This window comes from Micrococcus sp. 2A (assembly GCF_039519235.1).
GTDB lineage: Bacteria > Actinomycetota > Actinomycetes > Actinomycetales > Micrococcaceae > Micrococcus.
This window is the reverse complement of the sequence record NZ_CP154351.1, coordinates 507,065-620,704: the sequence shown is the minus strand read 5'-3', so window position 1 is coordinate 620,704 and position 113,640 is coordinate 507,065. Positions and strand designations below refer to the sequence as shown.

Genomic DNA, 113,640 nt, shown 5'->3' with positions numbered 1-113,640 from the left:
GCCCATCATTGACGGCCCGCCAGCATTCACGGCGGGCCCGGTGGGAATTGTCGAAGCGGGCCCGGCGTGTCGGCATGCCGGTCTCAGAGGTGCGGAGTGAACTGTGGTCATCCGCACGTGGAGCGCGAACCCCTGCGCACGCTATGGCGCATCTCGTCATCAACGAGGCTCGCGGTCTTCTCGGTCGGCATTGAGACTGCCAGCAGCGCCCAGTCCGCTTACTGGGGGTCAGTCATCGGCGGGGTCGAACTCGTCGTCCGGGATCGCCCGCCACTGAGGCAGCAGCAGGGGCGATTCACCGCGGGCGTAGAGTCGGGTGAAGTGCAGCGGAGCCTGGACCGACCGGGCGCGCACCTGCGGCGGCAGCGCGCTCGAGATGTAGCCGCCCCAGTAGGAGAACGTGGAGTTCGCCAGGATCAGGTGACGACCCCCGGCGATCTGCGCCAGGTCGTCGAACATGTCGTGCGCCCCGGGGATGGTGTGCACGGAGGCGTGGTCGGCCAGGAAGCCGAGGTTCCGGCGACACCATTCGACGTCGTCCGAGACCAGGACGATCCGCTCGAGGTCTGCCTCGGGAACGCGGGAGACGGCGGCGCGGACGTAGCCGGGGATGTCGAACCCGTAGTTGGCCCGGTGCACCGGATCGGAGTAGTAGTCACCCCGGCGCACGTTCACGACGACGGCCTCGCGGTCCATCCGGTCCAGGCGGCGCCGGAAGCGCTTCGAGCTCAGCAGATGGCCGGCGGCGAACTCCACGAGGTCCCGGTAGAACCAGTCCAGGTAGGCCTGCTGGCCCCATTCGACGGTCCGGGGCTGCCAGAAGCTGACGTCGGCCTCGTCCACGGTGAGGGTCTGGAGCGCGGGGAACTCCTCCAGCCACGGCGCCATCTTCGGCTTACGACGCACCAGCCAGGGACTGCCGGTCGCCCGGTGACGGGCCCAGGCGGTGGCCCAGAGGAACAGGAAGTTGCCGCCGTTCATCGGCTCGTTCCCCCAGATGACTGCGGGCTCTCGACGCCGGACTCCGTCGAGCATCCTCGCGACCGCCGCGCGGCCCCACACTCTGGGCTCCCTGACGCTCCTGCTCATCCGATCTCCTTCACTCGTCGGGCGGGAACACCCGCATAGAGCCCGTTGGGTTCGCAGTGGCGGACGACAACGGCACCGGCCGCCACGACGCATCCGGGCCCGATCGTCACTCCGGGCAGCACGACGGCGCCGGCGCCGATCCAGGTCCCCATACCGATGCGGACGTCCCGATGCACGGGCTGTCCCGCCCGGCGGTCGGGGCTGGCGACCTCGTGGGTGGCGGTCAGGATCATCGCCCGATGGCCGATGTAAACGCCCGGACCGAGTTCGATCGAGCCGTCGTCGAGGAGGACCTCGCGGTTGACGAAGCAGCCGTGGCCCACGGTGAGACGCTCCGGGGCGAGCACCCGGCCGCCCGCGCACCACCACGAGTCCCGGGCCCCCCTCAGCCCAAGGCGTTCCAGGGCCTTCCCTCGCAGTCGGTTGGGGAGAAGCTCCGTGCGGGCAGCGGCCCGGGTGAGCCTGCGTGCGGTAGCACCGCCGGGAATCCACATGCGTCCGTCCTCTTCCTCTGTCGGTGTCCGATCGGCTCTGAGAAGACTACGGCTCCACGGTGCCGGTCGCGCCGGCCGGCACGTGTCGGAGGCTCATGCAGAGCGGTGTGGCCGGCTTCGGTGCGCCAGGCGCAGAGCCGGGCGCTCGACGAGCAGCCAGGACAGCCACGCCGCCGCGGCGGTGAGGCCGAGGGCGGCCAGGGCGTGCAGCCACACGGGCCACCCGGTCCCCGCCACGACCACGAGCAGCTGTTGGACGGGGAAGGCGTAGATGTAGACGCCGTAGCTGATGTCGTTCACGGCGCCCACCCGGGTGGGCAGCAGCGCCCCGAGGCTGAGCAGTGCCACTGCGAGCGGCAGGGCGGCCAGGAGTCCGAGGCCCGGGAGGGCGGCGAGCCACACGGTGATCACCAGGGAGGCCAGGGCGAGCGGCCAGGCGGCCGGCAGTCGGAAGCGCACACTGTAGACGAACATGCCCGCCACGAAGCACCCGCCCAGTCGGATCCCCTGGTTGAGGAGGTCCATCGGCAACTGGATCCCGGAGCCCAGCCCGGTGAGGCCCGCCGCGGTGATCAGCACGAGGAGGACGGCCAGCGTGGCGGTCAGGTGCCAGCGGACGAGCGCCGCCCCGAGGAGCACCATGGCGGCGAGGTAGGCGCCGAACTCGAACATGAGGGTCCACAGAGACCCGTTCCACAGGCCCTGCTCCGGCACATCCACCAGGGTGTGGCCCACACCGTACCGCCGGAGCCAGAGGGTGGAGTTCTGCACCAGGTAGTCCAGCCCGGCCGCGACCGACGTGCTCCCTCTCCCGAGCAGGGCGGCGAGCGGGGCGAAGACCAGGCCCGTGACCGCCAGCACCACCCAGTACGCGGGATAGATGCGCAGCACCCGCCGCCAGAGGAACGGGCGTCACCTCAAGCGCAGCCGGGACCCGCAGATCAAGTACCCGGAAACCGCGAAGAACCCGTTGACCGCCCATGTGGCACCCATCGAGGCCAGCGCCCCGTCGGCGTCCCGGCCGAGGACGACGAACGAGTGCCACACCAGCACGACGACGGCGAGCAGCAGGCGGAGGGCGTTCAGGGCGTTGTCACGCCCGGAGAGCGCATCCCCAGGGAGCCGGGAGGGCCGCTCTCGGGCAGCGCAGACGGGGCGGAGGCAGTCATGCGACGATCCTAGAGATCTGCCTCGACCACTGCCGCGCACATGACCCGGAACCGCCGCCCCGCAGTCCCACATCCGTGGGCGCCGCCACAGCCGATACCATCGGACCCATGAAGGGCATCATCCTCGCCGGGGGAACCGGCTCCCGCCTGCACCCGATCACCCACGGCATCTCCAAGCAGCTCGTGCCCGTCTATGACAAGCCGATGATCTACTACCCGCTGTCCACGCTCATCTTGGCAGGCATCAGCGACATCCTGATCATCACCACCCCGCACGACGCCGCACAGTTCCAGCGCCTGCTTGGGGACGGCTCGCAGTTCGGGGTCTCGCTCAGCTACGTGCAGCAGCCCTCCCCCGACGGCCTGGCCCAAGCGTTCATCCTCGGCGAGGAGCACATCGGCGACGACCACGTGGCCCTCGTGCTCGGGGACAACATCTTCTATGGCCCGGGCATGGGCCAGCAGCTGCGTCGCCACAGCGCAGTGGACGGTGCCACGGTGTTCGGCTATTGGGTGGCGGACCCCACGGCCTACGGCGTGGTGGAGTTCGACGGCGAGGGCAAGGCCGTCTCCCTTGAGGAGAAGCCCGCGCAGCCGAAGTCGAACTACGCCGTGCCAGGCCTGTACTTCTACGACAACGATGTTGTGGAGATCGCCCGGGGTCTGAAGCCCTCGGCCCGCGGTGAGCTGGAGATCACGGACGTGAACCGCACCTACCTGGAGCGAGGGCGGCTCAACGTGGAGGTCCTGCCCCGCGGCACCGCCTGGCTGGACACCGGCACGTTCAAGGACCTGAACGACGCCTCGAACTTCATCCGCACCGTCGAGTCCCGCCAGGGGCTGAAGGTCGGTGCGCCGGAGGAGGTCGCCTGGCGGATGGGCCTGCTCTCGGACGATGAGCTGCGCGGACGCGCCGAGCCGCTCGTGAAGTCGGGGTACGGGGCGTACCTGTTGGACCTGTTGGAGACTGGTCGATGACCTCGACGACCGCCGGGCGCCGATACCCGGGAGTCGACGTCGCGATCGTCGGCGCCCTCGTGCTCGTCCTGCTCGTGGGCCCGTCTCTGCTGGCCGCCCGCGCCGGCGCACTGTGGATCCCCCACAACGACTCATGGGCACATTCCCGCATCGCTGCGGACCTCGCTGAGACCGGCGCACTCCATCTGATCGGATTCAACCGAGCCTCCATGGTCGGCATGATGGCTGTCCTGGGCCCCCTCGGCTCGAGCATCGTCGCGCAACACGTCTTCGTGATGGCTTGCGGGACTGCCGTGCTGGCTTTCTCATACGCGACAGCCCGACGAGTCCTGCCACGACCGTCGGCCACACTCGCGACAGCACTGGTCGGCCTTGCCCCGGGGTTCATCCTTCTCTCCACGTCCTACATGACCGACGTGCCGATGATGGCGGGCATTGTGGCAGCCCTGTACTTCGGCATCCGTTTCGTCGAATCCGGCCGGGCCTGGCACTGGCTGGCCGCGTTGTTTTTGGGCGCGTGGAGCGTCACGGTGCGGGAGCAGGGACTCGCAGCCCTCGCCGCCGTCTCCCTGGTGGCATGGCTGATGCGCCGCGATCGTCGACTCATTGTGGTGATCGGCAGCGCGGTCGCTTTGACTTCCCTGGTCATATTCGAACTGTGGCGCCGTTCCCTTACGGGGGACGATCCACCCCATGTGGGACTGAACGTCACCTACGCCGTTCGCTCCACTGTGATGGCCGTGATGTCCTTGCTATTCGTGTGCGCCCCCGCCCTGGCGCTGGCGGCGAGGCGTCCGCACGGACCCCTGGGATGGGCCTCATCCGGGGCCGCTGCCGCGGTCGGCCTGGGACTACTGGCCGTTCTCGGGCCCGGAATGCTGCTTGGCAACTACCTAGCACCCGAGGGCGCCTATATTGGCATGCTGCATGGGACCAGGTCGACGGTCCCGTCCCCCCTGGTGTGGGCTGCCGCCCTCGTGTCCATTGTCGGACTCGTGTGCCTGGCCACGCGTTTGTCCTGGACCCCCGGCGCGCGCCTACCCAGGCCCTCCCGTTGGACGGTCGTCCCCGCCGTGCTCACAGCGTTCCTAGGGCTGTACGGGGCAGGCACCTTTCTGCAGACCCTCTCCGGGCAGGCCATGTTCGAGCGGTACTTCTTCCCGCTCATCGCCCCCGTCGCCATCCTCGCGCTCATGGGGATCCGGTTGAACGCCACCAGGTCGTTCCTCGCGGCCGCTGCTGGTGCGATCCTGTTGCTGGTGACCTCCCTGATCACCGCACACACCTGGGCCAGCACGGGCGCAGTCTGGCGCACAGCTGAGGAACTGGTGTCCCGCGGAGTGGACGCACAGGATGTAGACGCCGGCTTCGCGTGGGTCGGCTACCACTCGGACAGCTCCGTGGGGGAGAGCGAGGCACGCCCGGAAGTCGTCGGGTCCTGGGCCGGCCAGTTCGCCGACTCGCGTCAGTGTGTCATCGTCTCCCAAGGCACCCCCGCCGTCGAGAACGGTCATGTGGAGGTACTTGAATACCCGAAGTACATCATCGGCGGCACAGACCAGGTCGTCATTCAGGCGCTTCCCGAGTGTCGGTGACAGCCCTCCAGAGCCGTTCCGCGACCCTGAGGCCGACGGCCTCCCATGTGAGGCCTTCCGCGTGTCGGCGGGCTCTCGCGCCGGCCTCCTGCGCCATGGCATGGTCGGCCAGACGGACCATGGCCTGCGTCAGCGCGTCGAGGTCGGTCGGGTCCACCACGAGTCCGCCGTCGCCGATCATGTCGGCCGCCCCGCCGACAGTCGTCCCGATCGAGGGGATCCCCATGCTCCCGGCCTCTGCGTAGACAATGCCGGCCGGTTCCAGACGGCTGGGCACCACCAGGCAGGTCGCCTGCGCGAAGAGCCCGGCCAGACGACGCTGTGCCTGCGGATCGCCCATGGGAAGAGCACCGTGGTGAACCACACCGGGGAGGTCGTGCACAGTGGACGGGACACCACCACCGACCAGATCCAGGCGCGCATCGGGCCGTTGCTCGTGCAGTTCCCCGAAGGACTGCAGCACGGCGTCGCCGTTCTTGCGATGCCAGTCATTGCCGACGAAAAGGAAGCGGGGGTGGGTCCAGTCCTTGTCGCACGCGGGTTCACCCCGTCGATTCACTCCCAGACCGGTGAGGCCGATCTTCTCTGGGGGGACGGTGTAGTCCTCGACCACCGAGGACGCGGCCCAAGAGGTGGCCAGGAAGCACACGTCTGCCGCTCGATAGACCGATGCTTGAAGTCGCCTCCGCCCGTCCGCAACAGACGGGGGCAGTTCTGCCAGTTCACCCCAGGCGTGGCGGAGTGCCTGGGCCACCGTCATGTCCTCGAAGGTCGCGGTCACCCGGCCCGGCACTCGGTATCCCGTGCCGATCTGCAAGACGGCATCGACGTCACGAGGGACGCGCCGCGCAGCGGTTGCACTGATGAGAGCGGCGTAGGACGCGCTTCGACGGGTGACCGTGAGGAGGTGGTGTGCGGAGGGACGGACTCGCCCGGACACGACACGGGTCCAGACCGACGCGAGGTGCTGAGGAGGCGTCACATCGACCGGGATGACGTCGACTCCCGCCGTCCTCAGGCCCCGTATGAGCCCTGCCGGCGTGCCTGACCAGACCCGGGGATCAGTGGGGTCCCCGGGATATGTCACCGCGATGCGCAAGTCCCTCTCCTGTTCCTCATCGACTGGTCCCTCCCACCTCATTTGGCGGCCGGGTCCACCGGCAATTCCGTCACCAGGGCGCGGATCTGCCGGGCGAACTCGTCCTCCGAGAACCGCACGGCATGCGCCTGCATCGCTGCCCGATCCCAGACCCTTGCCAGGGCCCGCCGGACGCCGTCCGTCACGTCCGCCACGGTGGGCGCGTCCACGAACACCCCGTTGACGCCGTCCACGATGGTGTCCAGGTAGCCGCCGGCGCGCAGCGCCACGGTGGGCACGCCCCACGCGCTCGCCTCGAGCGGCGTGATGCCGAAGTCCTCGTGGCTCGCAGCGATCAGTGCTGTCGCGTGTGCGTACGCCCAGCGCAGCTGCGCGTCGGTGAGGTCCTGGCCGAACACCACGTCCTCCCCCGCCATCGCCCGCAACCGGGCCTCCTCTGGGCCCTTGCCGATCACCACGAGCGGCCGCCCCGCGCGGGCCGCGGCCTCGATCGCCACGTCCACGTGCTTGTACGGCATGAGCCGCGCGACCGAGAGCAGGAAACCGTCCTCCGCCAGCCGCTCGGCTCCGGGGATCGGCTCCTGCGGGCCCTCCGTGCTCACGGAGTGCGGCGGGAACACCAGGTCCACGCCGTCGAGCCCGTAGACGTCTTCGATCCGCTCCTTCACCACCGTGGAGTTGGCCACATAGCGCGATCGGCGCCGGACGGCCGCGCGGTCCCACCTGCGCAGACCCGGGCGCAGCACGCGGGCGATCCGGCCCTTGATGCTGTTCCGACCTCCCTCGCCCAGGTAGTCGTCCATTAGATACACCCAGCGTGCTGGCGTGTGGCAGTAGACGAGCGTGGCGCCGTCGTAACGGAATCCATGCGCCCAGCCGGAGGTCGAGACGACGGCGATCGGCTCCTTCACGTGCATCAGTGAGGAGGCCAGGGGCAGCAGCGGCAGTGCCCGCCGCGGGTCCTTTCGCAGCAGCCCCACCCGGTTGAGGGGTGAGGTGATGATGTGCGCGTCCTTGAATTCGGGGAACGTGCCTTCGGCGTCGTAGAACGTCGTGTAGATGGGCGCGTCCGGCCACAGCCGATGCAGGGCGAGCACCACCCGTTCCGCCCCGCCCTTCTGGGTGAGGTAGTCGTGGGCGATGGCGATCCGGCCGCGTGTCATGTCGATCATGGTGCTCCCCTCAGAACTGTCGGCGGGCACGTCCCGGCCGGGTGCGTCCGGTCTCCGCGGCGGCTTCGACCTGCAAGGCGATCAGTTTTCGTGCGACCGGGGCTGGCAACACGACAGCGGCACGCTCGACGACGGCGGAGCCGTACTGGATCGTGCGCTCCGTGCTCAGAGCAGCCACCGCCCGCACGGCGGCGCCCCACGGCCCGCCCGGGGCGCGGTCCCCGCCGAGTGCGTCCGCCCCGTGCTTGGCGATGAAGATCTGCCGGGCGGACCCGGAATGCAGAGCCCGGCGCGCCTTGGTGTAGGTGGTGACCGCTGCCGCGTGGTGACGGGTCTCCAACTCCGGCCGGATCTCCACCGGATACCCGGCGACGTGGAGGCGGTAGCCGAAGTCCACGTCCTCCCAGCCATAGCGGCGGTAGTCCGGGTCGTAGCCGCCGAGCTCCTCGTGGAGGGCGCGGGGGACGGACACGTTGCCGGCCCAGTGCCGCCACTGCTGCTCTGCCGGAAGGGCGTAGGCGTGACGACGGTGCGCTTCGTCCTGGGCATCTCCGTAGACGCGCTGATAGGCCGAGTCCGGGAGGACATTGGCCGTCAATCCGATCACGCCGCGCCGCACGTCGTCGTGCGCGGCCACGTGATCCCGGATGTAATGGGGCCCGGGCTCGAGATCGTCGTCGGCGCGGATGAGGATGCGGCCGGACGTCGCGTCGGCACCTGCGTTGAGCGCGGCGACCCGTCCGCGGTTCTCCCGGAAGACGGTCCAGCTCAGGTCCAGCTCCGGATGCTCTGCGGCCAACTGCGCGAGCACCCCTTCCGACCCGTCCACATCCCCGTCCACGACCACGTGGACCTCGAACGGCGGGGCGTCCTCCTGCGCGGCGAGGGCGCCGATCAGGCGCGGCAGCCGCTGGGCGCCGCCCCGGCTGGGGACGATCACGCTGGCCTCGGGGGTCAGGGGCGTCTCGGTCATGAGTCCTCCGCGGGGATCATAGGGACAGGTCATCCAGGAGCTCGGCGACGGCGGCACGGCCGGCCTCGGGAGAGAACAGCGACTCCCAGCGGTTCCGCTGGGAGTGGGCCACCGCGCCCAGATCGACCGCTCGTACCGCCCGCAGGCAGTCCGCGAGCGCGGCAGCGTCCCGCTGCGGAACAACGAAGGGGTGATCGCTGCCGACCACCTCGGGAACGGCCCCCGCATCGGAGGCCACCACCGGAACGCCCGCGGCCATCGCCTCGGCCGCCACGAGGCCGAAGGACTCCGCCGCATGTGATGGCACGGCCAGCACGCCCACGGTGGTCAGGAACTCGCCCGTGTCCTGCCAGCCGAGCACCTGGACGTCCTCACCGGCTGCCGTCAGGGCGGTGGTGAGTCGCTCGGCCTCGTCCTCCGCCACGAACCGGCTCTCCCCCGCGATGCGGAACACGAAAGCACCCGGGTCGGTCCTCCGCAGCAGCGCGGCGGCCTCCAGCAGGGTGAGGATGCCCTTGTCCTCGGACAGGCGGCCAAGGAAGCCCACGGTCGCCGGCTCATCGGCACCGCGGGCCCGCCGTGTCTGCGGCGTCGTCGGGGCCGGAACCCAGTTGTGGAGCACGCGGGCCCCGCGGATGCGGTCCGCCGCGAATCGGGAGGGCACGAGGACCGCGAGCGCACCGGGACGCGCCAGGGCGGAGAACACGCGCAGAAGCGGCTTCTCGGGCACCTGGTGCAGGTGCACGATCCGGCGCGGCCGACCGGCCAGCGCCGTCGCCGGCAGCAGCCCGTTGCACCACGCGACGTCGTCCCCGCCTCGGCCACGGTCCCAGGCGCGGAGAGCGCGCAGATACCCCAGGCGTCCGGGCCCACCCAGTCGGACCACGTCGAAGCCGTCCGCGGCCAGGCGATCGGCGGTCTCGGCCGGGTGCGCCGGGGCCACGACGCCCACGTCCCGCCCGATCTCGCGCAGGGCCGTGGCGAGGTGGTGCAGCATCACCTCGCCGCCGCCCACCTCACCCTGGTTCGCCAGGATCCAGATGCGTCCGTTCATCGGGCCGGCTCCCGGGATCGGGGATGTCCGGTCCGCGCGTCCATGATGGAGCGGACGCGGGTCAGCCCCCGCTTGGCCGCGCGGCCGAGGTGCTCCTCGCCGTACCTCTGCAGGGCCCAGGCGAGTACGGAGACCACGGCCAAGGCCACGAGCATGGCCATGTTCCGGCCTACGTATGGCCATAGAGCATGGATGACCAGATAACCGGGAATGACGTGGATGATGTACAGGGAGTAGCTGATCCGGCCGTAGAACTGGAAGGGCGGCGTTGTGAGGAGCCACGTCCTTCGTCGGAGGGCCACAGCAGTGAACAGGGTCGCCGCTGCCAGCACCCAGAGACCAAGGGTCATGTCGCGCAAGACGAAGGGGCTCACGACAGCCGATGCATAGGCTGCGGCCACCGCTCGTCGGTGGCGACCCGTCTCCCGTGCCAGGAACACCACCATGCCCAGGACGAACATGGGCGCATACTCGGCAACAGTGATGTTGTTGACGAGTTTGACCCACGTGGGGTCCCCCGCTGGGCGTGGCGCCGCGGCCTGTGAAGTCACAGCCACCACCGTCCAGGACAACACAGACCAACCCAGGCATGCCCACAGGACCAGACGGTCCGACAGGCGACACCGGCTGAGGATGAGGAGGGTCAAGACAAGTGCGTAGAACTGCATCTCGACCGCCAGGGTCCAGTAGACGTCGACCACATCGTCGACCAGCAACCATCGTTGGACCATCGTGAGATTGACGAAGATCTGCCCCGGACTCAGCGAGTACCCCGGCACCTGAACGAGGGCGAGGATCACGACGGCGAATGCAAGCGAGAGCCAGTACGGCGGGTACAGCCGCGCCACTCGGGAGATGACGAAATCGCTGGGACGCGAGGCACGGCGCGCGGTCATGAGGATCACGAAACCGCTGATAAAAAAAAACAGCTGGACCCCCGTGCCACCCCAGACGAAGTCATGAAAAGCCGGGGGATCGTCGCGGTAGTGGAAATTGTGCGTCCCGCCGAAGTGCGAGAACACGACCGCGAGCGCCGCGATCCCCCGGAGACCGTCCAGCTCGCGGAACCGGGGTCCTGGGACGCGCTTCTCGGCCGGGGCCACCGACGCCGATCCCGGCTCGTTCGGGCTTGCCGCGGTCATCGGTGCCCGCCCTTCCCCGCCCGGCGCCCGAGCACCTCGAGGGTCGCCTCGGCGGTGGCCCGAGCCATGGTCTCCACGTCGCCCACGCGCACCTCGCCCGGGCCGTCGGCCGCGGCACGCATGACGGCGTCGGCGATGGCCGCCGGAGTGGTCTCGTGGACCAGCCGCTCGGGGGGCAGGATCTCTCCGTTGCCGCCCACGTCCGTGGCGACGGCGGGCAGGCCGGCGGCCGCGGCGTCGAGCAGGGTGTAGCTGAGGTTCTCCCACGCGGAGAGCTGCACCAGCACGTCGTGCTCGGCCATGGTGCCCCACGGCTCCACGAAGCCGGGAAGGTCGACCGCATCCGCGACACCGAGCGCCTCGGCCTGGGCGCGCAGCTGCCCCTCCAGGGGACCCGAGCCGGCCAGCGTCAACCGCGTCCCGGGGTCCCGGTCAAGCAAGGCGGGCAGTGCCGCGATCAGCCGGTCCAGGTTCTTCTCGGGCGCCAGCCGGGACAGGGAGAGGATCCGCAGCCCCTCCCCCGGTGCGCGCCGCTGCCCCGCGGCCGCGGCCCGCACCGCGGACACATCCACCCCGTTGCGCACCACGGTGAGGGGCGCCCCCGCACCCCACTTGCGCCGGAGCACGTCCGCGGTGGACTGCGCCACCGCGATCACGAGGTCCGTGCCGCGCAGCCGGGCGCGGTGCGCGGCGTTCTTCACCCGGGCCGCCGCGGCGCGGTTGTACAGCCCATCGTCCGGGGCGATCCCATGCTCGGTGCTGAGCAGCGCCGGCGCACCGGCCCGCCGCCGGGCCCGCCCCGGGCCGAGCGCGGTGAATGCCGCGAGGTCGGCGTAGGCCAGGTGCGTGTGGACCGCGGCCGGGCGCAGGGTGCGCACCGCCGTCCGGAGCGTCCGCACCGAGGCGGCCAGGCCGGCGTCGGGACCGACGTCCCCGGTGAACACCGCCGCACCCTGCTCGCGCAGCCGCTCGGCGAGCGGACCCTCGGGGCACAGCACCGCCAGACGCAGGCCGGGCAGGCCCACGCGCGCGACGTCGAGGACGTGCCGGGCCACGCCGCCGAGGTCGGCGACGGGCACCACCCAGAGCGTCAGCGGGGCCGGAGTGGTCGTCGCGGCCTCGCGGATCACAGCCACTGCTCCAGGCGATCCAGGGCCGTCCAGAAGCCCTCGCCGTTGTTGATGTGGCCCTGCCAGATCTCCGGGATGAAGCTCACCCCGGGGGCCAGGCGGTCCAGCTGCTCGCACAGCACGGGCCAGTCGACGTCGCCCTCGCCGATCTGCGGCCCCTCCCCGTCCACACCGGTGGCGTCCACCAGGTGCAGGTGGATGGTGTGCGGGGCCAGCTTCTCCACCATCTCCGAGAAGGGGATCCCCAGGAACGTGGCCGAGAGCTTGGAGTGGGAGATGTCCAGGCACAGCGGCACCCCCGTGGCCTCCACGAACGCCACGGTGTCGTCCGGGTCCATGAAGAGGTTGTGGTACTGCTGACCGCCCATCAGCCACGGGAACGGCGGCAGCGTCTGCGCGGCGATCCGGATGCCGGAGGTGTCCAGGCGCTGCACGGCCTCGGCGATGCGCTCGTACTTCGGCAGCCGCTCCTCCGGGCGGATGTGCCGGTCCAGGGTGAACCCGCCCATGGTGATGACCATGATGGGCTCCTCCTCGTTCGGGAACCAGCGCTTCAGGTCCCGGGTGATGTCGATCGTGCGCTGCACCTCGGCGATCGAGCGCTCCCACACGGCGTCGTCGTCGCTGGCCAGGTCCACGAGGAAGTCACCGGAGAAGATGTCCGGCAGGTGGGTGGTGAAGCCCATCGGCATGGGCTCGCGGAACACCGAGTCGATGTCGATCTCGAGGTCCTTGTAGGAGAAGTGGAACTCCAGGAAGTCCGGGGTGCAGTCCTTCGTCAGCGCCTCGACGTCGTGGTAGCGCACCGGCAGGCCCCAGGGGCGCCGGAACTGGAACTGGCGTCCGGTGGGCACCGTGTCCGTGAGGTCGCCGGCGAAGAAGAAGTCGCCCTCGGCCATGTCGCGGTGCAGCGTGCGGCCGACCAGGCGCGGCAGCTCGTTGGGCTGCAGGCCGCGGCCCGGGGACTTCACGGTCACGTCGTCGGTGGTGATCGTGGCGCCGGCGCGCAGCGGACGGGCCGCCACCAGGGACTTGGCCAGGTTGATGCGGTTCATCGCCTCGCCCGTGGAGACCACGCGCTCGGTCCCGACGCCGATCGACTCCTCGATGTCCCGGGTCTGCCGGACCATCTGGGCGAACTCCTCCGGCAAGAGGGAGACCTTGTGGTCGTTGCCCTCGAGCGAACGGTCCACGGTGAAGTGCTTCTCGATGATCGCGGCGCCCCGGGCCACCGCGGCCAGCGCCACGTGGAAGCCGCGCTCGTGCCCCGAGTAGCCCACCGGCGTCTGGGCGATCTCCGCGAGCCGGTCCAGGTAGGCCAGGTTCACGTCCTTGTAGGGGGCGGGGTACGTGGACTGGGCGTGCAGCATCGCGAAGGGGACGCCGAAGGAGCGCACGAGGGCCACCGACTCGCGGATCTCCTCCTCCCGGGACATGCCGGTGGAGAGCACCATCGGCAGGCCGGAGGCGGCCGCGTCCCGCAGCAGCCCGTGGTTCGTCAGGTCCGCCGAGGCGATCTTCACGCCGTCCACCGGGTACTCGCGCAGCACCCGCATGGACGGGGCGTCCCACGGGGTGCACATCAGGGCGACGCCGGCGTCCCGGACGTGGTCGAACACCCGCACCATGTCCTCGGCGGAGAGCGAGAACTTGGCCAGCTCGTCCAGGGTGCGCTGCGCGCCCAGGTCCTCACCGGCGGTGGCCGCACCGGACTGCCGGTACAGGGCGTCCATGTCCCGCAGCTGGAACTTCACGGCGTCCGCACCCGCCTCGACGGCCAGGTCCACGAGACGGCGGGCCAGGTCCACATCGCCCTGGTGGTTGTTGCCGATCTCGGCGATCAGGAACGCCGGGTGGCCCTCCCCGATCCGGTGCCCGCCGATCCGCAGCTCCGCCTCCCGGTTGATCGCCAGGGCCGTCAGGCGGCCGCGCTCGTCCAGCAGCGGCAGGTGCAGCGCCCCGGCGGGCAGGGCCTCGCGCATCTCAGCCGGGGAGGCGCCCAGGGGCGCCGTCGCCGGGTCGCGATGGGCGACGTCGGCCGCGGCCACGTCCAGCGACGCCTCCGGATGCGCCACGAGCCAGCGGCGCATGTCCCCGTCCGCCAGGGAGCCGACGAGGAAGCCGTGGGAGTCCACCACGAACACGGTGCGCTCGCGGTTGTCGGTCATCTTCTGCAGGGCGACCAGGAGCGAGTCCTCGGGGAAGACGAGGTAGGGGGTGAGCCTGCGTTCGATGATCACTGCGCGCCTCCGGGGGTGCGGTTCGGGCCGGTGGTGGGGGTCTCGGCGGTGCGCGCGGCACCGAGGTCGGGGCGGTGCTGGAGCACCTTCTGGACCGCCAGGTACTGGTCCATCTGCTGCTCGGCCAGGGCGAAGTCCAACTCGGTGTCGATGTCCACGCCCTCGAGGTCGTCGAGCTCCAGCATGCCGAGCCGGCCGCCGAGCCGGTTGTGCAGCCGGTCATAGACCCAGGGGCGCGTCACGTAGAGGGACCCGTTCTCGCGGAACCGCAGGTCGGTACGCGTCATGTCCTGCCGGCGCTTGCGCGCCGTGACGTCGAAGTCCGGGATCGGGTCCCCGTCGGGGTCCTCGGGATGGCGCCACACGAACGGGGAGACCGGCACGACGCCGACGAGGGAGTCCACGCCGGTGGCGCGGAACTGCGCGACGGCGCGGTCCAGCGTGCCGGGCAGGCGCAGCGGGCTGGTGGCCTGCAGCAGCATCACGGCCTCGGGCTCGACGCCGGCGGTGCGCTCCATGGCCAGGTGGTGCTCGATCACGGGTTCGGTGGGCGTCTCATCCTGCGCGAGCTCCGCAGGGCGCAGGCCGGGCACGTCCGCGCCGTAGCGCGTGGCCACCTCGGCGATCTCCTCGGAGTCCGTGGAGACCACCACATGCAGGTCCGCCTCCGCCTCGAGCGCGGACTGAATGGTCCACGCCACGAGCGGGTGGCCGCCGAGCAGGCGGACGTTCTTGCCCGGCAGGCCGCGGGAGCCGCCGCGCACGGGGATGACGCACAGGATGCTCATGAGGCGCTCCTCCAGAGGTCGGCCGCGATGGCAGCGGCGGGATCGGGCGTGGGCGAAGCCAGCGGCGGCGTGGGATCGGGCCGGTGGCCCGGTCTCCAGCGGCGCATGCCGTAGCGCTCCCAGAACCCCTCGAGCCACGCCGGCGGGTCGGGGTGCGTGACCCACGCGGGCCGGCCCGACTGCGCCGCCTCGAGCACGCCCGTGGAGAAGACCGAGACCACGGGGCCCATGGTCTGCGTGAGCGGGACGTCGGAGCGGTCCACGGTGATGCCCTGCGCCTCCCAGCGGGCGTGCTGCGCACGGGAGAGCCGGTCCCTCTCGGCCGGGTGCGGGCGGTACACGGCACCGGTGACGCGGATGTAGTCCTCCGCCGCCCAGGCGAAGTCAGCACGGGGCAGCTCGGCGCCGTGCAGCTGGCCGAGGAAGACGCCGGGGCCCGCGGCGTCGGGGCCGGCGGGCCGGTGCGCCGCGGTCCGCCGGGCGTCCTCCAGGAGGGCGGACCCGACCGCGCGGACGCGCACGTCGGCGCGGCCCTGGGTCCACCACGCGGCGTCCTCGGAGGTGAAGGCGTAGAGCGTGCTCTCGCGAGGCACCGGCGGGGTGGAGACGGCGAGCAGTCCGTGCTGCACCACCGCCACCTCGGCGCCGCGCTCGCGGGCCCAGCGCACGGCCGCGCGGCCGGAGGGCAGGTACTCCCCCGCCACCAGCACGCGGCGCAGCCCTGCGAGGCGGGGCAGCAGCAACGGCCCAGCGGCCGCAGGGATCGGCGTCAGGCGCACGCCCGGGGTCCGTGCCCCCGGCAACGCCGCGATCTGCTCCGCGGTGGCCTCCCCGGGGAGGACCCATCCGACGCCGGCGGCAGCCTCCGGCGGCAGGGCCGCGACGGGCGCGGCCAGCGCGGCGAGCTGCGTGGGGCCGAAGGACTCCAGCGCCACGAGCGAGTGGACCTCCCCCTCGGGGAGCATCAGCATCGGGCTCTCGGCGCCGGCCGCGGCGCCCCGGGCGGCACGGATGGCAGAGCGCGCGGCGTCCGCAGCGCGCCGCGAGGCCGACCACTGGGCCCGTTGCCACCGCTGCCACCGGGGCAGGTCCTCGGGCCTCCAGAACAGGGGGGCGTCAGCGCCGCCGGCCATCAGGTCCACCAGTCCTGCGCGGCGGCGGCGCGGTGCGCGAAGGTGTGCTCCGCGTGGGAGCGGCGGCGGCCGGCGGCGCGGATGCGCTCGCCCCACGCGGGCTCGCGCACCGCGCGGGAGCCCAGCTCCACGAGGTGCTCGGGGCTCTCGAACACGAGGACCTCCGCGCCGGGCTCGTAGAACTCCGCCACGTCCGCCCGGTCCACCAGTTGGAGCCCACCCATGCCGGGCACCTCGAAGGTGCGCATCGCATGGCCGGCCTGCAGGCCGTGGACGTTGATGGCGCCGGCGGCGGCGGCCTGCACCGCGTAGGCCTCGTTGAGGGGGATGTCCCGCTCGGCGGGCAGGGCCGGGCGGCGCAGCTCCCACGTCCGCAGGCGGTCCACGGGGTGGTGGCTCCACTGCCGGCCGTAGGCGCGCACGGGGATGCCCGCGGCGGCGAGGCGTTCGAGCAGCTCCACACGGTTGGGATAGCGCGAGCCCACGAACACGAGCTCGTCCCTCCGTTCGAGGGGGGGCACGTCCAGGTCCGGGTCGAAGCCGTTGGGCAGATAGTGGGCGTCCACGCCGTCGGCCGTGAGCTCGTCCGCCTCGGAGCGGGCATAGCTCAGCACGGGACCCACGGTGCGCAGGAAGTCCAGGGAGTAGTCGTGACGGTGGAGGTCGTCGTAGAGCCACAGCATGCGGGGCACGCCGAGCGCTCGGACCTCGTCCCAGAACTGCTCGCCGAGGGAGTCGCCCTTGATGACGAGCACGCGGTCGGGCCTGGCCTCGCGCAGGGCGGCGACCGCCCGCTGGGTGTCCCACGCGACGCGGGCGGCCGTGCGGTCCATGCCGACCCTCTGCGGCAGCTCCAGGAGGGCCTTGTTGCGCAGCTTCATGGCGGGGGTGGCATACGCGTCGTAGCAGTGCACCGTGACGTCGAAGCCCTGCTGCGCCCACGCGCGGGCGATGGAGCGGTGATAGCCGTGGAAGGCGGGCGAGACGAGGAGCAGGCGCTCGGTGCGGCGCCCGGCGGGCACGCCGACGCGGGCGGGAGTGGAGCCCAGGGGCGCGGGGACGGTGTAGGTGCGGGCGGTCATCGGCGGGTCCCCCGCCAGATCAGGCGCAGCTCGTCCTTCGCCACACGGCGCGCGTCCACGTCCGTGCCCCGGGCCTGCCGAAGGGCGTTGACGGCGAGGTTGGCACCCGTGGCCGCGGTGAGCGCGGCCCTGAGCGCGCGCGGCCGGCCGAACTTGCGGGCATAGCGGAACCGCGAGTCCACGAGCCACGCGCGACGCCGCAGCGGATCCGAGGAGCCGTGCAGGCCATGCGTGACGTGGATGGCGGGAATCACGATCGAGGGGATCCCCCGCCGGCGGAGCCGCTGCTGGAGGTCCACCTCCTCGGAGTTCATGAAGTAGGCCTCGTCGAAGCCCCCCACCGCGCGGACCTCGGCCATCGGCAGCAGCATCACGGCGCCCATCACCCAGTCCACGGGCACGGGCTCGGTGGCCTCAGCCGCGTGCACGTCATGGCCCACGGCCTCGTGCAGCAGGGGCAGGTGGCGGAAGCGGGCCAGCGGAGTGAGCCACTCCACGGTCTGGTGCAGCACGGAGGGGAAGTGACGCCCGGACCACTGAGGCGTCCCGTCCTCATTCACCACCTGCGGACTCACCACGGCCGGCTGGAACGGTGCCGCAGCGGCCACGAGCGCGTCGATCTGCTCGCCCGTGATGAGCGCGTCCGAGTTGAGCACGAGGGCGTACTCCGTGCGGACCTCGGCCAGACCGGTGTTCACGTTCGCGCCGAAGCCCCCGTTGGCGGGACGACGCACCACGGTGAGGCGGGCGTCGTCGCTGCCCAGGTAGGGGACGGGCGAGGCGTCATCGGCGACGACGACGCCGGCCAGGCAGGTGGACCGGGCCTCCAGGAGGGAGGCAGCCAGTGCCGCCGTGGGAGCCGGGTCCCCGTAGTGCGGGATCACCACCGTGACGGACGGTTCGGGGACGATCTCAGGCATGGGGTCCTCCGGCAGGCAGACTCAGCGGCGCGAAGGGTGCACGCTGCGGCTCCATTATAGGCGGCGGGGCGTCGGCGGGCGCCGGCCCCGGTCCCCACAGGCACTCCGTAGACTGGACTCGCCTCTCGGGCCCGTGCCGGAGGGAGGCGGTCGCTCGCCGTGACCTTCGCCCCGCTGCCGAATGGGAGACCTCGATGCCCACCTCTGATGCCGGGACGTCCCGCTCCCTGCGCCTGACGGCAGGCCTGGACACCCTGACGGTGAGCGGCCTCGACGAGACCGCCAGCGAGACGCTGTGCCGTGACTGGTCCCGGTGCAGCCCCACCCCGATCCCCACCCCGGCCGCCGCCGACCTCGAACGGGCCGAGGGTCAGGACTGGGACGTCTTCCACGAGTCGATCGTGTACGCGGCCACGTCCGCGGCGATCGGCTCCTGCCGCGGCACCCACCTGATGTTCCACGGCGCCTGCCTCGCCGTCCCGGAGACGGGCGCCGCCGTCGTGCTGGCCGCCGCCTCCGGCACGGGGAAGACCACCGCGACACGACGCCTCGGCCCCCACTTCGCCTACCTCACCGACGAGACGGCCATCGTGGATCCCGCAGACCTGGGGGTGACCCCGTACGCCAAGCCGCTCTCCCTGCTGGGGGACGCCGGCGTGCGTCCGAAGCACCAAGTGGGACCGGACGGACTCGGTCTGGGGCCGACCGTGCCGGGCACGGTGCGGTGTGTGGCCGTGCTGGACCGCGTGCGCGATGCGACGGAGGACGTGCCCGCCCGGGCGGAGCCCCTTCCCCTGCTGGAGGCGCTGCAGCTGCTGGTGCCGCAGACGTCCTCCCTCTCGCAGCTGCCCCGCGGCCTCGTGACGCTGTGCGGCGTCCTGGACCGCGTGGGCGGCGCCCACCGCCTGGTCTACACCGAGGCGGAGGGACTCCGCCCGGTGCTGGACCGGCTCCTCGCCGCACCGGCGGAGCCGGTCAATCCGACGTGGGAGCCGCTCGAGGAAACCGAGCTTGCGGCCAGCTCTGGCACGGCGAACGATGCGACGGGCGCCACGGACGGCCTGTTGTGGCGTCGTGCTGTGGACGACGGGATCATCACCGACGACGGCGTGCTGGTGCTCTTGGCCGGCGACCGGTTGATCGTACTCAAGGGGTTGGGACCCGCGCTTTGGTTCCTGCTGGACGAGCCCTGCACCCCCGACCAGCTCCTGGCGGCCCTGGACAAGCAAGGACCGGTGCCGGCGGACGCCGAGCGACACATCCGCGCCGCGCTGACCACCCTGGCCGAGCACTCCCTGGTGGACGGCGCCGTCTGAGCACCTGGTTCGCCGGGATGTGGTTCGAAATGAAAGGCTCGCGCCCGCGTCGCGGTGATGTTCCGAGTATCAGTCGGGTGACGATTTACTTCCGATGCCGCAGTCGCCACTCCACGTCGAATTTAGTGGACTTGATCTGCATCTTGAATCGGCGGGCCCCTTCTTTGGCAAGTAGGGGCCACCGGGCCTGCCCCTTCGGTCCCACGTGCTCTCCAAGTCTCCACGCGTCGTGCGACTCGTCCTGAATAGAGGAATCCCCCTCCCAATCTGCAAGATTGGGACGAACCACCAGGACATCGATCCCTATGTGATCTCGATAGACCCCGTGGTAATCCGCCATCCACCACGGCAGACCGTCGCATTGATCCGCGACGAACCTTGTAATTCTTTGCGCGGCGCATCGTGTGGCAAGGTAGGCCCCCGTGCCCGTTAATCCGGCACTCCACCGACCTATTTGCAAACCCTTGATTCCTGCGCTCTGACCCAGCCTCGTTGCAAGAAGCGACAACTGGACGAAATACTCTGAACGGCTCTCCAACGAGCGGTCTCGAACACCCCCGGGGCCATAGGGGTCGGCCAACACCACGAGCGCAGATTCCGGAACGTGGGGCTCGATAGCGGACAGCGCTTGTTCGAAACTGTGGACAAACCGAGCGTCGTCCTCGGCTACCAGAACAAGGTCGCCCGCGCATCCGGGCGCCTCACCGAATTGGCGAAGAACGTCGAGGTGGCTCAACGTGCACCCGATCTCAGCAGGAAGCGGAGCCCTTGAGAAATGCTCCATGAACGCCACGGCGTCAAATCGACGTGACTCCCGCCCCTGCCGGTTATCGGTTGCCTCATGGATGACGAACCGCTCCGCCGCTGCCTGGCTCAGGAATCCGGCGAGACGCTCGCTGTCCGGCAGGGCGATGACGCGTCTCTCTTTGATCCGCGACGCACCCCTCGTCAATCTCTCCACGGAGCTTTTTCCCATCTGTTCCGGCTTATGCACGCTCGAGGGTGACGGCCCGCCGTCGTGTCCACGGATGGCTCAGTGCCCGCCCCAGTTCGAGGGCGGCCACACCGTGGTGAACACCTTCCCCACGATGTCGTCACGCCGCACGAAGCGGGCGCAGCCGTCGGTCTGCTCCCCCACGGTGCCCCGGCAGGCGATCACGGAGTCGGCGGAGTTCGAGCGGTGGTCGCCCATCACGAGCATGGAGTCCGCGGGGACGGTCACGGGGCCGAAGCACCGCGACGAGACCACGTCGGACTCGCAGTCGAGCCGGCCGGGCACGAACGGCAGGTCCTCGAACACGTACGGCTCGTCCTGGGGCGCGCCGTCCACCACCACCTGGCCGGCCGAGGTGCAGCAGGAGACCGTCTGCCCGGCCTCACCGATGACGCGCTTCACGAGCGCCTGCTCGTGGGAGCGGCCGATGCCCGTGAGATCGCCGAATCCACGCACCACGGCCTCGAGCGGGCCGTCCTCGGGCATCGGCTGGGCCCAGTCCTCGTTGGCGTTGAACACCACCACGTCCTGCTGCTCCGCCATGCCGTCCGGGTAGGCGGTCCGGTTCACCAGCATGCGGTCCCCGATCTCCAGGGTGTTCTCCATCGAGCCCGACGGCACGGAGTAGACCTTCACCCAGAACGCCTGGACCAGCGCCACCACGATGATCGCGACGGCCACGTTCAGCAGCACCGCCAGCCATCCGGGCAGGCGGGAGTGCTTCGGCTCAGCGGCGGCCGTGGTACCCGTCATGCTCAGGCGTCGCCGTCGAACAGGCTGGTCACGGAGCCGTCCTCGAACACCTCGCGGATGGCGCGGGCGATCAGCGGGGCGATCGAGAGCACGGTGAGCTTCTCGAAGCGCTTCTCCGGCGGGATCGGCAGGGTGTTGGTCACCACGATCTCACGGGCCCCGGAGTCGCCGAGGCGCTGCGCGGCCGGGTCCGAGAACACGGCGTGCGTGGCGGCGATGATGACGTCCTTCGCGCCGGCGTCCTTGAGGATGCGCACAGCGCCGGCGATCGTGCCGCCCGTGTCGATCATGTCGTCGATCAGCACGCACACGCGTCCCTCGACGTCGCCCACCACGGTCTTGGACTCGGCCTTGTTCGGCGTGGTGAGGTCGCGGCTCTTGTGCACGAACGCGAGCGGCACGCCACCCAGGCGGTCCGCCCACTGCTCGGCCACGCGCACGCGGCCGGTGTCAGGGGAGACCACGGTGACCTTCTCCCCCTCCACCTGGCCGCGGATGTAGTCCGCGAGCAGCGGGATGGCGAAGAGATGGTCCACCGGGCCGTCGAAGAAGCCCTGGATCTGCGCGGTGTGCAGGTCCACGCTCATGATGCGCGAGGCACCGGCGGTCTTGTAGAGGTCCGCCACCAGGCGGGCCGAGATGGGCTCGCGCCCGCGGCCCTTCTTGTCCTGGCGGGCGTAGGGGTAGAACGGGGAGACCACGTTGATGCGGCGGGCCGAGGCGCGCTTCATGGAGTCCAGCATGATGAGCTGCTCCATGAGGTGGTTGTTCAGCGGCGCCGGGTGGGACTGGATGACGAAGACGTCCTTGCCGCGCACCGACTCGCCCGAGCGGACGTAGATCTCCCCGTTGGCGAAGTCGTACGCGCTCATGGGCAGCAGCTCGGTGCCCAGGGCATCGGCGATCTCCTGCGCGAGCTCGGGGTGTGCCCGCCCCGTGGCCAGCACCAGCCGCTTGTCCTCGCTCCGGCTCAGTTCACTCATGACGTCCCTGCTCTCCGTGGCCGCGGATCCGCGGCCACTGCTCGCTGCTTGTGCCTGCCAGGCGCCCCCCGCGCTGATCCTGCCTCCCATCCTAGGCGTGTGCGCCCAGGCCGAGCGCCCGCTCAGGCGCCCGCGCCGCCGCGCTGATCCGCGTCGGTCCCCGTTCCGGCGGCCTCGGCGGCCTGCGCCGAGGAGGTACCGGGCCGGCGGGAGGTGACCCAGCCCTCGATGGTCCGCTGGCTCACCGCGTTCAGGGCCAGCGCTCCGGCGGGCACGTCCTCGCGCACCACGGCGCCGGCGCCGGTGTAGGCGCCGTCGCCCATGGTCACCGGTGCGGTGAACACGGTGTTGGAGCCGGTGCGCACGTGGGCGCCGATCACGGTGCGGTGCTTGTTCACGCCGTCGTAGTTGGCGGTGATGTTGCCGCAGCCGATGTTGGTGTACTCGCCGATCTCCGCGTCCCCCGCGTAGCCGAGGTGGGAGAGCTTGGCGCCGCGGCCCACGGTGACCTTCTTGGTCTCGTAGAACGCGCCGATCTTGCCGTCCTCCCCCAGCACCGTGCCCGGGCGCAGGTAGGTGAACGGGCCGACGGAGGCGTCGTCACCGATCAGGGCTTCGGTGGCGTCGGTGCGCTTGACGGTGGCGCGCTCCCCCACGCGGGTGTCGGTGAGCGTGGAGTCCGGTCCGACGACCGCTCCGGTGGCCACCGTGGTGGTGCCGTGGAGCTGCGTGCCGGGCTTGAGGGTGACGTCCGAGGCGAGCGTGACGGTGACGTCGACCCAGGTGGAGGACGGGTCCACGACGGTGACGCCCTCCTTCATCCAGCGGCGCAGCACGCGGTCGTTGAGCTGGCGGCCGAGGTCGGAGAGCTGGCGGCGGTCGTTGGCCCCCTCCACCTCCCACACGTCCTCCGTGCCCACGGAGGCCACGCGGCCGCCCTCGGCGCGAGCCATGCCCAGCACGTCGGTGAGGTACTTCTCGCCCTGCACGTTCTCCGTGGAGAGCAGCGGGAGGGTGCGCCGCAGCAGGGCGGCGTCGAAGGCGTAGATGCCGGAGTTGACCTCGGCGATCTCCACGAAGGAGGAGTCGCCGGTGGACGCGGCGTGGGCCAGGGCGTCCTTGTGCTCCATGATGCGCTCCACGAGGCCCTCCGCGTCGCGGACGATGCGCCCGTAGCCGGTGGCGTCCTCGAGGGTGGCGGTGAGCACGGTGACGGCGTTGCCGTCCGCCTCGTGGGTGGCCACGAGGTCCGCGAGGGTCTCCGGGGTGAGCAGCGGGACGTCGCCGTACGTGACCACCACGGTGCCCGCGAGGTCCCCCGGCAGGGCGGCGAGGCCGAGCTCGACGGCACGGCCGGTGCCCGGCACCTCGTCCTGGTCCGCGATCGCGAGGCCGGTGATGCCCAGGTCCTGCGCAACGCCCTCGATGTGCTCGGCCACGCGGTCCCGCTCGTGGCGCACGACGGCCACGAGGTGCTCCGGCTGCAGCGACTGCGCGGCGGCGAGCGCGTGGCCCACGAGCGAGCGGCCGCCGATGGCGTGCATGATCTTCGGCGTGGCCGACTTCATGCGGGTGCCCTGGCCGGCGGCCAGCACGATCACGGCGGAGGGACGGACGGCAGGCTGCGTCATGCGCGGGGCTCCTGATGCTCGGGGAAGCGGGGCGTGCCGCGCTCCCGGTCAGGGTGCGGGCGTTCCGCCCCTAGGATTCGAACCTAGACTGCACGGCTCCAAAGGCCGGCGTGCTGCCATTACACCAGGGCGGAGCGTCACGGCCCACGCCGGGCGCGACGACGGCTCATTCTTCCACAGGCTCAGTAGGCGCCCTCGGCGGCCACCACCGCACGGGCGGTGCGGGCGAGGATCACCATGTCCCCCAGGATGGACCAGTTCTCCACGTAGTACAGGTCCAGGCGCACGGCGTCCTCCCACGAGAGGTCCGAGCGCCCGGAGACCTGCCACAGGCCCGTGATGCCGGGCTGCACCAGGAAGCGGCGGTGCACGTGCTCCTCGTACTGCTCCACCTCGTGCGCCAGGTGCGGCCGGGGACCCACGAGGGACATGTCCCCCTTCACCACGTTCACCAGCTGGGGCAGCTCGTCGATGCTCGTGCGCCGGATGACCTTGCCCACCTTCGTGATGCGCGGATCGTCCTTCATCTTGAACAGCACGTTGCCCTCGCCGGAGTCGGACTCCAGCTGCGCCTTGACCTCCTCCGCGTCCGCCACCATGGAACGGAACTTGAGCATGGTGAACGGGACGCCCCCCAGGCCGATGCGCTCCTGACGGAAGAGGACGGGGCCGCCGTCGGTCGCCTTCACGGCGATGGCGACGGCCAGCAGCAGCGGGGAGATGACGACGAGGCCCAGGCACGCGGCGACCAGGTCGAAGGCCCGCTTGGTGAATGCCTTGCCCGGCGCCAGGCGAGGGGTGGAGAGGTGGATCAGCGGCAGGCCGGCCAGCGGCTGCGTGTGCAGCCGGGGCCCGGCCACGTCCAGCAGGGCGGGGGCCATGATGAGGGAGACCCCGCGCTCCTGCAGCTCCCAGCCCAGCTGCCGGACGTCGCTCGGCACGAAGGGGTGGCCCGAGGTGATCACCACCGCGTCGATCTCCAGGGCCTCCACCTGGGCGACCACCTCGGCCACGCCCTCCACGTCCGTGCGGACGGGAATGGGCAGCCATCCCGCCGCGCGCGGCTTGTAGCCGGGCAGCAGCGCGGCCACGGGCGCGTAGCCGGCACCGGCCTCCGAGTCGAGCGCGTCGAACACGTGCTGGACGGCCCGCGGGCCGCCCACCAGCAGCAGGCGACGGCGGAACGCGCCCGCCTGGCGCCGGCGGGCCACCCAGCCGCGCACCACGAACCTGCCGATCAGCAGGAGCAGGACGCCCAGGGGAAGGGCGAGGGCGATGTAGCCGCGGGCCACCTCGAGGCCCGCGGCGAAGGCCACGATGGCCACCACGCCGAAGAGGTGGAGCGTGGCGCGCAGGACCCGTTTGTACTCCTCCGCGCCGACGCTGAGGATGCGGATGTCCCGGGCGCCCTCCACCCCCAGCGTGAGCACCCACAGGACGCTCAGGACCACGCTGATGATCCCGTAGTTCACGGCGTCCAGGCCGGGGATCGGCTCGAGACCGGCGGTACCGAAGCGCAGTTCGGCGGAGAGGAACGTGGCCAGCACCACGGCCAGCACGTCCACGAGGAGCACGAGTCGCGGCAGCCCCTGCTCCCAGGGGGCACCGAGGACGCGGCGTCGGACCGTGGCGCCGGCCGACAGCCCCGAGGGGGCAGGCGGCGCTGCGTTGGTATCAGGCACCTGTCTCGACTCCTCACTCCGTGTTTCGCCGTATGACGCAGGTTCCTGAAGAATCATAGACGGAGCGTTCCCCTCCGCACAGCGGATCCTGTGCTGCAGTGGTGCAGCACCCGCCCGGATCAGCCCTCGAGTTCTGCGGCGGCCAGCCACTCCTCCTCGAGGACCTCGAGCTGAGCGTCCACGTCGCGCACCTCGGCGGAGACGGCCGACAGCCCGTCGAACTCCTGGGCCTGGCCGAGTTCGGCCATGCGGGCGTCCAGCCGGGCGCGCTTCTCGCGCAGCCGGTCCATCTGCCGCTCGATCCTGGCCATGTCCTTGCGCGCCTGGCGGCGCTCCGCCTCGGAGCCGCCGGAGGCGGCAGCCGACCTCGGGTTTCCCATCCCTGCGCACGTGCCGACGGCGTTGTTCCGCCCCCGCGACGGCGCACCGGAGCCCGCCGGGGCCGCGGCGCCGTCCTCCATGGCGGCGCGCAGCTCGAGGTACTGCTCCACGCCGCCGGGCAGGCCGCGCACCTTCCCGTCCCCCAGCAGGGCGATCTGGTGGTCGGTGACGCGCTCGAGGAGGTAGCGGTCGTGCGAGACGACGACGAGCGTGCCCGGCCAGCCGTCCAGGACGTCCTCCACGGCGGCCAGGGTGTCCGTGTCCAGGTCGTTGGTGGGCTCGTCCAGCATGAGGACGTTGGGCTCCCCCACGAGCAGGCGCAGCAGCTGCAGACGGCGCCGCTCGCCGCCGGAGAGCTCGTCCACGCGGGTCCACTGACGGGTGGGACCGAACCCGAGCTGCTCCAGCAGCTGCCCCGCGGAGACGTCCTTGCCGCCCACCTGGAATGTGGTTCCCTCGCGTGCCATCACCTCGGCCACGCGCAGGTGGGAGACCTCGTCCAGCTCCTTCACGTCCTGCGTGAGAGTGGCGGTGACCACGGTCTTGCCGCGCTTGATCTTCCCGGAGTCCGGGGCCAGCCTGCCGTCGAGGAGGCGCAGGAGCGTGGACTTGCCCGCGCCGTTGACGCCCACGATCCCGAGGCGCTCGCCGGGGGCGAGGCGCAGGGTGACGTCCGCGAGGATCCGCTTGTCCCCCAGGGTCAGGCTCACGTCCTCGAGGTCCAGCACGTCCTTGCCCAGGCGTGCCGTGGCGGTCTTGGCGAGGGAGACGGAGTCCCGCGGCTCCGGCACGTCCGCGATGATCGCGTTGGCGGCCTCGATGCGGAACTTGGGCTTGGCGGTGCGGGCCGGGGCACCACGGCGCAGCCAGGCCAGCTCCTTCTTCATGAGCTGCTGGCGCTTCTGCTCCACCACGGCGCTCTGGCGGGCGCGCTCCGCGCGCGCGAGCACCCAGGCCGCGTAGCCGCCGTCGAAGGGGTCCACGGTGGCGTCGTGGACCTCCCACGTGCGCGTGCACACGGCGTCGAGGAACCAGCGGTCGTGGGTCACGATCACGAGGCCGCCGTCGGTGGGCCGCCAGCGGGAGTTCAGGTGCTGGGCAAGCCAGGCCACGCCCTCCACGTCGAGGTGGTTGGTGGGCTCGTCGAGGAAGACCACGTCGTCGTCGCCCGCGAGGAGCCGGGCGAGCGCGACGCGGCGGCGCTGCCCGCCGGAGAGGCCCTCGACCCTCTGCTCGAGGTCCAGGCCCGTGAGGAGGCCGCCGAGGACGTCCCGGATCGTGGGGTCCGAGGCCCACACGTGGTCGTCCACGTCCCCGACGACGGCGTGGCGCACCGTGTCCTCCGGGTCCAGGCGGTCCTGCTGGTCCAGCACGCCCACGCGCACCCCTCCACGCCGGGTGACGCGCCCGGAGTCCGGCGTCTGCAGGCCGGCGAGGATGCGCAGGAGGGTGGACTTGCCGTCGCCGTTGCGGCCCACCAGGCCGATGCGGTCGCCCTCGTCCACCCCCAGGGAGAGCCCCTCGAGGATGGTGCGGGTGCCGAAGGCGATGCCGATGTTCTCGGCGCCGAGCAGGTGGGCCATGGGGTGGAGGTCCTTCCGGAAGGAGGCGGGGAGAGGCGGGTGCGGGGGGGGCGAGAGCAGAGGCGCGCGGAGCGTCAGAGCACGTGGGACCCGGGGACGGGGCCGCGCACGGGCAGGGCGTCCACGCCGGTGCGCTCCTGGATGGCCGTGGCCAGGCGCAGGGCGTCCTGCTCCGTGTGCGTCACGAAGAGCAGGGTGGGCCCGGAGCCGGAGACCATGCCGCCCAGGGCCCCCTCGTCCAGGCCCAGGTCGAGCATGTCCGAGAGGTCCGGGAACAGGGCGACCGCCGGGGTCTGGAGGTCGTTGTCCATCGCGGTGGCGAGGGCGAGCGGGTCCGCGGCGGTGAGCGCGCGCAGCACGTCCTGGTTGACCTCCGGTGCCCCGGCGGCATCCGTCAGGACGCCGTCTCGGCGCAGCTCGTCCAGGGTGCGGAACACCACGGGAGTGGAGAGTCCGGCGTCGGCCGGCACGAGCACGAGGTGCACGGGGCGGCGCGCTGCCACGGGGGTGAGGTCCGCTCCGGTGCCCAGCCCGACGGCGGCGCCGCCCATGACGGCGAACGGCACGTCCGCGCCGAGGGGGGCCGCGATCTCGGCGAGCTGGCTGCGGGTCAGACCCGTCTCCCACAGGGCGGCGCACGCGAGGAGTGCGGCGGCCGCGTCCGCGGAGCCGCCGCCCATGCCTCCGGCCACGGGCACCTGCTTGGCGACCTCGAGGTCCACGCCGTGGGTGTCCGGCTCCAGGCCGAGGGTCTCCCGGAGGTGGACGGCCGCCCGATGGGCGAGGTTGCGCTCGTCCCACGGCACGTCCGCGGTGTCCACGAGGCTCACCTGGCGCTGCGACGGGGCGACCGTGATCCGGGCGTCCGGGCGGACGATGGCTGTGACGGTCTCCCGCAGGCTGACGGCGAGGTACACGGTGGCCACCGGGTGGTAGCCGTCCAGGCCGGGCGGGCCGACCCGCAGGGACAGGTTGACCTTGCCGGGGGCGGTGGCCGTGACGTGGCGGGCGGTGGGGTCCTGGCTCACGGGCGGGCCTCCCCTGCCGCAGGGCGGTGCCGCGCGATGCGCGCGAAGGCGGCGATGTCCAGCTGCTCGCCCCGCGCGCGGGGGTCCACGCCGGCGGCGCGGAGCGCCTCCTCCGCGAGCGCCGGCGTGCCGGCCCAGCTCGCGAGGGCGGCCCGCAGGGTCTTGCGGCGCTGGGAGAACGCGGCGTCCACCGCGGCGAACACGTCCTGGCGGTCGACGTCCGAGACCGGGGGCTCGCGGCGTGTGAAGGCGACGAGGCCGGAGTGGATGCGCGGGGCGGGCCAGAACACCTGCGTGCCGATCACGCCGGCCTTGCGGACGTCCGCGTACCAGGCGGCCTTGGCGGAGGGGACGCCGTAGACCCGGGAGCCGGGCGGGGCGGCGAGGCGGTCCGCGACCTCGTCCTGCACCATCACGAGTCCGTGACGCAGCCCTGGCAGGACCGCGAGCGCGTGCAGCAGCACGGGCACGGCGACGTTGTACGGGAGGTTGGCCACGAGGGCCGTGGGGCCCGTGCCGGCGGCCGCGGGCCGGACCGCGTCCAGCTCGTGCGGGGAGAGGGTCATGGCGTCCGCGTGCAGCACCGCGAGGGCGTCCGCCGCCTCCGGCCGGTAGTCGGCCACCGTGCGGGGCAGCCGCGCGGCGGTCACCGGGTCGATCTCCACCGCGGTGACCGCGGACGCGGCGTCCAGCAGGCCCAGCGTGAGGGAGCCGAGACCGGGCCCGATCTCCAGCACGTGCTCCTCCGGGCCGACTCCGGCCGCCTGCACGATGCGCCGGATGGTGTTGGGATCGATCACGAAGTTCTGGCCCCACTGCTTGGTGGGGCGCAGGTCCAGCTCCGCGGCGATGCGCCGCACGTCCGCTGCGCTGAGGAGCGGGGCCGGCGCGGGCGCCTCGGGGTGCTGGGTCATGCGTGGGAGTCTATCGGCGGAGCGGGACGCGAGAGGGGCGGGCGCCTCCGGCTCACGTGGACAGGTCGCCGAGCTCGACGAGCTCGCGGAACTCCGGGCTGGTCTCCTGGAGTCCCTGGAAGGTCCCCTGGCCGGCGATGCGGCCCTGGTCCATGAGGACGATCTGATCGCAGTGCTTCACGGTGGAGAGCCGGTGGGCCACCACCAGCACGGTGATCCTCCCGCTGAGAGCCTGGATCACGTCCGTCACGCGGCGCTCCGTGAGGTTGTCGAGCGCCGACGTCGCCTCGTCCAGCACGAGGAGCCGCGGGCGCCGGTACAGCGCGCGGGCGATGCCGAGGCGCTGGCGCTGGCCGCCGGAGACGCCGACGGCGCCCTCGCCGATGACGGTGTCCAGGCCGTCGGGCAAGGCGTCCAGCCACTCGCCGAGCTGGGCGTCGCGGAGGACGCGCTCCACCTCGGAGCGGTCCACGGTCTCGGCGGCCTCGGTGTCCAGCAGGACGTTGTGCAGCACGGTGCCGTTGACCACGGTGACGGACTGCGGGACGAACCCCACGTTGTCCCACCAGCCGCGCGGGTTCGCATCGAGCTTCTGCCCGTCCACGTACACGCCGCCGGCCTGCGCGTGGTGGAAGCCGATCAGCAGGTCGATGAGAGTGGTCTTGCCGGCGCCGCTACCGCCCACGAAGGCGTAGGAGGAGCCGAACGGGATGGTGAGGTCGATGTCCTTCAGGACCGGCTCGTCCTTGCCGGGGTAGGTGAAACTCGCGTCCCGTACCTCCAAGGAGCGCCTGAAGTCGAGACGGTCATACGGTCGGCGCGCCGCGTCCAGCACCGGCTGTGCGTCCTTGAGCTCGGCGACCGTGCGCTCGAAGGCAGGCCAGGACGTCCTGATCTCATTGCTCGTGGCCATGATGGAGGCCATGGAGGGGAGAACCCGGAAGCCGGCCATCGCCAGCAGGGCCAGGGATCCGAAGGCCTGGTCACCGCGGCCACTGGCGAAGGAGATCGCCACCAGGGCCGCGATGGCCGCGACGAAGGCCACCTCGAGGACGTAGCGCGGCATCATCGTGAGGATCATCTTGAGGCGGATGGCTGCGGCGTTCTCCGTCCGCGCGTCGCGGTACGCGTTGAGGAACGCCGAGTCGTTGCCCCGGATCTTCACGTCCTTGTAGTTCTCGAGGCCCTGGAGCGCCGCCGTGTTCGAGGCCTCCCCCGTCACCACCAGAGTCCAGCCGAGCCGCGAGGCAGGGCGTCGGATGAAGTACTTCAAGACGAGGGCCACCACCATGAAGTAGACGGCCATGCCGAGTGCGGTCATGGGCATGGCGACGCCCACCACGATCGCCACCGCGACCAGTGTCACCACGTCCGTGAGGAGTGTGACCCCACCGTTGATGACCCCGGTGTAGGCCATGCCCGATGTGGAGGTCACGTTGCTGACCAGGGTGCCGACCGTGCGGGTGAGGTGGAGCCCGTAGTCCGCCCGCAGGTAGTAGGCGAGGAGCTTCGACGACGTCTCGATCAGGTTCCGGTTGGTGAATCCCATGGTCCACCAGCGGAAGGCGAGGACGAGCACGGCCTTGGTGAAGAAGGCCGCGACGATGATCCCCGAGAGAGCCAGCGCCTGCTCCCCGACCGTGTCCACGCCCCACGCGGTGAACACGTCGACGAGGACGGGGGTGGAGAGCCGACCGGCCGTCAGGAGGTCGACGAGCGGGAGGACCGACGCGAGAGCCGCCATCTCCAGGAGCGCGACGACGATGGAGCCCAGGACGACGAACACCAGGCGGATGCGCATGCCCCGGTCCACCAGGTATTGCGTCCCGTCCGGGAGTCGCCTCTTCAGGAATCGGGTCAGCACGCGATCCATCGTAGGCGGAGTATCTGGATCAGCACTCGCCGTAGACCCGAGTGGTGTTGGCCATCACGGCCCGCCCCAGGTCAGCCACGTCCTCGCCCCGCGTTTCCGCCATGCCCCGCAGGGTCAGTGGGATCAGGTAGGGCGCGTTGGGTCGACCGCGGTGCGGGTGCGGGGTGAGGAAGGGGGCGTCGGTCTCCACCAGGACCAGCTCTGCAGGGGCGAGGCGCAGGGCGTCGCGCAGCGCGTCGTTGGCTTTGAACGTGACGGGCCCGGCGAAGCTCATGTGCCACCCGTGCTCGATGCACGTCCGCGCCAGTTCGGGTCCCCCGGAGAAGCAGTGGAACACGACGTGGGGCGGCAGGCCGCCGTCGGCCTCCTCCTCGAGCAGGATCCGGACGACGTCGTCGTGCGCGTCCCGGTCGTGGATCTGCAGCGCCTTGCCGAGGGCGCGGGCCAGGCGGATGTGCCAGCGGAAGGCCTCGTGCTGAGCTGCCTGGCCCGCTTCGTCCTGCGTGCGGAAGTAGTCGAGTCCCGTCTCCCCCACCGCGCGCACCCGGGGGTGCCGTGCGAGCTCTTCGATCACCGCGAGCGCCGCGTCCAGGTCGCCGCGCTCGGCGTGCCGGGCGGCGTCGTTCGGGTGGATGGCCACGGCACCCAGCAGCCGCGGCTCGGCCTCGATCGCCTCCACCGTGAAGCGGGCCGACTCGACGTCGCACCCCACCTGCACAGCACCGACCACACCGACAGCCTCCGCGGCGTCCATGGCCTGATGCACGTCCACGCGGACCAGGCCGTCCCGGAAGTCCAGATGCGTGTGGTTGTCCACCACGGCCACCGGCAACGGCTCCGGGGCGGGCGGGTACTCGAGACGGCGCCGGCGTCCCGACTTCTCCTCCCGCGCGTCGCGGCGGGGTCCGGTCCCTGCGTCGTCCGCTGCCACGGAGTCCGAGATCGAGGGCGGCCGATAGGCCACCGGAACGCCGGCCTCGTGATCCGCGTTGTCGGAGTGCGGGGCAGTCGATCGGGGGGCATGCGGGTCGGTCATGCCCACCACTGTAGGTTCACGGCCGTGACGGCACGGCTCAGAGGTCGGACGTCAACGAGCCGACCGGCGCCGGCCGCGGACGCACCGGGGCCCCCGCCGCGGCGCGTTCGCTCCACTTGCGGCGCAGCAGTGAGAAGTCTCCCTCGACGTCGTTCCGATGCTCCGTGAAGAAGCGGTTCCACGGGGTACGGGAGTGGTACGCGGGGAACGGCGCCGTGACGAACACGAGCGTGCCGCTGGCCCGAAAGAAGAAGTCCCGGTGGTCGACCATGCGGAGGTCCTCGTCCCACCCCACCTTCCGGAGGGACGCCGTGCGCGCCAGGTACACCTGCGGGGCCTTGGCCACCACGGGCAGCCCGCCGATCAGCGTTCCCGGGGCGATCGTGGCGGGCGCCGCACCGTGGAAGAGGGGTGAGTCCCCCATGCCCACCTGGTACCAGCGGGGCAGCTCCACGAGGCTCGCCGCGACGGCGTCCACCTCCGGGTGCTCCTGCAGGTACTGCAGGGCCTGATCCCACCCCGTGGCCCGGGTGAAGACGATGTCGTCGTCCGTCACGAGCGTGAACTCCGTGTCCACCGCGGCCAGGGCGGCGTTGCGCCCCACGGCGACTCCCGAGTTGAACGGCAGCCCGATCACCGTCACACCCGGGTCCTCGGTGGCGAACGGACGGCGGGAGTCGTCGGCCACCACGATCCGCCCGGAGAAGATCCGCCGGGTGCTGCGCACGAAGCGGGCCATGACGGCCGGCCGCTCGAACGTCTTGACGCAGACGGTGACGTCGGAGGCGAGGTCGGCGGTGTCCCGGCCCCGGCAGCGCCAGGCGTCGAGGGCGGTCACGGCCGGCACCGCCGCGGCGAGCGCGGCACGGCGGGCGAGGTTCCTCACGGCTTCCACCCTCGGAGGATAGCCCGGCGGCCGTGAACGGCACGGCGGCCCGCCGCCCCGTGCATTCCGGGGGCGGCGGGCCGCGTCATGCGCTCGGCGAGAGGTCAGTCGGCGTTGACCGCGCCGTCCTGCGGGGCGGCCGGGGCCGGCGCGTCCGCGTAGGGGTCGGCGATGCCGATGTACTGCACCGTGGTGTACTCCTCGATGCCCTCGGCGCCGCCCTCGCGGCCGAGGCCGGACTGCTTCATGCCGCCGAACGGGGCCGCCGGGTTGGAGATGACGCCCACGTTGTAGCCCATGAGGCCGAACTCGATCTGTTCGGCCACGCGGTACATGCGGGTGTAGTCGCGGGTGAACAGGTAGGAGGCCAGGCCGTACTCGGTGTCGTTGGCCATCTCGATGGCCTCCTGCTCCGTGGAGAAGGTGACGATCGGGGCCACGGGGCCGAAGATCTCCTGCTTCAGGATCGGGTTGCCCTTCTGGACCTTCAGCGCGGTGGGCGCGTAGAAGTAGCCGTCCCCCTCGATCTTCTGCCCGCCGGTGAGCACCTCTGCACCGGCCTCGACGGCCTCGCTGACGAGCGCGTGGATGTCCTCGCGGGCGTCCTCGGAGATGATCGGGCCGAGCGTGGACTCCGGATCGGTGCCGCGCAGGGGCTTGAGGGCTTCCAGCTTGGCGACGAAGCGCTTCGAGAACTCCTCGGCCACGGACTCGTGCACGAGGAAGCGGTTGGCGGCGGTGCAGGCCTCGCCCATGTTGCGCATCTTGGCGGCGAAGGCGCCCTCGACGGCGGCGTCGACGTCCGCGTCCTCGAAGACGATGAGCGGGGCGTTGCCGCCGAGCTCCATGGAGGTGCGCAGCACGTTGTCCGCGGCGTCCTTCATGAGGCGCACGCCCACCGGGGTGGAGCCGGTGAAGGACACCTTGCGCAGGCGCGGGTCCTGCATGATCGGGCCGGAGATGGCCGAAGCGGAGGAGCCGGAGACCACGTTGAGGACGCCCTTGGGCAGGCCGGCCTCCATCATCACCTGGGCGAAGAGCTGGGTGGTGAGCGGGGTCAGCTTGGCGGCCTTGAGCACCATGGTGCAGCCGGCGGCGACGGCGGGGCCGACCTTGCGCGTCGCCATGGCCAGCGGGAAGTTCCAGGGGGTGATGAGCAGGCACGGGCCGACCGGCTTGTGGTGCACCTGCATCTTCAGGGTGCCCTCCGGCATGGTGAGGGTGCGCCCGTAGTGGCGGACGGCCTCCTCGGAGAACCAGCGGAGGAACCCGTTGCCGTAGACGACCTCACCGCGGGCCTCGGCCAGCGGCTTGCCCATCTCGAGGGTCATGAGCAGCGCGAAGTCCTCGGCGCGCTCGTTGATCATGTCGTAGGCGCGGCGGAGGATGTCCGCGCGCTCGCGGGCCGGGGTGCGGGCCCAGTCGGCCTGCGCGGCGCACGCGGCGTCGAAGGCGGCCATGGCGTCGTCCGAGTTGGCATCCTGCAGCTCGGCGATCACCTTGCCGGTGGCGGGGTCCTTCACCTCGAAGGTCTTGCCGGAGGAGGCGTCACGCCACTCGCCGTCGATCAGCAGGCCGGTGGGGACGGACTCCAGCAGCGCCTTCTCGCGCTCAGCGGTAACGGTCATGATGCACCTCTTTCGGGGTCGGTGGTCGGAGGCGGCACGCCCCGCGTCCTCGAGGGGAACTGGCGGGCGGCCACGGGTATTCCGACGCCGTCCGGCGGCGGTCGGCAGCGGCTCCACGGCTGATCCTAGCCAGGCCCCGGGGCCGTGCCTCCGCGCGTGAGCGTCTGTGTAGCCGGGACGTGTCAGCCCCGGGCCGCGAGCACCGCCTGGTAGAGCTCCCGGCTCCGCATCCCGTGGGCCCCGGCCACCGCGGCCACCGCCTCCTTGAGCCGGGTGCCGGACTCCACCAGCACCGCCACCTCGGCGTTGGCGTGAACACGCTCAGGATCTGGTGCAACCAGTACGGGCCACCAGGGCGCTCCGCGATCCCCATCGAGGTCGCGATCCTGGACTGGGTCACCGTGTGGAACACCCGACGACTCCATCGAGCCCTCGGCTCGTGGCGGCTCCAGCAGGTGGGAGCAACGCCCATGAATGCAGCGAGGGGTGGCTGCAGAAGGCTGCAGCCACCCCTCGCTGACACATGGGTTGAGAGAGACTCGAGTCAGTTCGTCGTCGTGGGGCCGATAATCTCGAGGCGATCGGCAGACCAGGTGACGTTCGACGCGGCCCCCGTGTCGAACGCGACACGCTGCGTGCCGATATACGCAGTGAGGTGGACCTGGTTGACCATGGACGCCACGTCCTTGGCCCAGAAGTAGGGATTGAATGACGGCTGTGCGAAGTAATAGCAGCCGGTAATAGGTGCTGAATACGTCAGGGTGATGGAGGACCCGTCCGAGGCCAGCTTGGTGACTTCCCAGTATGCGGGGTTAGTGCCGGTCGTGAAGCGGTCTCCGACCTTCAACGTGTAGAAGGTCTTGCTGTCGCCCACGCTGCCGTTCGTGTAGGTGTTGTAGACGGTGCCGGCCTGCTGAGCGTTCAGGACCTTGCGGAAGTCGACGATGCCCGCAGGAGCCGTGTAGACGATCGAGATCGTCTTGTTCTGGACGGATTGGCAGGCCGTGGCATCGGGGATACCCACACCCGGTGTGGCATTCAGATAGAGCGCAGTCGTACCGTTTTGTTCCTGGACGTACTTCGTCATGAGCGGGTTCGCGTACAGAGTTGCGCCGGCAACCACGCCATCGTTCGATACAGCAAAGGCCGGGGCTGCGGCGGTGGCAGCGATCGCAGGGACAGACCAGGTGACACCCTTGGTTACTTGCCGACGTGATATCACTCGAGTTTCGTTGACCATGCCAATGCCTTTCGTGGCGCTTCTGAGGACCTGGGGCACCTCCACAGGCATGAGGCACTTTGACATAGTAGCGGTCCTGCCGCAACCGACGAGTCGTGGAAGCTGTGATCATTCACGCTTGAGAGGCCCATTGTGAATCGACTGTTCACGCGGTAAGCGCTGCTGGCTGTGCAGCCGGGGACGTGTCAGCCCCGGGCCGCGAGCACCGCCTGATAGAGCTCCCGGCTCCGCATCCCGTGGGCTCCGGCCACCGCGGCCACGGCCTCCTTGAGGCGTGTGCCGGACTCCACCAGCACCGCCACCTCGGCGACGGCGTCCGCCTCGGACGACTCCCCCTCGGCGCCGGGCGCGGGCGGCCCGACCACCAGCACGATCTCCCCGCGGATCCCCTCCCCTGCGTGCCGCTCCGCAGCCCAGGCATGGACCTCGGCCGCGGTGCCGCGCACCACCTCCTCGTGCAGCTTGGTGAGCTCGCGGGCCACGCACACCGGCCGCTCCGCACCGAGGACCTCCACGACGACGGCCAGCGCGTCCGCCAGACGCTGCGGTGACTCGAAGGCGACCACGGTGCGCGCCTCGGTGAGCAGGGAGGTGAGCCATCGCCGTCGTTCCCCGTCCTTGCGGGGGACGAAGCCGTCGAAGGCGAAGCGGTCCGTGGGCATGCCGGACAGGGCAAGCGCCGTGGTGACCGCACTCGGCCCGGGCGCGCACGTCACGGGGATCCCCTCGGCGACCGCGGCGGCGACCAGCCGGTAGCCCGGGTCGGACACCGTGGGCATGCCGGCATCGGACACCATGACCACGGTCGCGCCGGCACGCACCTGCTCCAGCAGCCCCCGCGCGGAGGCCTCCTCGTTGTGCTCGTGGTGCGCCATGAGGCGGCCGACGGGGGTCACGCCGAGTCCCTGGCACAGCCGCCGGGCCGTGCGCGTGTCCTCGGCGGCGATGACGTCGGCCTCGGCGAGCAGGTCCCGCAGGCGCTGGGAGGCGTCGCCGAGGTTGCCGATGGGGGTGGCGGCGAGGACGAGGCGGCCGGCGGAGGAGCCCGCCGCGGAGCCAGGGGGAAGGGGTGCCATGTGTCAAGATCGTAGGGGCATCTCCCCGCCCCATTCAGCCGCCGGAAGGCCCCGGACCATGAATGACCTCCCGCGCATCTGCCTGACCTCCGGCGGCGATGAGATCCGCCTGCGCTCCTACGTCAACCACGCGATCTACGCCCGCGAACACGGCATGGACTTCCGACTGGAGACGGGCATCGACCCGGAGATCCGCTCGAAGTTCGACTACAAGGTCTCCATCCTGCGCCGCCTGCTGCCGATGTACGACTGGCTCGTCTGGCTTGACGACGACGCCTTCGTCACGGACTTCGCGGCCACAAACATCCAGGACCTCATCGCAGACGCGGAGCGGGACGGGATCAGCCTGGTGATCGCCGAGGGCCCTCTCGAGCCCAATGGGTTCTGGTCCCGCATCAACACGGGCGTCATGCTCATCCGCAACGACGAGGTCGGGCGGGCGATCGTGGAGGAGACGGCCACGGCGGACCTCACCGAGGTGCGGGCCTGGTGGGATGACAACCGCGACGGGCTCTTCACGAACGGAGACCAGGACCAGATGTGGTGGGTCATCTGCACCCGCGGTCACGAGCACTCCGTCCGCATCGTCGGGCACCGGGAGCTCAACTCGCGAGGCCATTACTACGAGACGTCCCTGGCCGATTCGTTCGTCATGCACTTCACGGGATACCCGGACAAGGAGCTGGGCATCGCCCGGTTCGCCGAGCGCTGGGGCGTGGGTCAGGAACTGGTGCCGGAGGCGTTGCTGGACAAGTACCACGTGAGGGTCCGCAGCCCGTTCGGCGGCTGGCAGCGGACGTGGCGGGAGAGGAAGGGCGACGCCGTCGGCGCGGTGAAGTACCGCCTTCGTCCGCACAAGGAGCAGATCCCGCGGGCGGCGTCCCATCTGCCAGCCCCGGTGCGCAAGCCCCTCCCCATCGTCTTGACCTGAGTCGAGGCGTCAGCCTCGGCCCCCGCCCCGCCGCACCGCCCCCGTAGCATGGGCGCGTGCCCGCCTCCGCCCTCGCCTCGCGCCCGTCGTCCGGCCCTGCCGTCCCTCGGGGGGCGCATGCCGCCCGTCGCGCGCCGTTCTCCGCGCCCGCCCTCCGCGAGCGCCTGGGCGTCCCCGACGCGGCGCTGACCCGCTGGCACTGGATCGTGCCGCTGCTGGTCACGGCGCTGGCCGCCGTCGTCCGCTTCACCAACCTGGGCTTCCCGGACCAGCTGATCTTCGACGAGACCTACTACCCCAAGGACGCCTACTCCCTCCTGGAGTCCGGCTACGAGCGCCGCTGGGAGGAGGACGTGAACGACGCCTTCGCCCGCGGCGAGGCCGAGCCGCTCCCCGACCCCGCCTACGTGGTCCACCCGCCGCTGGGCAAGTGGCTGATCGGCCTGGGCATGCTGGCCTTCGGCGCGGACAACGGCGTGGGATGGCGGTTCAGCGCGGCGGTGGCGGGCACGCTCTCCGTGCTGATCACCACGCTGATCGCCCAGCACCTGTTCCGCTCCGTCTCCCTCGGCGCGGTGGCCGGCCTGCTGCTGGCTACGGAGGGCCACCACATCGTGATGTCCCGCATCGGCCTGCTGGACATGTTCCTCTCCTTCTTCGTGATCGCCGCCTTCGCGGCACTCCTGGCGGACCGCGTGCACGGGCGGCGGCAGCTGGCCGCGCGCATCGCCCGCGACGTCGAGCGCGGCCACCCCGACCCCCTCGCCACCGGCCCGTGGCTGGGCTGGCGGCCCTGGCGCCTGCTGGCAGGGCTGCTGCTGGGCGCGGGCTGCGCCGTGAAGCTCTCCGGGCTGGCCTTCATGGCCGTGTTCGGCCTGCTCACGGTGCTGTGGGACATGGAGGCCCGCCGGACCGCAGGCATCCGCCAGTGGATCAGCGCGGCCGTGCGCCGGGACGGATTCCTGGCGTTCGCGGCCGTCGTGGGCGGCGGCGCGCTGACGTACCTGGCCTCGTGGACCGGCTGGTTCGTGACCGACGGCGGCTACCACCGGCACTGGGCGGAGGAGAACCCGGCGCAGGGGCCGGCGGCGCTGGTGCCCGGACCGCTGCGCTCGCTGGTGCACTACCACCTCGAGTCCACGGCGTTCCACGAGAGCCTGACGAGCCCCCACGACTACGGCGCCAGCCCGTACACATGGCCCTTCATGGGGCGCCCCGTCAGCTACTACTACGAGGGCGGCAAGCCCGGGGAGGGCGGCTGTCCCGCGAGCGCCGCCGCGGACTGCGCGGCGGCCATCACGGACATCGCCAACCCGTTCGTGTGGTGGACCGGCCTGGCGGCCGTGTTCGTCTGCCTGGCCGTGCTCGTCCGGTACCGCGACTGGCGTGCCGGCGCCCTCCTGGGCGCCTACGTGGCCGGGCAGATCGTGTGGTTCCTGTGGCCCGAGCGCACCATGTTCTTCTTCTACTCGATCGCCTACGAGCCCTTCCTCATCCTGATGATCGTGCTCGTCCTCTCCCTGCTGCTGCGCCCCGGCCATCGGCCCGGCCCGCGCTGGGGCGGGGCGATCGTCGCCGCGTACGTGGCGCTCGCCGTCGCCGTGTCCCTGTTCTTCCTGCCCGTGTGGATCGGCGAGACCATCCCCTACCCGCAGTGGCGCTGGCGCATGTGGATGAGCAGCTGGATCTGAGCGACCCCGGCCTGGCATAGCCTGCCCTGCCGTGGGTACATGGAACTGACGGCGACCACCGGTATGGCTACCCTCGGGGGGTGACCACTTCCAGCCCGCTCACCGAGTCCGCCACCGACCTCGTGGCGATGCCTCCCGCGGACAGCAACCTCACCGACCTCATCCTCGCCTCGTGCTCCGAGGACCCGACGGCGCCCGTCTACGCCCTGCGCAACGGCGCCGGCGGCTGGACGGACGTCCGCTTCGGCGCCTTTCTGGACCGCGTCCGGGCCGTCGCGCGGGGACTGATCGCCCGCGGCGTGGCCCCCGGCGACCGGGTCGCGATCTTCGCCCCCACGAGCTACGAGTGGGCTGTCCTCGACCAGGCGGTGTGGTTCGCCGGCGCGGTCTCCGTGCCGATCTACGAGACCTCCTCCGAGAGCCAGGTCCGCCACATCCTCGCCGACTCCGGGACCCGCGTCCTGGCCCACGCCGATGACACGCTCGGCGACCTCGCCCGCGCCGCGGCGACGTCGGCCGACGTCGAGCTGGACCTGTTCCCCCTGTCCGAGGCGGGCCTGGCCGCCCTCGAGGAGGACGGCGCCGCCGTCGCCCCCGAGGACCTCGAGGCCGCCCGCGCGCGCCCGTCCCTCGCCGACCCCGCCTCGATCGTCTACACCTCCGGCACCACGGGCTCGCCCAAGGGCGCGATCATCACCCATGGGAACTTCGCGGCGGCCGCGATCAACGTGCTGCACTTCGCGCGCGACGTCGTCCAGTGGGGGCCGGGCCTCCACTCCCGAACCCTGATGTTCCTGCCGCTCGCCCACGTGCTGGCCCACGCCGTGCAGGTCATCTGCCTCTACGCGCGGATCCAGGTGGCGCACGCCCCCTCCCCCGCCACGCTCATGCAGGACCTGCCCTCCTACCGCCCGACCTGGCTGCTCGCCGTGCCGCGCGTGTTCGAGAAGCTCGAGGCCGGCGTCGCGGCCAATGCCGAGCGCGCCGGGACCGGACGGATCTACGCCGCCGCGAAGAAGACGGCCATCGCGTTCTCCGAGGCCGAGGAGGCCCGCGCGTACGACGGCGGCCCCGGCCCCTCCCGCGCGCTGCGCGCCCGCCACGCCCTCTTCGACCGCCTGGTCTACCGCAAGATCCGTCAGGCGCTGGGCGGCGAGGTCGTCTCCTGCGTCTCCGGCGCCTCCGCGCTCTCCTCCGAGCTGGTGCACTTCTTCCGTGGCGTCGGCGTGCCGATCGTGGAGGGCTACGGCCTCACCGAGACGACGGCGCCCGTCACCGTGAACATCCCCGCCGCCATGCGCGTGGGCACCGTGGGCCTCCCCGTGCCCGGCGTGACCGTGCGCATCGCCGAGGACGGGGAGATCCTGCTCTCCGGCCCGGTGGTGTTCGGCGGCTACCACGAGCAGCCCGAGGCCAGCGCCGCGGTCATGGAGGACGGCTTCTTCCGCACCGGCGACCTCGGCTCCCTCGACGAGCACGGCTTCCTGCGGATCACCGGCCGCAAGAAGGACATCATCGTCACCGCGGGCGGCAAGAACGTCTACCCGGCGCCCATGGAGGAGAAGCTGCGCGAGCACCGGCTCGTGGGGCACGTCGTGGTGGTCGGCGACGACCGCCCCTTCGTCGGCGCCCTCCTGACGCTGGACCCGGACGAGCTCAAGCGCTGGAGCATGGACCGCGAGCTCGACCTCACCCTGGAGGAGGCCGCGACGCACCCCGCCGTCCTGGCGGCGATCCAGGAGCAGGTGGACGCCGTCAACGCGGGCGTCTCCCGCGCCGAGTCCATCCGCCGCTTCCTCATCCTGGACCACGAGCTGACCGAGGCCTCCGGCCACATGACGCAGTCCCAGAAGCTCAAGCGCTCCCAGGTGCTCGCCGACTACGCCGCGGACATCGAGGCGCTCTACCGCCGATGAGACGCGGCGCGGCCGTGCCTCCGGAATAACCTCCGGCGGCGGCCGGTTGGCGCGGAGGACCATCTCCCCGAGCGATCGGAACCACCGTGCCCTCCCTGTTCGACCCCCTGGACGTCGGCGCCCTGCGCCTGGACAACCGCATCGTCATGGCCCCCCTGACCCGCCAGAGGGCGGGCGAGGACGGCGTCCCCACCGAGCTGCACGCCGAGCACTACGCCCAGCGCGCCACTGCCGGACTGCTCGTCACCGAGGGCGCCTTCCCCTCCTTCCGCAGCCGGGCGTTCCCCGGCCAGACCGGCCTCGCCGACGACGCCCAGACCGAGGGGTGGCGTGCCGTGGCGCAGGCCGTCCATGAGGCCGGCGGACACGTGTTCGTCCAGGTCATGCACGGCGGGCGCATGTGCCATCCGGACCTGCTGCGCGGCGCGGAGCCGGAGGCCCCCAGCGCCATCGCCCCCGGGGTGCCGGTGCGCGGGTTCAGCGGCAAGACGGAGGGGCCGGTGCCCCGCGCCCTGGACACGGACGAGCTGCCCCGCGTGGTGGCCGAGTTCGTCGACGCCGCCCGCCGGGCCGTCGAGGCCGGGCTGGACGGCGTGGAGGTGCACGGCGCCAACGGGTACCTGCTCCACGAGTTCCTGGCACCCTCCAGCAACACCCGCGAGGACGCCTACGGCGGCTCCCCGGAGAACCGGGCGCGCCTCACCGTGGAGGTGGTGCGCGCCGTCGCCCAGGCCATCGGCGCCGAGCGCACCGCCCTGCGCATCTCCCCCGAGCACAACGTGCAGGGCACCATCGAGGAGGACCGCGCGGACGTCCTGGCCACCTACGACGCTCTCCTGGCCGGCCTCGCCGACCTGGACCTGGCCTACCTCTCCGTCCTCCACCAGGACGTGGCCGGTGACCTCGCGGCGCACCTGCGCGAGTCCTTCTCCGGACCCCTGGTGCTCAACAGCGGCTTCGGCGCGGTCACGGGCCTGGAGGAGGCCCGCCGGATCGGGGAGGACGGCATGGCCGACGCGGTGGCCGTGGGCCGCGAGCTGATCGCCAACCCGGACCTGGCGCGCCGCTGGCGCGAGGGGCTGCCCCTCAACGAGCCGGACCCGACGACGTTCTACACGGGCGGGGCGCACGGCTACACGGACTACCCGTTCGTGGACGGGTCCCCGTCCTCCTGAGACCCGCACACCCGCCGGACGCACCGCGCCCCGCCTCCCATCACAGGGGGGCGGGGCGCGTTCGTGCGGGGGCCTCAGCGGCCCGTCACCGCAGCTGCGCGTCCTCCTCGCGGGCCCAGCGCAGGCGCGTGGACTCGAAGGCACTGCGCTGGTCCGCGGTGCGCTCGCGACGGCGGCGCGTCGGCCAGGTGAAGACGAGCGTGAGCAGGGCGGTCAGCAGGCTGATGAGGCCCACCGCGACGGCGGCGTCGATCCAGAACTGGCTCGGGTACAGGCGGATCAGCGCGTCCTGCACGGAGAACGTCCAGGTGCCGTCCGCGAAGAACAGCGAGTGGAAGCCCGCGAAGAACGAGGACCAGCCGATGACGGCCAGGACGGCCAGCACGATGAGGGCCACGAGGAACCAGGCGGCCGCCGCGAAGAGGGCGCGGCGCACCCCGCCCGGGTTGTTCCGCAGCAGGTGCACGATCAGCAGGATGCACAGCACGGTCAGGACCACGAGGGCCACAGTGGCCCACAGCATCACGGTCTTCACGTCCGCCATGTGGGCGATCTCCGGCTCCGTGAACAGCCGCGCCCCCTCGTGCGTCAGGCTCGAGAGGTAGCGCGTGCCCGCCAGGTTGCCCAGGTAGTCCAGGCCCGCGGATCCGTAGTGCATGCGGTCGTCCATGGTGAAGCCGAAGCGGTCCGCCGGGAAGCCGGGCCGGTGGTACTCGAGCCACAGGAACGCCGGGCTCGCCACAAGCTTCACGGCGGTCAGCAGCAGCCAGAGCGGCGCCAGGATGGCCAGCAGCGTCTGCGCGACGCGCGGGCCGCCCTTGGGCAGCCGCGCCCGCTCCTCGGGGCTCGGCCCCTCGGCCACGGCGCCCGCCGGGCGGCCGCCCGCCGCCGGCGCGCCCGCAGCGCCCGGCCACGCCTGGGCGGCCGCGGCGGGGGCCACGGCCTCCATGGGCGCGGTGCGGCGCGCCGGCTCCTCGACGTGCAGGGGCGTGGTGCTGGCCACCGGCCGCGAGGCCACGATGTCCTCGGCCGGGGCCGCCGCCGAGGACCCCGCTGCCCCGGACGGGGCGTCGGCGCCGCGCAGGCGGGCCAGCTCGTCCGGGTCCAGGGCGGTGGTGTGCTGGTCGCCTCCGTCCGCGCCCGTGCGCGGCAGCGCCTGGGTGCGGTCGGTCTGCGGCTCATCCTCCGCGAAGGCGCCGTAGTCCAGGCCGGACTCGAACTCTCCGGAGTCGGCACTGCCGGACCCGGAGCGCTCCTCGCGCCCGCGGCCCGCCGGGAATGAACTCATGGGTGTCTCCTTGATCGGTCCTGCGGTGGGCACCCCGGAGGCTCCGCGGCGCGAGGGGGTCAGTAGCGGTAGTGGTCGGACTTGTACGGGCCGGCCACGTCCACGCCGAGGTACTCGGCCTGGGACTTGGTCAGCTCCGAGAGCCCGACGCCAAGGGCGTCCAGGTGCAGGCGCGCCACCTTCTCGTCGAGGATCTTCGGCAGGGTGTAGACCTGCTTCTCGTAGTGCTGACCGGTGAGGGCGCCGGTGCCGGTGGAGCCGCCGAACAGCTCGATCTGCGCCATCACCTGGTTGGTGAAGGACGCGGACATCACGAAGGACGGGTGGCCGGTGGCGTTGCCGAGGTTCAGCAGGCGGCCCTCGGAGAGGACGATGATCGAGCGCTCGGCGTCCGTGCCGGCCTCGAACGTCCACTCGTGGACCTGCGGCTTGATCTCGGTCTTCACCACGCCCGGCACGCGGCCCAGGCCGGCCATGTCGATCTCATTGTCGAAGTGGCCGACGTTGCCCACGATGGCCTTGTCCTTCATGCGCAGCATGTCCTCGGCCATGATGATGTCCTTGCCGCCCGTGGTGGTGACGAAGATGTCGCCGAGGCCCACGACGTCGTCGAGGGTGGCCACCTGGTAGCCGTCCATCGCGGCCTGGAGCGCGCAGATCGGGTCGATCTCCGTGACGATCACGCGGGCCCCCTGGCCGCGCAGCGCCTCCGCGGCGCCCTTGCCGACGTCGCCGTAGCCGCACACCACGGCCACCTTGCCGCCGATCAGCACGTCCGTGGCGCGCATGATGCCGTCCGGCAGCGAGTGGCGGATGCCGTACTTGTTGTCGAACTTGGACTTCGTGACCGAGTCGTTCACGTTGATGGCCGGGAAGAGGAGCGTGCCCTCCTGCGCCAGCTGGTAGAGGCGCAGCACGCCCGTGGTGGTCTCCTCGGAGACGCCGCGCAGGGTCTCCGCGGTGCGGGTCCACTGCTGGGGGTCCTCCTCGAGGGAGCGGCGCAGGGTCTCGAGGACGATGCGGTACTCCTCCGGGTCGTCCTCGGTGGCGGACGGCACGGCGCCGGCGGCCTCGAACTCCACGCCCTTGTGCACGAGCAGGGTGGCATCGCCGCCGTCGTCCAGGATCATGTTGGGGCCCTTCTCCGGGTCCTCGGCGGCGCCGGGCCACGTGAGGATCTGGGAGGCGGTCCACCAGTAGTCCGTCAGGGACTCGTTCTTCCACGCGAACACGGGCACGCCCGCGGGCTCCTCGGGGGTGCCGGAGCCCACCACGACGGCGGCCGCGGCCTCGTCCTGCGTGGAGAAGATGTTGCAGGAGGCCCAGCGGACCTCGGCGCCGAGCGCGGTGAGGGTCTCGATCAGCACGGCGGTCTGCACGGTCATGTGCAGCGAGCCGGCGATGCGCGCGCCGGCGAGCGGCTGGGACTCGGCATACTCCTCGCGCAGGGACATCAGGCCCGGCATCTCGTGCTCGGCGAGGCGGATCTGGTGGCGGCCGGCCTCGGCCAGGCCCAGGTCGCGGACCGTGAAGTCGAACGTGGCGCCGGGGACGGTGGCGCGGTTGGCGTAGGCCGGGTCGACGTCGGGGGTGCGGGGCACGGCGGGGCTGGCGGGGGTCTCAGTCATGCGGTCAGCCTACCGACGTGGGCGCCCCCGCGGGCCGGGTGCCCACAGAATCGTCGGCGGCTCCGTCACCGGTCAGCTCCCCCGGGGGCGGCCAGAAGGTGTCAGGGGTGCACCGGATTCTCGGGCCCCTCGTCGCGGACGAGGCGCAGGCCCGGGCGCGCGGCGGGCGCGGGCGGAGCGGCGCAGGCGGACGGCGCGGGCGGCGCCTCGGCCGGGGGCACGGCGCCGGCGGCGCCCTGCGGCGGGACCGGCTCGTAGCGCTCGGGCAGCGCGAGGCGCAGCACCTCCCACCCGCGGGGGGCGGTGGTGCGGCGGGCGTGCTCGCCGCAGAGGTCGTAGGTGTGGGGCTCGGCGCGGCGCGAGAGCGGGCCGATCACCACCGTGGAGTCCGCGTAGTTGTACGTCAGCGTGGCCAGGGCGTCCCCCTGGCATCCGGTCTTGCTGCAGCGTCGCATGGCTCCCACGGCGACCCAGCCTACTCGGCCCCGGGCGCCGGGCCCGCCCCGGGCCTCGTGTCCTACAGTGTCCGCATGACCGCGCCGGACCCCCTCGACCCCCTCGCGCCCGTGCCGGGCGGCGGAACGGGTGACGCGCCGCGCGACGGGACGGGCGCGGGCAGCGGAGCGGACGACGGCTCCCCGGGGGCCGGCAGGCGACGACGGCGCCGTCGCTCCGGCCTGCGCGACCGCCACGCCCGCGGGCTCCGACACCCGCGCCCCTTCGGGGCCCGCTCGGAGCGCGGCCGCAGCGAGGCGCTGCTGACGGCCGTCGAGAAGGCGGTGGAGCGCCTGGGCGACCTCGAGGCGCCGGGCCTGGCCCGCGTGACCGTGCGCGTCGAGCGCATCCCGGACCGCCTGGAGGAACGGCTGCGGCTGCTCCACGCGGGCGCGGAGCAGGACGAGGAGTCGCTGTTCGCGCGGGCGGAGCGCGAGGGCCCCGACGGCGTGCTGCTCACCCTGTTCGAGCGTCCCCTCATGGAGTCGGCGGACCCGGGGGACCTGGACGGCGCGGTCTACGGCGTGGCGCTGAGCCGGTGTGCGCAGGCCCTCGGCGTGGACCCTCAGGTGCTGGACCCGAGCTGGGGCCGGGCCTAGCCCGCAGTGCGGGCCGGACGGCCCTGGGACTCAGCCGCGCTCACGGCGCAGGCGGCGGCGCTCCCGCTCGGAGAGCCCACCCCAGATCCCGAAGCGCTCGTCGTTCGCCATGGCGTAGTCCAGGCACTGGCGGCGCACGTCGCACGCGGCGCACACCTTCTTGGCCTCGCGCGTGGAGCCGCCCTTCTCCGGGAAGAACGCCTCGGGGTCCGTCTGCGCGCACAGCGCGTCCACCTGCCACGCGAGGTCGCCCTCCACGGGCTCCGTCACGACGCCGGGCAGCGCCTCCCACGGGGATCCGACGGCCGGGGCCACAGCGGGCGCGGGCTGCTGCGGCACCTGCTGCGGGAAGAGGGCGGTGACGGTGGCACGCGGGGCGTCGTCGACGTCGTGGGCGGCGAGGAAGGCCGAGGCCTGCGCCTCCAGGCCCTCCTCCTGCGCCCAGCCGGCGGCCGGATCCGCGGGGTCCAGGAACCAGTCGCTCGGCACGGCGCGGGCGCGAGCGGCGGCCTGACGCGACTCCCCCGCGAATGCGTCCTCGGCGCGCTGCATGCTCTCCATGATGACGGCCTCCCGGGGCGTTGCGTGCATGGTTCAGAGCACACCCTACACGGGGAGTTACACGGGTGTGATTCGCAGCCGCCGAGGCCGATCCGCCCCGCGGGAAGGGTGCCACACTGGCCCCATGGTCTCCCTCTCCACGCCCCGTTCCGGCGGCCCGCTCGTGGCCCGCCTCGCCTCCTCCCCGCGCCCCGCGATCGTGCAGGAGCCCTCCCCGGCCGGCGCCCCCGCGGCGGACGAGCATGGCGCCGTGGACCAGCGCATCGAGCTCTCCGGCGCGGTCACCGTGAACTGGGCGGCGAAGGCGGCCGGCCTGCTGGCGGACGAGGGCATCGCCCCCGGTGACGCCGTGCACGTGGACCTGCCCGAGCACTGGCTCTCCCACGCCCTCGCGCTCGGCGCGCTGTGTGCGGGCGCCGAGCTCTCGGCGGGGGCTCCCGACGACGGCGGCGCCGGCCCGGGTCCCTCCCCCGCGCCCGCCGCGGTGCTCACCGACCGGCCGCAGGACTGGACGGACCCGGCGACGGCGGTGCTCGCCGTCGCGCTGCCGCGCGGGCTCGAGCCCGAGTTCGGCGGGGACGCGGACCTGGAGCCCGGCGTCGTGGACGTGGCGGCGGAGATCCGCGCGCAGCCGGACGCGCTCCCCGGCCCCGTGGACCACGTGACGCCGGGGATGCTGCCGGCGGGGGCCGACGGCGTCGGGGAGGAGGTCGGGGAGAAGGGGGATGCCACGACGGGGTCGGGGCGGGCGCGCCTCAGCCTCGCCTCCGTGCGTCACGCGCTGGAGGCGTGGGACGCGGGTCGGGCGGTCAGCGTTCGGGGGTGACGGCGTCGTCCTGGGACATGGGCTCGCCCGGGTGCCGGTCGTGGTGGTGGAACACCGGCAGCTGGCCCGTGAGGAGGGCGATGTCCCCCTCGTAGCCCGGCTCGGCGTCCAGCTCGTCCTTGAACACCCAGAAGCGGTAGGCGAAGTACCGGAACGTCGTGCCGAAGAAGAGGCCGATCACGTTGCCGGCGATGAACAGGCCCGTGGGGTCGGTGACGCCCATGAGGTACTGCGCGATGAACACGCAGCCGGCCTGGATGCCCAGGCCGATCGCGTTCATCACGAGGAACATGACGAGCTCGCGGACCACGTTGGCCTGGCGCTTGTGGCGGAAGGTCCAGTAGCGGTTGGCCACCCAGCTGAAGAGGGTGGCCACCACGCCGGCCCAGATCTTCGCCTTGACGTTGGAGCCCTCCATGGGGCCGGTCATGAGCCACCAGAACACGGCGGAGTCGATCACGAAGGCCAGCGCGCCCACGGTGCCGAACTTGGCGACTTCGCGCCAGAGCATCGAGACGAGCCCCGTGAAGCGCTGCCAGAGATCGTTCATGGGCGGGGGCACCTCGTTCGGATGGGGGAGGGGAAGAGAGGGGGGAGCGCAGAGCGGACCCCCCCCGGACGGCTGGGAACACTGTAGCCCCGGGTGTGGGCGACGACGCGCGGCGGGCGGGGCGCGTGGGCGGGTTCACAGAGATCAGTGACGGACTTCCCAGACCGCCGGACTACCCTGGCGAGGTGACTTTTCCTCGACTCGGAGTGATCGGCGGCGGCCAGTTGGCGCGCATGATGGCGGCCCCGGCCGCGGAGCTGGGCGTGCCCTTCCGCGTCCTCGCGGAGGCGGAGGACTCCTCTGCGGCCCAGGTGGCCCCGCATGAGGTGGGCGACCACACGGACCTGGCCACGCTGCGCGCGTTCGCCTCCACCGTGGACGTCCTCACCTTCGACCACGAGCACGTGCCCACCGAGCACCTGCGCGCGCTGGAGTCCCTCGACGTCGCCGTGCACCCCGGCCCGGACGCGCTCCAGTACGCGCAGGACAAGCTGCTGATGCGCGAGGCGGTCGAGCGGCTGGGCCTGCCCAACCCCGCGTGGGCCGCGGTGGACACGCTCGAGGACGTGGTGGCGTTCGGCGACGAGCACGGCTGGCCCATGATCCTGAAGACCCCCCGCGGCGGCTACGACGGCAAGGGCGTCCTCACGCTGGACGACGCCGACGACGCCCGCGCGTCCGCGGCGGACGGCACGCTGGGCACGTGGCTCGCGGCCGACATCACGCCCCTGCTGGCCGAGGCCCTCGTGCCCTTCGCCCGCGAGCTCTCCGTCCAGGTGGCGCGCACGCCCTCCGGCGAGGCCGCCGCCTACCCCGTGGTGGAGTCCGTGCAGACCGCCGGCGTGTGCGACCTGGTGATCGCCCCCGCGCCGGACCTCGACCCCGCCGTGGCCGCGGCCGCGAGCGCCGCCGCCGCGCGGATCGCCGAGGAGCTCGGCGTGACCGGCATGCTGGCCGTCGAGCTGTTCGAGACCCCCGGCGTGGGCCCGGGCTTCCAGGTGAACGAGCTCGCGATGCGCCCCCACAACTCGGGGCACTGGTCCATGGACGGCGCCGTCACCGGGCAGTTCGAGCAGCACGTGCGCGCCGTGCTCGGCCTGCCGCTGGGCGAGACCGCCCCGCGCGGCACCGTGGTGATGAAGAACATCCTGGGCGGCGCGCGCGAGGACCTCTACGCCGGCTTCGCCGAGGCCATGGCGGCCCACCCCGCGGCCAAGGTCCACACCTACGGCAAGGACGTCTCGCCGGGCCGCAAGGTGGGCCACGTGAACGTGGTCGCCGCGCCCGGTGAGGCCCTCGCCGACGTCGTCGCCGAGGCTGAGTCCGCCGCGGCGATCCTGCGCGACGGCGCGGAGGCGGCGCCGTCGTCGTCCGCCCGCCCGACCACCCCCGACGCCACCGCGTCCGACACCCCGGAGGCCCGCCCGTGAGCGCACCCGAGACCCAGGCCGACGCGCCCCTGACCCAGCCGCTGCAGGACGAGGCGCCCGTCGTCGCCGTCGTGATGGGCTCGGACTCCGACTGGCCCGTGATGAGCGCGGCCGCCGAGGCCCTGCGCGAGCTGGGCGTGCCCGTCGAGGTGGGCGTGGTCTCCGCGCACCGCATGCCCCACGAGATGGTCGAGTTCGGGGCGCGCGCCCACGAGCGCGGCATCCGCGTGATCGTGGCCGGCGCCGGCGGCGCCGCGCACCTGCCCGGCATGCTGGCCGCCGTCACCCCGCTGCCCGTGATCGGCGTGCCCGTGAAGCTCAAGAGCCTGGACGGGATGGACTCGCTGCTCTCGATCGTGCAGATGCCCTCCGGCGTGCCCGTGGCCACCGTCTCCGTGGACGGCGCCGCGAACGCCGGCCTGCTGGCCGCCCGCATCCTCGCCGCGGGCGAGGGCGCGGAGGCCGCCCGCCTGCGGGACGCCCTGGTGGCGCACGCCGCCGGCCTCAACGCCCAGGCCCAGGCCAAGGGCTCCCGCCTGCGAGACCGGATGGCCGCCGAGCGCTGATGGGCAGCATCGCCGCCGCCGACCACCTGGATCCCCTGCGGGACCCCGTCCGCGACCCCCGCGCCGCCACGCCCACCGAGCGCACCCGCCGCGGGGCCATCCTGCTGGCGCTCACCGCCCTCGTGCCCGGCGGCGCGCAGGTGGTGGCGGGCAGCCGCCGGCTCGGCCGCCTCGCGCTGCGCGTGACCATGGCCGTGTGGGCGGTGCTGATCGTGGGGCTCGTGCTGTGGCTGACGGCCCGCGGCGTCCTGCTGAACCTCCTGGCTCAGGACACCGTGCTGCTGGCGCTCTCCGCACTGCTGGTCGCGCTGGCCGTGGGCTGGGGCGCGCTGTGGGTGGACACCTTCCGCCTGATCCGCGTGAACCTCCTCGCCCCCGGGGCGCGCAACCTCACCGCCGCGTCCACGATCCTCGCCCTGCTCCTCACCACCGGCGGGCTGCTCTACGGCGGCTGGGCCATGAACGCGGGCCGGAGCACGCTCGGCCAGGTGTTCGGGGACGGGCCGGCGGTGGCCCAGGCCGACGGCCGCTACAACATCCTCGTGATGGGCGGCGACGCCGGCGAGGGACGCACCGGGCTGCGGCCCGACTCCATGCACGTGGCCTCCGTGGACGCGCGCACCGGCCGGATGGTGATGCTCTCCCTGCCCCGGAACCTGCAGAACGCGCCCTTCACGCAGGACTCGCCGCTGTGGCAGGCGTACCCGGACGGCTTCTCCTGCGGCGACGACTGCATCCTCAACGCCCTCTACATGGACGTCACCAAGAAGCACGCCGACCTCTACCCGGGGGCCGCCGACCCCGGAGCGGAGGCCATGATGGACGCCGCCGGCGGCATCCTCGGGCTGGAGATCACCGGGTACGCACTCATGGACATGGGCGGCTTCGCCCAGCTGATCGACGCCATGGGCGGCGTGGACGTGGTCTCAGGCGGGTACGTCACCCACCGCGGACAGCGCCCGGACGGCGAGTGGGGCAACGTGTGGTGGGCCCCGGGCGAGCACCACTTCAACGGCGAAGACGCCCTCGCCTTCGCACGCTCGCGGCACTGGTCCTCGGACTACGCGCGCATCCGCCGCCAGCAGTGCATGCAGGCCGCCATGCTGCAGCAGTTCACCCCGGCCACCGTGCTCACCCGCTTCGAGGAGATCCTGAAGGCGGGCCAGCAGGTGGTCACCACCAACCTGCCGCAGAGCCAGCTCGGCACGTTCGTGGACCTGGCCGAGCGCTCCCGCGGCCAGGAGATGGAGCGCCTGACCATCGGCCCCCCGGACTTCGGCACCGCCGAGGACCACTTCACCACCTACCCCGACTACGACGAGGTCCACCGCCGCGTGGACGAGGCGCTCGCCGGGACGGGCTCCTCCTCAGACACGTCGTCGGAGAACGCGCCGTCGTCGGGCAGGACGGGCGAGGCGGGCAGGACGGGCGAGGCGGGCGTGAGCCCGCTGCCGCTGCTCGCCGTGCTGTCCCAGGCCGCCGCGGAGGAGGACGGCGTGGACAAGGACGACCCGAGCACCTGGCCCGCGGCCCCCACCCGGCCCGACGGCCAGCCCTACACCGCCGAGGACCTCATGCGGGCCGAGGACGCCGGGCAGGAGGACGTGCTCAACCTGGTGTCCTCGACCAACGGACTGTGCGCGCCGGCCTGAGCCGCCTGCCCCGATGCCCCTCGCCTAAGCTGGAGGGCATGCATGTCCTCGAGCCGATCATCCGTGACTACGCGTGGGGCTCCACCACCCTGCTGGCCGGTCTGCAGGGCCGCGAGCCCACCGGTGAGCCGGAGGCGGAGCTGTGGCTCGGCGCCCACCCCGGCGCCCCGTGCGGCGTTCCGATGGGAGACGGGCGGCGCGTGGGCCTCGACGAGCTCGTGGCCGCGGACCCCGAGGCCATGCTGGGAGCCGCGGCCCCCGGCGGGCGGCTGCCGTACCTCGTGAAGCTGCTCGCGGCGGGGCAGCCGCTCTCCATCCAGGCCCACCCCACGCTCGAGCAGGCCCGCGCCGGGTTCGCCGCCGAGGAGGCCGCGGACGTGCCGCGCGACGCGCCGCACCGCAACTACAAGGACGACAACCACAAGCCCGAGATGCTCGTGGCCCTCACGGAGTTCTCCGCCCTGTGCGGCTTCCGCCCCACCGAGGAGTCCTCCCTGAGCTTCGAGCGGCTCGCCCAGACCCTCACCGAGTACGCGGACGGGCAGACGTCCGTGGCCGCCGTCGCCGCCGCCCGCATGAGCCAGGCGCTCGCCACGGGCGATCTGGAGGGGACGTTCTGCGCGCTGCTCGACGGCGAGTCCGCGTGGTCCGCCCCCGGCGCCGTGGCCCAGGCCGTGGAGGCGCTGCAGGGCGCGGAGCACCTGATCCTGCAGGACCCGGCGCTGGCCACGGCCGTCGAGCTGGCCCGGCACCACCCCGACGACCCGGGCGTGCTCGTGGCCGTGCTGCTCAACCGCGTGGACCTGGCCCCCGGCCAGGCGGTGCACCTGCCGGCGGGCAACGTGCACGCCTACCTGCACGGGCTGGGCGTGGAGGTCATGGCGGCGTCAGACAACGTGCTGCGCGGGGGGCTGACCGTCAAGCACGTGGACATCCCGGAGCTGCGGCGCGTGGTGGCGTTCGAGGCGCTGCCCGTGCCCTACACCGAGCCCGAGCGCGTGGCGGACTCCGTGGTGGCGTACCGGCCGCCGTTCGAGGAGTTCGAGCTGCTGCAGGCCACCCTCGACGACGACGGCGACCGCGCGCTGACGCTCTCCGGCCCCGGGCTCGCGGTGGTCACCCGGGGGCGGGCCCGGCTCGCCCTCGCCGGGCAGGAGGTCGTGCTCGGTCCGGGCGAGGCCGTGTTCCTGCCGGCCGCGGAGACGGCGGGCGGCCCGCTCGTCGTCGCGAGCGCGGACGGCGCCCCGGCGACCGTCCACGCGGCGGGCCTGCCCCGCCACTGAGCACTTTCGCCAGCGAAAAGGCAGGGGGTGGGGGTCAGCGGCTCAGCGCTCCTCGAGCCACTTGGCCCACTTCTTGACGTCGTGCTCGGCGTCCACGGTGCGGACGGTGCCGGACTTCGAGCGCATCACGATCGACTGGGTCTGCACGCGGCCGTTCACGAAGCGCACGCCGCGCAGCAGGTCGCCGTCGGTGATGCCGGTGGCGGCGAAGTAGCAGTGGTCCGAGGTGACGAGCTCGTCCGTGGTGAGCACGGCGTCCAGGTCCAGGCCGGCGTCGAGGGCCTTCTGGCGCTCGGCCTCGTCCACGGGGGCCAGGCGGCCCTGGATCACGCCGCCGGTGGCCTTGATGGCGCACGCGGTGACGATGCCCTCCGGGGTGCCGCCGATGCCCATCATCATGTCCACGCCGGTGTCCGGGCGGGCCGCGGCGATCGCGCCGGCCACGTCGCCGTCGAGGATGAACTTCACGCGGGCGCCGGCCGCGCGGATCTCCTTCACGAGGCCCTCGTGGCGCGGGCGGTCCAGCACGCACACGGTCACCTGGGAGACGGGCTTGCCGAGGGCCTTGGCCACGAGGTTCACGTTCTGCTTCACGGGCAGGCGCATGTCCACGAAGTCGGCGGCCTCGGGGCCCACCACGAGCTTGTCCATGTAGAACACGGCGGAGGGGTCGAACATGGTGCCGCGCTCGGCCACGGCGAACACGGAGAGGGCGTTGTTGTAGCCCATCGCGGTGAGGCGGGTGCCGTCGATCGGGTCCACGGCCACGTCCACGGGGGCGCCGGCGCCGTCGCCGACCCTCTCCCCGTTGAACAGCATCGGGGCCTCGTCCTTCTCGCCCTCGCCGATCACCACGGTGCCGTCCATCGCCACGGTGTCCATGAAGGAGCGCATGGCGTCGACGGCGGCACCGTCGGCCTTGTTCTTGTCGCCGTAGCCCACCCACGGGCTCGCGGCGATGGCGGCCGCCTCCGTCACGCGCACCAGCTCCATCGCCAGGTTGCGGTCCGGGACATGGTTCTCGTAGCCGGTCTTCTCCGAGGACGCGTTCGTCATCGTGTCTCCGATCCTTCTCGCGGTGCGCCGTCGCTGCGGACTGGCGTGTGGGCGGCTCTGCCCTCCCCGTCATCCTACGGCGGGAGTGGCAGAATGCCTCGGGTGAGCTCCCCCGCACCCGAGACCGCACCGGCCGCGCCGGCGCCCCGCCCCGTCCTGACCGCCAAGCAGGCGCAGCGGGCCAACCAGCCGTGGATCGGCATGCTGCTCTCGGTGCTCGCCACCCTCGCCCTCGTGCTCGTGGTGGTCGCGCTCAACCCGAACCCCGCGCCGCGCGCTCCCGGGGACCGGGTGGACGTGGCGGAGGCCGCCGCCACGGTCCCTCACGACGACGGCGCCCTCCCGGCCCTGGCCCCCGAGGTCCCGGAGCCCTGGTACGCCAACTACGCCCGACTGCAGCCGATGGACGGGCTGCAGACGTGGGACGTCGGCTGGGTGGTGACGGACACCGTGTTCGCCGGGCTGCGGCAGACCGCGGACGCCGACCCCACCTGGCTCGCGCTCCGCGTGGGCACCGCCCCGGCCGAGGAGTCCGTGGACGTGGACGGGATCACGTGGCAGCACATGGAGCCCAAGGAGTCCGCCGAGCAGCACTTCGTGGCCGAGGTGGACGGCAGCATCGTGGTGCTGACCACCACCGGCGGACGCGAGGTCCTGGAAGACCTGGCCCGCGCCGTCGCAAAGGAGATCCGATGACCACCCCCCACACCCGACCCGAGACGACGCCGGCCCCCGACGTCGTCGTCCCCACCTCCGACCTCACCCCCGCCGAGGCGTGGGAGGTCCTCGCCGAGGGCAACCGCCGGTTCGTGGCGGGCGAGCCGAGCCACCCGAACCAGAACGCGGAGCGCCGCAGCGGCCTGACGGCCGGTCAGGCCCCCGTCGCGGTGATCTTCGGCTGCTCCGACTCGCGCCTGGCGGCCGAGATCATCTTCGACCTGGGCCTCGGCGACGTGTTCGTGGTGCGCACGGCCGGCCACGTGATCGACGACGCCGTGCTGGGCTCCATCGAGTACGGCGTGGACGTGCTGGAGATCCCGCTCGTCATCGTCCTGGGCCACAACTCGTGCGGCGCCGTCACCGCGACGGTCGAGTCCTACATCTCCGGCACGATGCCGCGCGGCTTCGTGCGCCCCCTCGTGGAGCGCATCATCCCGTCCGTGCTGGCCGGGCGTCGCCGCGGACTGGAGGAGGTCGACGAGTTCGTGGTCGAGCACGTGGACCAGACCTGCGACCACCTCATGGAGACCTCACAGTCCGTCCGCGCGGCCGTCGAGTCCGGGCGCACCGCCGTCGTCGGGCTCACCTACTCGCTGTCCGAGGGCACCGCGCGACCGGGCCGCGTGCACGGCGACCTGACGGTGTGACGACGTCGGGCGTCCGCGCCGTCCTAGGATGTGCCGCAGCCCGCACAAAGCACAGGGTGTTCCAAGGACACCTCGGGCTCCAACAGCTCAGCTGAGGCACGCGTTGCGGTGGCCCCGAAAACACTGCAGAGAGCCACCGACTCTTCTGCTGTTAGCAGGACATGAAACCAACCGGCGGCACTCCGACCCAAACATAGGGATACACATTCGATGAGACGGAAACTGGGCCACAGCCCGTTGTCATGGCGAGGTCCTACCATGGAAAGCTTCCTGCCCGATGCGCGTAGGGCCCGAATGGCACTCCTTGTCTTGGCTGCAGTCGGGTTCGCATGGCTACTCACCCCGCGGATTTATGGCCCCTTTACAGACCATCTCCATAAAGAGGACGGCCTCATTTTCCTCAGCGGCGAACAGGCGGGCGAGTCGCTCCTCACGACCTACACCGGTTATCTCCATGTGGGCCCCCGACTGGTCACCCAGACGTGTGCAGCGGCCCCGCCGGAGGCCTTCGCCGCGTGCGTCGCTGGAGGGAGCGCAGGTCTCCGCGTGGCGCTAATGGTCCTCGTCTTCGCCGTCCTGTCCCCCTACGTCCGTCGATGGGGGTGGGCGCTAGGCGCCGCCGGTCTTGTCATTTTCGGCGGTATTGGCCAGCAGGAAGTCCTGGGAAACGTCACCAATCTCCGCTGGTTCCTTGACACCGCGGCAACCATGGCCCTGCTGGGTTCGTTCAAGCGTCTGGGGCTCATCATCCTGGCCAGCGTGCTCCTCATCCTGGGAGTGCTGAGCGACCCCCTGGCCTTGTTGCTCGCGCCCGTCGCGCTGTGGCGGCTCTTCGCCTTGGAAGGCCGCGCGAAAATCGTCCCGGCACTGTACTTCCCTGCCGCCGCTCTACACATCGCACTCCTCAATCCAGAGGCGAGGGGGTCGTTTCTCCCCGAGTTCTTCGTGGATCCACTGATCAACACACAGAACATGGTCGTGCGCTCTTTGACTGAGGCGGTCCTCGGTGAGACGGGGACGACGGCCGCCCTGGCGATTGCAGGGCCACTTGCGGTGACAGTCCTCACGATCGTCACATTCGCTCTGCTCTACCTCATTGGATTCCGCCGGCTACACACGCAGCAGAAGTGGATGGCCGCCCTGCTCGCGGCGGCTGGCTTCCTCTTCCTTGTCGCGACCGTGAACTTCATGGACCCGCACGAGATCGATGTTGCCCACGGCGTCGCACGCGCATCGCGGTACGCCCTGATCCCCTCGCTCATGGTCGGTGCTAGCCTCGCTGTGCTCCTCAGTGAGTACCCTCGAACGGCCTGGGGACGAAGCGTGAGGGCTGCAACCGTCGGCTTGATACTCGTGGGCTCCGTAGCTGACTCCCGTGGTGATGAATGGGCGACCCGGGGGCCCTCCTGGTCCGCAACGGTGGAGGAAACACGTAAAGCCTGTGAGGGCGGTGCGGAAATGCTCACAGTCGACGTCACCCCACAGGGTGTGCCAAAGGAGTGGACTGCCGACCTCAACTGTTCGTGGGTTACGCCGGAGGCGGCCTGAACCGCGCGCGTGCACGGCGACATGACGGTGTGACGACGTCGGGCGTCCGGTACGGCACCGGGCGCCCGCGCCGTCCTAGGATGTGGCCATGACCGCAGAGAACACTGATCAGCAGTTCCGCATCGAGCACGACACCATGGGCGAGGTGAAGGTCCCGGTCGACGCGCTCTACAGCGCCCAGACGCAGCGCGCCGTGGAGAACTTCCCGATCTCCGGCAAGACCCTCGAGCCCGCCCACATCCACGCGCTGGCCCAGATCAAGAAGGCCGCCGCGAAGGCGAACGCCGAGCTCGGGATCATTTCCCAGGAGCGCGCGGACGCGATCGTGGCCGCCGCGGACGAGGTGATCGCCGGCGAGCACGACGACCAGTACCCGATCGACGTGTTCCAGACCGGCTCCGGCACCTCCTCGAACATGAACACCAACGAGGTGCTCGCGAACCTCGCCACGCAGTCGCTCCAGGCGGCCGGCTCCGAGGAGACCGTCCACCCGAACGACCACGTGAACGCCTCGCAGTCCTCCAACGACGTGTTCCCCACCTCCGTGCACGTGGCCGTGACCGGCGCGCTGATCAACGACCTGAAGCCGGCCCTGGACCACCTGGCCGCCTCACTGGAGAGGAAGGCCGAGGCGTTCTCCGGCATCGTGAAGTCCGGCCGCACCCACCTCATGGACGCGACCCCGGTGACCCTGGGCCAGGAGTTCGGCGGCTACGCCGCCCAGGTGCGCTACGGCATCGAGCGCATCGACGCCTCCCTGCCCCGGGTGGCCGAGGTGCCCCTCGGCGGCACCGCCGTCGGCACCGGCATCAACACCCCGAAGGGCTTCTCCGCCCGCGTGATCGAGCTGCTCGCCGAGGAGACCGGCCTGCCGATCACCGAGGCCCGCGACCACTTCGAGGCGCAGGCCAACCGCGACGGCCTGATCGAGGCCTCCGGCCAGCTGCGCAACATCGCCTACTCGATCATGAAGATCAACAACGACCTGCGCTGGATGGGCTCCGGCCCCAACACCGGCCTCGGCGAGATCGCGATCCCGGACCTGCAGCCGGGCTCCTCGATCATGCCGGGCAAGGTCAACCCCGTGATCTGCGAGGCCGCCATCATGGTGTGCGCCCAGGTGATCGGCAACGACACCACGATCGCCCTCTCCTCCACCAACGGCGCGTTCGAGCTGAACGTGGGCATCCCCGTGATGGCCGCCAACCTGCTCGAGTCCATCCGCCTGCTGGCCAACACCGCCCGCGTGATGGCGGACAAGATGATCGACGGCCTCGAGGCCAACGAGGAGCGCTGCACCTTCCTGGCCGGCGCCTCCCCGTCCATCGTCACCCCGCTGAACAAGGTGATCGGCTACGAGGCCGCCGCCGCGATCGCCAAGCACTCGGTGAAGAACAAGATGACCGTGCGCGAGGCCGTGGTGGACCTCGGCTACGTGGAGCGCGGCGAGGTCACCGAGGAGCAGCTCGACAAGGCCCTGGACACCATGTCCATGACGCACCCGGAGTGATCCTCCCGGGCGGCTGAGCGCCGCTGCCCTGACCCACGACGACGAAGGCCACCTCCCGGCGGGAGGTGGCCTTCGCTGTGCGTCGGGGTGTCGGCGACTCTGGCATCTGTGGTGGCCGCGCCGAAGAGTCTCGAAAGGACCCGCCGTGACCGACCACGACGACCCGGGCGCCAGTCTGAGCCGCGCCCCCTGGACGTCGTCAGGACTCTCAGCGGACCATCACCAGCACCCCGACGGCCGCCGCCACCATCGCCGGCCCGAACGGCAGCGCAGTGGACCGGCTCGCCCGCCGCAGCGCCACCAGCACGAGCGCTGTGAGCCCGCCCAGCAGGATCGCCCCGACGCCGGCCGCCACCACGGCGGCCGGCCCGCCAGCCACGCCCGTGTAGAGGCCCAGGCCCGCGGCGAGCTTCACGTCGCCCATGCCGAGGCCGCCTCCGCTGAGCAGATGCAGCACGAACATCGCCACGGCGTAGCCGAGCCCGCCGAGCACGCCGCCCGCCACGAGGTCCCACCGTCCCGCGAGCGCCGCTCCCCCGGCCATCCCCACGAGCCCGCCCAGCGCGAGCCGCAGGGTCCAGCGATTCGGCAGCCGGTGCTCCCGCAGGTCCGTCCGCACGAGCACCGCGCAGCACAGCGCGAACCACGCGACGGCCAGCACCCACACCGCCGCCGTCGTGATGTGCCCGGCAGCCACCGCCCATGCCCACCAGCCCATGCGGACCACCCCCCCTCCCCGGCCCAGCGTAGGGCCGTCTCCCTGGCGCGCACCCGCTCATCCACAGGCCGCGGATCCCGACGCGCCGCACTTCTCCCGGCCCGCCGTCAGCTCTCTCACATACGGAACACAACGTTGCGTCTGCCGCAAGAGTGGGGCTACAGTTCAGTGATGGTCAGGCCCCAGGGTCGGATCATTCCTGAGACTCCATGGCCCCGATCCCGTTTTTGAGGGGCCATGGTGGCGGGCTTCCTCGGTCCCCAATCCCCCCTCCGCGGGGCCGAGCACCCCCGCCGTTGGGGCCGCTGCCTTGTGCAGCGGCCCCTCTGTCATCTCCGGCGCGGCCTCCCGCTCAGCGCTCCTCCTCGAGCAGCTCGGTCACCAGCGCCGCGATCGGCGAGCGCTCGGATCGGGTGAGGGTGACGTGCCCGAACAGCGGGTGCCCCTTCAGGGTCTCCACCACGGCCGCGATCCCATCGTGCCGGCCCACGCGCAGGTTGTCCCGCTGGCCGACGTCGTGGGTGAGCACCACCTTGGAGTTCCTGCCCATGCGGCTCAGCACGGTCAGCAGCACGTTGCGCTCCAATGACTGCGCCTCGTCCACGATCACCCACGCGTCGTGCAGGGAACGGCCGCGGATGTGGGTGAGCGGCAGGATCTCGAGCATCCCGCGGTCCGTCACCTCATCGATCACGGACGGGGAGACGAGCGCGGAGAGGGTGTCGAACACCGCCTGCGCCCACGGGCCCATCTTCTCGCCCTCTCCGCCGGGCAGGTAGCCGAGCTCCTGGCCGCCCACGGCGTACAGCGGCCGGAACACCACGACCTTGCGGTGCTCCCGGCGCTCCATGACGGCCTCCAGGCCTGCGCACAGCGCGAGGGCCGACTTGCCCGTGCCCGCGCGGCCACCCAGCGAGACGATCCCGACGCTGGAGTCCATCAGCAGGTCGATGGCCAGGCGCTGCTCCGCCGAGCGGCCGTGCAGTCCGAACACGTCCTTGTCCCCGCGCACCAGGCGCGCCCGGCCGCCGTCGACCACGCGGGCGAGTGCGGAGCCGCGCGTCGAGGAGAGCACCAGCCCCGTGTTCACCGGGAGGCTCTCGGCGCCCGGCTGCTCCTGCCCCGGGCGCTCCTCCACACCCGTGCCGCGCAGGTCCGCGAGCGGCACGCCCTCGAGGGAGACCACGCCCTCCTCGTACAGCGTGTCGAGCCGCTCCTCGTCCAGCGGCAGGGCCACGGTGCCGCGCCAGCCCGAGTCCCGCACGAGCTCGTGGCGGTACTCGTCTGCGGACAGGCCCATGGCCGCGGCCTTCACGCGCATCGGCAGGTCCTTGGACACCACGGTCACCTCCCGCCCCTCGTCCGCGAAGGCCTTCGCGACGGCGAGGATGCGCGAGTCGTTGTCCGTCCCGCGGATGCCGAACGGCAGGACGTCCGTGGAGACGTGGTTCAGCTCAACCCGCAGGGTCCCGCCCTCGGGCGTGAGCGGGACGTCGCGGTCCAGGGCGCCGTGGCGCGTGCGCAGGTCGTCGAGGATGCGCAGCGCAGTGCGCGCGAAGTAGCCCAGGTCCGGATCGGCGCGCTTGGCCTCGAGCTCGGAGATCACCACAAGCGGCAGGATCACCTCATGTTCGGCGAAGCGCAGCAGCGCCCGCGGATCCGAGAGGAGCACCGAGGTGTCCACCACGTAGGAGCGCTCCCCCACGCTCGCCCTGTCCCCCCGCGGGCTCCGGGTGCCCGTCTCCGCGGTCTGCGCCTGCTGCTCCATGCTGCGTGCCTCCTGTGCCGGGGTGAAGGGCGGGCGGCGCCCGCCTGCGGCTCACGCTAGGTCCGCGCGGGGAACGCGGGCGACGCCGAGGGTGAACCCTGGATGAAGAATCCGGGCATCGGCCGGGCCGGCTTCCTAGACTGGGGCCCAGCCCACCCCGTCCTCCGTCAGGAGCCCCCATGCGCAGCACCCCCGGCCCCCTCGCGTCCCCCGAGTCCTCCCGCGGCGCCGGCCTCGCCTCCCGCGCCGACCGCGCCAGTGCCGGCCTGCTGCGCGCCGCCGCCCCCACCGCCGTGCTGATCGTCCTCATGTGGATCGCCCAGCTCGTGCTGATCGTGGGCGGCCGCCTGATCATCCCCGGCGCCGGGCTGATCCCGCGCCACCTGGGGGGCCTGGACGGCGTGCTCTTCTCCCCACTCCTCCATGCCGGCTGGGGCCACCTGATCGGCAACACCACGGCGCTGATCGTCCTTGGCCCGGTGGCCGCGCTCGTCTCCCGCCGCCCGGTCGCGCTCCTGGCCGCCTCGTGGCTCGGCTCGGGCCTGCTCACCTGGCTCATCGGCACGCCGGGGGTGCACATCGGCGCCTCGGGCATCGTCTACGCGCTCATCGCGTTCCTGCTCGTCTACGGCATCGTGGCCCGGCGCGCCCTGGCCGTCGTGGTCTCCGTGGTCGTGGCGGTGACCCACCTGGGCTCCTCGCTCCTCGGCCTGCTGCCCCAGCCGGGCCTGTCCTGGACGGGGCACCTGGCCGGCGCCGTCGTCGGGGTGCTGCTGGCGCTGTGGTGGGGCCGCCGGGACCGCGCCGCCCGCGTCCTGGAGCGGCGTGCCTCCCGCGACGACGCCGCCCTCGCCTCCGCCGCGGAGCAGCGCTGGTTCTGAGGCAGCACCCCCGCCCGCTGGGCGCAGTACTGCCAAGTAGGCCGCCGATTACTTGGCAGTACTGCGCCCAGCACAGCGGTGAGGTGACCGGCACAGCAGTACTGCGCCCAGCACAGCGGTGAGGTGACCGGCACAGCGGTGAGGTGACCGGCGCAGCGGTGAGGTGACCGGCACAGCGGTGCGGTGCCCGGCACAGCGGTGCGGAGCCCAGCACCGTGGCCAGTGCGCCGCGCCTCAGGCGCCGAAGCGACGCTGCCGCGAGCCGTAGTCGCGCAGGGCACGCAGGAAGTCCACGCGGCGGAACGCGGGCCACATGGCCTCGCAGAAGTAGAACTCCGAGTACGCGGACTGCCACGTGAGGAAGCCGGAGAGCCGCTGCTCACCCGAGGTGCGGATCACCAGGTCCGGGTCCGGCTGGCCGCGGGTGTAGAGGCGCGAGGAGATCTTGTCCACCGTCAGCTCGGCGGCCACGTCCGCGGCAGAGCGGCCCTCGGCGTCGGCCTCGCGCAGCAGCTCGCGCACCGCGTCCACGATCTCGAGCCGGCCCCCGTAGCCCACCGCCACGTTCACGTGCACCCCGTCGTGCCCCTGCGTGCGCTCCGCGAGGGCGCGCAGCCGCCGGGCCATGCCGGGCGGGAGCAGGTCCACGGCGCCAACCGGCTGCACGCGCACGGGCCGCCGGCCCTCGGTCGGCTCGGCGAGGCGCTCGGCGGTGGACATGATGATCTCCAGCAGGGGCGCGAGCTCCTCCTCGGGGCGGCTGAGGTTCTCGGTGGAGAGCATGTACAGGGTCACCACGGGCACCCCGACGTCGTCGCACCACCCGATGAAGTCCAGGATCCGCTCCGCACCGGCCTGGTGCCCCTCCTGCGTGGTGGCGCCGAACGCGCGGGCCCAGCGGCGGTTGCCGTCCACGAGCACGCCCACGTGGTGCGGGAGGCGCTCCGCGTCCAGGCCGCGGGCCAGTCGCCGCTCGTACAGGCGGTAGAAGACGTCGGGCTGGCGCACGGCGCACCTCGCTTTCACGGCCGGCCGAGGGGCCGGGCGGCAGGTTCCGGAGGTCTCAGGATACGTGCGTCCGCCTCGGAGGTCCCTGGAGGCGGCACCACCGGCAGAGGAGGAAGATGGAGGGCATGGACGACGCGACGCCCCGCACGGACGCCACCACCCGGCCCCGACCCCCGCGCTGGCGGATCGAACGGGTCCGCGACCCCGAGCACCCCCTGTACAAGCCGCGGCTGCGCGGCTGGGTGCACGCGGTGATGGCCCCGCTCGTGCTCGTGGCGGGCATCGTGCTGATCGCCCTGGCGCCGCCGCACCTGCGCGCCGCGTGCGTGGTCTACGTGATCACCGGGCTGCTGCTGTTCGGCGTCTCGGCCACCTACCACCTCATCCAGTGGAACGAGACGGTCTCCCGCGTGCTCAAGCGGCTGGACCACACGAACATCATGCTCGTGATCTCCGGGACGTACACGCCGCTCGCGCTGGCGATGCTGCCGCCGGACACGGCCCGGCTGCTGCTCACGCTCGTGTGGGTGGGCGCGGTGGCCGGCGTCGCGTTCCGCGTCGTGTGGACGGACGCGCCGCGCTGGCTGTACACGCCCGTGTACGTGCTCCTGGGCCTGGCGGCGCTGCTGTTCATCGGCGACTTCTTCGCCGCGAGCGTGCCCGCCGCCGTCCTCGTGTGCGCCGGCGGCGCGGCGTACATCGTGGGGGCCGTGTTCTATGCCCTGAAGGCGCCCACGATCCACCGTGAGTGGTTCGGCTTCCACGAGCTCTTCCACGTGTTCACGGTGGGCGGGTTCGTGTGCCACTTCGTGGCCATCATGATGGTGGTCCTGGCCGCGCGCTGAGCGGCGGCGGCTCCCTCGTCCTGGGGGACGACGCGCGGGTCAGGGGCGTCCGGTGTCCGGCGCCTTCGGCTCCGGGGTGGGCTCGGCGAGGTAGCCGGGGTACTTGGCGCGGAGGCGCTCGAGGCGGTCCTCGGCGTCGGCGTCCAGGTGCTCGCCGCCCTCCCGGACCTCCTCCGGGAGGTGCCGCTGGTGCCGGTCCACGAGCATGGCCTCGGCCTGCGGGGAGCGCTGCTGCACGCGGCGCACGGAGCGGACCATGAGCCGCAGCACGATGACGGCCATGGCCACCATGAGGGCGGTGAACAGGAACCCCTCGATGCCCGGGGTCACGTCCGCCTCCTCGAGGCCGGGACGCAGGGTGGGCTCGGGCGCGGCCGGCAGGGGCGCCGTGCTCGCGGCCACCGCGGCGGCGGAGAGGGCGAGGGACAGGCCAGACAGGGTGATCACGACCGACCACTCTACCGGCCGGCCGGCTCAGCGCAGCCCGGCGAAGACGTCGTCCTCCGGCAGCTGCGTGGGCACGCGGGAGTCCACGAGGCAGTAGTCCTCCCACGGCCACGCGGCCCGCAGCATCTCGTTCGGGGCGGCGAAGAACGGGCCGTCCGGGTCCACCTGGGTGCGGTGCGCGCGCAGGGCGGCGTCCCGGTGCTCGAGGTAGTCGGCCACGGGGACCTGCGTGGTCACGGGGTGGTCCGGCATCACCCACGCGGGCACGTGCTCCGGGTCCGGGACGTCCTCCCCGGCCTCCCGACGGCGCAGCACCTCCCGCATGGTCTCCATCTGTGCGTAGAAGGACATCCGCTGGCCGAAGGGGGACTCGTCCCCGGCCGCCACGAACGCCTCGTGGAGCGTGCGGTACTTCTCCGGGTTGAACGCGCGGTCGTAGTACAGCTTCGAGACCTCCCACGCGGGGCCGGTCTCGGGGTACGCCGCCGGATCGCCGGCGGCGCGGTAGGCCTCGACCGTCACGTGGTGCGCCTGGATGTGGTCCGGGTGCGGGTAGCCGCCCTCCTCGTCGTACGCGATCAGCACATGGGGCCGGAAGCTCCGCACGAGGGACACCAGCGGGGCGGCGGCGGTGCGCAGCGGCGTCACGGCGAAGCAGTTCGACGGGAGGGCCGGCAGCGGGTCGCCCTCGGGCAGGCCGGAGTCGAGGAAGCCCAGCCACTCGTGCCGGATGCCGAGCGCGGCCACGGCCTCGGCCATCTCGTCCCGGCGCACCGCGGCGATGTCCCGATCCGTGCGCACGGCGTCCTCGTACTGCGGGTTCAGCAGGTCGCCGGCCTCGCCGCCCGTGCAGGTCACCACCATCACCTCGGCGCCGGCCTCCACGTAGGCGGCCATCATGGCCGCGCCCTTTGAGGACTCGTCGTCCGGGTGGGCGTGCACGGCCATGAGGCGCAGACCCTGCGAGGCCGGCACCCGCGCGGCCGGATCGGTGGTGGCGGAGGGCTGCGCGTTCACGGTCGGTGGCTCGCTTTCGACGGGGCGGAGGGGGTGCAGGGGAGCGGCTCAGCGGCGCCGCACGGACCGTGCAGGATAGGCTGGGCGGCGATGTCCTCCGCCACCCCGCACGCCGCTCACGCGCAGGAGCCCACCCTAGCCAACCGCTACGGGACGGACCAGTCGCGCCCGGGCCGCCGACGCGCCTGGATCGCCCTGGGTGTCGTCGCGTTCCTCTCCGCCGTGGCCCTGGCGATCGTGATCGGCCTGAGCGTCTCGGTGGGGCGGATCGAGTCCAAGGAGATCGGCTACGAGATCGTGGACGACTCCCTCGCGCGCGTCACGTTCCAGGTGAGCGTCCCGGAGGACGTCACCGCCGAGTGCGACATCGTGGTGATGGACGCCCAGGCCGCCCCGGTGGGCTTCCGCACGGTGCGGCCCGAATCGCTCCCCGCCGACGAGCGGACGCGGCCCTCCGACTCCACCTGGTCCTACACCGTGGACGTCCGCACGGTCGGCCGGGGCGTGACCGGGGTCGTGGACACGTGCCGCGCCGTCTGACGCGCCCCTGACCAGTCGCTGACGCGCCCCCGACCGGCCGGCGGACGATCACCGTCCTCCCGCCGCGCACCCGTGGACCTTGGTGTGACGCCCGCCGCTGACGTAGACTGGCCCGAGTTTCCCGCCCCGCCGGTCAGGCAGGCGCCTGCGGATCCCTCCAGGATCCCGCGGTCACCTGGACGGCGGGGTTCTTCGCATGTGCGCGCAGGCCGGCCCCGGACCCCCGTCCGCGCCGACCACGCCCACCCATCCCCAATGACGACGAGAAAGGCGGCCAGTATGACGACGAACCAGTCCGACGCCCCGTGGCTGACCCAGGAGGCGTTCGATCGCCTGTCCAAGGAGCTCGAGCACATCTCCGGCCCCGGGCGCCAGGAGATCATCGAGCGCATCGAGGCGGCCCGCGACGAGGGCGACCTCAAGGAGAACGGCGGCTACCACGCCGCCCGCGAGGAGCAGTCCAAGAACGAGGGCCGCATCGCCGAGCTCAAGCACCTCCTCGAGACCGCCCGCGTGGGCGAGGCCGCCGAGAACGACGGCGCCGTGCACCCGGGCACCGTGGTGACCGCCGTCGTCGCCGGCGACGAGATGACGTTCCTCTTCGGCAACCGCGAGATCGCGGCCGACGACGAGTCCCTCGAGGTCTACTCCGAGCGCTCCCCGCTCGGCGAGGCCATCAACGGCGCCACGAAGGGCCACAAGGTCACCTACACCGCGCCGAACGGCAAGGAGATCAAGGTCGAGGTCAAGGACGTCCAGCCGTACAAGGGCTGACCCCTCCCCGGGCACGCGCGACGGCGGCCGGAGCACCCGAGAGCGGGCGCACCGGCCGCCGTCGTGCGTCCCCCGGCGTTGCTACGCTGTGGCCATGCTCACCGCCGAGAAGACCCACCTGCTCCTCACCCGCGCCGACGGCCGCTCCGAGTCCCCTGCCCACCACGGGATCGCCCTGTCCGCCGCCGCGCTCGCGGACCTGCGCGAGGCGGGCATGGTGCGGGTGGAGGACGCCCCCGTGGCGTCCGCCCGGCTGTGGGTGGTGGCCGGCGGCACGGCGGGCGACCCCGTGCTGGACGGGCTGCTCCCGGGCGTGGACGCGCTCTCCGGCGAGAAGGTGTCCGCGGTGGTCGCCAAGGGCAGGCCGGCGGCGCTCAAGCCCGTGGCGGCGCACCTCGTGGAGACCGGGGAGCTCGAGGAGCACAAGGCCTTCCTCACCACCCGCCGCGTGCCGGTGACCACCTCCGTCAAGGACGGCCTCACGTCCCACCTCACCGCCGTCGTGCTGGACGAGGCCGATCCCACCGCCGAGGACGTCCTGCTCCTCGGAATCCTCCAGCACCTCAACCTCGCCCGCCGTCTGCTGCCCGGCGCGCACGAGCGCTACGACCGCCGCGAGTTCACCCGCCGCATCGAGGCCCTCACCCGCTCCGACCTGCTGGTGCAGGCCGTGCGGGCGGCGGTGGCCGGGCGCGGCGGCGCGATCGCGGCCACCGCGGCCGGGGTCACGTCCGACTGACGCGCCGGGCGGCGCCTCTCAGAGGTGCTGCCGAGGGCTGTAGCCGGCGGACCGCAGCGCCTCGAGCACCGCGAGGGAGTGCTCGTGGCCGCGCGTCTCCATGTCGATCGTGATGTGCACCCCGCCCAGGGAGAGCTGCGGGCCCACGCGCGTGTGGTCCACGCGCACCACGTTGACCTCCTCCTCCGCGATGATCCGGGAGATCGTCGCGAGCTCGCCCGGCCGGTCCCGCAGCGGGATCCGCACGGTCATGTAGCGGCCCGCGGCCGAGAGGCCGGACTGGATGGACTTCAGCAGCAGCATGGGGTCGATGTTCCCGCCGGAGAGCACCACCGCGGTGGTGCCGAGCTCGAAGCCCAGGTCCGCGACGCGCCCGGAGAGCAGCGCCGCCACCCCCACCGCGCCCGCCGGCTCCACCACGAGCTTGGAGCGCTCCAGCAGGTGCACGAGGGCCGCGGCGATCTCGTCGTCGGTCACGGTGACGACCGCGTCCACGAGCGCGGAGACGATCGCGAACGGCACGGCGCCGGGCCGTCCCACCGCGATCCCGTCCGCGATGGTGGAGGTGTGCTCGAGGGCCTGCGCGCGGCCCTCGGCGAGCGAGGGCGGATAGGCCGCCGCGCCCGCCGCCTGCACCCCTACCACGCGGACCTCGCGCCCGGAGAGGCGGGCCCTCTCCTTCATGGCGACGGCGACGCCGGAGATCAGCCCGCCACCGCCGATGCCCACGATGACGGTGTCCACCTCGGGCAGGGCATCCAGGATCTCGAGGCCCACGGTCCCCTGGCCGGCCACCACGTCGGCGCTGTCGAACGGGTGGATGAACACCGCGCCCGTCTCGTCGGCGTGCCGCTGGGCCTCCGCGAGCGCCTCGTCCACGGTGGACCCGTGCAGCACGACCTCGGCGCCGTGCTCCCGCGTGGCCTGCAGCTTCGGCAGGGCGACGCCGCGGGGCATCACGATCCGCGCACGGATGCCGAGCCGCGCCGCCGCCGAGGCCACGCCCTGCGCGTGGTTGCCGGCGGAGGCGGCCACCACGCCGCGCGCCCGCTCCTCGGGGGAGAGCGCGGCCATGCGCACGTACGCGCCGCGCACCTTGAACGATCCTGCGCGCTGCAGGTTCTCGCATTTGAGGTGCACCGGGGTGCCCGCCTCCCGGCTGAGCGGACGCGCGTGCTGCAGCGGGGTCACCTCGGCGACGTCGGCGAGCACCTCCCGGGCCCGCTCGACGTCGGCCAGGGTCACGGGCAGGGAATGACCCGGATCTGCCGCGGGGTCCCGCGGCGCGGGGCGCACCCAGCGCACCCCGACGTCGGATCCGGCCACGTGGCCGACGTCCCCTTCTCCCTGTGCGGCGCTCACGCGCGGTCCGTGTGCGTGGCGGCCTCCTCCTGGGAGGCCAGGGCGGGGTCCTGGTGGTCGTCGGGGACGTGCCTGTGCGATCCCGCGGCGTCCACGGACGCTGCCGGGTCGAGGTGTGCGTCGGAACGGGAGGTGAGGGACTCCGGCTCCTCGACGCTGAGCCCTCGGATGAACGAGTTCACGAACGCGAGCAGCGGCACGGAGAAGACGGCGCCCACGAGGCCCATCACGGTGGAGCCGGTGGCCACGGCGAGGAAGACGGCGAGCGGATGCAGCGCGACCGCCTTGCCCATCACGAGCGGCTGGAGGACGTTCGACTCCAGCTGCTGCACGAGGATGACCACGCCGAGCATGAGCAGCGCGTTGACCGGCCCATTGGCCATGAGGGCCAGGAGCACGGCCAGGCCGCCGCTGACCACGGCGCCGACCATGGGGATGAAGGAGGCCAGGAACACGAGCACCGCGAGCGGAATGGGCAGCGGCACCCCGAGGAGCAGCGCGCCCAGGCCGATGCCCACGGCGTCGATGAAGGCCACCAGGATCTGCACGCGCACGTAGGAGCCGAGGGAGTGCCAGCCGGAGCGGCCCGCGCGGTCGACGGTGTGGCGGTGCGCCTTGGGCACGAAGAGCAGCAGGAAGCGCCAGATGCGGTCGCCGTCGTAGAGGAAGAAGATCAGGGTGAACAGGGCGATGAAGACGCCGGTGCCGATGTTGGCCGCGGTGGTGCCGAAGCTCAGCGCGCTGTCCATGACCGCGCCCGAGTGGTCCCGGATCGTCTGCCACACGCTGTCCAGGCTCTCCGAGCTGATCTGCGTGTTCACGCCCATGGTGCCCAGCCAGGCGACGGCGCCGTCCACGGCCTGGCCGAGCCTCTCGCTCAGGTCGGCGAACCCCTGGACGACCTGCTGGCCCGCCAGCGCGGCGAGCCCGACCACCACGAGGATCAGCAGCAGCACGCACAGGAGCGACGCGAGGACCTTGGTGACCCCGCCCTTGCGCAGTGCCTCGTAGACCGGGGCGAGCAGCGTGGCGAGCAGGGCGGCCACGAGCAGCGGGATGATGATCAGGCTGACGAAGCTCGCCAGGTGCCACACGACGGCGAGGCCCACGATGATCGCCACGATGCGCCATGACCACGCCGCGGCCACCGTCAGCCCGTAGGGCACGTCCTTGTTGATCTTGGTCTGCGCGGAGAGCGTGGAGCTCATGCGTCGGTCTCCTCGGGTGCGATGGACGGGATGAGGCCCCACTGGGCGGACCAGCGGGCGCCGGGGGCGAGGCGGTGCAGGCCCTCACCCGAGTTCAGGGCGTCCGCGGGGGCCGTGAGCGGCTCCACGGCGAGGGCGGTCTCCCGGCCCGGGAGCCGGTCGGTCACGAACACGTGGGTCCAGGCGAAGGCCGGATCGGTCCACAGGGTCACGGACCGGCCGTCCGGGGCGCGGAGGGTCTGGCGGTGGCGTCCGTCGTCGTCGGCCCGCAGCTGCGTGAGGCCGACGTCGAGGCCGGCCGTGCCCACGGCGCGTCCGGCACGGAAGTCGCGGTCCGTGCCCTCCACGGACAGGGTCTCCACGGGGATCAGGTCCTCCCCCGTGCGGATCCAGGCCGCGGCGGGGACGGTGAGCGTGAGGTCCTGGGTCGGCACGTCCCCGACGCGCAGGTAGGGGTGCGCTCCGAACGCGACGGGCGCGGCGGCGGCCGCGTGGTTCTCCAGCTCCATGGTGACCGTGAGGGCGCCGTCGTCGCCGAGCGCGTACGCGACGCGGTGCGTGAGGCGGAAGGGCCAGCCGTGCTGCGGGTGGACCTCCGCGCGCAGGCGCACCTCGTGCGCGGAGACCTGCTCGGGCACGAACTGCGTGTTCCGCAGCAGCCCGTGGATCGCGTGGCCGCGGGCCGGCTCGGTGATGTCCAGCTGTTGCTCGACCCCGCCCAGGCTCCAGCGGCCGGCGGCCACGCGGTTGGGCCACGGGCTCATCTGGATGCCGTTGCCGGCGGGCGGGATCACGTCCTCGCCGTAGGGCTCCGTGAGGTCCACCCCGTGCACGCGGTACGTGCGCAGCGCGCCGGCCAGGCCGACGACGACGGCCTCGGCGCCCGCCCGCTCGAGGCGGTACTGGGTGCCGCCGGCCGCGGCCGCGCCGAAGGCGGCCGGAGGCGTCTCAGAGGGGGTCACACGAGCTCCTGAGCAGTGAGGGGGCGGGGGCGATCATGCCCAATCTACGCGTTCAGCACGCAGGCCACCCCGTCCGGTGAGGGACGGGGCGGCCTGCGGGAGCCGGCGGGGGGCGGGAGGCCGCCCGGCGCCGGGTCAGTCGTTGTTGCGGAAGATCGCCAGGAGGCGAAGGATCTCCACGTACAGCCACACGAGCGTGACCGTCAGGCCGAAGGCCACGGTCCAGGAGTACTTCTGCGGAGCTCCGGCCTTCACGCCCTCCGCACCCATCTCGAAGTCCATGGTGAGGGAGTACGCGGCGAGGAGCACGGCCACGGCGCCGATCAGCAGGCCGAGGGGGCCCTCACGCATGCCGAAGCCCTCGAGCACACCGGTCCAGGTCAGGACCATGTTGATCAGGGAGAAGAGGAGGTAGCCGAGCATGGCGGCCATGACGATCTTGGTCATCTTCGGCGTGGGGCGGAACTTGCCCGAGGTGTAGAGCGCGAGCATCACGGCGAACACGGAGAACGTGCCGAGCACGGCCTGCACCACGATGCCCGGGTAGCTGCTCTCGAACACCCGCGAGATGCCGCCGATGAACAGGCCCTCGGCCAGCGCGTAGAGCATGATCAGGGCCGGCGAGGGGTTCTTCTTGAACGAGTTGACCAGGCCGAGGACGAGGCCCACGATCGCGCCGATCGCCATGAGCGCGGGCAGGGCCCAGCCGACCGCCGCGCCCACGATCACGAGGATCAGCATGAGCCCGGTCTTGCCGATGATGTCGTTGTAGGTCATGCGGCCCGTGTGCTCGGCACCGGCGGCGGGGCCGCGGAACGCGTCCTCCATGCTCTGCTGGTGCGCGTGCTGCTGGGCGGCCTGGCCGGCGCCGAACGCCTGGGCCTGGCCGTAGGGCGACGGCGGCTGGCCGTAGGGGGCCTGGGCGCTCTGCGTGCCGCCCTGGTACCACCCCGGCTGCTGCTGGCCGGCATGCATCTGCTGCTGGAAGTTCTGTGAGTTCATCACCGGGTTGGCCACGGCGTGCTCCTTGGGTCATGGTCGGCCCGGTCACGCGGACGCCGGGGGGACGCCGCGCATGCTCCGGAGGATCCGCTCCAGTATATCGGGATGCTCCACGGACGTCTCCGGGCGACGGCGATCCCCCGCATGCGCCCGTCGGCTGTTCACGGTGGGCGCAGTTCCTGGGCCTGCGCTGGGTGGGCCTGCCGGCGCACCGAGCGCGCGGCACCCCTGGTGCCCCCGGCGGGACTCGAACCCGCAACACACCGATTTTAAGTCGGCCGCCTCTGCCAGTTGGGCCACGGGGGCGGCGGCGGGGCGGGCCCCGCACACCGCGGACGAGCAGCGGCCCCGCCCGATTCCTCGGACGGGGCCGCCGCGGGTCGGCAGGATCAGATCGCGGGCTCAGCCTGGGCCGTGTCCCGCTCGCGCTGCTCGAAGCGGACGGGCTCCAGCTCGACGCCGGCCGCCGCGCGGAAGGCGTTGAACGGGGTGTCCTGGCCGCTCACGGAGGTGGTGTCACGGCCGAAGAGGGTCTCGGCGATCCAGCCCGAGGCGATGCGGAAGCGGCGCTCCAGGGTGGGCATGGCGTAGATGTGGTAGCCGCGGTGGGCGAGCCAGGCCGGCACGCCGTTGATCTTCAGGCCCATCGGGTTGCCGACGCCCTTGAGGAAGCCGAGGCCGGCGACGGCGCCGAGGGACTTGTGCACGTACTCCGCGACCTCGCCCTCGCCGTGGCGGACGGCCATGTAGTTGGCGGCCAGCTGCTTGGCCTGGCGCACGGCGTGCTGGGCGTTCGGCACGCAGAAGCCGCCGGGGCCGGAGCCGGTGAGGTCGGGCACGGCGCACACGTCGCCGCAGCCCCACGCGCCCTCGAGCACGCCGGACTCGCCGTCCTTCACCTGGAGGGTGGGGGTGACCTCGATGCGGCCGCGCTGCTCCACGGGGAAGTCGGTCTGCTTGGCCACGCCGTTGGCGGCCACGCCCGCGGTCCACACGAGGGTGTCCGCCGGGAACTTCTCCTTGACGGCCTTGTCCTCGCTCTTCATGTCGGTCAGCGTCATGACGCGGCCGGTCGCATCGCCCAGCGAGGTGTTCAGGAGGACCTCGATGCCGCGGTCCTGCAGGTGCTTCACCACGTTCTCGGCCTGGTCCTCGGAGACCTCGGGCATGATGCGGCCCATGGCCTCGACGAGGACGATGCGGACCTCGGACTGGGAGAGACGCTCGTTGCGCTCCACGGCGGTGCGGATGACGTTCTCCATCTCCGCCACCGTCTCGATGCCGGCGAAGCCACCGCCGACCACCACGAAGGTCAGGGCCCGTCGGCGCTCCTCGGCGTCGGTGGACAGGGACGCGGCGTCGAGGCGCTCCAGGATCTGGTTGCGCAGCGCGACGGCCTCCTCCACGGTCTTCAGGCCGATCCCGTTCTCGCCCAGGCCCGGGATCGGGAAGACGCGCGTGGTGGCGCCGGCCGTCATGACGACGTCCTGGTAGGGGAGCTCGAACTCGGCGCCGTCCTCGCCGCGCACGGTGGCGACCTTGCGGGCGTGCTCCACCTTCACGACGGTGCCGCGGACGACCTCGGTGTCCTTGAGGTGGGTCTGGTGGTCCACCACGGCGTGGCGGCCCTCGATGTGGCCGCCCACGATCTCGGGCAGGAAGGGCTGGTACTGCATGTAGGGCAGGGGGTCCACCAGGGTGACGACGCCACCCCGATCCTTCACCTTCGTCTGCAGGGCCTTGGCGATGTGGAAGCCGGCATAGCCGCCGCCGACGATCAGCAGGCGCGGCTGGGGAGAGAGCTCAGGGGTGAGTGACATGGTGCCCATCCTACGCCCAGCCCGGCCGCCGGCTCAGCCCCTCGGGGCCCCTTCAGGAGCGCAGGGACAGCACGATCCCGTCGAGGATGTCGTGCTCGCTCGCCCACGCCTCCGCCACGCCGGAGACCGCTGCGACGCGCTCGAGCAGCTGGGCCCAGATGAGGGAGCCGGCGCCGATCACGTCCGTTCGTCCCGGATGCAGGAAGCCGCGCTCGGCACGCTGGGACCTCGAGGCCGCCAGCAGGGCCTCGGCGGCCGCGCGGAAGCGCTCCACGGGGAGGTGCGTGCCGTGGATCCGCTCGGCGTCGTGCTCCTCGAGGCCGAGGGCCTCCGCGGTCACGGTGGTCACGGTCCCCGCCACGCCGACCACGCGGGCGACGCGCTCGAGCGGCAGGCGGGCGGCGACGTCGTCGAGGATCTCCCCGACGGCGGCCCGCGCCGCCGCCACCTCGTCCGCCGACGGCGGGTCCGAGTGCAGGAAGCGCTCGGTGAAGCGCACGCAGCCCATGTCCGTGCTCACGGCGTCCACCACCGCGCCGTCCGCGGTGCCCACCACGAACTCGGTGGAGCCGCCGCCGAGGTCCACCACGAGGATCAGGTCCTCCGCGCCGAGTCCCGCGACGTCCACGGCGGAGACCGCGCCGGAGAAGGAGAGCCGCGCCTCCTCCTCGCCCGAGACCACCTCGGGCTCCACCCCCAGGCGCTCGGCCACCCCGGCCACGAACCCGGCCCGGTTGGAGACGTCGCGGCTGGCGGAGGTGGCCACGAAGCGCACGCGGCCGGCGTGGTGGCGCTGGACCAGGCGGGCGTACTCGTCCACCGCGGCGAACGTGCGCTCGAGGGCGGCCTCGGCGAACGCACCGGTCGCGTCCACACCCTCCCCCAGGCGCACCACGCGCATCTCGCGCACGACGTCGGCGAGCGGGGCGGCGGCGCCGTCCGCGCCCTCCGCGGGACGGGAGATGAGCAGGCGGATCGAGTTGGTCCCGCAGTCGACGCCGGCCACGGTGATCCGCTCCAGCTCCGCCACGCGCTCCAGGTGCTTCACGTGGCGGGAGAGGTCGCGGGTGGGCACGGCGGCGTCGGCGTCCCACGCGCCTTCGCACGCGCAGGAGTCCGGGGTCCACCACTCGGCCACGAGCGCGAGCGCCTCGTCGCCCAGGCGGTTCACGCCGGGTCCCCCCGCGAGCGCGTGGCCCACGAGCACGTGCAGGCACTTCACGCGCTCCGGCATGCCGCCGGCCGAGATCCCGTCGATCTCCGGGACCTCGCCCGTGCCGGCGTCGGCGCCCACGCGGGCCCGCTCGGCGAGGTAGGCCTCGTGCGCGGCGCGGTGCGCGGCGGCGAGCTCCGGGTCCGTGGCGAGCCTCTCGTTCATGCGTGCCATCTCCCCGTCCGCCTCGAGGCGCGAGACCGCCGCGGTCAGCACGGGGTGCGTCAGGTAGAAGGTGGTGGGGAACGGGATGCCGTTGGACAGCCGCGGGGCTGTGGTGGCCACGAGCGGGTTGCCGCACACGCAGCGCGCGCCGATCTCCACCACGTCGCGCACGGGGCGGCCGAGCTGCAGCGAGAGCGTGTCGCGGTCCTCGTCGGTGACGGCGCGGGACGCGGCGTCGGAGGCGGCGGGGCGGGAGGTGTCGGTCATGGCGTCCTTCGAAAGTGGATGGCGGGGGCGGGCCGGGCGGCGGACGGTCACTGCGTGGCGGAGCGGACCACCGAGTCCCACAGGCCCTCGGCCCACGGCAGGCGGGCGTTCACGGCGTCGGTGGGAGCGGGCTGATCCTCGTCCTCCGCCGGCGCGGCGCCCTCCTCGGGCAGGCCGGAGACGGTGTAGAGGGTCTCTCCCGGCATCACGAGGTCCAGGCGGTCCCGGGCCTGCTGCGCCACGTAGGCGGGGTCGTCCCACCGGCGGATGCGCTCCTCGTACCGGGCCTGCTCCTCCTTGCGCTCGGCGATGTCCGCTCGCGTGGCGGAGATCTCCAGCTGCTGGTTCAGGAACACGCGCAGGGTGGGGGCCACCAGCACGGCGGCCACGAGGAGCGCGGCCACCACGAGGAGGGAGCGGCCCGTGATCTGGCGGGCGGGGACCGGCTCGGGCAGCGGAGCACGACGACGGGCGGCCTGGCTGACCGCACCGGCCTGCGCCGCGCGACGCGGTGCCCGCGGCGGTGCCTCGTCCGCCGTGGCCGGGGCTGATGAGGACGGCGCCGACTCCTCGGCGTCCTCCTCTTCCTCCGCGGGCCCGGTGGTCACCACCTGCAGCGTGACCGGCTCGGGGCGGGCCTGCCGAGTGGGCTCGGCGGCCGGGGTCGGATCCGGCGTCGCGCGGGGTGCGGCGGCATCGGGATCCTGCGGCGCGAGCGCGGGGTCCACCCGGGGAACGCGGGGGCGGCGAGGGCTCATGCGCGGACTCCTTCGGGGATCGCGGGACCGGTGCGGTGCGGTCGCGGGGACGCCTCCAGGGTAGTCGGCCCGCCTGGGAGGAGGGACGGCGACGGCCGCGCCCCGGTGCGGGGGCGCGGCCGTCTCGGTGGGCGGAGCGGGTCAGCCCTGGTGGCGCGGGAACGCGGAGCGGCCGGCGTACACGGCGGCGTCGCCCAGGTCCTCCTCGATGCGCAGCAGCTGGTTGTACTTGGCCACGCGGTCCGAGCGGGCCGGGGCGCCGGTCTTGATCTGGCCGGCGTTGGTGGCCACGGCGAGGTCCGCGATGAAGGTGTCCTCGGTCTCGCCCGAGCGGTGCGAGATCATGCAGCGGAACATGTGGCGCTGAGCCAGGGCGATCGCGTCGAAGGTCTCGGTGAGCGAGCCGATCTGGTTCACCTTCACCAGCAGGGCGTTGGCCGAGCGCTCGTCGATGCCGCGCTGGAGGCGCTCCACGTTGGTGACGAAGAGGTCGTCGCCCACGAGCTGCACGCGCTCGCCGAGCTGCTCGGTGAGGTGCTTCCAGCCCTCCCAGTCGTCCTCGTCGAGCGGGTCCTCGATGGAGACGATCGGGTAGTTGTCCACGAGCTCGCCGTAGTAGGCGGCCATGTCCTCCGCGGAGCGCTGCTGGCCCTCGAAGGTGTAGGAGCCGTTCTCGAAGAACTCGGAGGAGGCCACGTCCAGCGCGAGGGCGATGTCCGTGCCGAGGGTGTAGCCGGCGCGGCCCACGGCCTCGCCGATCAGGTCCAGGGCGGCGCGGTTGGACTCCAGCGAGGGGGCGAAGCCGCCCTCGTCGCCCAGGCCGGTGGACAGTCCCTTCTCCTGGAGCACCTTCTTGAGCTCGTGGTAGACCTCGGCGCCCCAGCGCAGGGCCTCCGCGAAGGAGGGCGCACCGATCGGGGCGATCATGAACTCCTGGATGTCCACGTTGGAGTCCGCGTGGGCGCCGCCGTTGAGGATGTTCATCATGGGCACGGGCAGCACGTGGGCGTTCGGGCCGCCCAGGTACTTGTAGAGGGGCAGGTCCGCGGACTGCGCGGCGGCCACGGCCACGGCCATGGAGACGCCGAGCACCGCGTTGGCGCCGAGCTTGCCCTTGTTCTCCGTGCCGTCCATGTCCAGCATGAGGCGGTCCACGGCGCGCTGGTCCGCCGCGAACTCGCCCTCGAGCTCCTCCGCGAGCTCGCCCACGGCGGCGACGGCGTCCCGGACGCCCTTGCCGAGGTAGCGGTCCTTGTCCCCGTCGCGGCGCTCGACGGCCTCGAACTCGCCCGTCGAGGCGCCCGAGGGGACGGCGGCGCGGCCGAGGGAGCCGTCGGTGAGCAGCACCTCCACCTCGACGGTGGGGTTGCCGCGGGAGTCGAGGATCTCGCGGGCGTGGATGGCGTCGATCAGGGCCATGGAACGGGTCTCCTTCAATCGAGTCGAAGCGTGCGCATCGGCGGGCACGTCCTCAGCCTACCGGCGTGCCCCGCGCCACGGACCGCCTGACGGGCGCTCGGTCAGCCGGCGTCGGGGGCGGCGCTGAGCGCGTCCCACTCCCCCGCGCGCACGCGGACGGTGAGGGCGCGCAGGGCCCGCTCGGGGTCCAGGCCGGCGGCGCGGGCACGACGCACCAGGGCGAACAGCTCGCGGCCGAGCTCGGCCTCGTCCGCCCAGCCAGCGACGTCGGCGACGTCGGCGCCCGCGTGCTCGGCCGGGGCGAGCGGCGCGTGCCTCCGGAGCGGGTCCTCGGGCTGCCGGGCGGCACGGTCGGCGATCATCGCGGCGGCAGCCAGCGCGGGGAGCCGGTCGGGGATGTCGCCGAAGGAGACGGCGGCGTCGCCGGCACTGCTCGCGCCCGCACCGCTCTCCCCGTCGTCGCGGAGGCTCGAGGCGGCGCGGGCGGCAGCGGCGCGCTCGGCGGCCTTGACCCGCTCCCACGCCAGCTCGACGGCCTCGGGCGTCACGGCGGCCCGCTCCTCGGCCGAACGCAGGCCGCCCTCGGGGGTGAGCACGAGGGGGTTGCGGCGGATCATCTTGGCCGCGAGCGCGTCCGCGGCGTCGTCGAGGCGGAAGCCGGCCGCCGCCGTCGGCGCCCCCGGCGCACGCGAGACCGCCGCGTGCAGGACCACCTGGAAGAGGACGTCGCCCATCTCCCCGGCCAGCGCCGCGTAGGAGCCGTCCGCGCGCCGCGCCGCCGTGTCCGCCCAGGACTCGGCGTCGCGGGACTCGATCTCGGCGACCGCCTCGTACGCCTCCTCCACGAGGTGCTCCGTGAGGTCGGCGTGGGTGAGCGCGGCCGTCCAGGGGCAGTGGTCGCGCAGCGCCTCGACCACCCCGACCAGACGGTCGACCGCCGCACTCATGGGTGGCCCCGCCCGCGCGGATCAGGCGTCCTCGGCGTCGTCGTCCGACGCGAACTCCTCGAGCGCGGCGTCGGAGGCGCCGCCGGAGATGGCCTCGCCCCAGCCGGCCACGAGGATCTCGGCGAGGTCCTCCCGCTCGTCCACAGGCAGGAAGGCGGCCTCGGCGGCGTTGAGCTGCAGGTCCAGCAGCTGGGCCAGGGAGTACTCGAAGGTCTCGGCCAGCAGGTACAGCTCGTCCGTGAGGGAGACGTCCGAGACCAGGCGGTTGTCCGTGTTCACGGTGACGCGGAAGCCGAGCTGCATGAGCAGGTCGATCGGGTGGCCCACGATGCCCTCGGCGGCGGCGACCGCCCCGGTCTGCAGGTTCGAGGAGGGGCAGACCTCGAGGGCGATCTGGCGGTCGCGCACCCACGCGGCCGTGGGGCCGAGGTCCACGATCCCGGTGTCCTCGGGCAGGCGCTCGCCGTCCTCGTCCACGGCGCCGTACTCCACCGAGATGTCGTCGGCGATCCGCACGCCGTGGCCCAGGCGCAGGGCGCGGCCGTGCACGAGCGCGTCCTGGACGGAGGCCAGTCCGTCGCCCTCGCCGGCGTGCACCGTGACGGGCAGGTGCTGCTCGGCGAGCCAGGTGAAGGTCTCGGCGAAGCGGGAGGGCGGGAAGCCGGCCTCGGCGCCGGCGATGTCGAAGCCCACCACGCCCTTCTCGCGGTGGCGGACGGCGAGCTCGGCGATCTCCTGGGCGCGGTCGGCGTGGCGCATGGCCGTGAGGAGCTGGCCCACGCGGATCAGGTGGCCGGCCTCGTCGGCGGCGTCCACGGCCTCCTCGAGGCCCGCCTGCACGGCCTCGACGGCCTCGTCCAGGCTCAGGCCGGCGGTCAGATGCTGCTCCGGGGCCCAGCGGATCTCCGCGTAGACCACGCCGTCCTCCACGAGGTCCTCCACGAACTCGCGGGCCACGCGGCGCAGCTGCTCGCGGGTCTGCATCACGGACGTGGTCAGGGCGAACACCTCGAGGTACTTCTCGAGGGACTCCCCGTTGGCGTGGGAGGCGATCCACGCGGCGAGGGCGTCCTCGTTCTCGGCCGGGACGTCCGTGCCCGCCTCGCGGGCGAGCTCGAGCACGGTGGCCACGCGCAGGCCGCCGTCGAGGTGGTCGTGCAGGCAGACCTTGGGCAACGCGGCCAGGTCGATCTGCAGGGGCGAGGGGGCGGCGGAGTCCGGGGTCTGCGTGGCGGTGTTCACGGCCTCACTCTACGACAGGGAGCGAGTCAGCCCAGGGCCTCGTGCTCCTGCGGGGTGAGGCCCCCGGCATCCCGCGCGAGGCGGCGGCGCAGCACGGCCTTCACGGCCCGGTCCACCAGGAGTCCCACGGCCCCGGCGACCGCCACGGAGAGCAGGATCTGCAGCACCGCGTTGTGCAGCCAGCCGGCCGTCAGACGCGCGATCAGGATGGAGTACGCGGACCACGCCATGGTGGAGAACACGTCCAACAGGCCGAACCGCCAGAACGGGTACCGGACCGCCCCCGCGGTGAGGTTCACGGCCACCCTGCCGCCCGGGATGAACCGGGCGGTGAAGAGCATGAGCGCCCCGTGGTCCGTGAGGTGATGACGCGCGACGGCCACGCTCGCCTGGATCCGCGCGGTGCGCATCCAGCGCCAGCGCTCCACCCCGACCGAGCGCCCGATCAGGTAGGCGGCGAGGTCCCCGAGGAACGCCCCGAGGAAGCCGGCCGCCCAGAGGGCCCCGAGGGAGAACGGATGGCCGTCATGCACGATCGAGGCGAGGGCCACGATCACGGACTCGGAGGGGAAGACCGGCACGACGCCGTCCAGCAGGCACAGCGCCGCGGTGAGCGGGAGGACCCACCACTGCGCCGCCGCCTCCCGGATGGTGTCCTCGAGCCAGGCCAGCACGGACGTCTTCAGCCGATCCGATCCAGGATCACCGAGCGCTCCCGCAGCGCGGCAGCCGCCGCCTCGTCCGCCTCGGCCACGGCCCAGCCGCCGGCGAGCGCCGCCTTCGCGCGCTCGAAGCGCTCCGGGGTGTCGGTGTGCAGGGTCATGAGCGTCTGGCCCTTCGCCACGCGGTCGCCCGGGCGGGCGTGCAGCTCGACGCCCGCGCCCGCCTGGACCGGCTGGCCCTGACGCTCGCGGCCCGCGCCGAGGCGCCACGCCGCCAGGCCCACGGCCATCGCGTCGAGCTCGGTGAGCACGCCGTCCGTCTCCGCGGTCACGGCCTCCGTGTGCGCCGCCGTCGGGAGCTGCGCGCGCGGGTCTCCGCCCTGCGCCTCGATCATGCGGGTCCAGACGTCCATCGCGCGGCCGTTGCGGAGGTTCTCCGCGGGGTCCACGCCGGTGACGCCCGCGCCGGCGAGCATCGCGCGGGCGAGCTCCACGGTCAGCTCCACGACGTCGGCGGGGCCGCCGCCGGCGAGCACCTCCACCGACTCACGCACCTCGAGGGCGTTGCCCGCGGTCAGGCCGAGCGGCACGGACATGTCGGTGAGCAGCGCGGTGGTGTTCACCCCGGCGTCGCGGCCGAGGTCCACCATGGTGCGGGCCAGCTCGCGAGCGTCCTCATCGTTCTTCATGAAGGCGCCGGAGCCGCACTTCACGTCGAGCACGAGCGTGCCGGTGCCCTCGGCGATCTTCTTGGACATGATGGAGGAGGCGATCAGCGGGATGGCCTCCACCGTGCCGGTGACGTCGCGCAGGGCATAGAGGCGCTTGTCCGCGGGCGCCAGACCGGCGCCGGCGGCACAGATGACGGCGCCCACCTCGCTCAGCTGCCGCATCATCTCCTGGTTGGAGAGGTCCGCACGCCAGCCGCGGATGGACTCGAGCTTGTCCAGCGTGCCGCCCGTGTGGCCGAGGCCGCGGCCGGAGAGCTGCGGGACGGCCACGCCGTAGGAGGCCACGAGCGGGGCCAGCGGCAGCGTGATCTTGTCCCCCACGCCGCCCGTGGAGTGCTTGTCCGTGGTGGCCAGGGGGCGACCCTCCGGCGTGGTGAGCCCCGCGAAGTCCATGCGCTCGCCCGACGCGATCATGGCGGCGGTCCACTCTGCGATCTCCCGACGCTCCATGCCGTTGAGGAAGATCGCCATGGTGAGGGCGGACATCTGCTCGTCCGCCACGACGTCACGCGTGTAGGCGTCCACCACCCAGTCGATCTGCTCGCGGGTCAGCGCGTGGCCGTCCCGCTTGGCGTGGATGACCTCGATGGCGTCGAACGGCTCGGCGGTGCTCTGGCTCTCGGTGCTCACGGTGTCCTCGTCTCTGGTCGGTCAGGCGTCGGCCGCGACGGCGGCGGGCGCGGCGTCGGCCGCGCGGTCCAGGTCCTCCGGGCCGAAGGCGTCCGGGAGCACCTGTTCCATGGTGCGCTGACCCGACGGGGTCAGCAGGACCATGCCGGGGGCCCGGAACTCCCACAGCAGCTGGCGGCAGCGGCCGCACGGCATGGTCAGCACATCATCCCCGTTGACGCACACGAACGCCACGAGCGCCCCGCCCCCGCCCATGCGGAGGTCCGCCACGAGCGAGCACTCGGCGCACAGGGTCAGCCCGTAGGACGCGTTCTCGATGTTGCAGCCGCGGACCACGCGCCCGTCCGCGGTGAGCGCCGCCGCCCCGACCCGGAAGCCCGAGTACGGCACGTAGGCGTGCGCGGTGGCCGCGAGGGCCTCGGCGCGCAGGGCGGCCCAGTCCACGTCCACGCTCACTCCTTCACGTAGGGCGTGCCGGCCGCGGCGGGACCGCGCGAGCGGCCCACGAGGCCCGCGACGGCGAACACCGTGACCAGGTACGGCAGCATCGCCATGAACTGGCTCGGCACCGGGGTGCCCAGGATCGCCAGGACGTACTGCATGTTGGTGGCGAAGCCGAAGAGCAGCGCCGCGAAGAACGCGCCGATCGGGTTCCAGCGGCCGAAGATCACCGCGGCGAGGGCGATGAAGCCCTGGCCCGCCGTCATCTCCTTCGAGAACGAGGACGAGGCCACCAGGGTGAAGAACGCGCCGCCCATGCCGGCCACCGCGCCGCCGAGCATGACGGCGAGGTAGCGGGTGCGGTTCACGTCGATGCCCACGGTGTCCGCGGCCTTGGGGTGCTCGCCCACGGCGCGCACGCGCAGCCCCCAGCGGGTGCGGAACAGGGCGAACCACAGCACCACGACGATCGCGTACATCCCGTAGCCCAGGATCGTCTGGTTGAAGAGGATCGGGCCCAGGACGGGGATGTCCGCGAGGACGGGGATGCGGATGTTCTCGAAGTGCGGCGGCCGGTTCATCCCGGCGCTGCCGGTGAGCACCGTGGAGAACAGGAAGTTGGTCAGGCCGGCCACGAGCACGTTGAGCACCACGCCGACGATCACCTGGTTCACCAGGTACTTGATGGAGAACACGGCCAGCAGCCAGGAGACCAGCACGCCGGAGACGACGGCGGCGGCCAGGCCCGCCCACACGGACCCGGTGAGCGAGCCCACCACGGCGGCGGTGAACGCGCCGGAGAGCAGCTGGCCCTCGATCGCGATGTTCACCACGCCGGAGCGTTCGGCCAGGATGCCGGCCATCGAACCGAAGATCAGCGGCACGGCGAGCGCGAAGGAGCCCGCCACGAGGCCGGTGAGGAACACGGTGCTGTTGTCCGCCGAGCCGATCACCCAGATCAGGAACGCGGCGACGAAGGCCAGGGCGAACAGCCCCGCGACCCACCCCGGCACACGGCCGGTGCGACGCATGGTCAGCCAGCTCAGGGCCGCCAGCGCGATCAGCAGGCCGGTGAGCAGCCAGCCCCACAGCACGGGGTCCGCGGAGAGGTCCGGCAGGGCGACGGCATCCCCGGGCGCGGAGATGCGGAAGGTGGCGGTCTCGGACGGCGCGCCCACGGCGAACAGCCCGAGGGAGAGCAGCGCGAACAGGCTCAGGACGATCGGGACGGTCCAGTGGCGGACCACGACCTGCTCCGGCTCGGCCGCCTCGGGGCGGACGGTCGGCGTCTCATGGGCGGTGACGGCGGTGCTCATCGGTCCTGCCCCTCCTTCTCGGATGAACGCTGGGCGGCGGGGGTCGGCGCGGCGGAGGCGCCGGCGGCGGCCTCCTGTACCGACTCGGCGGGGACGGCGGCCTGACCCGAGGCCCCGGTGACGGCGGCGCCGGCGACGGCCGGCTGGGTCACGGGGTCGGCGGTGCGGCGGGCGCGGGCCGCACCCGGGGCGGGCAGGCGGAAGATCGTGCGCACCAGCGGCGGGGCGGCGATCAGCAGCACGATGAACGACTGGACCACGAGCACGATGTCGATCGGCACGCCGGTCTCGGACTGCATGGTCACGCCGCCCGCGCGCAGGGCGCCGAACAGCAGGCCGGCGAAGAGCACGCCCACCGGGTTGGACCGGCCCAGCAGCGCCACGGTGATCGCGTCGAAGCCGAAGGATCCGGCCACGGAGCCGTTCAGGCTGCCCTCGGTGCCGGAGACGTGCGTCATGCCCGCCAGGCCGGCCAGGGCTCCGGAGATCGCCATGGCGGCCACGTAGGAGCCCTTGACGGAGATGCCCGCGGTGCGGGCGGCGTCCGGGTTGGCGCCCACGGCGCGTAGGCGGAAGCCGAGGGTGGAGCGCTGCATGAGCCACCACGCGAAGGCGGTGGCCAGCAGCGCCACCACGAAGCCCCAGTGCAGGCGGAAGCCGTCGCCGAACATCCGCGGGAACATGGCCGTGGCCGGCAGCGACTCCGAGATCGGGTTCGTGCTGCCGGGGGCGCGCAGCACCGGGGTGTTGAGCAGGTAGGCCAGCAGGTTCACGGCCACGTAGTTGAGCATGATCGTGAGGATCACCTCGTGGGCGCCGGTGAGCGCCTTGAGCACGCCCACCACGGTGCCCCACAGGAGGCCGCCGAGCGCGCCCATGATCAGCACCAGGAGCAGGTGCACGCCGAAGGGCAGCTGCAGGTGGACGCCGAACCACGTGGCGAACATGGCGCCGAAGACGAACTGGCCCTGGCCGCCGATGTTGAACAGGCCCGCGCGGAAGGCGATCGCGATGCCCAGGGAGATGATGATCAGCGGCGTGGCCACCGTCAGCGTCTCCGTCAGCGGGTAGAGCATGCCGCGGAGCGTGGAGGCCTCGTAGTTGAAGATCGCGCCGCGGAACAGGGCCGCGAAGGCCTCCGAGAACGCGGTCCAGGCGGCGCCGAGCAGGTCGCCCGGGCGGGCGAGGAAGTAGCCGAGGGCCTCCTGGACGTCCTCGTCCACGGCGATGATCAGCAGGCCGGAGACCAGCAGGGACAGCAGGATCGCCAGGACGGTGACGGTGCCGTTGCCGGAGAGGATCCGGCGCAGGGCGGAGTCGGACTCCGCGGGGGCGGGCCGGCCGGCGCCGGGCGCGGCCGCGGGCTTGAGCGGTGCGGCGGTGCTCACGGGCGCTCTCCTTCCGAGGTGGGGCGGGCGGGGGCGGCGGTGGATGCGCCCGCGGGTGCGGTGGCGACCGGGGCGACGGCGTCGGGGGTCTGGCCGGCCATCATGAGGCCGAGCGTCTCGCGCGAGGTGTCCCCGGGCACGATGCCCACGATCCGGCCGTGGTACATCACGGCGATCCGGTCGGCGAGCTCGAGGACCTCGTCCAGCTCGGTGGAGACGATGAGCACCGGGGTGCCCGAGTCACGCTCGGCGATGATCCGGTCGTGGAGGAACTCGATCGAGCCCACGTCCACGCCGCGCGTCGGCTGGGAGGCGATGAACAGGCGCAGCCCGTCCACGAGCTCGCGGGCCATGACGACCTTCTGCTGGTTGCCGCCCGAGAGCGAGGAGACGGGCAGGTCCACGCCCTGGGTGCGGACGTCGAACCGGGCCACGCGGGTCTCGGCGAACCGGCGCACCGCGGAGGGGCGCATCTGCAGGGCGTTGCCGGCCGGGGCCACGTCGTAGCGGTTCAGGACCATGTTCTCGGCCACGGAGAACGAGCCGACGAGGCCGTCCGTGGAGCGGTCCTCCGGCACGAAGCCGACACCCGAGCGGATGATCCTCCGGGTGGAGCGGCCGATCAGCTCCGCGCCGTCCAGGGTGACGGAGCCGGTGGCCTTGACCAGGCCCATGATGGCCTCGGTGAGCTCCGTCTGGCCGTTGCCCTGCACGCCCGCCACGGCGAGCACCTCGCCCTGGCGGATGCCGAAGGACACGGAGTCCAGCAGCACCTGGCCGGTGGGTGAGACCACGGAGAGGTCCCGCAACCGGAAGGTCTCCTCGCCCAGGGTGGCGGGGGTCTTCTGGCGCTCGAGGACGACGTCGCGGCCCACCATGAGCGCGGCCAGCTCGGAGGCCTCGGCCGTGGGGTCTGCGGTGCCGACCACGCGGCCGCGGCGCAGCACCGTGATGTCGTCCGAGACGGCCTTGACCTCGCGCAGCTTGTGGGAGATGAACACGATCGCCGTGCCGTCCGCGCGCAGCTGGCGGATGATGCCCAGCAGCTCGTCGGTCTCCTGCGGGGTGAGCACCGCGGTGGGCTCGTCGAGGATGAGGATGCGGGCGTCGCGGACCAGGGCCTTGATGATCTCCACGCGCTGCTGCACGCCCACGGGCAGGTCCTCGACCACGGCGTCCGGGTCCACGTCGAACCCGTACTGGGCGGAGATCTCGCGGATGCGGCGGCGCGTGGACTCGAGGTCCAGCACCCCAAGAGCGCGGGTGTGCTCGTCGCCGAGCGCCACGTTCTCCGCCACCGTGAACACGGGCACCAGCATGAAGTGCTGGTGCACCATGCCGATGCCGGCGCGCATGGCCTCGCCGGGCCCTGAGAAGCGGACGGGCTCCCCGTCCAGGAGGATCTCGCCCTCGGTCGGCTCGTAGAGGCCGAACAGGACGTTCATCAGGGTGGACTTGCCTGCGCCGTTCTCACCGAGGAGGGTGTGCACCCGCGCCGACTCCACGGTCAGGTTCACGTCCTCGTTCGCGGCGAAGGTGCCGAAGCGCTTGGTGATCCCGCGCAGTTCGAGCCTCATCGGTGGCCTTCCGTCATTCTGGTCTCACTCGTGCTGGTCAGTGCCCGGGGACGGGCCCCGCACGGCGCGGGGCCGGCCCGGAACGGGTCCGGGCCGGCCCCGCGGCCGGTGCGGCTGCCGGTCAGGACGCCGGGGAGTACTCCGAGCCGACCTTCAGCTCGCCCGAGACGATCTGCTCCTGGAGCGCCTTCAGCTCGTCCTTGAGCTCCTGGGGGACGGACTCCTCGAAGTCGTGGAACGGGGCCAGCTCGACGCCCCCGTTCTCCAGGGTGCCCACGTACGGGTCCGAGGAGAACTCGCCCTCGAGGTCCTGACCGATCACGTCGGTGACGGACTGGCCCATGTTCTTCACCACGGAGGAGAGGATGACCTCGCCGTCCTCGGTGGACTCGTAGCCGTCCGAGTCCACCCAGATCACCTTGACGTCCTTGCCGCCGTCGTTGGCCTCGGTCACGGCGTCCAGGGTGCCCAGGCCCACGGGGCCGGCCACCGGCATGACGATGTCCGCGCCCTCGTTGATGAAGTTGGCCGTGTTGGTCTTGCCGGCGTCCTGGTTGGAGAAGTTGCCGATGAAGGAACCGGTCTTGGCATCGGGGTTCCAGCCGAGGACCTTCACGTCCTCGCCCTTGGCCTCGTTGTAGTGCGCCACGCCGCGGGCGAAGCCGTCCATGAAGATGGTCACGGTGGGCAGCTCCACGCCGCCGTAGGTGGCCACGGTGCCGGTCTCGGTGGTGGCGGCCGCGAGGTAGCCGGCCAGGAAGGCGGCCTGCGCCGTGTCGTAGGTCAGCTTCTGCACGTTGTCCGTGAAGTCGCCGTCGGTCACGTCCACGCCGTAGAAGTGCGCGTCGGGGTTCTGCTCGGCCACGGGCAGGATGGCCTTGCCCAGCATGAAGCCCACACCGAAGACGGCGTCGCAGTCCTGGTTGACCATGGAGGTCAGGTTGGGGCTGAACTGGCTCGCGTCGTTGGACTCGGCCTCGGCGATCTCGATGCCGTACTGGTCCTCGGCAGCCTTGAGGCCCTCGTAGGAGGACTGGTTGAAGGAGCGGTCGTCGAAGCCGCCCTCGTCCGAGACGATGCAGGCCTTGTAGTCCTTGTTGTCCGAGCCGGCGGCGGCCTCGGCGGAGGCACCGGTCGAGCCGGCGGCGGAGGAGGAGGACTCCTCCGGCGGGGCGCCGCAGCCGGCCAGCAGGAGGCTGGAGCCGAGCACGGCGGCGGGGATCAGGAGACGGCGGCGGTCGGACGAGGCGGAGACGATGCCCATGGGGTCCTCTTTCGGAAGGCGCGATGCGATGAGAGCGGACCTCCGGGGAGGCCTGCGACGGCGGCGGCGGACGGGCCGGTGCGGGGCACGGCGAGCGCCCGCGTGCTCGATGCGCGTGAGTTTACCCAATGTTCTCTCCGTGTCCGCACGCCGTGCCCCGGACCCTCGGGCGGGGTCCAGGTCAGAGGGTCTCCCCCCCGGTCAGCGCCTCGAGCGCGGCCGCCGCGAAGACCCGCATGCCCACGCCGATGGCCCGCTCATCCGGGACGTAGTCGCCGCGGTGCAGGTCGTACGTGATGCCGCCCGGGGTGCGGGTGCCCAGGCGCAGCATGGAGCCGGGCACCGTCTGCGTCATCCACGCGAAGTCCTCGCCGCCCATGGACTGCGGGGTGAGCTGGATGGCACGGGGGCCGAGCTCGCGGCGCGCCGCGTGCTCGATCAGGGCCGTCTCCGCCTCCGCGTTGTGCACGGGCGGCACGCCGCGGATGTGCTCGAGGCCCACGTCCACGCCGTAGGGGGCGGCCACCTGCGTGACCACCTCGTCGAGGAGCTCACCCGCCTCCTCCCACACGTCCGCGTCGAGGCAGCGCATGGTGCCCGCGAGGTAGCCGGTGTTGTCGATCGCGTTCGGCGCGCTGCCGGCGGCGATCTGGCCCCACACCACGGAGACGGCGGAGCGCACGTCGATGCGGCGCGAGAGCACGGCGGGCACGTTGATCGCGATCTGCGAGAGCGCGAACACCATGTCCTCGGTCAGGTGCGGGCGGGAGGTGTGGCCGCCGCGTCCGGTGAGCGTGATGCGGATGGTGTCCGCGGCCGAGGTGATGGCGCCGATGCGCGTGCCGATCGTGCCGACGTCGACGTGAGGGTCGCAGTGGGCCGCGAGGATGCGCGGCACGCCCTCGAGCACGCCCTGGCGGATCACGGAGAGCGAGCCGCCGGGCAGGCGCTCCTCGGCGGGCTGGAAGATGATGCGCACCCGGCCCCGCACCCGCTCGGCGGCGGCGCGCAGCCGCGGGTCGGGCGTGGAGCCGCGCAGGATGCGGGCGAGGGACAGGGCCGTGCCGAGCATGACGGCGGTGTGCACGTCGTGGCCGCACGCGTGGGCCACCCCGTCCTTGACCGAGACGTAGGGCAGCCCCGTCTCCTCCTCCACCGGCAGCGCGTCGATGTCCGCGCGCAGCGCCAGCACGATCGGCCCCTCGCCGACGTCCACGTAGAGGCCCGTCCCCTCGAGGCGCACGGGGTTCAGTCCGTAGTCCGCGAGCGTCTCCATGATCAGGTCCGTGGTGCGGTACTCCTCGAAGGAGAGCTCGGGGTGGCGGTGCAGCTCGCGGCGCACGGCCACCGCCACGTCCTCGAGGTCACGGACGACCGCGGCCACGGACGGCACGGCCGCGGGCGCGCGGGCGTCGCGGAGGACGGAGTCGGAGGTGCTCATGGGGCAGGACCCTACCCGCAGCGCGGGCGGACGTCCCCGCCCGGTGACCGCCGGCGTCCCCGGGCCCCGCGTCAGGGCCCGCCGTCAGAGGACGTCGTCGGCGCCGGTGGCCTTGAGCGACTCCACGGCCTTCTTCACGTCCTGCGCGTGGGCCGTGGTGGTCACCAGGAGGGCGTCCTCGGTGTCCACGATCACGACGTCCTCGATGCCGATGAGCGCGATCACGCGCTTCGTGTCCGTGACCACCACGCCGGACGCGTCGTCCGAGTACACCCGGGGGGTGTCCCCGATGACGGTGATGCCGGAGGCGTCCTTCACCGGGTTCAGGCGGGCGATCGCGGCGAAGTCGCCCACGTCGTCCCACGTGAAGGTGCCGGGGATGACGGCCACGTCACCGGCCGTGGCGGCAGGCTCGGCCACCGCGTAGTCGATCGCGGTCTTCTTGAGCGTGGGCCACACCCGCTGCATGACCTCGTCACGCCGGTCCGTCGCCCACGCGTGGGCGATCTCCATGAGTCCCGCGTGCAGCTCCGGCTCGTTCGCCTCGAGATGCTCGAGCATGAGGCCGACCGGGGCCACGAACATGCCCGCGTTCCACAGGTAGCGGCCGGACTTCACGTAGCGCTCCGCCACCTTCTGGTCCGGCTTCTCCACGAAGGCCGCGACGTCGTGCGCGTCCGGGGCGCCGGGCACCTTCAGCGCGCGCCCCTGGCGGATGTAGCCGAAGCCGGTGGCGGCGTGCGAGGGGGTGATGCCGATGGTGACGATCCGCCCCGTGGCGGCGGTGGCCACGGCCTGGCGCACGGCGTCCTGGAACACCTCCACGGGGCCGATCACCTGGTCCGCGGCGAAGGAGCCCATGATCGTGTCCGGATCGCGCAGGGAGAGGATGGCCGCGGCAAGCCCGATCGCGGCGGCGGAGTCCTTGGGCGAGGGCTCGAGCACCAGGTCTCCGTCCTGCAGGGCCGGGAGCTGGTGGCACACGGCGTCCTGGTGCGCCTCTCCGGTCACCACCATCATCCCGGCGGCCAGCGGCGCGAGGCGGTCCCACGTGGCGCGGATCAGGGTCTGGCCCGAGCCGGTGAGGTCGTGGAGGAACTTCGGCGCCGCTGCCCGCGAGAGGGGCCACAGGCGGGTGCCCACGCCTCCCGCGGGGATCACGGCGTGGAAGCGGGCCAGGGCGGGGGCCTCGGCGTCCGAGGGCGCGGCGGCGGGGTTTCGGTCGGTGCTCACCGGCTCAGGGTACGAAACCGCCCCAGGGGGCACCAATCGGCCCCGCGGGCGCGGCGGCGCCGGGCGCGCCCGCGGGGGTGCGCCGCCGGGGCGGGCTCCGCGGGCCCGACGGGACGCGTCACAGTGGCGGCGCCCGCACGCGCGGCGGGCCCCCGAGGGTCTACCCTGGTCGGAGGAATCCACTCGCACACGTCCCGCGCCCCGGCAGAACCCTGCCCAGGCCAGGGATCGTGCATTCCCCCTGGAGGTATCAACCGTGTCTAGCGCCACTGCGCAGGCCCCGGCTCAGAGCGGCCGCGGAACCCTGTATCGGGGCCACGGCGGCATGTGGTCCTGGGTGGGCCACCGCGTCACCGGCGTCGTCATCTTCTTCTACCTGCTCGTCCACGTCCTGGACACGTCCATGGTCCGGGTCTCCCCCGAGGCCTACGACGTCGTCATCGGCGCATACAAGACCTGGTACTTCGCACTCGGTGAGGCCGGCCTCGTGGCCGCGATCCTCTTCCACGCCCTCAACGGCCTGCGCATCATCGCCGTGGACTTCTGGAAGGGCGGCACGCGCCACCACAAGACCCTGCTGTGGATCGTCCTGGCCGTCTGGGCCGTCCTGGTCCTCGGCTTCTGCATCCGCCACTTCGGCCTGGCTCTGGGAGGTCACTGATCATGAGCACCACCGCTGAGACCCCCCTCGCGGCCCCCCGCTCGGGCAAGCTGGACCCCAAGTACACCCGCTCCAAGGGCGGCAAGGGCAACTTCGAGATGCTCGCGTGGCTCTTCATGCGCGTGTCCGGCGTGATCCTCGTGGTCCTGCTCTTCACGCACCTCTTCACCAACCTCATGGTGGGAGACGGCATCTCCGGGATCGACTTCGGCTTCGTGGCCGGCAAGTGGGCGCACCCGCTGTGGCGGTTCTGGGACCTGGCCCTCCTGTGGCTGGCCATGCTGCACGGCGCCAACGGCATGCGCACCATCATCAACGACTACGCCGAGCGCGACCGCGTCCGCTTCTGGCTGTCGCTGATCCTGTACATCGCCACCGCCGCGATCATCCTCCTGGGCACCCTCGTGATCTTCACGTTCGACCCCTGCATGGTGGACGCCTCCGGCGCTCTCATGGAGCGCTCCCCCGCCATCTGCCGCTGATCCCCACCGGATCCGCCTCCCCCGCTCGCGCGGCGTGACCCCCCGGCCACCGCGCCCGCAAGACACCGAGAGAGAGAAACCTGAATGCAGGTACACAAGTACGACGTGGTGATCGTCGGCGCAGGCGGCGCGGGAATGCGTGCCGCGATCGAGTCCGGCCAGCGCGCCCGCACGGCCGTCCTCACCAAGATCTACCCCACCCGCTCCCACACCGGCGCGGCCCAGGGCGGCATGTGCGCGGCCCTCGCCAACGTCGAGGAGGACAACTGGGAGTGGCACACGTTCGACACCGTGAAGGGCGGCGACTACCTGGTGGACCAGGACGCCGCCGAGGTCATGGCCAAGGAGGCCATCGACGCGGTGCTCGACCTGGAGAAGATGGGCCTGCCCTTCAACCGCACCCCCGAGGGCAAGATCGACCAGCGCCGCTTCGGCGGCCACACCCGTGACCACGGCAAGGCGCCCGTGCGCCGCGCGTGCTACGCCGCGGACCGCACCGGCCACATGATCCTCCAGACGCTCTACCAGAACTGCGTCAAGCACAACGTGGAGTTCTACAACGAGTTCTACGTGCTCGACCTGCTCATGGTGGACGAGGACGCGACCCGCGCCGACGGCACCCCGTTCACGCAGAAGCGCGTGGCCGGCGTCGTGGCCTACGAGCTGGCCACCGGCGAGCTGCACACCTTCCAGGCCAAGTCCGTGGTGTTCGCCACCGGCGGCGCCGGCAAGGTGTACAAGACCACCTCCAACGCCCACACCCTCACGGGCGACGGCATGGCCATCGCGTACCGCTCCGGACTGCCGCTCGAGGACATGGAGTTCGTGCAGTTCCACCCGACCGGCCTGGCCGGCCTGGGCATCCTCCTCTCGGAGGCGGCCCGCGGCGAGGGCGGCATCCTGCGCAACGCGGACGGCGAGCGCTTCATGGAGCGCTACGCCCCCACCATCAAGGACCTCGCGCCGCGCGACATCGTGGCGCGCTCCATGGCAGAGGAGGTCCGCCAGGGCCGCGGCGCCGGTCCGAACAAGGACTACGTGCTGCTCGACCTGACGCACCTGGAGCCCGCTCACATCGACGAGAAGCTCCCGGACATCACCGAGTTCGCCCGCACCTACCTGGGCGTCGAGCCCTACACGGAGCCGGTGCCGGTGTTCCCCACGTGCCACTACTTCATGGGCGGCATGCCCACGAACATCAAGGCCGAGGTCCTGCAGGACAACGACACCGTGGTGCCGGGCCTGTACGCCGCCGGCGAGGTGGCCTGCGTGTCCGTGCACGGCTCCAACCGCCTGGGCACCAACTCGCTGCTGGACATCAACGTCTTCGGCCGCCGTGCCGGCATCTTCGCCGCCGAGTACGCGGCGACCGCCGACTGGGTGGAGCTCCCGGAGAACGGCGAGGCACCGACCCGCCAGCACATCGAGAGCCTGCGCTCGGCCACGGGCAGCGAGCGCGTCGCGGACATCCGCGCCGAGCTGCAGGAGTCCATGGACGCGGACATGCAGGTGTTCCGCGACGAGGACTCCATCCGCCGCGCCCTGGCCAAGATCGAGGAGCTGCGCGGCCGCTACGAGAACGTGTCGGTGCAGGACAAGGGCCAGCGCTTCAACCTCGACCTGCTCGAGGGCATGGAGCTCGGCTACCTGCTCGACATCGCCGAGGCCATGACCCTCGCGGCCCTGGGCCGCAAAGAGTCCCGCGGCGGCCACTACCGCGAGGACTACCCCGACCGCGACGACGCCAACTTCATGGCGCACACCATGATCTACCGTGACGAGACCGCGGAGATGGAGGGCGTCAAGGGCATCCGCTTCGAGACGAAGCCCGTCGTCGTGACCCGTTACCAGCCGATGGAGCGTAAGTACTGATGAGCCACGCAGCACACGAGACCGAGACCCCCGTGGCCGAGCAGACCGTCGAGGTCGCCGAGCCGACCGAGCAGAAGACCTCGGGCGGCGTCGGCGAGATCGAGTCGTTCGACATCGTCCTGAAGGTCCGCCGCTTCCTGCCGGACACCTCCGAGGAGTCCTACTGGGACGAGTGGCGCCTGACCATGTACGGCACCGACCGCGTGCTGGACGCCCTGCACAAGGTGAAGTGGGACCTGGACGGCACGCTGTCCTTCCGTCGCTCCTGCGCCCACGGCGTGTGCGGCTCCGATGCCATGCGCATCAACGGCCGCAACCGCCTGGCCTGCAAGACCCTGCTGAAGGACCTCGACCTGTCCAAGCCCATCCTGGTGGAGCCCATCAAGGGCCTGCCGGTGGAGAAGGACCTGATCGTGGACATGGAGCCGTTCTTCCAGTCCTACCGCGAGGTCATGCCGTTCCTCGTGGCCAAGGGCCACGAGCCCACCCAGGAGCGCTACCAGTCCCAGGCCGACCGGGCGATCTACGACGACACCACCAAGTGCATCCTGTGCGCCGCGTGCACCTCGTCCTGCCCCGTGTTCTGGACGGACGGCCAGTACTTCGGCCCGGCCGCCATCGTGAACGCGCACCGGTTCATCTTCGACTCGCGCGACGACGCCGGCGACATGCGCCTGGAGATCCTCAACGACAAGGAGGGCGTGTGGCGCTGCCGCACGACCTTCAACTGCACCGACGCGTGCCCGCGCGGCATCCAGGTGACCCAGGCGATCGCCGAGGTGAAGAACGCCATCCTGGCGCGCTCCTTCTGATCGACTGAGGCCCGGGCTCCCGGGCCTCGCGACCACGACGGCGGCCCGTCTTCCCACGCGGGGAGACGGGCCGCCGTTCTGCGTCCACGGGGTCGCGGCTCAGCCGTCGAAGGCGTCGCGGGTGGAGCGCAGATGCGTGATGAACAGCCACGCCGCGCACGCGATGAGCATGGCCACCACCGACGCGAGCACGAGAGGCCCCGCCCCTCCGGCGGCGGCCATGCGGCCGCCGTCGACCATCCAGAAGGCCGCGGTGAGCAGGCCGATCCCCACGAGCACCGTGCCGACCCAGCGGGTGGCGCCGATCAGGCGGGCCGCGCCCCACACCAGGAGCGCGGTGACCGCCAGGATCCCCACGACGGCGGCCGGCAGCAGCCCCGGCGGGGTGAGGAAGGAGGCGACGTCGGCGTCCGTCACCGCCACCGCACCCCACGAACGCGCCTCGAGCACCGCGCGGGCGTAGCCCGAGACCGACTGGAGGGCGAGCACGCCCGCCGTGGCGGCGGCGCTGAGCACCCCCGTCACGAGCGTCAGGAATTGAAGGCGACGGATCGGGCGGCGGACCACGCGGTCGTGGACGGCGGCGGCGTCGAGGGACGTCTCGGGTGCCGGGTCGGCGCCCGCGGACGAGGAGTCAGTGGGGTGCGCGTGCATGTCCCCATCCTCCCCCGGATGCGACGACTCCCGCACAGGAGGGGGACTGTTCAAGGATTCCCCCTCCGGTGCGGGAGTCGTTCCGGTCGGCCGGGGTCCGCTGAGCACCGTGCGTCGCGGCGGAGCCGGATGCGCTCACGGAACGCGCGGGCGAGGGTGGAGGGTCCGCGACGGTCGAGCGCCGAGGTCAGGCGCCGGCGGGGCGGCCCTGCCGGGTGTAGGCGGCCTCCTCGCCACTGAGCGCGTTCACCAGCCACAGGATGTTCACGACCAGGAGGCCGAGGCTGGCCAGGGACGCGATCACGCCCGCGAGGCCGGGGAACGTGGTGAAGCTGAGGAGTCCGGTGAGGGCGCCGAGCGTGCCCAGGATCGCGGCGACGATGCCCACGATCCGCGCCCAGTTCTTCACGGCCCGAAGGCCGAAGTACACGAGGGCGTATACGGCGAGGCCGATCAGCAGGGTCACCACGACGCCGCCGAGGAACGAGGCCCGGAAGAAGGCCTCGATCCTGTCGACGTCCTCCGGCGGAACGCCGCCCTCGGCCGAGACGGACTCGCGGACCACGCGCATCATGTCGTCGAGTCCGAAGAGCGGGGGGACGTTCGCGAGCAGCCACAGCGCCGCGGACGCCAGGGTGAGCGTCAGCAGGGTGCGGTGCCGGCGGGGCTCGGGGAGGACACCGCCCTGGCCCATCGGTGCGTACGGCTGGGTGCCGTACCGCGTGCCGGGGGCCGTGCCCGGTGCGGGGTCCTGGCTGGGCGCGGGGTACTGGCCTGCGGCGGGGTACTGGCCCGGAGTGGAGTACTGGGGCCGGTCGATCGGGTCGGGCTCACCGTAGGGGCTCGGGTTCTGGGGAGGGGTGGTCGTCATGTCGGTTCCTCTCAGGGGATGGTGGACTCAGGCGTGGGCGGGGCCGCTCACTCGTAGCGCAGTGCCTCGATGGGGTCCTTGCGGGCGGCCCGGGCGGCGGGAAGGGTGCCGGCCAGGAACGCGATCGCCAGGATCAGCAGGGCGATCAGCAGCAGGGAGAGCGGCTCGACGGCGTACAGCACCAAGCCGGTGACCCCGCTCAGGGCGCCCTGCGTGAGCAGCGCGTTCGCGGTCAGGCCCACGGCCACGCCCAGCCCGATGCCGATCAGCGACCCCAGCAGGCCGATCATCACGGCCTCCAGGGTGAAGAGCCCGAAGATCCGGCCGCCCGTCATGCCGAGGGCCTTCATGAGGCCGATCTCCCGGGTGCGCTCCTGCACCGCCATGAGGAGGGTGTTGATGATGCCGAAGCTGGCCGCCAGCAGGGCGATCAGGGCGAAGCCGTTGAGCACCCACGTCACCGCGTCGATGATCCCTCGGATCACGCCGAGCTGGTCCTCGAGGGTCTGGGCGGAGTAGCCCTGCTCCGCGAGGGCCGCCTGCACGGCCGCCTCGTTCTCGGGCATGCCCTCCACCGTCACCGTGGCGGAGAAGTAGGTGTCGCGCTGCTCCTCGGGCAGCCCCGCGGTCTGGATCTCGTGCAGGCGGTCCTCGACGGCGCGGGAGGGCACCGGCCCGGCACCCGAGCCCGAGGCGACGGCCTCGGTCACGCCGACCACCTCCGCCTCCATCGCGCTCTGCTCGCCCAGCGGATCCGCGGCCACCAGGGTCACCGTCTGCCCGAGGACGTCCTCAGGCTCCGTGCCGCCCAGCGCCTCGACCCAGTCCGTCGGCACCGTGACCTCGGCCGCGTCCTCGGCGGGCTCGCGCCCGGCGGCCATGGAGAGCGTGCCGATCTCGAACGAGGCTCCCATGAAGGGCACGGCCCACTGGCGGCCGTCCGCGCCCTCGATGAACTCCGGCTCCACGAGGCGGGCGGTCTCCACGGCCGTCACGTGCTCGGCGTCCCGGATCGTCTCGAGGTCCTTCCCCGTGAGCAGGGGCATGCCGAAGATCTCCCCGGAGGAGGCCCCCTCGGGGTCGTACTCGGAGGGCGCCCCGCCCATGGAGAACCCGCTGCCCATGTCCGCCTGCTTGGTCACGGTCATCTCGTCCGGGGCGCCGAAGCCCTCCACCATGTTGTCCACGTACTTGTTGATTCCGGCGCCGAGGCCCGTGGTCAGGGTGAGGGTGAACGCGCCGATCACGATCGCGATCACGGTCAGGAAGGTGCGCAGCTTGGAGCGCATCGTGTTGGCGAGCGCGGTGCCCACCAGGTCCGTGGTCCTCATGCGCGCGCCCCCGACTCCTCGTCCACGATCATCCCGTCCTGCATCACGAGCCGACGGTCGCAGCGTGCCGCGAGGTCGTCGTCGTGCGTGACCACCACGAGGGTGATGCCCTGCTCCCGCTGGAGGCCGAAGAGGATGTCCTCCACGGACCGCGAGGTGGCCGAGTCCAGGTTGCCCGTGGGCTCGTCCGCGAAGAGCACCGTGGGGCGGTTGACCAGGGCGCGGGCGATGCACACGCGCTGCTTCTGGCCGCCCGAGAGGTCGGTGGCCCGGTTGCCGGCCTTGTCCGCCATCCCGAGCTGGGCGAGCACGTCCATGCCGCGCTCCCGGCGCTCGCGGCGGGGCACGCCCGCGATCTTGAGCGGCAGCACCACGTTCTCCAGCACGCTCTGGTTCCCGTTGAGGAAGAACTGCTGGAACACGAACCCGAAGGTCGCGTTGCGCAGGCGGGACACCTCGGCAGGGCTCACGCCCGAGACCGGCCGGCCGTCCATCGCGACGACGCCGGAGGTCGGGCGGTCCAGCAGCGCGAGCAGGTGCATCAGGGTGGACTTGCCCGAGCCGGACTTGCCCACGACGGCCACGGACTCCCCCGCGCGCAGCTGGAGGGTGACGCCCTTGAGCGCGTCGAAGCGGGACTCGCCGCGACCGTAGACCTTCACCAGGTTCTCGGTCTCCAGGATCGGCTCGACCCCGCCGAACGGCATCGCATCACCCGGGGGGCGTGCCCCCGCGGTCGTGTGGACGGTGTGGCTCACGTGCTCTCCCTCTGCGCTGAGGCCCGCGTCCCGTGCACGGGGCAGGCGGCGCCCGCCCGTCGCGGGCGCCGGCCCCAGCGTGACACAGGGCCCGGGGCGGGCGCCTCCCCCGCGGGGATGATCCTGCCGCGACGAAGGGAGGAGCGGCCTCAGCCGAGCGGAGGAAGGAAGCCGAGCCGGCCGTACACGTCCTGGAGCACCGGGGTGGCCACCTCGCGGGCCTTGGCCGCGCCCACGGCGAGGATCCGGTCCAGCTCGGCGGGGTCGGCGAGCAGCTCGGTGGCGCGCTCCCGGATCGGGCTCAGGCGCTCGACGACGGCGTCCGCCACGTCCACCTTGAGGTGGCCGTACATCTTCCCGACGTAGCGCTCCTCGAGCTGGGCGATCGGGGTGTCCGTGACGGCCGAGAGGATGGTCAGCAGGTTGGAGACGCCGGGCTTGGCGTCGCGGTCGAAGCGGACCTCCGTGCCGTCGTCGGTCACGGCGGACCTGATGCGCTTGGCGATCACCTTCGGCTCGTCGAGGATGTTGATCAGTCCGTTCGGGGATTCCGCGGACTTGGACATCTTCGCGGTCGGGTTCTGCAGGTCGTAGATGCGCGCGCCGGTCTCCGGGTAGAAGCCCGTGGGCACCACGAACGTCTCGCCGTGGTGGTGGTTGAAGCGCTGCGCGAGGACGCGGGTGAGCTCCACGTGCTGGCGCTGGTCGTCGCCCACGGGCACGCCGTGCGGCTGGTAGAGCAGGATGTCCGCGGCCATGAGCATGGGGTAGGCCAGCAGGCCCACGCCGGCGGCGTCGGCGCCCTGCTTGGCGGACTTGTCCTTGAACTGGGTCATCCGCATGGCCTCGCCCATGCCGGTCATGCACGTGAGGATCCACGCGAGCTGCGCGTGCTCGGGGACCTGGGACTGCACGAACAGCGTGGAGCGCTCGGGGTCGATCCCGCCGGCGATGAACTGGGCGGCCGCCACGCGGGTGCGCTGGGCCAGGGCGTCCGGGTCCTGCGGCACCGTGATGGCGTGCAGGTCGGGGATGAAGAAGTAGGCGTCGAAGTCGTCCTGCGTCCTCACCCAGTTCACGAGCGCACCGAGGTAGTTGCCCAGGTGCAGGGAGTCCGCGGAGGGCTGCATGCCGGAGAGCACGCGGTGGCGCGTGGAGGCGCCGGTGAGGTGGGCGGTGGCGGAGACGTCGGTGGCCAGGACGTCCTGCACGGTGTTCTTCTTCTGGGGGGTGTTCACGGCATGCCTCGATGCTTCGCGTCGGTGGGGGTCAGTGCTGGTAGTCGACCACGAGCGGGGCGTGGTCGGAGAAGCGGGTGGCCCAGCTGGGGGCACGGTCCACGACGGCGCCGCTCGCCCTCTCGGCGAGGTCCGGGGTGGCCATGTGGTAGTCGATGCGCCAGCCCGCGTCCGTGTCGAACGCCTTCCCGCGCATGGACCACCACGTGTAGGGGCCGGGCACGTCCCCGGCGAGGGCGCGGTGCACGTCCACCCAGCCGAGCTCGCCGAAGAAGCGGTCGAAGTAGGCGCGCTCCTCGGGGAGGAAGCCGGCCTTCGTCAGGTTGCCCTTCCAGTTCTTGATGTCCCGCTCGGTGTGGCCCACGTTGAGGTCGCCCGTCACGAGGGCCGGGTGGCCGGCGGCGGAGAGCTCGGCCAGGCGGCGGGACATCTCGCCGAGGAAGAGGTACTTGTCGTCCTGCTTGGGGGTGCCGGCCTCGCCCGAGTGCACGTAGGCGGAGACCACGGTCAGGAGCGAGCCGTCCGGCAGGCGCAGGTCCGCCTCGAGCCAGCGGCCGGCGTCGTCGAAGCACCCGCGTTCGTCCCTGATGCCCGCGCGCACGTCCTCGATGGGGAAGCGCGAAGCGATCGCGACGCCGGCGCGGCCCTTCGCGGCGGCCTCGTGGTCCGCGACGTGGACCTCGGTCCACTCGCCGCCCACGATCTCGGGGACGAGCTTCTCCGTGATCGCGCGGGGTGCGCGGACCTCCTGCAGCGTCAGCACGTCCACGCCGCGGCCGGCGAACCACTGGACCATGCCCTTGCGGTGGGAGGCGCGGATGCCGTTGACGTTCACGGTGGCGATGCGCACCGCGCCGTCGGCCTTGGGGGCGCCCGCGTTCGCGTGCACGACGGGCTCGGCCGGCGTCGACTCGCTCATCGCGCGGCCCCGTCGTCCGTCAGCATGTCCCGCGCGTTGGCGGAGGTGATGTGGATGGTCTCGAGGGCGCGGTCCACCATCTCGCGGTCCATGCCGCCCTCCGCGGCGAGCTGCTCCTTCACCACGCGGGCCTGCACCTGGACGATCTTGAAGGAGTGGTCCAGCTTGGTGTCCCGCATCGGGTCGACCACGGGCTCCACGGTCTCGCCGCGCACCATGGGCTTGCCGAGGGCGGCGACGTCGGCGCGCACCGTGGACACGGTGCGGTCCACCGTGGCCGCCGCCGAGCGCACGCCCGCGCGCAGCTGCAGGAACACGATCACCGCGAAGACCAGCCACCCCGCGGCGATGGCCACCACGAGCCAGCCGATGACGTCGTTCGCGTTGGCCGCGAAGACGATGGCCACCAGGAGCACGATGATCATCACCGTGAAGGCGGTGGAGCCGATGGGCAGTCCCGCGCGGGAGGCGCGGGCGCGACGGCTGGGAGCGGCGGAACCGGTGGGCAGGCTGCTGGACATGGGGATCCTGACGGGAGGCGGACGAGGCTGGCCACCATCATCCCGCACGCGGGCGCCGCGCTCCGAATCGAGCGGCGCACGGGCCCTATCCTTGGGCGGTGACCCCCACCTCCTCTCCCGCGGCCGCGCCCGGCCCCGCAGACGCCCACTTCACCCCGGAGCAGCGGCGCGTGCTCGCGATCCTCCTGATGCCGCTGTTCCTGTCGCTCATGAGCGTGTCCGTGGTGAACGTGGCCCTGCCCGCGATCGAGGCGGGCCTGGGGGCGAGCAGCGCGGACCTCCAGTGGGTGCTCTCGGGCTACACCCTCACGTTCGGCGTCGTCCTCGTGGCGGCCGGACGGGCCGGCGACCTGTGGGGCCGCAAGCCGCTGTTCCTCGCCGGGATCGCGGTGTACGTCCTCGGCTCGCTGCTCGCGGGCCTGGCCTGGAGCCCCCTGGTGCTCAACGGTGCCCGGCTCCTGATGGGCATCGGCGCGGGACTGTTCAACCCGCAGATCATCGGGGTCATCCAGTCCACCTTCTCCGGGCGGGCGCGCGGCACGGCCTACGGGATGTTCGGCACCGTGATCGGCCTGGGCGTGGCGGTGGGGCCGCTCCTGGGCGGGCTGCTCATGGGGCTGCTCGGTCCGGAGGCGGGGTGGCGCGCGTCGTTCCTCGTCAACGCCCCGATCGGGCTGCTGGCCCTGCTCCTGGGCGTGCTGTGGCTGCACCCGCCGACGCGGACCGCCGCCGTCGTCCCGCGCGGGCTGCGCGCCCTGGATCCCGTCGGCGTCGTGCTGCTGGGGGCGGCCACCGTGTCCCTCATGCTCCCGTTCATCCTGCCGGGCACCTGGTGGCTGCTGGCCGTGGCGGCCGCCCTGCTCACCGCGTGGTGGCTGTGGGAGAAGCGGGTGCGGGCCGCCGCCCCGCACACGGGGGTCCACCCCATGGTGGACCCGGCCCTGCTGCGGCGCCCCTCGTTCACGTTCGCCACCCTGCACACCTCCGTCTACATGGGCACTATGCCGGGCGCGTTCGCCGTCATCGCGGTGTTCGTGCAGCAGGGCCTGGGGCACTCCGCCCTCGCGGCGGGCATGATCACCCTGGCCTCCGCCCTCCTGGTGACGGCGTCCTCCACGTGGATCGGCTCGCAGGTGCACCGGTTCGGCCCGTGGTTCGTGTTCACGGGCGCGGCCCTGGGCGTGGCCTCCATGCTCGCCCTCATGCTCGCCTTCGTCCGCGTGGCCGACGGCGCGTGGCCCCTCTGGACGCTCGCCGCGCTGCTCATCCCGCAGGGCGCGTCCCAGGCGCTCATCATGACGAGCGCCCAGGTGCTCATGATGGACGACGTCCTCCCCGAGGAGGCGGGGTCGGCCGGCGGCGTCGCCCAGACCGCGCAGCGCGTGGGCACCTCGATCGGCCTGGCCATGGTCACCGGCGTGTACTTCTCCGCCCTCGCGGGCACGGGCCACGCCCCCACCGCCCACGAGTACGGCGTGGCGGGCGGCAGCGCGCTGGCGGTGGTGGCCGGCAGCTGGGCCCTCGTGCTGGTCTCCGCGGGCGCGGACCTGCTGCGCCGCCGTCGGTCCCGGGCCCGCGCGGCCTGAGCGGCACCACCGACGCGCGGCACCGGGCCGGGCACCCTCAGCGCAGGAACAGCGCGCCCAGCCGCCGCGAGGTGAGCCACACGCCCACGGCGGCCATCGCCACGAAGTAGGCGACGTGCCCGAGCGTGCCCCACGTCATCACACCCACCGCGAGCGCGCGCATCATCTCCACGGCGTGCCACAGCGGGAACACCTGGATGACCCCCTGGATGGCCGGCGGATACACGCTGAGCGGGAAGAACGTGGCGGAGAAGAGGAACATCGGCATGAGGACGATCTGGATCCAGTCCATGTGCTGGAACGTCTTCATGAAGCTGGTGACCGCCATGCCCAGGGAGGCGAAGCCGAGCGCCACCAGCAGCGCGCCCGGGATCATGAGCACGGCCGTCCACGACGTGACCAGGCCGGCGACCGTCATGACGATCAGGAACCCGACCGCGTAGATGAGCCCGCGCAGCAGGGCCATGGCGATCTCGCCGACGGCCACGTCCAGCGGCCCCAGCCGGGTGGCGAGCATGGTCTGGTACGTCTTGGCGTAGCGCAGCTTGAAGAACACGTTCCACGTGGAGTCGTAGATCGCGCCGTTCATCGCGGAGACCGCCAGCAGCGCCGGGGCGATGAACATGCCGTACGGGACGGGCGTGCCGTCGGGACCCGTGACGTCGCCGACGAGCGTGCCCAGGCCGATGCCCATCGAGGCCAGGTACAGCACCGGCTCGAAGAAGCCGGAGAAGAACACCACCCAGTTGTTGGACTTCAGGGAGAGGAGGGCCCGCTCCATGACGGCCCGCACGTTCCCCGAGTACATGCCGGACAGCGGGCCGCGGCGCACCGTGATGGGCGGCATGGGCGGCACGGCGTCCGCGGCCGACCCCACCGCCGCGGACGACGACGCGCCGGGCCGGGCGGCCGACGCCGCCTCGGCGGGGCTTGGCCTCCCCCCGAGGCGGGAGGCGGTGCGCGTGCGGGGCACGGCGACGGCGTCGCGATCCGGGGCACCCCGCCTCCAGCCGAGCCGGCGCGTGTAGACGCGGACGGCGAGCCACGTGCCGATGCCGGCGAGGGCGAGCAGGACGAGCAGGTGCACGGCCGTGAGCCAGGCGGGCTCGGCCATGCCGTAGGAGAGCACGCGGCCGAGCTGGGCGGCGTGCCACTGCGGGGAGATCCAGCCGATCCACCGCAGCCACACGGGCAGGGCGTCGAGCGGGTAGAACGTGGCCGAGAAGAGGAACAGCGGCATGATCACGAGGCGCTGCAGGGTGGCGAACTGGCCCTTGTCCTCCGTGAGGGACGCCGCGAACGCCATGATCGGCGCGCCCACGGCCAGGCCGCCGAGCGTGGCCGTGAGCACCTGCAGCCAGCCCCACGGGCTCGAGACCACGCCGAAGGCCAGCATGACCGCGAAGAACACGGCCGCCTGGAAGAGGAACCGCAGGCTCACGGCCGCGAGGTGCCCGAGCGCGATCTGCGCCGGGGACAGCGGGGTGGCCTGCGCGGCGTAGTACGTCCTGTGCCACTGGAACCCGCCCATGACGGGGTAGGAGAACTCCACGGAGGCCGTCATCAGGGCGCCCGAGGCCAGCAGCGCGGGGGCGATGAACGCGACGTAGGAGACGCCGCCGAGGGCCTCCTGCGGGGCGCCACCGCCCATGAGCTGGGCGAGCCCGAGGCCCATGGCGAGCAGGTAGAGGAGCGGCTCGCCGAGCGCGCCGACGATCAGGACCGCCCCGTAGCGGCGCATGGTCCGCAACGTGTGCTCGGCGTAGAAGAGCACGCCACGGGCCCGCACGCGCTCGGCGCTCTCGGCCGCGGAGATCGGGGGCCGCAGGGGGCCGGCGGTCGTCGGGGCGGCGGCGGGCGCCGTCGTCGGGGGCGAGTCCGGGGCGGGCGGGGTGGAGGCGGAGGCGGCCACGGCTCAGTCCACCAGGGTGCGGCCGGTGAGGATGAGGAACACGTCCTCGAGGCTCGCGCGGCGGGTGAGGGTGGTGGCGGGGGCGGGCACGGCACCGTCGTCGACGAGTCGCTGGAGCGCGTGCTGGAGGTCGTCCGCGCGCTCGGCGTAGAGGAGGACGCGGTCGGGCAGGACCTCCACGCGGTGCACGACGCCGTCGCCCACATGGGCTTGCAGGGTGCGGGCGGCGGCCTCGTTGCGGTCCGTGCCGAAGCGGGCCTCCAGGACCTCGCGGGAGGCGTGCTCGCGGATGAGCTCCGCGGGCGTGCCGGCGGCCATGATCTCGCCCGCGTCCACCACCACGAGCCGGTCGCACAGCTGCTCCGCCTCGTCCATGTAGTGCGTGGTGAGCAGGAGGGTGGTGCCACGCTCCTTGAGCCGGTAGAGGCGGTCCCACAGGGTGTGGCGGGCCTGGGGGTCCAGGCCCGTGGTGGGCTCGTCCAGGAGGAACAGGGCCGGCTCGTTGACGAGCGCCCGGGCGATCACGAGGCGGCGCTTCATGCCGCCGGAGAGGTCGGCGACCTTGGCGTCGGCCTTCTCGGTGAGCTGGGCGAACTCGAGCAGCTCCTGCGCCTTGGGCTTGAGGTAGGAGTACGGCAGGCCGAAGTAGCGGCCGTAGATGAGGATGTTCTCCCGCGCCGTGAGCTCCTCGTCGAGGTTGTCCTGCTGGGGCACCACGCCCAGGTGCGCACGGACGGCGGGGCCGTCGTCCTCCGGGTCGATGCCCATGATGCTCAGCTCGCCCGCCGTGCGCTGCGACGTGCCGGCGAGCATGCGCATGGTGGTGGACTTGCCCGCGCCGTTGGGGCCGAGCAGGCCGAAGCACTCCCCGGGGCGCACGTCCAGGTCGATGCCCTTCACGGCATGGAACTCGCCGTACTGCTTGCGCAGGCCGCGCGCGCGGATGACGGGGGCGGCGGTTTCGGGCGTGAGGGCGGGGCGCCCGGCGGTCTCGGGCGCGTCAGCGGAGGGAGTGGTGTGGATCACAGGGAGGGATCCTACGCGAGGCCGCCTCCACCACGTTGGCCAGGAGCATGACGCGGGTCATCGGACCGACGCCGCCCGGGTTCGGCGCCATCCAGGACGCCTTCTCCTTCACGGCCGGGTCGACGTCGCCGAGCACGCGGCTCCTCCCGTCCTCGCCGGTCACGCGGGAGACGCCCACGTCCAGGACGATCACGCCGTCCTTCACCTGCTCGGGCTTCACCATGTGCGCGGAGCCGGCGGCGGCGATCACGACGTCGGCCTGCGCCAGCAGCTCGTCCAGGTTCGTGGTGCCCGTGTGGGCCAGCGTCACGGTGGCGTTGACCTCGCGGCGCGTGAGCACCAGTCCCGCGGGACGGCCGATGGTCACGCCGCGGCCGATCACGAGGACGTGCTTGCCCGCGAGCTCCACGCCGTGGTGCTTCAGCAGCTCGACGCACCCGGCGGGGGTGCACGGCAGCGGCGAGTCCAGCTCCCCGCCCACGGAGGCCACGAGGCGCCCGAGGTTCATGGGGTGCAGGCCGTCGGCGTCTTTGTCCGGGTCGATGGCCTCGAGGACCTTCTGCGTGTCCACGTGCTTCGGCAGGGGCAGCTGGACGATGTACCCGGTGCAGGCCGGGTCCTCGTTCAGCTCCCGCACGACCTCGAGGATCTGCTCCTCGGTGGCGTCCGCCGGCAGCTCCTTCTGGATGGACTCGATGCCCACCTCGGCGCAGTCGCGGTGCTTGCCGGCCACGTACTTCTGCGAGCCGGCGTCCTCCCCCACGAGCAGCGTGCCGAGCCCCGGGGTGATCCCTCGCTCGGCGAGGGCCTGCACGCGCCCGCGCAGCTCCTGCTTGATGGCGGCCGCCGTCGCCTTGCCGTCCAGCACCTTCGCGGTCATCGCACGCTCCCCTTCGTCGAAATGCACATCGCCGCGGAACAGTCTCTCGCATCCGGAGACCGCCCCGCGGCGCATGTCAGCGGCCCGTGGCCGATGTCACCAGGACTCGAGGCCCTCGTACAGCGGGAAGTCCTCGGTCAGCTTCACCACGCGGGCGCGCAGCGCCTCCACGTCCGGGCTCGGCGTGAGGGCGGCCGCGATGATCTCGGCGACCTCCCGGAACTCGGCCTCGCCGAACCCGCGGGAGGCCAGGGCCGGGGTGCCGATGCGCAGGCCCGAGGTGGTCATCGGCGGGCGCGGGTCCCACGGCACGGAGTTGCGGTTCACGGTGATGCCGACCTCGTGCAGGATGTCCTCGCCCTGCTTGCCGTCCAGCTGGGACTCGCGCAGGTCCACGAGCACGAGGTGGACGTCCGTGCCGCCGGTGAGCACGGAGATGCCCAGCTCCGCCATGTCCGGGGCGGTGAGTCGCTCGGCGAGGATCTGGGCGCCCTGCAGGGTGCGCTCCTGCTTCTCCTTGAAGTCCGCCGAGCCGGCGATCTTGAACGCCACGGCCTTGCCGGCGATCGCGTGCATGAGCGGCCCGCCCTGCTGGCCGGGGAACACGGCGGAGTCGATCTTCTTCTTGAGCTCCTCCTTGGCGAGGATGAAGCCGGAGCGCGGGCCGGCGAGGGTCTTGTGCACCGTCGAGGTGACGACATCGGCATGCGGGACCGGGTTCGGGTGCAGGCCGGCGGCCACGAGGCCCGCGAAGTGGGCCATGTCCACCCAGAGCTTGGCGCCGACCTCGTCGGCGATCTCGCGGAACGCCGCGAAGTCCAGCTGACGCGGATAGGCGGACCAGCCGGCGACGATCACCTTCGGCTGCGCGGCCTTCGCGGCCTCGCGCACCGTGTCCATGTCGATCCGGTAGGTGTCCGGCTCCACCTCGTACGCGGCGATCTTGTAGTTCTTGCCGGAGAAGTTGATCTTCATGCCGTGGGTGAGGTGGCCGCCATGGGCGAGGGACAGGCCCATCATGGTTTCCCCGTGGTCCAGCAGCGCGGTCATCACGGCCACGTTGGCCTGCGCGCCGGCATGCGGCTGCACGTTGGCGTGCTCGGCGCCGAACAGCTCCTTCGCGCGCTGGATGGCCAGGTTCTCGGCGACGTCCACGAACTCGCAGCCGCCGTAGTAGCGGCGCCCCGGGTAGCCCTCGGCGTACTTGTTGGTCAGCACGGAGCCCTGGGTCTGCAGGATGGCGCGCGGGACGAAGTTCTCCGAGGCGATCATCTCGAGGGTGCCCCGCTGGCGGCCGAGCTCGTCCGCGAGGGCCGCGGCGATCTCCGGATCCACCTCGGAGAGGGGCTGGGTGTTGATGTCGGGCGACTGCGTCACGGGATTTCCCTTCGACTGGGGGCAGCGGGCACCGGAACGGGCCGGTGCCGCCCATCCTAGTGATCCGGCGGACACCGCGCGGCTCCGCCTCCTCCGGACGCGTGCGGAGGCGCGGCGGTGCCGGACGCCCTCGGCCGGACGCGCCCCGACGAGGCGACCCCCGCCACCGTGACCGGTGGCGGGGGTCGCCTCAGGGGTGGGCCGGCACGCCGGCCCCGGGGTCAGCGCTTGCCCCAGCGGCGCTGCTGCGCCTGGGCCAGCTTGTCCTTGAGGGTGGAGGCGGCCTTCTTGGCCAGCGGCACGGCGGAGTCCACGGCCTTCTCCACGATCGGGGCGGCGGTGTGGACCGCCTTCTCGATGAGGGGGGCGGCCTTGTCCTTCAGCGGGGCGGCCTTCTCGGCGAGCGGGGCCGCCTTCTCCTTGAGGGTCTCGGCGGCCCTGCCGAGGATGCCGGACTCGTGCGCGGCCTCGTCCGGGGAGACGGCGACGACCTCGTCGTGGCGGTCCGGGGCGGTGAAGGCCACGCGGCCGGGGACACCGGGGGTGCCGTCCACGACGGGACCGCGCGGAGCGGCCGGGGCCTCCGCCGCGGGGATGGGCGTGGTCGGGTGCGACTCCGCGGTGCCGATCAGGCCGGGGGCCTGGGCGGACGCGCGGGGCGTGGTCGCGGCTGCGGTCGTGGTCGTGGCGGCGGCAGCCGGTGCCACCTGGTCGTCCACGGTCACGCCGGTCCCTCCGGCGACGCCGGCGCTCACGGAGGCCGCGGCGGCACCGGCGGCGGAGATCCCCGCGGCCGAGCCCTGCTTCTCGTCCCGCAGGACCTGCCCGGCCACGGGGGTGACGGGCGTCTGGCTGGAGGACGTCGGCGCGGGGTCGACGGCCGGCGCCAGGACCGGCGGGACCATCGCCTCGGCCGGGGCGTCCTCGGCGTCGTGCTCGGCCGTGACGGCGGGGGCGATGGTCTCGTCCGCAGCGGCGGTCTCAGCAGACTTCACGGCCGGGGCGGGCTTCACCGCGACGGCGGGCTGCGCCGGCTCGGCCTTCACGACGGGCTCGGCGGGCTTTGCCGGCTCGGGCAGGTCCACGCCGCCCTGGTTCTCGTCCACCACGACGCCGGTGCCGCCGGCCACGCCCGCCGCGCCGAGGCCGAGGGTGCCCTCGGACGTCGAGGACGCGGAGTCGGTGCGCTCGGTCACGGGCAGCGCGACGGTGGCCGGGGCGGCGGCCGCGGGCTTCGTCACCGCGGAGGTCTCGGCGGCGGGCGCCGCGTCCTCGAGGGCCTCGGCGGCGATCTCGGCGGGAGTCTGGTCCGGCAGCGCCTCGACGGCGGCCGCGAGCGGATCGACGGCCTGCGGGGCGGGGGCGGTCTCGGCGGCCTCGACCGGGGCCGGCGAGGCGGTGGAGCCGAAGGACGGCGCGGGCTTCAGGGACGCTGACGGCGCGGGGGCGGACGTCCCAGCGCCCTTCTCGCCGATCGCGGTCGCGTCGAAGGCGCGGAGGGCAGACGCGCCGGCGCCGTCGGCCTTCGACGCGGTCGCCGTGTCGTCTGCCGGAGCGGCCGTCGCGTCCAGCGAGGAGAGGCGGGTGCGGGACTGCTCGTCCCCGGCGGGGCGCACCGTCGTCGCGGTGGCCTCGGGGCGCGCGGCGGCAGGGCGGACCGGCTCCTCATGGCGCATCTCCACGACGTCGTCACCGCGCCCGCGGCGGGACATCAGGGCGATCAGGAGGGCGATGGCGATCAGGACGATGATCGCCCCGATGATCCAGTACAGCTGGGCATTCGTCATGAGGGACTCCTCGGTAGCTCGGGGCGGCCGGCCAGCCCGGCGCCACCGTCCGACCCTCACCGGCGAGGCGGTGTGGCGGACCAGCTCTCAGGGTGTCACACTGACCCGCCCCGGGGCCACGATGCGCGGCCCCGTCATGAAGCAGACGGGCACCGACGCGTGGCTAGCATCGGGGCATGGACCCCGCCCTGCCCTCCCCCGCCGCACCGCTCGAGCCTCCGCCCGGGGAGAACCCGTTCGTCCTCACCGTCGCGTGCCCGGACCGCAAGGGGATCGTGCACGCGGTGTCCGGGGCGCTGCTGGGCGCCGGCGCGGACATCACGGAGTCGCAGCAGTACGGCTCCCCCGACTCGGGCGACTTCTTCCTGCGGGTGCAGTTCACGACGCCGGAGGCGCGCTCCGCCGTCGAGGCCGCTCTGGCCCCGGTGCGCGCCGAGTTCGGGGTGCGCGCCCGGCTGTGGGACGCGGGCCGCCGCATGCGCACGCTCGTGATGTGCTCGAAGGACGGGCACACGCTCAACGACCTGCTGTTCCAGCAGCGCGCGGGCAGCCTGCCGATCGAGGTGCCCGTCGTCGTCTCGAACCATCTCGACCTGCAGCCCCTCGCCGCCTTCTACGGCGTGCCCTTCGTGCACGTGCCGATCTCCACGGACCCGGCGAGCCGCTGCACCAAGGCCGCCGCCGAGGCGCGCCTGCGCGAGCTGATCCGCGAGCACGACATCGACCTCGTGGTCCTCGCCCGCTACATGCAGATCCTCTCGGACGAGCTGTGCCGGGACCTCGAGGGCATGGCCATCAACATCCATCACTCGTTCCTGCCCTCGTTCAAGGGGGCGCGGCCCTACCACCAGGCGCACGAGCGCGGCGTGAAGATCATCGGCGCCACGGCCCACTACGTCACCGCCGACCTCGACGAGGGGCCGATCATCGCCCAGTCCGTCCAGCCCGTGACCCACGCCCAGACCGCGGAGGACTTCGTGGAGCGCGGCCGGGACGTGGAGGGCTCCACGCTCGTCCAGGCCGTGCGCTGGCACGCCGAGCACCGCGTGCTGGTGGACGGGAGGCGGACGGTGGTGTTCGCGTGAGGCGGCTCGTCACGCGCCCCTGACGGCGGCCGCCCCGCGTGCGTACGCTCGTGGCATGGCACACATCCTCACCGTCCAGGGCGCCACGCCCCGCATCCACGAGACCGTCTTCCTCGCCCCCACCGCCGCGATCACCGGCGACGTGGAGATGGCCGAGCGCTGCTCCGCGTTCTACGGCGTCTCCGTTCGCGGCGACTCCGCGCCCATCCGCGTCGGCGAGCGCACCAACCTGCAGGACAACGTCGTCCTCCACGCGGACGAGCACGTCCCCTGCACCCTCGGTGCGGGCGTCTCCGTCGGCCACGCCGCCGTGGTGCACGGCGCCACGGTCGGCGACGACTGCCTCATCGGCATGTCCGCCACCGTGATGAACGGCGCCGTGATCGGGGCGGGCACCCTCGTGGCGGCGGGCGCCGTCGTGCTGGAGGGCACGCAGGTGCCGCCGGGCTCCCTCGTGGCCGGCGTCCCCGCCACGGTGCGCCGCCCCCTCACCGACGAGGAGCGCGAGGGACTGAAGGCCAACGCCGCGACGTACCTCGAGCTGGCCGCCGCCCACCGCGCCGCGGTCGTGACGGAGGAGATGCCCGGGGAGGAGACCGTCACGCAGCCCTGACCTCCCCCGGAACGCGACGCGGCCCCGACTCGATCGAGTCGGGGCCGCGTCGCGTTCCGAGGGACGCCTCAGGCTCGCGGTGCGGCGTCCCGCTGGGTGGCGAGCTCGATCTGCCGGCGGCGCTCGTCCGCGGCACGGCGGGTCAGCTCCGCACCGGCCTCCGGATCCCGGGTCAGGTTCTCCCCGGACTCGGGGTCGAACAGGTGCAGGCGGGAGGTGTCCACCCACAGGTCCAGGGGCGTCCCGGGGCGGGCCAGGGACTCCGCGGAGAGCGTGGTCACGACGACGGGGCGCATCTCGTCCGCGTCCAGGTCCTTCGCGAGGTCTGCGAGCACGCCCGCGACCTCGGGGTCCGGCTGGAACTCGATGTAGCCGTACTGCTCGTGGCCCAGCCACTCGAGGTGGGTGAGGGAGGCCCGGAACACGGAGCCCGCCGCCTTCTTGTCCTCGTCCACGAGGGAGGCGTCCTCGAAGAACTCAGGGCGCAGGCCCACGAGGACGAGGCCCCGGCCGGCGGCCGCGCGCGCCTTCGCCTCGGGGATCGGGATGTCGCCGATCGGGGAGGACAGCACGTGCCGTCCGCCCTCGGAGCGCAGAGAGGCGGGCAGGAAGTTCATGGACGGCGAGCCGATGAAGCCGGCCACGAACAGGTTCAGCGGCTGCTCGTAGAGCTCGCGCGGGCTGGCGACCTGCTGGAGCACGCCCTTCTTGAGCACGGCCACGCGGTCGCCGAGCGTCATGGCCTCGGTCTGGTCATGGGTCACGTACACGGAGGTGGTGGCCAGGCGACGCTGCAGCTGGGAGATCTCCGCGCGCATCTGGCCGCGGAGCTTGGCGTCCAGGTTGGAGAGCGGCTCGTCGAAGAGGAACGCGTCCGCCTCGCGGACGATCGCGCGGCCCATGGCCACGCGCTGGCGCTGGCCGCCGGAGAGGTTGCCCGGCTTGCGCTCCAGGTGGTCTGTCAGCTCGAGGACGCGGGCGGCGTCGCGCACCTTGCGGTCGATCTCCTCGTCGGAGGGCTTGCCGTCGCGGACGAGGCGCAGCGGGAACGCGATGTTCTCGTACACCGTCAGGTGGGGGTAGAGCGCGTAGTTCTGGAACACCATCGCGAGGTTGCGGTCCTTGGGGGCCGCCTCGTTCACGCGGCGCCCGCCGATCAGCAGCTCACCGTCGGTGATGTCCTCGAGGCCCACGATCATGCGCAGGAGCGTGGACTTGCCGGAGCCGGAGGGGCCCACGAGGATGACGAACTCGCCGTCCTCGATGTCGAGGTTCACGTCCGAGATGGCGTGGTAGCCGTCGTCGTAGGTCTTGTCGATGTGGTTCAGGGTGATGGAGGCCATGGGGTGGGTCCTTTCGGGAAGGTCTCGTTCGCGGGCCTCAGCCCTTGACCGCGCCGTTGGTCAGACCGGCGACGATCTGGCGCTGGAAGAGCAGCACCAGGATCACGATCGGGATGGTCACGATGATGGCGGCCGCGGAGATCGCGCCCGTGGGCGACTCGAACTGCGAGGCGCCGGTGAAGAAGGCCAGCGCGGCGGGGACCGTGCGTGCGTCCTCGGTGGAGGTCAGCGAGATGCCGAACACGAAGTCGTTCCACGCGATGAAGAAGGCGATGATCGCCGTCGTGAAGACACCGGGGGCGGCCAGCGGCACGATCACCTTGCGGAAGGCCTCGAGCGGCGTGGCCCCGTCCACCTGAGCGGCCTGGTCCAGCTCCCACGGGATCTGCCGGAAGAACGCGGTCAGGGTCCAGATGGAGATCGGCAGCGTCAGGGACAGGTAGGGGATGATCAGGCCGAGCCAGGTGTCGTAGAGCCCGAGCGTGCGCCACATGTTGAACAGGGGCGTGACGAGCGAGATCACGGGGAACATGGACACCATGAGTGACACGGTGAGCACGAGCTTCTTGCCCGGGAAGTCCAGGCGGGCGATCGCGTAGGCGCACAGCGTGGCCAGGACGACGGCGATCAGGGTGGCGATCACCGTGATGCCGATCGAGTTGCGCAGCGCCGTGAGGAACAGCTCGCGGGAGCCGCCCACGAAGATCTCCTCGTAGTTGACCGTGGACCACTGCGTGGGCAGCAGCTTCCCGTTCGCCAGGTCCGCGGGCGTCTTGAAGCTCGTGGCGAAGATGGAGAACAGCGGGAAGAGGCACCACACGCCGATCACCACGGCGAGGAGCCACCACAGCAGGCTCTGGCGGGCGGCGCCTGGACGGCGGGCGGGGGTGTGGCGGTCGACGGGAGCGGTGGTCAGCTCGGGGTGGTCGGCGGGTTCGACCGACGGGACGGGGACGGCGCTGCTCACTTGGAACCTCCTCGGTCGGCCAGGTC

At 72.3% G+C, this 113,640-nt stretch carries 102 protein-coding genes, 2 tRNA genes and 3 pseudogenes (2 of these 107 only partly in view); 30 read left to right on the top strand and 77 right to left on the bottom strand.

What is annotated here, in order from left to right; genetic code table 11:
• On the top strand, positions 1 to 194 hold the 3' portion of the coding sequence (locus AAG742_RS02895; RefSeq protein WP_298714204.1) for a glycosyltransferase family 2 protein. The gene continues 1,711 nt to the left of window position 1, outside the view; only the last 194 of its 1,905 coding nucleotides appear in the window; the start codon falls outside the window, past its left edge; it ends in the stop codon at positions 192 to 194.
• Positions 195 to 228: 34 nt separating this feature from the next.
• Here the strand turns inward: AAG742_RS02895 and AAG742_RS02890 are convergent, their stop codons facing one another.
• The 3 genes and pseudogenes from AAG742_RS02890 to AAG742_RS02880 all read right to left on the bottom strand — a co-directional run.
• Positions 229 to 981, bottom strand: a complete 753-nt coding sequence (locus AAG742_RS02890; protein ID WP_298714201.1) for an alpha-1,2-fucosyltransferase — start codon at positions 979 to 981, stop codon at positions 229 to 231.
• A gap of 104 nt (positions 982 to 1,085) precedes the next feature.
• Positions 1,086 to 1,436 (bottom strand): acyltransferase, encoded by a 351-nt coding sequence (locus AAG742_RS02885; protein WP_285139955.1) that lies wholly within the window; start codon positions 1,434 to 1,436, stop codon positions 1,086 to 1,088.
• A 240-nt stretch (positions 1,437 to 1,676) separates the two neighbouring features.
• A pseudogene (locus tag AAG742_RS02880) lies at positions 1,677 to 2,480 on the bottom strand (acyltransferase family protein); the annotation flags it as partial.
• Positions 2,481 to 2,860: 380 nt separating this feature from the next.
• Between AAG742_RS02880 and rfbA the strand changes: the two are divergent.
• Entirely contained in the window at positions 2,861 to 3,730 is an 870-nt protein-coding gene (gene rfbA, locus AAG742_RS02875) for a glucose-1-phosphate thymidylyltransferase RfbA (RefSeq protein WP_298714195.1), read from the top strand.
• The gene (locus tag AAG742_RS02870; RefSeq protein WP_343282278.1) at positions 3,727 to 5,325 is read left to right on the top strand and encodes a glycosyltransferase family 39 protein; all 1,599 of its coding nucleotides are present in this window, start codon (positions 3,727 to 3,729) and stop codon (positions 5,323 to 5,325) included. Before rfbA ends, AAG742_RS02870 begins: the two co-directional genes overlap by 4 nt.
• Here AAG742_RS02870 and AAG742_RS02865 read toward each other — a convergent pair.
• From AAG742_RS02865 to AAG742_RS02815, 11 genes are all read right to left on the bottom strand, one after another.
• The gene (locus AAG742_RS02865) at positions 5,297 to 6,142 is read right to left on the bottom strand and encodes a glycosyltransferase family 4 protein (RefSeq protein ID WP_343282277.1); all 846 of its coding nucleotides are present in this window, start codon (positions 6,140 to 6,142) and stop codon (positions 5,297 to 5,299) included. The genes AAG742_RS02870 and AAG742_RS02865 overlap by 29 nt on opposite strands.
• A 320-nt stretch (positions 6,143 to 6,462) precedes the next feature.
• On the bottom strand, positions 6,463 to 7,596 hold the full coding sequence (locus AAG742_RS02860; RefSeq protein WP_343282276.1) for a glycosyltransferase: 1,134 nt from the start codon (positions 7,594 to 7,596) through the stop codon (positions 6,463 to 6,465).
• Positions 7,597 to 7,606: 10 nt separating this feature from the next.
• Positions 7,607 to 8,569 (bottom strand): glycosyltransferase, encoded by a 963-nt coding sequence (locus tag AAG742_RS02855; RefSeq protein WP_343282275.1) that lies wholly within the window; start codon positions 8,567 to 8,569, stop codon positions 7,607 to 7,609.
• A gap of 16 nt (positions 8,570 to 8,585) precedes the next feature.
• Positions 8,586 to 9,623 carry a glycosyltransferase family 4 protein gene (locus AAG742_RS02850; protein ID WP_343282274.1) on the bottom strand — a complete coding sequence of 346 codons (1,038 nt, stop codon included), beginning with the start codon at positions 9,621 to 9,623 and terminating at the stop codon, positions 8,586 to 8,588.
• Positions 9,620 to 10,765 carry an acyltransferase gene (locus tag AAG742_RS02845; protein WP_343282273.1) on the bottom strand — a complete coding sequence of 382 codons (1,146 nt, stop codon included), beginning with the start codon at positions 10,763 to 10,765 and terminating at the stop codon, positions 9,620 to 9,622. The genes AAG742_RS02850 and AAG742_RS02845 overlap by 4 nt, the downstream gene beginning before the upstream one ends.
• Complete coding sequence (locus AAG742_RS02840) at positions 10,762 to 11,901, bottom strand: glycosyltransferase (protein ID WP_343282272.1); 1,140 nt, start codon at positions 11,899 to 11,901, stop codon at positions 10,762 to 10,764. Before AAG742_RS02840 ends, AAG742_RS02845 begins: the two co-directional genes overlap by 4 nt.
• Complete coding sequence (locus tag AAG742_RS02835) at positions 11,892 to 14,135, bottom strand: N-acetylneuraminate synthase family protein (protein ID WP_343282271.1); 2,244 nt, start codon at positions 14,133 to 14,135, stop codon at positions 11,892 to 11,894. The genes AAG742_RS02840 and AAG742_RS02835 overlap by 10 nt, the downstream gene beginning before the upstream one ends.
• Entirely contained in the window at positions 14,132 to 14,923 is a 792-nt protein-coding gene (locus AAG742_RS02830) for an acylneuraminate cytidylyltransferase family protein (protein WP_343282270.1), read from the bottom strand. The genes AAG742_RS02835 and AAG742_RS02830 overlap by 4 nt, the downstream gene beginning before the upstream one ends.
• Complete coding sequence (locus tag AAG742_RS02825) at positions 14,920 to 16,056, bottom strand: RNA-binding protein (RefSeq protein WP_343282269.1); 1,137 nt, start codon at positions 16,054 to 16,056, stop codon at positions 14,920 to 14,922. The genes AAG742_RS02830 and AAG742_RS02825 overlap by 4 nt, the downstream gene beginning before the upstream one ends.
• Positions 16,056 to 17,138 (bottom strand): glycosyltransferase, encoded by a 1,083-nt coding sequence (locus AAG742_RS02820; protein WP_343282268.1) that lies wholly within the window; start codon positions 17,136 to 17,138, stop codon positions 16,056 to 16,058. The genes AAG742_RS02825 and AAG742_RS02820 overlap by 1 nt, the downstream gene beginning before the upstream one ends.
• Complete coding sequence (locus AAG742_RS02815; RefSeq protein WP_343282267.1) at positions 17,135 to 18,058, bottom strand: glycosyltransferase; 924 nt, start codon at positions 18,056 to 18,058, stop codon at positions 17,135 to 17,137. Before AAG742_RS02815 ends, AAG742_RS02820 begins: the two co-directional genes overlap by 4 nt.
• Before the next feature lie 194 nt (positions 18,059 to 18,252).
• Between AAG742_RS02815 and AAG742_RS02810 the strand changes: the two genes are divergently transcribed.
• On the top strand, positions 18,253 to 19,374 hold the full coding sequence (locus AAG742_RS02810) for a PqqD family peptide modification chaperone (protein ID WP_343282266.1): 1,122 nt from the start codon (positions 18,253 to 18,255) through the stop codon (positions 19,372 to 19,374).
• 85 nt (positions 19,375 to 19,459) lie between these two features.
• Here AAG742_RS02810 and AAG742_RS02805 read toward each other — a convergent pair whose 3' ends face one another.
• The 16 genes and pseudogenes from AAG742_RS02805 to rsmI form a co-directional block, all read right to left on the bottom strand.
• Positions 19,460 to 20,368, bottom strand: coding sequence for a hypothetical protein (locus AAG742_RS02805; protein WP_343282265.1), 909 nt, complete (start codon positions 20,366 to 20,368; stop codon positions 19,460 to 19,462).
• A gap of 39 nt (positions 20,369 to 20,407) precedes the next feature.
• Positions 20,408 to 21,121, bottom strand: coding sequence for a signal peptidase I (gene lepB, locus AAG742_RS02800; RefSeq protein ID WP_343282264.1), 714 nt, complete (start codon positions 21,119 to 21,121; stop codon positions 20,408 to 20,410).
• Positions 21,122 to 21,123: 2 nt separating this feature from the next.
• Entirely contained in the window at positions 21,124 to 22,104 is a 981-nt protein-coding gene (locus AAG742_RS02795) for a ribose-phosphate diphosphokinase (RefSeq protein ID WP_248115460.1), read from the bottom strand.
• A gap of 122 nt (positions 22,105 to 22,226) precedes the next feature.
• A complete protein-coding gene (gene glmU, locus AAG742_RS02790; RefSeq protein WP_343282263.1) occupies positions 22,227 to 23,735 on the bottom strand; it encodes a bifunctional UDP-N-acetylglucosamine diphosphorylase/glucosamine-1-phosphate N-acetyltransferase GlmU in 1,509 nt (502 codons plus the stop codon).
• A gap of 62 nt (positions 23,736 to 23,797) precedes the next feature.
• Positions 23,798 to 23,869 (bottom strand) — tRNA-Gln (locus tag AAG742_RS02785).
• A 48-nt stretch (positions 23,870 to 23,917) separates the two neighbouring features.
• A complete protein-coding gene (locus tag AAG742_RS02780; RefSeq protein WP_298714148.1) occupies positions 23,918 to 25,417 on the bottom strand; it encodes a sugar transferase in 1,500 nt (499 codons plus the stop codon).
• Positions 25,418 to 25,536: 119 nt separating this feature from the next.
• Positions 25,537 to 27,381: an ABC-F family ATP-binding cassette domain-containing protein gene (locus AAG742_RS02775; RefSeq protein WP_298714145.1), complete on the bottom strand. Its 1,845-nt coding sequence runs from the start codon at positions 27,379 to 27,381 to the stop codon at positions 25,537 to 25,539.
• Between the two features lie 74 nt (positions 27,382 to 27,455).
• Positions 27,456 to 28,409 carry a 4-(cytidine 5'-diphospho)-2-C-methyl-D-erythritol kinase gene (locus AAG742_RS02770; RefSeq protein WP_298714144.1) on the bottom strand — a complete coding sequence of 318 codons (954 nt, stop codon included), beginning with the start codon at positions 28,407 to 28,409 and terminating at the stop codon, positions 27,456 to 27,458.
• Complete coding sequence (gene rsmA, locus AAG742_RS02765; RefSeq protein ID WP_298714140.1) at positions 28,406 to 29,323, bottom strand: 16S rRNA (adenine(1518)-N(6)/adenine(1519)-N(6))-dimethyltransferase RsmA; 918 nt, start codon at positions 29,321 to 29,323, stop codon at positions 28,406 to 28,408. Before rsmA ends, AAG742_RS02770 begins: the two co-directional genes overlap by 4 nt.
• Before the next feature lie 52 nt (positions 29,324 to 29,375).
• Positions 29,376 to 31,196 (bottom strand): ABC transporter ATP-binding protein, encoded by a 1,821-nt coding sequence (locus AAG742_RS02760; protein ID WP_298714137.1) that lies wholly within the window; start codon positions 31,194 to 31,196, stop codon positions 29,376 to 29,378.
• A 19-nt stretch (positions 31,197 to 31,215) separates the two neighbouring features.
• Positions 31,216 to 32,232: a TatD family hydrolase gene (locus AAG742_RS02755; RefSeq protein ID WP_343282262.1), complete on the bottom strand. Its 1,017-nt coding sequence runs from the start codon at positions 32,230 to 32,232 to the stop codon at positions 31,216 to 31,218.
• A 37-nt stretch (positions 32,233 to 32,269) separates the two neighbouring features.
• A complete protein-coding gene (locus tag AAG742_RS02750; RefSeq protein ID WP_343282261.1) occupies positions 32,270 to 33,127 on the bottom strand; it encodes a glycosyltransferase in 858 nt (285 codons plus the stop codon).
• A 95-nt stretch (positions 33,128 to 33,222) separates the two neighbouring features.
• Complete coding sequence (locus AAG742_RS02745) at positions 33,223 to 34,746, bottom strand: NAD-dependent succinate-semialdehyde dehydrogenase (protein WP_343282260.1); 1,524 nt, start codon at positions 34,744 to 34,746, stop codon at positions 33,223 to 33,225.
• A 182-nt stretch (positions 34,747 to 34,928) separates the two neighbouring features.
• Positions 34,929 to 35,057: pseudogene (locus AAG742_RS02740) on the bottom strand (16S rRNA (cytidine(1402)-2'-O)-methyltransferase); the annotation flags it as partial.
• 233 nt (positions 35,058 to 35,290) lie between these two features.
• Positions 35,291 to 36,037: a hypothetical protein gene (locus AAG742_RS02735; protein WP_298985655.1), complete on the bottom strand. Its 747-nt coding sequence runs from the start codon at positions 36,035 to 36,037 to the stop codon at positions 35,291 to 35,293.
• A gap of 134 nt (positions 36,038 to 36,171) precedes the next feature.
• Positions 36,172 to 37,062 (bottom strand): 16S rRNA (cytidine(1402)-2'-O)-methyltransferase, encoded by an 891-nt coding sequence (gene rsmI / locus AAG742_RS02730; RefSeq protein WP_298985653.1) that lies wholly within the window; start codon positions 37,060 to 37,062, stop codon positions 36,172 to 36,174.
• Between the two features lie 58 nt (positions 37,063 to 37,120).
• Between rsmI and AAG742_RS02725 the strand changes: the two genes are divergently transcribed.
• From AAG742_RS02725 to AAG742_RS02710, 4 genes are all read left to right on the top strand, one after another.
• The gene (locus AAG742_RS02725; RefSeq protein ID WP_343282259.1) at positions 37,121 to 37,993 is read left to right on the top strand and encodes a hypothetical protein; all 873 of its coding nucleotides are present in this window, start codon (positions 37,121 to 37,123) and stop codon (positions 37,991 to 37,993) included.
• A gap of 56 nt (positions 37,994 to 38,049) precedes the next feature.
• Positions 38,050 to 39,684 (top strand): phospholipid carrier-dependent glycosyltransferase, encoded by a 1,635-nt coding sequence (locus AAG742_RS02720; protein WP_343282258.1) that lies wholly within the window; start codon positions 38,050 to 38,052, stop codon positions 39,682 to 39,684.
• An 80-nt stretch (positions 39,685 to 39,764) separates the two neighbouring features.
• Positions 39,765 to 41,600 carry a long-chain fatty acid--CoA ligase gene (locus tag AAG742_RS02715; protein WP_343282257.1) on the top strand — a complete coding sequence of 612 codons (1,836 nt, stop codon included), beginning with the start codon at positions 39,765 to 39,767 and terminating at the stop codon, positions 41,598 to 41,600.
• An 86-nt stretch (positions 41,601 to 41,686) separates the two neighbouring features.
• Positions 41,687 to 42,775, top strand: coding sequence for an alkene reductase (locus tag AAG742_RS02710; protein ID WP_298714115.1), 1,089 nt, complete (start codon positions 41,687 to 41,689; stop codon positions 42,773 to 42,775).
• 85 nt (positions 42,776 to 42,860) lie between these two features.
• On the opposite strand, the gene AAG742_RS02705 is transcribed toward AAG742_RS02710, so the two are convergent.
• The 3 genes from AAG742_RS02705 to AAG742_RS02695 all read right to left on the bottom strand — a co-directional run bounded on the left by AAG742_RS02705 (position 42,861) and on the right by AAG742_RS02695 (position 46,146).
• Positions 42,861 to 44,063 (bottom strand): TIGR01906 family membrane protein, encoded by a 1,203-nt coding sequence (locus AAG742_RS02705; RefSeq protein ID WP_298714112.1) that lies wholly within the window; start codon positions 44,061 to 44,063, stop codon positions 42,861 to 42,863.
• Positions 44,064 to 44,122: 59 nt separating this feature from the next.
• Positions 44,123 to 45,691, bottom strand: coding sequence for an adenosylhomocysteinase (ahcY, locus tag AAG742_RS02700; RefSeq protein ID WP_298714110.1), 1,569 nt, complete (start codon positions 45,689 to 45,691; stop codon positions 44,123 to 44,125).
• Positions 45,692 to 45,792: 101 nt separating this feature from the next.
• Positions 45,793 to 46,146, bottom strand: coding sequence for a DUF3499 family protein (locus AAG742_RS02695; RefSeq protein WP_248115511.1), 354 nt, complete (start codon positions 46,144 to 46,146; stop codon positions 45,793 to 45,795).
• Positions 46,147 to 46,221: 75 nt separating this feature from the next.
• Between AAG742_RS02695 and AAG742_RS02690 the strand changes: the two genes are divergently transcribed.
• Positions 46,222 to 46,785 (top strand): hypothetical protein, encoded by a 564-nt coding sequence (locus tag AAG742_RS02690; RefSeq protein ID WP_298714108.1) that lies wholly within the window; start codon positions 46,222 to 46,224, stop codon positions 46,783 to 46,785.
• A gap of 30 nt (positions 46,786 to 46,815) precedes the next feature.
• Here AAG742_RS02690 and AAG742_RS02685 read toward each other — a convergent pair whose 3' ends face one another.
• On the bottom strand, positions 46,816 to 47,346 hold the full coding sequence (locus AAG742_RS02685; protein WP_343282416.1) for a WhiB family transcriptional regulator: 531 nt from the start codon (positions 47,344 to 47,346) through the stop codon (positions 46,816 to 46,818).
• Between the two features lie 124 nt (positions 47,347 to 47,470).
• Between AAG742_RS02685 and AAG742_RS02680 the strand changes: the two genes are divergently transcribed.
• A complete protein-coding gene (locus AAG742_RS02680) occupies positions 47,471 to 48,172 on the top strand; it encodes a TIGR03089 family protein (RefSeq protein WP_343282256.1) in 702 nt (233 codons plus the stop codon).
• On the opposite strand, the gene AAG742_RS02675 is transcribed toward AAG742_RS02680, so the two are convergent.
• Complete coding sequence (locus AAG742_RS02675) at positions 48,156 to 48,722, bottom strand: GtrA family protein (RefSeq protein ID WP_343282255.1); 567 nt, start codon at positions 48,720 to 48,722, stop codon at positions 48,156 to 48,158. The genes AAG742_RS02680 and AAG742_RS02675 overlap by 17 nt on opposite strands.
• A gap of 185 nt (positions 48,723 to 48,907) precedes the next feature.
• On the opposite strand from AAG742_RS02675, the gene AAG742_RS02670 reads away from it, so the two are divergent.
• The 4 genes from AAG742_RS02670 to manA all read left to right on the top strand — a co-directional run bounded on the left by AAG742_RS02670 (position 48,908) and on the right by manA (position 53,653).
• Entirely contained in the window at positions 48,908 to 50,152 is a 1,245-nt protein-coding gene (locus AAG742_RS02670) for a 5-(carboxyamino)imidazole ribonucleotide synthase (RefSeq protein ID WP_319075091.1), read from the top strand.
• A gap of 74 nt (positions 50,153 to 50,226) precedes the next feature.
• Entirely contained in the window at positions 50,227 to 50,718 is a 492-nt protein-coding gene (gene purE, locus AAG742_RS02665) for a 5-(carboxyamino)imidazole ribonucleotide mutase (protein ID WP_248115509.1), read from the top strand.
• Entirely contained in the window at positions 50,718 to 52,370 is a 1,653-nt protein-coding gene (locus AAG742_RS02660) for an LCP family protein (RefSeq protein ID WP_343282254.1), read from the top strand. Before purE ends, AAG742_RS02660 begins: the two co-directional genes overlap by 1 nt.
• Before the next feature lie 38 nt (positions 52,371 to 52,408).
• Complete coding sequence (gene manA / locus AAG742_RS02655; protein WP_343282253.1) at positions 52,409 to 53,653, top strand: mannose-6-phosphate isomerase, class I; 1,245 nt, start codon at positions 52,409 to 52,411, stop codon at positions 53,651 to 53,653.
• A 42-nt stretch (positions 53,654 to 53,695) separates the two neighbouring features.
• Here the strand turns inward: manA and glpX are convergent, their stop codons facing one another.
• Entirely contained in the window at positions 53,696 to 54,709 is a 1,014-nt protein-coding gene (glpX, locus tag AAG742_RS02650; protein ID WP_248115437.1) for a class II fructose-bisphosphatase, read from the bottom strand.
• A gap of 93 nt (positions 54,710 to 54,802) precedes the next feature.
• On the opposite strand from glpX, the gene AAG742_RS02645 reads away from it, so the two are divergent.
• From AAG742_RS02645 to AAG742_RS02630, 4 genes are all read left to right on the top strand, one after another.
• Positions 54,803 to 55,405, top strand: coding sequence for a DUF4245 domain-containing protein (locus AAG742_RS02645; RefSeq protein WP_248115436.1), 603 nt, complete (start codon positions 54,803 to 54,805; stop codon positions 55,403 to 55,405).
• Complete coding sequence (locus AAG742_RS02640) at positions 55,402 to 56,076, top strand: carbonic anhydrase (RefSeq protein ID WP_343282252.1); 675 nt, start codon at positions 55,402 to 55,404, stop codon at positions 56,074 to 56,076. The genes AAG742_RS02645 and AAG742_RS02640 overlap by 4 nt, the downstream gene beginning before the upstream one ends.
• 258 nt (positions 56,077 to 56,334) lie before the next feature.
• Positions 56,335 to 57,624: a hypothetical protein gene (locus AAG742_RS02635; RefSeq protein ID WP_343282251.1), complete on the top strand. Its 1,290-nt coding sequence runs from the start codon at positions 56,335 to 56,337 to the stop codon at positions 57,622 to 57,624.
• 88 nt (positions 57,625 to 57,712) lie between these two features.
• Positions 57,713 to 59,134, top strand: coding sequence for a class II fumarate hydratase (locus AAG742_RS02630; protein ID WP_343282250.1), 1,422 nt, complete (start codon positions 57,713 to 57,715; stop codon positions 59,132 to 59,134).
• Between the two features lie 208 nt (positions 59,135 to 59,342).
• Here AAG742_RS02630 and AAG742_RS02625 read toward each other — a convergent pair whose 3' ends face one another.
• Both AAG742_RS02625 and AAG742_RS02620 read right to left on the bottom strand, forming a co-directional pair.
• The gene (locus tag AAG742_RS02625) at positions 59,343 to 59,852 is read right to left on the bottom strand and encodes a prepilin peptidase (RefSeq protein WP_343282249.1); all 510 of its coding nucleotides are present in this window, start codon (positions 59,850 to 59,852) and stop codon (positions 59,343 to 59,345) included.
• Positions 59,853 to 60,204: 352 nt separating this feature from the next.
• Positions 60,205 to 61,620: a PhoH family protein gene (locus tag AAG742_RS02620; RefSeq protein ID WP_319075101.1), complete on the bottom strand. Its 1,416-nt coding sequence runs from the start codon at positions 61,618 to 61,620 to the stop codon at positions 60,205 to 60,207.
• Between the two features lie 179 nt (positions 61,621 to 61,799).
• Here AAG742_RS02620 and AAG742_RS02615 point away from each other — a divergent pair, with 179 nt between their 5' ends.
• Positions 61,800 to 62,501, top strand: coding sequence for a rhomboid family intramembrane serine protease (locus tag AAG742_RS02615; RefSeq protein WP_343282248.1), 702 nt, complete (start codon positions 61,800 to 61,802; stop codon positions 62,499 to 62,501).
• 234 nt (positions 62,502 to 62,735) lie between these two features.
• On the opposite strand, the gene AAG742_RS02610 is transcribed toward AAG742_RS02615, so the two are convergent.
• Positions 62,736 to 63,509, bottom strand: a complete 774-nt coding sequence (locus AAG742_RS02610) for an isoprenyl transferase (protein WP_298714085.1) — start codon at positions 63,507 to 63,509, stop codon at positions 62,736 to 62,738.
• 125 nt (positions 63,510 to 63,634) lie between these two features.
• On the opposite strand from AAG742_RS02610, the gene AAG742_RS02605 reads away from it, so the two are divergent.
• Entirely contained in the window at positions 63,635 to 64,354 is a 720-nt protein-coding gene (locus AAG742_RS02605) for a hemolysin III family protein (RefSeq protein ID WP_248115430.1), read from the top strand.
• A gap of 39 nt (positions 64,355 to 64,393) precedes the next feature.
• On the opposite strand, the gene AAG742_RS02600 is transcribed toward AAG742_RS02605, so the two are convergent.
• Positions 64,394 to 64,801: a hypothetical protein gene (locus tag AAG742_RS02600; RefSeq protein WP_298714081.1), complete on the bottom strand. Its 408-nt coding sequence runs from the start codon at positions 64,799 to 64,801 to the stop codon at positions 64,394 to 64,396.
• Between the two features lie 27 nt (positions 64,802 to 64,828).
• Positions 64,829 to 65,749, bottom strand: coding sequence for a mycothiol conjugate amidase Mca (mca, locus tag AAG742_RS02595; protein WP_298714266.1), 921 nt, complete (start codon positions 65,747 to 65,749; stop codon positions 64,829 to 64,831).
• Between the two features lie 159 nt (positions 65,750 to 65,908).
• On the opposite strand from mca, the gene AAG742_RS02590 reads away from it, so the two are divergent.
• The 3 genes from AAG742_RS02590 to AAG742_RS02580 all read left to right on the top strand — a co-directional run bounded on the left by AAG742_RS02590 (position 65,909) and on the right by AAG742_RS02580 (position 67,871).
• Positions 65,909 to 66,358: a DUF4307 domain-containing protein gene (locus AAG742_RS02590; protein ID WP_343282247.1), complete on the top strand. Its 450-nt coding sequence runs from the start codon at positions 65,909 to 65,911 to the stop codon at positions 66,356 to 66,358.
• A gap of 279 nt (positions 66,359 to 66,637) precedes the next feature.
• The gene (gene greA / locus AAG742_RS02585) at positions 66,638 to 67,132 is read left to right on the top strand and encodes a transcription elongation factor GreA (protein ID WP_248115427.1); all 495 of its coding nucleotides are present in this window, start codon (positions 66,638 to 66,640) and stop codon (positions 67,130 to 67,132) included.
• A gap of 94 nt (positions 67,133 to 67,226) precedes the next feature.
• Positions 67,227 to 67,871 (top strand): GPP34 family phosphoprotein, encoded by a 645-nt coding sequence (locus tag AAG742_RS02580; protein ID WP_248115426.1) that lies wholly within the window; start codon positions 67,227 to 67,229, stop codon positions 67,869 to 67,871.
• 18 nt (positions 67,872 to 67,889) lie between these two features.
• Here AAG742_RS02580 and ilvA read toward each other — a convergent pair whose 3' ends face one another.
• From ilvA to AAG742_RS02480, 20 genes are all read right to left on the bottom strand, one after another.
• Positions 67,890 to 69,176: a threonine ammonia-lyase gene (ilvA, locus tag AAG742_RS02575; RefSeq protein ID WP_298985811.1), complete on the bottom strand. Its 1,287-nt coding sequence runs from the start codon at positions 69,174 to 69,176 to the stop codon at positions 67,890 to 67,892.
• A gap of 53 nt (positions 69,177 to 69,229) precedes the next feature.
• Positions 69,230 to 70,441, bottom strand: coding sequence for an AI-2E family transporter (locus AAG742_RS02570; protein ID WP_298985631.1), 1,212 nt, complete (start codon positions 70,439 to 70,441; stop codon positions 69,230 to 69,232).
• Entirely contained in the window at positions 70,438 to 71,403 is a 966-nt protein-coding gene (locus AAG742_RS02565) for an aldose 1-epimerase family protein (protein ID WP_248115424.1), read from the bottom strand. The genes AAG742_RS02570 and AAG742_RS02565 overlap by 4 nt, the downstream gene beginning before the upstream one ends.
• A gap of 135 nt (positions 71,404 to 71,538) precedes the next feature.
• Positions 71,539 to 72,420: a Bax inhibitor-1/YccA family protein gene (locus AAG742_RS02560; RefSeq protein ID WP_248115423.1), complete on the bottom strand. Its 882-nt coding sequence runs from the start codon at positions 72,418 to 72,420 to the stop codon at positions 71,539 to 71,541.
• A 214-nt stretch (positions 72,421 to 72,634) separates the two neighbouring features.
• Positions 72,635 to 72,711, bottom strand: a tRNA-Leu gene (locus AAG742_RS02555).
• An 83-nt stretch (positions 72,712 to 72,794) separates the two neighbouring features.
• Positions 72,795 to 74,225 carry an FAD-dependent oxidoreductase gene (locus AAG742_RS02550; RefSeq protein WP_298714073.1) on the bottom strand — a complete coding sequence of 477 codons (1,431 nt, stop codon included), beginning with the start codon at positions 74,223 to 74,225 and terminating at the stop codon, positions 72,795 to 72,797.
• A gap of 52 nt (positions 74,226 to 74,277) precedes the next feature.
• The gene (locus AAG742_RS02545) at positions 74,278 to 75,870 is read right to left on the bottom strand and encodes a DUF501 domain-containing protein (RefSeq protein ID WP_343282246.1); all 1,593 of its coding nucleotides are present in this window, start codon (positions 75,868 to 75,870) and stop codon (positions 74,278 to 74,280) included.
• Positions 75,871 to 75,917: 47 nt separating this feature from the next.
• On the bottom strand, positions 75,918 to 76,628 hold the full coding sequence (locus AAG742_RS02540) for a septum formation initiator family protein (protein ID WP_343282245.1): 711 nt from the start codon (positions 76,626 to 76,628) through the stop codon (positions 75,918 to 75,920).
• A gap of 141 nt (positions 76,629 to 76,769) precedes the next feature.
• Positions 76,770 to 78,047 (bottom strand): phosphopyruvate hydratase, encoded by a 1,278-nt coding sequence (gene eno / locus AAG742_RS02535; protein WP_248115420.1) that lies wholly within the window; start codon positions 78,045 to 78,047, stop codon positions 76,770 to 76,772.
• 101 nt (positions 78,048 to 78,148) lie between these two features.
• Positions 78,149 to 78,994: a MazG nucleotide pyrophosphohydrolase domain-containing protein gene (locus AAG742_RS02530; RefSeq protein WP_343282244.1), complete on the bottom strand. Its 846-nt coding sequence runs from the start codon at positions 78,992 to 78,994 to the stop codon at positions 78,149 to 78,151.
• 21 nt (positions 78,995 to 79,015) lie between these two features.
• A complete protein-coding gene (locus AAG742_RS02525; protein ID WP_343282243.1) occupies positions 79,016 to 80,236 on the bottom strand; it encodes an adenosine deaminase in 1,221 nt (406 codons plus the stop codon).
• 26 nt (positions 80,237 to 80,262) lie between these two features.
• Positions 80,263 to 80,910: a DedA family protein gene (locus AAG742_RS02520; protein ID WP_248115417.1), complete on the bottom strand. Its 648-nt coding sequence runs from the start codon at positions 80,908 to 80,910 to the stop codon at positions 80,263 to 80,265.
• 8 nt (positions 80,911 to 80,918) lie between these two features.
• Positions 80,919 to 82,259 (bottom strand): thymidine phosphorylase, encoded by a 1,341-nt coding sequence (locus tag AAG742_RS02515; RefSeq protein ID WP_343282242.1) that lies wholly within the window; start codon positions 82,257 to 82,259, stop codon positions 80,919 to 80,921.
• Between the two features lie 21 nt (positions 82,260 to 82,280).
• Positions 82,281 to 82,709, bottom strand: coding sequence for a cytidine deaminase (locus tag AAG742_RS02510; RefSeq protein ID WP_298714053.1), 429 nt, complete (start codon positions 82,707 to 82,709; stop codon positions 82,281 to 82,283).
• A 2-nt stretch (positions 82,710 to 82,711) separates the two neighbouring features.
• A complete protein-coding gene (locus AAG742_RS02505; protein ID WP_298714050.1) occupies positions 82,712 to 84,016 on the bottom strand; it encodes an ABC transporter permease in 1,305 nt (434 codons plus the stop codon).
• Positions 84,013 to 85,404, bottom strand: coding sequence for an ABC transporter permease (locus AAG742_RS02500; RefSeq protein WP_298985608.1), 1,392 nt, complete (start codon positions 85,402 to 85,404; stop codon positions 84,013 to 84,015). Before AAG742_RS02500 ends, AAG742_RS02505 begins: the two co-directional genes overlap by 4 nt.
• Entirely contained in the window at positions 85,401 to 86,981 is a 1,581-nt protein-coding gene (locus AAG742_RS02495; protein ID WP_319075128.1) for an ABC transporter ATP-binding protein, read from the bottom strand. Before AAG742_RS02495 ends, AAG742_RS02500 begins: the two co-directional genes overlap by 4 nt.
• Positions 86,982 to 87,102: 121 nt before the next feature.
• Positions 87,103 to 88,245, bottom strand: coding sequence for a BMP family ABC transporter substrate-binding protein (locus AAG742_RS02490; protein ID WP_343282241.1), 1,143 nt, complete (start codon positions 88,243 to 88,245; stop codon positions 87,103 to 87,105).
• A 181-nt stretch (positions 88,246 to 88,426) separates the two neighbouring features.
• On the bottom strand, positions 88,427 to 89,686 hold the full coding sequence (locus AAG742_RS02485; protein ID WP_298714038.1) for an amidohydrolase: 1,260 nt from the start codon (positions 89,684 to 89,686) through the stop codon (positions 88,427 to 88,429).
• Positions 89,687 to 89,770: 84 nt separating this feature from the next.
• Complete coding sequence (locus AAG742_RS02480) at positions 89,771 to 90,919, bottom strand: mannose-1-phosphate guanylyltransferase (protein ID WP_248115409.1); 1,149 nt, start codon at positions 90,917 to 90,919, stop codon at positions 89,771 to 89,773.
• A 256-nt stretch (positions 90,920 to 91,175) separates the two neighbouring features.
• On the opposite strand from AAG742_RS02480, the gene sdhC reads away from it, so the two are divergent.
• The 4 genes from sdhC (at position 91,176) to AAG742_RS02460 (ending at position 94,746) form a co-directional block, all read left to right on the top strand.
• Positions 91,176 to 91,580 carry a succinate dehydrogenase, cytochrome b556 subunit gene (sdhC, locus tag AAG742_RS02475; RefSeq protein ID WP_298714032.1) on the top strand — a complete coding sequence of 135 codons (405 nt, stop codon included), beginning with the start codon at positions 91,176 to 91,178 and terminating at the stop codon, positions 91,578 to 91,580.
• Positions 91,581 to 91,582: 2 nt separating this feature from the next.
• A complete protein-coding gene (locus AAG742_RS02470; RefSeq protein ID WP_343282240.1) occupies positions 91,583 to 92,062 on the top strand; it encodes a succinate dehydrogenase hydrophobic membrane anchor subunit in 480 nt (159 codons plus the stop codon).
• Between the two features lie 84 nt (positions 92,063 to 92,146).
• Positions 92,147 to 93,934 (top strand): succinate dehydrogenase flavoprotein subunit, encoded by a 1,788-nt coding sequence (gene sdhA / locus AAG742_RS02465; protein ID WP_248115407.1) that lies wholly within the window; start codon positions 92,147 to 92,149, stop codon positions 93,932 to 93,934.
• Positions 93,934 to 94,746 carry a succinate dehydrogenase iron-sulfur subunit gene (locus AAG742_RS02460; RefSeq protein WP_248115406.1) on the top strand — a complete coding sequence of 271 codons (813 nt, stop codon included), beginning with the start codon at positions 93,934 to 93,936 and terminating at the stop codon, positions 94,744 to 94,746. The genes sdhA and AAG742_RS02460 overlap by 1 nt, the downstream gene beginning before the upstream one ends.
• A gap of 99 nt (positions 94,747 to 94,845) precedes the next feature.
• Here the strand turns inward: AAG742_RS02460 and AAG742_RS02455 are convergent, their stop codons facing one another.
• From AAG742_RS02455 to AAG742_RS02425, 7 genes are all read right to left on the bottom strand, one after another.
• Positions 94,846 to 95,400 (bottom strand): hypothetical protein, encoded by a 555-nt coding sequence (locus AAG742_RS02455; RefSeq protein WP_343282239.1) that lies wholly within the window; start codon positions 95,398 to 95,400, stop codon positions 94,846 to 94,848.
• A gap of 187 nt (positions 95,401 to 95,587) precedes the next feature.
• On the bottom strand, positions 95,588 to 96,271 hold the full coding sequence (locus tag AAG742_RS02450; RefSeq protein WP_343282238.1) for a hypothetical protein: 684 nt from the start codon (positions 96,269 to 96,271) through the stop codon (positions 95,588 to 95,590).
• Positions 96,272 to 96,318: 47 nt separating this feature from the next.
• Complete coding sequence (locus AAG742_RS02445; RefSeq protein WP_343282237.1) at positions 96,319 to 97,602, bottom strand: ABC transporter permease; 1,284 nt, start codon at positions 97,600 to 97,602, stop codon at positions 96,319 to 96,321.
• Positions 97,599 to 98,309, bottom strand: coding sequence for an ABC transporter ATP-binding protein (locus AAG742_RS02440; RefSeq protein ID WP_248115503.1), 711 nt, complete (start codon positions 98,307 to 98,309; stop codon positions 97,599 to 97,601). Before AAG742_RS02440 ends, AAG742_RS02445 begins: the two co-directional genes overlap by 4 nt.
• 200 nt (positions 98,310 to 98,509) lie before the next feature.
• On the bottom strand, positions 98,510 to 99,559 hold the full coding sequence (gene trpS, locus AAG742_RS02435) for a tryptophan--tRNA ligase (RefSeq protein WP_282442512.1): 1,050 nt from the start codon (positions 99,557 to 99,559) through the stop codon (positions 98,510 to 98,512).
• 70 nt (positions 99,560 to 99,629) lie between these two features.
• The gene (locus AAG742_RS02430; RefSeq protein ID WP_343282236.1) at positions 99,630 to 100,517 is read right to left on the bottom strand and encodes an exodeoxyribonuclease III; all 888 of its coding nucleotides are present in this window, start codon (positions 100,515 to 100,517) and stop codon (positions 99,630 to 99,632) included.
• On the bottom strand, positions 100,514 to 101,038 hold the full coding sequence (locus AAG742_RS02425; RefSeq protein WP_298985596.1) for a phage holin family protein: 525 nt from the start codon (positions 101,036 to 101,038) through the stop codon (positions 100,514 to 100,516). Before AAG742_RS02425 ends, AAG742_RS02430 begins: the two co-directional genes overlap by 4 nt.
• A 98-nt stretch (positions 101,039 to 101,136) precedes the next feature.
• On the opposite strand from AAG742_RS02425, the gene AAG742_RS02420 reads away from it, so the two are divergent.
• The gene (locus tag AAG742_RS02420; protein WP_343282235.1) at positions 101,137 to 102,624 is read left to right on the top strand and encodes an MFS transporter; all 1,488 of its coding nucleotides are present in this window, start codon (positions 101,137 to 101,139) and stop codon (positions 102,622 to 102,624) included.
• Between the two features lie 37 nt (positions 102,625 to 102,661).
• Here AAG742_RS02420 and AAG742_RS02415 read toward each other — a convergent pair whose 3' ends face one another.
• The 6 genes and pseudogenes from AAG742_RS02415 to AAG742_RS02390 all read right to left on the bottom strand — a co-directional run bounded on the left by AAG742_RS02415 (position 102,662) and on the right by AAG742_RS02390 (position 109,606).
• On the bottom strand, positions 102,662 to 103,471 hold the full coding sequence (locus tag AAG742_RS02415) for an ABC transporter permease (RefSeq protein WP_248115501.1): 810 nt from the start codon (positions 103,469 to 103,471) through the stop codon (positions 102,662 to 102,664).
• Between the two features lie 198 nt (positions 103,472 to 103,669).
• Positions 103,670 to 104,365: pseudogene (locus tag AAG742_RS02410) on the bottom strand (ABC transporter permease); the annotation flags it as partial.
• A gap of 174 nt (positions 104,366 to 104,539) precedes the next feature.
• Complete coding sequence (locus tag AAG742_RS02405) at positions 104,540 to 105,481, bottom strand: ABC transporter ATP-binding protein (protein WP_343282415.1); 942 nt, start codon at positions 105,479 to 105,481, stop codon at positions 104,540 to 104,542.
• A gap of 55 nt (positions 105,482 to 105,536) precedes the next feature.
• On the bottom strand, positions 105,537 to 106,442 hold the full coding sequence (locus AAG742_RS02400) for a bifunctional methylenetetrahydrofolate dehydrogenase/methenyltetrahydrofolate cyclohydrolase (protein WP_298985592.1): 906 nt from the start codon (positions 106,440 to 106,442) through the stop codon (positions 105,537 to 105,539).
• 96 nt (positions 106,443 to 106,538) lie between these two features.
• Entirely contained in the window at positions 106,539 to 107,819 is a 1,281-nt protein-coding gene (gene glyA / locus AAG742_RS02395; RefSeq protein WP_343282234.1) for a serine hydroxymethyltransferase, read from the bottom strand.
• Between the two features lie 221 nt (positions 107,820 to 108,040).
• The gene (locus AAG742_RS02390; RefSeq protein WP_343282233.1) at positions 108,041 to 109,606 is read right to left on the bottom strand and encodes a hypothetical protein; all 1,566 of its coding nucleotides are present in this window, start codon (positions 109,604 to 109,606) and stop codon (positions 108,041 to 108,043) included.
• Between the two features lie 176 nt (positions 109,607 to 109,782).
• Between AAG742_RS02390 and purU the strand changes: the two genes are divergently transcribed.
• Positions 109,783 to 110,691: a formyltetrahydrofolate deformylase gene (gene purU, locus AAG742_RS02385; protein ID WP_298714002.1), complete on the top strand. Its 909-nt coding sequence runs from the start codon at positions 109,783 to 109,785 to the stop codon at positions 110,689 to 110,691.
• Positions 110,692 to 110,746: 55 nt separating this feature from the next.
• Positions 110,747 to 111,304 (top strand): gamma carbonic anhydrase family protein, encoded by a 558-nt coding sequence (locus AAG742_RS02380; protein WP_298713999.1) that lies wholly within the window; start codon positions 110,747 to 110,749, stop codon positions 111,302 to 111,304.
• 68 nt (positions 111,305 to 111,372) lie between these two features.
• Here the strand turns inward: AAG742_RS02380 and ugpC are convergent, their stop codons facing one another.
• The 3 genes from ugpC to AAG742_RS02365 all read right to left on the bottom strand — a co-directional run.
• Positions 111,373 to 112,647, bottom strand: coding sequence for a sn-glycerol-3-phosphate ABC transporter ATP-binding protein UgpC (gene ugpC / locus AAG742_RS02375; protein ID WP_298713996.1), 1,275 nt, complete (start codon positions 112,645 to 112,647; stop codon positions 111,373 to 111,375).
• 37 nt (positions 112,648 to 112,684) lie between these two features.
• On the bottom strand, positions 112,685 to 113,500 hold the full coding sequence (locus AAG742_RS02370; protein WP_248115500.1) for a carbohydrate ABC transporter permease: 816 nt from the start codon (positions 113,498 to 113,500) through the stop codon (positions 112,685 to 112,687).
• A gap of 110 nt (positions 113,501 to 113,610) precedes the next feature.
• Positions 113,611 to 113,640, bottom strand: the end of a protein-coding gene (locus AAG742_RS02365; RefSeq protein ID WP_298713993.1) for a sugar ABC transporter permease. It continues 930 nt past the right edge of the window; only the last 30 of its 960 coding nucleotides appear in the window; its start codon lies beyond the right edge, outside the window — the gene reads right to left on this strand; the stop codon is at positions 113,611 to 113,613.

Coding starts and splice junctions, on each gene's coding strand:
- AAG742_RS02745 (WP_343282260.1), bottom strand. CDS start 34,746: ATGACCGTTACCGCTGAGCGCGAGAAGGCGCTGCTGGAGTCCGTCCCC.
- AAG742_RS02590 (WP_343282247.1), top strand. CDS start 65,909: ATGTCCTCCGCCACCCCGCACGCCGCTCACGCGCAGGAGCCCACCCTA.
- AAG742_RS02635 (WP_343282251.1), top strand. CDS start 56,335: ATGGAAAGCTTCCTGCCCGATGCGCGTAGGGCCCGAATGGCACTCCTT.
- AAG742_RS02680 (WP_343282256.1), top strand. CDS start 47,471: ATGGTCTCCCTCTCCACGCCCCGTTCCGGCGGCCCGCTCGTGGCCCGC.
- AAG742_RS02820 (WP_343282268.1), bottom strand. CDS start 17,138: ATGACCGCCCGCACCTACACCGTCCCCGCGCCCCTGGGCTCCACTCCC.
- mca (WP_298714266.1), bottom strand. CDS start 65,749: ATGGCCGTGCACGCCCACCCGGACGACGAGTCCTCAAAGGGCGCGGCC.
- AAG742_RS02725 (WP_343282259.1), top strand. CDS start 37,121: ATGAATGACCTCCCGCGCATCTGCCTGACCTCCGGCGGCGATGAGATC.
- AAG742_RS02455 (WP_343282239.1), bottom strand. CDS start 95,400: ATGCACGCGCACCCCACTGACTCCTCGTCCGCGGGCGCCGACCCGGCA.
- manA (WP_343282253.1), top strand. CDS start 52,409: ATGCATGTCCTCGAGCCGATCATCCGTGACTACGCGTGGGGCTCCACC.
- AAG742_RS02855 (WP_343282275.1), bottom strand. CDS start 8,569: ATGACCGAGACGCCCCTGACCCCCGAGGCCAGCGTGATCGTCCCCAGC.
- AAG742_RS02430 (WP_343282236.1), bottom strand. CDS start 100,517: ATGAGCGAGTCGACGCCGGCCGAGCCCGTCGTGCACGCGAACGCGGGC.
- AAG742_RS02570 (WP_298985631.1), bottom strand. CDS start 70,441: ATGAGCTCCACGCTCTCCGCGCAGACCAAGATCAACAAGGACGTGCCC.
- AAG742_RS02630 (WP_343282250.1), top strand. CDS start 57,713: ATGACCGCAGAGAACACTGATCAGCAGTTCCGCATCGAGCACGACACC.
- AAG742_RS02485 (WP_298714038.1), bottom strand. CDS start 89,686: ATGAGCACCTCCGACTCCGTCCTCCGCGACGCCCGCGCGCCCGCGGCC.
- AAG742_RS02615 (WP_343282248.1), top strand. CDS start 61,800: ATGCGCAGCACCCCCGGCCCCCTCGCGTCCCCCGAGTCCTCCCGCGGC.
- purU (WP_298714002.1), top strand. CDS start 109,783: ATGGACCCCGCCCTGCCCTCCCCCGCCGCACCGCTCGAGCCTCCGCCC.
- AAG742_RS02870 (WP_343282278.1), top strand. CDS start 3,727: ATGACCTCGACGACCGCCGGGCGCCGATACCCGGGAGTCGACGTCGCG.
- AAG742_RS02445 (WP_343282237.1), bottom strand. CDS start 97,602: ATGAGGACCACGGACCTGGTGGGCACCGCGCTCGCCAACACGATGCGC.
- AAG742_RS02550 (WP_298714073.1), bottom strand. CDS start 74,225: ATGTCACTCACCCCTGAGCTCTCTCCCCAGCCGCGCCTGCTGATCGTC.
- sdhA (WP_248115407.1), top strand. CDS start 92,147: ATGCAGGTACACAAGTACGACGTGGTGATCGTCGGCGCAGGCGGCGCG.
- glpX (WP_248115437.1), bottom strand. CDS start 54,709: ATGACGAACGCGTCCTCGGAGAAGACCGGCTACGAGAACCATGTCCCG.
- AAG742_RS02760 (WP_298714137.1), bottom strand. CDS start 31,196: ATGGATCGCGTGCTGACCCGATTCCTGAAGAGGCGACTCCCGGACGGG.
- AAG742_RS02690 (WP_298714108.1), top strand. CDS start 46,222: ATGACCGCGCCGGACCCCCTCGACCCCCTCGCGCCCGTGCCGGGCGGC.
- AAG742_RS02795 (WP_248115460.1), bottom strand. CDS start 22,104: ATGAGTGAACTGAGCCGGAGCGAGGACAAGCGGCTGGTGCTGGCCACG.
- AAG742_RS02400 (WP_298985592.1), bottom strand. CDS start 106,442: ATGACCGCGAAGGTGCTGGACGGCAAGGCGACGGCGGCCGCCATCAAG.
- AAG742_RS02850 (WP_343282274.1), bottom strand. CDS start 9,623: ATGAACGGACGCATCTGGATCCTGGCGAACCAGGGTGAGGTGGGCGGC.
- glmU (WP_343282263.1), bottom strand. CDS start 23,735: ATGACGCAGCCTGCCGTCCGTCCCTCCGCCGTGATCGTGCTGGCCGCC.
- AAG742_RS02860 (WP_343282276.1), bottom strand. CDS start 7,596: ATGATCGACATGACACGCGGCCGGATCGCCATCGCCCACGACTACCTC.
- AAG742_RS02440 (WP_248115503.1), bottom strand. CDS start 98,309: ATGCCGTTCGGCGGGGTCGAGCCGATCCTGGAGACCGAGAACCTGGTG.
- AAG742_RS02675 (WP_343282255.1), bottom strand. CDS start 48,722: ATGAACGATCTCTGGCAGCGCTTCACGGGGCTCGTCTCGATGCTCTGG.
- AAG742_RS02450 (WP_343282238.1), bottom strand. CDS start 96,271: ATGACGACCACCCCTCCCCAGAACCCGAGCCCCTACGGTGAGCCCGAC.
- AAG742_RS02815 (WP_343282267.1), bottom strand. CDS start 18,058: ATGCCTGAGATCGTCCCCGAACCGTCCGTCACGGTGGTGATCCCGCAC.
- AAG742_RS02640 (WP_343282252.1), top strand. CDS start 55,402: ATGACCACCCCCCACACCCGACCCGAGACGACGCCGGCCCCCGACGTC.
- AAG742_RS02845 (WP_343282273.1), bottom strand. CDS start 10,765: ATGACCGCGGCAAGCCCGAACGAGCCGGGATCGGCGTCGGTGGCCCCG.
- AAG742_RS02735 (WP_298985655.1), bottom strand. CDS start 36,037: ATGCCTGTGGAGGTGCCCCAGGTCCTCAGAAGCGCCACGAAAGGCATT.
- rfbA (WP_298714195.1), top strand. CDS start 2,861: ATGAAGGGCATCATCCTCGCCGGGGGAACCGGCTCCCGCCTGCACCCG.
- AAG742_RS02415 (WP_248115501.1), bottom strand. CDS start 103,471: ATGCCGCCCATCACGGTGCGCCGCGGCCCGCTGTCCGGCATGTACTCG.
- AAG742_RS02530 (WP_343282244.1), bottom strand. CDS start 78,994: ATGAGTGCGGCGGTCGACCGTCTGGTCGGGGTGGTCGAGGCGCTGCGC.
- purE (WP_248115509.1), top strand. CDS start 50,227: ATGGGCTCGGACTCCGACTGGCCCGTGATGAGCGCGGCCGCCGAGGCC.
- AAG742_RS02380 (WP_298713999.1), top strand. CDS start 110,747: ATGGCACACATCCTCACCGTCCAGGGCGCCACGCCCCGCATCCACGAG.
- AAG742_RS02580 (WP_248115426.1), top strand. CDS start 67,227: ATGCTCACCGCCGAGAAGACCCACCTGCTCCTCACCCGCGCCGACGGC.
- rsmI (WP_298985653.1), bottom strand. CDS start 37,062: ATGGCACCCCTTCCCCCTGGCTCCGCGGCGGGCTCCTCCGCCGGCCGC.
- AAG742_RS02545 (WP_343282246.1), bottom strand. CDS start 75,870: ATGACCGACACCTCCCGCCCCGCCGCCTCCGACGCCGCGTCCCGCGCC.
- AAG742_RS02495 (WP_319075128.1), bottom strand. CDS start 86,981: ATGAGGCTCGAACTGCGCGGGATCACCAAGCGCTTCGGCACCTTCGCC.
- AAG742_RS02470 (WP_343282240.1), top strand. CDS start 91,583: ATGAGCACCACCGCTGAGACCCCCCTCGCGGCCCCCCGCTCGGGCAAG.
- AAG742_RS02425 (WP_298985596.1), bottom strand. CDS start 101,038: ATGTCCAGCAGCCTGCCCACCGGTTCCGCCGCTCCCAGCCGTCGCGCC.
- AAG742_RS02705 (WP_298714112.1), bottom strand. CDS start 44,063: ATGAGTTCATTCCCGGCGGGCCGCGGGCGCGAGGAGCGCTCCGGGTCC.
- AAG742_RS02620 (WP_319075101.1), bottom strand. CDS start 61,620: ATGGAGCAGCAGGCGCAGACCGCGGAGACGGGCACCCGGAGCCCGCGG.
- AAG742_RS02645 (WP_248115436.1), top strand. CDS start 54,803: ATGCCTCGGGTGAGCTCCCCCGCACCCGAGACCGCACCGGCCGCGCCG.
- AAG742_RS02625 (WP_343282249.1), bottom strand. CDS start 59,852: ATGGGCTGGTGGGCATGGGCGGTGGCTGCCGGGCACATCACGACGGCG.
- AAG742_RS02825 (WP_343282269.1), bottom strand. CDS start 16,056: ATGGCCGGCGGCGCTGACGCCCCCCTGTTCTGGAGGCCCGAGGACCTG.
- rsmA (WP_298714140.1), bottom strand. CDS start 29,323: ATGACCCAGCACCCCGAGGCGCCCGCGCCGGCCCCGCTCCTCAGCGCA.
- AAG742_RS02775 (WP_298714145.1), bottom strand. CDS start 27,381: ATGGCCCACCTGCTCGGCGCCGAGAACATCGGCATCGCCTTCGGCACC.
- AAG742_RS02810 (WP_343282266.1), top strand. CDS start 18,253: ATGCCCACCTCTGATGCCGGGACGTCCCGCTCCCTGCGCCTGACGGCA.
- ahcY (WP_298714110.1), bottom strand. CDS start 45,691: ATGACTGAGACCCCCGCCAGCCCCGCCGTGCCCCGCACCCCCGACGTC.
- greA (WP_248115427.1), top strand. CDS start 66,638: ATGACGACGAACCAGTCCGACGCCCCGTGGCTGACCCAGGAGGCGTTC.
- AAG742_RS02490 (WP_343282241.1), bottom strand. CDS start 88,245: ATGGGCATCGTCTCCGCCTCGTCCGACCGCCGCCGTCTCCTGATCCCC.
- AAG742_RS02390 (WP_343282233.1), bottom strand. CDS start 109,606: ATGACGAATGCCCAGCTGTACTGGATCATCGGGGCGATCATCGTCCTG.
- AAG742_RS02685 (WP_343282416.1), bottom strand. CDS start 47,346: ATGGAGAGCATGCAGCGCGCCGAGGACGCATTCGCGGGGGAGTCGCGT.
- AAG742_RS02460 (WP_248115406.1), top strand. CDS start 93,934: ATGAGCCACGCAGCACACGAGACCGAGACCCCCGTGGCCGAGCAGACC.
- AAG742_RS02540 (WP_343282245.1), bottom strand. CDS start 76,628: ATGAGCCCTCGCCGCCCCCGCGTTCCCCGGGTGGACCCCGCGCTCGCG.
- AAG742_RS02830 (WP_343282270.1), bottom strand. CDS start 14,923: ATGAGCATCCTGTGCGTCATCCCCGTGCGCGGCGGCTCCCGCGGCCTG.
- AAG742_RS02660 (WP_343282254.1), top strand. CDS start 50,718: ATGGGCAGCATCGCCGCCGCCGACCACCTGGATCCCCTGCGGGACCCC.
- AAG742_RS02695 (WP_248115511.1), bottom strand. CDS start 46,146: ATGCGACGCTGCAGCAAGACCGGATGCCAGGGGGACGCCCTGGCCACG.
- ugpC (WP_298713996.1), bottom strand. CDS start 112,647: ATGGCCTCCATCACCCTGAACCACATCGACAAGACCTACGACGACGGC.
- AAG742_RS02605 (WP_248115430.1), top strand. CDS start 63,635: ATGGACGACGCGACGCCCCGCACGGACGCCACCACCCGGCCCCGACCC.
- AAG742_RS02505 (WP_298714050.1), bottom strand. CDS start 84,016: ATGAGCACCGCCGTCACCGCCCATGAGACGCCGACCGTCCGCCCCGAG.
- AAG742_RS02755 (WP_343282262.1), bottom strand. CDS start 32,232: ATGACCGACCCGCATGCCCCCCGATCGACTGCCCCGCACTCCGACAAC.
- lepB (WP_343282264.1), bottom strand. CDS start 21,121: ATGACGGGTACCACGGCCGCCGCTGAGCCGAAGCACTCCCGCCTGCCC.
- AAG742_RS02890 (WP_298714201.1), bottom strand. CDS start 981: ATGAACGGCGGCAACTTCCTGTTCCTCTGGGCCACCGCCTGGGCCCGT.
- eno (WP_248115420.1), bottom strand. CDS start 78,047: ATGGCCCTGATCGACGCCATCCACGCCCGCGAGATCCTCGACTCCCGC.